This window comes from Pseudomonas sp. ICBG1301 (genome assembly GCF_016918385.1).
GTDB lineage: Bacteria > Pseudomonadota > Gammaproteobacteria > Pseudomonadales > Pseudomonadaceae > Aquipseudomonas > Aquipseudomonas palleroniana.
In genome coordinates, this window is the sequence record NZ_JAEKGB010000004.1 from 398,628 (window position 1) to 510,755 (window position 112,128).

A 112,128-nucleotide genomic window follows, 5' to 3' on the forward strand; every position below is an offset into this window, starting at 1 on the left:
AATAAATACAGTGACTGACACCCTGCTATCGGAAGCAAGCCCCTCCCACATTTGCCCGCATTTCAAGTTGATTAGCGGGTTTGGACGACCACTTTGCCCACTGCCTTGCGCTGCCCTAGATCATTGATCGCCTGAGCTGCCTGCTCAAGTGGGTACACCTGCGACACCAACGGCTTCAACTTGCCCTCGCCATACCAGGTGAACAATTGCTGGAAGTTCGCCGCATTGTCCTGTGGCTGGCGCTGGGCGAACGAGCCCCAGAACACCCCGACCACGGCCGCGCCCTTGAGCAGGGCCAGGTTCACCGGCAGTTCGGGAATGCGCCCACTGGCAAAACCCACCACCAGCAGGCGGCCGTTCCAGGCAATCGAGCGAATGGCCTGATCAAACAGATCGCCGCCCACCGGGTCGTAAATCACATCGACGCCGTTACCGTTGGTCAGGCGTTTGATTTCTTCCTTGAGGCTCGCCTCGCTGTAGTTGATCAGCTCATCGGCGCCGGCGGCCTTGGCCACGGCCAGTTTATCGGCGCTGCTGGCGGCGGCGATCACGCGGGCGCCCATGGCCTTGCCGATCTCCACGGCCGCCAGGCCCACGCCACCGGAGGCACCGAGCACCAGCAGGGTTTCACCGGGTTGCAGGTGGGCGCGTTGTTTCAGGGCGTGCATCGAGGTGCCGTAGGTCATACTGAATGCGGCGGCGGTGTTGAAATCCATACTCGGTGGAATCGGCAGCACGTTATAGCCCGGCACAGCGACCTGCTCGGCAAAGCTGCCCCAGCCCGTCAGCGCCATGACCCGGTCACCGACTTTCAAGTGGCTGACGTTTTCACCGACCGCACTGATGACGCCTGCCGCTTCGCCACCCGGCGAGAATGGGAAGGGCGGCTTGAACTGGTATTTGCCCTCGATGATCAAGGTGTCCGGAAAGTTCACCCCGGCAGCGTGCACGTCCAGCAGGACTTCGTTCTTCTTGAGCGCCGGGCTCTCGATCTCTTCCAGCACCAGGGTTTCGGCGGGGCCGAAGGCTTTGCACAGCACAGCTTTCATCGGACTATTCCTTTTGGCGTCGTGGCCGATAAGTGTAGGAGGGTACGCCGGTGGGTCAACGAGCATGCCCGGGCCTGATAAGCCGCCATAAGCTTGTGCTCAGCCTTGCTAGCGTTATGCTACCGGGCAACCGAATGTGAGGATTGAACTGTGAAAGCGTGGATTCTGTTGATGTTGGCCCTGACCTTGCCGATGGCGGCCCAGGCCGAAGAAGCCAAAGAAGGCGAGGCGCCGAAGGTCAGCTATATCAGCCTGACGCCGCCGTTCGTGGGCAACTACGGCCTGGACGGTACGGCGAAACTCAAGGTGTACAAGGCCGACATCGCGCTGCGTGTGACCGGGCCTGAAGCCGCTGCTGCGGTCAAAGCCAACGATGCATTGATTCGTAACCAATTGGTGGCGCTGTTCACCCAGCAGACCAACGAGGCCATGAGCACGGTCGAAGGCAAAGAGAAACTGCGCCAGGAAGCCTTGAAGCAGACCCAGCAAGTCATGAACGACGAAACCGGTAAGCCGATGGTGGAAGACCTGTTGTTCAACAACCTGATCATCCAGTAAGTCGCTGCGCGACTATCGGGAGCAAGCCCCCTCCCACATTTGATCGGGTGTGGGAGGGGGCTTGCCCCCGATGACGGCGGTACAGGTGCTTCAGGAAGCCAGGCTTTTACGAAACCTGGCCAACGCCACCGCAAAGAACACCAGCCCGATTCCCGCCAGCGCCAACAGGTCCGGCCACACCACGCTCACGCCGGCATCCCTGAACAGGATCGCTGCACTGAGGCTCACAAAGTGCGTCGACGGCGAGCCCTGCATCACCCACTGCAACCATTCGGGCATGCTGTCCAGCGGCGTGCTGCCACCGGAGAGCAGCAGCATCGGGATGATCACCGGGATCGCCAGCAAGCCGAACTGAGGCGTCGAGCGGGCGAGGGTGGCGAGGAAAATCCCCAGGGCGGTGCTGGCAAACAGATACAGCGCCGTGACCAGCAGGAACAGGCTCAGGGAACCGGCCAGCGGCACGCCGAGCAGGCCCTTGACCACCCATTCCACGGACAGCCAGGTACACAGCACCACCACCAGCATGTTGCTCCAGATTTTCGCCAGCATGATTTCCAGAGCGGTCAGTGGCAGCACCAGTAAATGGTCGAGGGTGCCGTGTTCGCGCTCACGTAGCAGCGCGGTGCCGGTCAATACGATGGCGAGGATGGTGATGTTGTTGACGATCTGGATCACCGCCAGGAACCAGCCACCTTCCAGGTTGGTGTTGAATAATGCGCGCGTGGTCAACTGCGCCGGTGCCTTGCTGGCGGCATTGGCCTGGTCGCTGTAGCGCTGCAATTCACGCTGGAAAATCCTGCCGATATAGCCTGCGCCCATGAATGCCTGGCTCATCGCCGTGGCGTCGACGTTCACTTGGATGTCCGGTTGGCGACCCGCCAACAGGTCCGACTGGAAGTTGGCCGGCACATTGATCACAAAGGTGTACGCGCCGCTATCCATGACCTTGTCCAACTGATCGTAGGCCAACGGCACAGGCGGCTGAAACTCGGGCGGCTGCAACGCTTCGGCCATCTGCCGCGAGAGCGCGCTGTGGTCCTCATCGACAATGGCCACGCTGGCGTTATGCACACCGATCACCGAACCGGCGGCGGGCATGTAGATGGCCACCGTGAAGGCGTAGAACAGAAACAACAGCAGCACGCTGTCGTGGCGCAGGCTGGTCAGTTCCTTGATCCCCAGGCGCAGGATATGCGCGAACCTGTGCATCAGGCCTCCTGCTTCTTGAGCATGATCAGGCTCAACCCGGTGAACCCGACGAAAAACCCGAACAGCGCCAGGCATTGCGGCCACAACTGGCGCAGGTCCAGGGCCTTGGTGAAGGTGCCTACGGCGATGTCCAGGAAGTGTCCCGCCGGGAACAGCGTGCCCATCAACGCGGCCGCGCCTTCCAGGGACGAACGCGGCACGATCAGCCCGGAAAACTGGATGGTCGGCAGGCTGGTGATAATCATGGTGCCGAGGATCGCCGCGATCTGGGTGCGGGTGAATGCAGAAATCAGTAGACCCATGCTGGTGGTGGCCAGCACATACAATAGACCGCCGAATGCCAGGGCCACACCGCTGCCCTTGAAGGGCACGCCGAACAACCAACGGTTCATCGCCACCAGCAGCGCCAGGTTGACCAGGCTGACGGCCAGGTACGGTGCCTGCTTGCCCAGCAGGAACTCCAGGCGCGTCAGGGGCGTGGCATAGAAGTTGGTGATCGAGCCCAATTCTTTTTCGCGCACAATGCCCAAGGCCGTGAGCATGGCCGGGATAAACGCCAGAATCAGTGCCATCACCCCTGGACCGATGGCATTGACGCTGACCACGTCCTGGTTGTAGCGAAAGCGCGTTTCCAGCTTGGCCGCGGCCTGGTTGCCACGGGGCAGGCTGCTCAGTTCGGCCAACTGTTGGAGATTGCCCAAGTGCACCGCCTCTACATAGTTGCGGCTGGTTTCCGCACGAAACGGCATGCCGCCGTCGAGCCAGGCGGCCACCGTGGGCTGGCGCCCGGCATAGAGGTCGCGGCCAAAACCGGGTGGGATCTCCAGGGCCAGTTTGATTTGCGAGCGTTGCAGGCGCTGGTGCAGTTCGTTGGCGTCGTGAATCGGCGCTTGTTCGGCGAAGTAGCGCGAGCTGCGAAAGGCTTCCAGGTAGGCGCGGCTTTGTGGGCTCTGATCCTGGTCATAGACGGCGAAGGCGAGGTTTTCCACGTCCAGGGAAATGCCGTAGCCGAAGATCACCATCATGAACATCGCCCCGAGCAGGGCGAAGGCCATGCGCACTTTGTCGCGCAGCAACTCCTTGCCTTCGCGGCTGGCCACGGCCAACAGCCGGGCCAGGCTGAAACCGCGCTTGCTGACGGGCGGCGCGCCGGCTTCGCTGACGGTGGCGCTGGGCGCGGTGGGTTCCGGCCCACCTTGGGCCTGCTCCAGGCAGGTGACGAAGGCCGCTTCGAGGGTGTCGCCGTGGAACTGCTGTTGCAGTGCCTGCGGTGTGTCACAGGCCAGCACTTTACCCGCGTGCATCAGGGAAATACGGTCGCAGCGCTGGGCTTCGTTCATGAAGTGGGTGGACAGGAAGATCGTCACGCCCTGCCCCCGGGACAGCTCGATCAGCAGCCGCCAGAAGTCATCCCGGGCGGCCGGGTCGACGCCCGAGGTCGGTTCATCGAGGATCAGCACTTCAGGGCGATGCAGCACCGCCACGGCCAGCGACAAACGCTGGCGCAGGCCGAGGGGTAATTCGCCGGAAGGTTGCTCGGCCACCTCCCCCAGGTCGAAGCGCTGGATCAGTTCATCAATGCGTGGGCCGCTGTCGGCCTTGGGCAAGTCGAACAATTGCGCATGAAGCACCAGGTTTTGCCGCACGCTGAGTTCGCCGTACAGCGAGAAGCTTTGCGACATGAACCCCACGCGCTTGCGGGTCGCCAGGTCCTTGGCGTTCACCGGGTTGCCCAGCAGCGTCGCGCTGCCTTCGGTGGCCGGCATCAGCCCGGTGAGCACTTTCATGGTGGTGGTCTTGCCGCAGCCGTTGGAGCCTAGGAAGCCGAAAATCTCGCCACGCCCGATGGCGAAACTGACTTTATCGACGGCAGTGAAGTCGCCGAAGCGCAGGGTCAGGTCGTGGGCTTCGATGGCGATGGCGGCGTTGTCGCCTGCACGCGATGGAATCACCAGGGGCTGGTTGTCGCCGGCGCTGTCACCCTGGAAGTGAGTGAACGCATCGTCCAGTTTGCCGCTGGGCGTGGCGGCGGCCAGCTCGCGGCTCAGGCCATCCGCAATCAGCTTGCCGCGATCAAGCATCAGGCAGTGTTCGAACTGCTCGGCTTCCTCCATGTAGGCCGTGGCCACCAGCAGTGTCAGCTGTGGGCGTTGGCTACGTACGGTTTCAACCAGTTCCCAGAAGCGCCGGCGTGACAGTGGGTCGACGCCCGTCGTGGGTTCGTCGAGGATCAACACGTCCGGGTCATGGATCAGCGCGCAACACAGGCCGAGCTTTTGCTTCATGCCGCCGGAGAGTTTACCGGCGGGGCGCTCGGCGAAGCGTGCGAGGTCGGTGGCCAGCAGCAGGTTGTGCATGCGCTGTTCGCAATCGGCTTGCGACAGGCCGAACAGCGTGGCGAAGAAGCGGATGTTTTCGTTGATGGACAGTTCTGGGTACAGGTTGCCGCCCAGGCCCTGGGGCATGAAGGCGATGCGCGGGTACAGGCTGTTACGGTGGCGTCGGTCTTCGATGGAGCCGCCGAGTACTTCCAGTTGGCCTTCCTGGAGCTTCTTGACTCCGGCGATCAACCCCAGCAGGCTCGACTTGCCGGCGCCGTCCGGGCCGATCAACCCGCAGCGGGTGCCGGCGGGCAGGCTGAAGGCGATATTGACCAGTGCCGGTTGCTTGCCGTAGCGGTGGTTGATCCCCGTGGCATGCAGCGCCAGGCCGGTCATTGCAGATTGGCCGGCCAGGCGATGTCAGCGGTGCGCACATAGCCGGCACCGGGCATGCCTGGTTTGGCTTGGGGCACGGCACTGGGTTGGGTCAGGCGCAATTTGACGCGAAACACCAGCTTCTGGCGTTCGTCACGGGTTTCCACCTCTTTGGGGGTGAACTGGGATTTGGCGGCAACAAAGCTGATGGTTGCCGGCAGCGGTTGCTGAGGAAGGGCGTCGAGCACGATGCGTGCGTCACTGCCGACGGTCAGGCGCCCGGTGACGGAGGCGGGCAGGTACAGGTTCATGTACTGATCATTCGGATCGATCAGCAACAACACGCGTCCACCTGCGCCAAGCACTTCGCCAGGTTCGGCCAGGCGGAGTTGAATAATCCCGTCGATGGGCGCGCGCAGGCTGCTGTCGTCAATCTCGCTGGTGAGCTGGGCGACTTGGGCCTCGGCGGCGCCGATGGCGGCCTTCACCGAGTTGACCTGGGCTTGTGCGGCAATCACGGCAGCATTGCCGGTGTTTTGGCGCGCCTGCTGCTGGTCGATCAACTGGCTGCTGGCGAAGCCCCGCTTGTACAGTTCCTGGGTACGCTTGAGTTCCTGGTTGGCCAGCAGTTGCTCGCTTTGGCGCAATTGCACGTTGGCCTCGGCGGCCGCGAAGTTTTCCTTGGCGCGCAGTACCTCGGCTTCGGCCTGGGTGCGTTGGGCTTCAAGGGTGCGGGTGTCCATGCGCGCAAGGAGTTGGCCTTTGAGCACTTTGTCGCCTTCATCCACCCGCACTTCGGCCAGGCGTCCGGGGATCTTCGCGGCGATCTGCACTTCGGTGGATTCCAGGCGACCGTTGCCCATGCTCAAGCCGGCGGGCAAGCGGTCCTGGGTGGAGCGCCAGTAACCGAAGCCACCGGCACCGATCAGCAGGGCTATCAGGGCAATGGCAAACAGGCGCGACAGAGTGTGGTTCGTAGACATGGCTGCATCCTGCGGCATTAACGTCCTAGTGTGACCGGTGTGCCCTGGCGAGGACTTGATGCCGGTCAGTTAAAGCAGATTGATCACGGCGGCCCATTGCTCAGGCGTGACGGCCATCACTGAAAGGCGGCTGCCTTTTTGCACCAATGGCAGTTCGGCAAGAGCCGCTTGCTGTTTCAGGTAGCCGAGGCTCAGTACTTTGGGAAAGGTTTTCACGTGAGCGACGTTGATGGCGCTCCACGGATTTTTTTCCGCGCTGGCCTTGGCGTCGAAATAGTGGCTTTCCGGTTCCAGTGCCGTCGGGTCCGGATACGCCGCTTCGATGATTTTGCCGATGCCGGCAATGCCCGGCTCGGGGCAGCTGGAGTGGTAGAAGAAAAACTCATCGCCCCCGGCCATGGCTCGTAGGAAGTTTCGCGCCTGATAGTTGCGCACCCCGTCCCAGCGGGCTTTGCCGAGCTTTTCCAGGCCGTTGATGGAGAGTTCATCGGGCTCGGATTTCATCAGCCAATAGGCCATTTTTAGGCTCCTGAAAAAGGCATTGGGCAAGTTGTCAGGCAATTCCATGACAAACCGACAGTCGGTTGGCGTCAAGGTTTGCGTGTTGGTTCACGTTACCGCAGAATGCCGCCTTTTAAAGCTTGACGCAGCTGCAACGGACTACTTTGGAACGTTGTTGTCATCGTGTACGAGGTGCTTGAAGGGGGGCAATCGATGCAACGTAAACCGGATTTACTATGGATTTTGGTTATTTTGTTTGGTCTGGGCGTCGTGACCACGGGATATGCCCAGAGCCTGTGGTCGAACAAGACCGATGCGCCGATTGAATTGGCTCAGCAGCAACCGTTCAAGCGTTAACCCTTCCTTAAGGCGTCGCTGTTTGCAGCGGCGCTTGCGCGACATACCACTGCCTATCGGTGACGGTGCCCGCCAGCGGCACATCCCAGCTTGCCTGCGCCAGGCGATCGACTTTCTGACATTCGTGGGCCAGCCCCAACAGCGTCGGCTTGCGCCAGCTCTGACGGCGCGACAGGTAAGCCAGGCTGCGATCATAAAACCCACCGCCCATGCCCAGGCGCCCGCCCACATCATCGAACCCCACCAGCGGTAACAGCACCAGATCCAGCGCCCAGACCTGGCGTTGGCGGTTGGCATTCACTTGCGGTTCAAGAATGCGAAAGCGATTGGGCGACAACTTATCCCCAGGCCGCACACGCTGGAACACCATTTTGGTCCGTGGCCAGGCGCTGAGTACCGGTAGATAGGTGGCCTTGCCCCGACGTTGAGCGGCGCGCAAGAGCAAGCGCGGATCGATTTCGCCGTCTGTCGGTAGATACAAGGAGATATGCCTGGCCCGGCGAAACAGCGGATGCTGTGCCAGTTGCCGATACAAGCCATGGGCTGCCTTGCGCTGCTCACTCGGCGATAGCTCGCGGCGGGCCTTGCGCAACATGCGTCGAAGTTGCGGACGGGAAAGCGGCGCAGGTTCGGTCATGGTTTTTCGGCTCATAAAACAATGCCAGTCCTGAGACTGGCATTGAGTTTGGGAATTCAGGCTCCCCGACAGAGCCGCTGTCGACTTAGCCCTTGAACCCGAAAGTTCAAGGTGGAAGAAGCAGTAGGCTTTAAGGCTTTCCGTCTAGCGGACATGCACACCAGCCCAACGTGCAACTTCCAGGGTAGTGCGAATCGGCTCAGGGACATCGCCGACTGGCAAACACGCCAGGGAGTGGGGCGAGTATACCTTAAACCGAGGCGTCAATCAGCCCTTGGGTGCGTCCGAATCGCTGGAAAGCACCAGATCAACGCGTTCCAGCAGGTCACGCACCTGCTCACGCGTCGACCCGCTGGCCTGTACGTCAGGCCGTTCCTGCTTATGCAGCAAGTCGTGGGTAATATTCAGCGCGGCCATCACCGCGATACGGTCGGCACCGATCACTTTGCCGCTGCTGCGGATCTCACGCATCTTGCCATCCAGGTAGCGGGCGGCGCTCACCAGGTTATTGCGCTCTTCCTGGGGGCAAATGATCGAATATTCTTTATCGAGGATCTGCACGGTTACGCTATTGCTTGAACTCATGAGTCTTGCTCCAGGGCCTTCAGGCGCGAAATCATCGATTCGACCTTACGCCGGGCGATTTCGTTTTTTTCAATGAGGTGAGCGCGTTCCTCGCGCCAGGTCTTTTCCTGAGCTAATAGGAGTCCGTTTTGACTCTTAAGTTGCTCGACCCGATCAATTAGCAGTTCGAGTCTGGCCATCAGCGCTTGCAGGTCGGTGTCTTCCATTGGGTTCCACTGGATTTGTCTGATGAATGGCAACTTCAGGATAAACGATCTGACGCCCTCGATAGTCTTGGTACGTCTGCCGGTGCTAGGATACAGCGCTTCATTCTAGACATTGCGCCGTCTGGCGCCTAGCTCACCATGCCTATTCAAAACTCCCCGTATGATGCTTTTTCCAAACTGCTGAGCACCAGCGGTCATCCTTGCTCGCCTGCCGAACTGCACGGTGTGCTGGTGGGCCGCAGCTGCACAGGTGTCGGCTTTGACGCGGACAATTGGCTGGCCGATGTGGCCGAGCTGCTGGAGAAAGAGCCAGAAGATAACGTGCGCAATGCGCTGATCGGCCTGCAGGAAATGGTCAAGGGCGAGCTGACGGGAGACGATGTCACCGTGGTGCTGCTGCTGCCGACCGACGACGCGCCACTCACCGAGCGCGCTGCGGCGCTGGGCCAATGGTGCCAGGGCTTCCTCCACGGTTTTGGCGTCAACGCCGCCGGCCTGGAGTTGAGCACCGACGCCAAGGAAGTGCTGCAGGACCTGGCAGCCATCTCCCAGGTGCAAGACGCCCTGGAAGAGTCCGAAGACGGTGAAAGCGACTATATGGAAGTGATGGAATACCTGCGCGTCGCTCCGCTGCTACTGTTCACCGAGACCCGCAAGTCCGCTGAGCCGGCTGCCCCCAAGCCTTCGCTGCATTAAGAAAGGACGCCCATCTGCCCATGATTCATATCCCCAGAGCGGAATACGCCCGGCGCCGCAAGGCGCTGATGGCGCAGATGGAACCCAACAGCATCGCGATCCTGCCGGCCGCCGCCGTGGCGATCCGCAACCGCGATGTCGAACACATATACCGCCAGGACAGCGACTTCCAGTACTTGAGCGGCTTCCCCGAGCCTGAAGCGGTGATCGTGCTGATGCCCGGTCGCTTGCACGGCGAGTACGTGCTGTTCTGTCGCGAGCGCAATGCCGAACGCGAATTGTGGGACGGCCTGCGCGCCGGCACCGAAGGCGCAGTGCGTGACTTTGGCGCCGACGACGCCTTTCCCATCACCGATATCGACGACATCCTGCCCGGCCTGATCGAAGGCCGCGACCGGGTGTATTCGGCCATGGGCAGCAACGCCGAGTTCGACCGGCACCTGATGGAGTGGATCAACGTGATCCGCTCCAAAGCGCACCTGGGCGCGCAGCCGCCGAACGAATTTGTTGCCCTGGATCATCTGCTGCACGACATGCGCCTGTATAAATCGGCGGCAGAAGTGAAGGTGATGCGTGAGGCTGCACGTATCTCCTGTGCGGCCCACGTGAAGGCGATGCAGGCCAGTCGCGCCGGCTTGTATGAGTTCAGCCTGGAAGCCGAGCTGGATTACGAGTTCCGCAAGGGCGGTGCCAAGATGCCGGCCTATGGCTCCATCGTCGCCGCCGGGCGCAACAGCTGCATCCTGCATTACCAGCGCAATGACGCACTGCTCAAGGACGGTGACCTGGTGCTGATCGACGCCGGTTGCGAAATCGACTGCTATGCCAGTGACATCACCCGTACCTGGCCGGTCAATGGCAAGTTTTCGCCCGAGCAAAAGGCGATCTACGAAATTGTGCTGGCCTCCCAGGAAGCCGCCTTTGCCGAGATCGCGCCGAACAAGCATTGGAACCAGGCCCATGAGGCGACGGTGCGCGTCATCACTACGGGGCTGGTGGACCTGGGGTTGTTACAGGGCGATGTCGATGAACTGATCGCCAGCGAGGCCTACCGCGCGTTCTACATGCATCGCGCCGGCCATTGGCTGGGCATGGATGTGCACGATGTGGGCGAATACAGGGTGGGCGGTGAATGGCGTGTGCTGGAAGTCGGCATGGCATTGACCGTGGAGCCGGGGATTTATATCGCGCCGGACAACCAGAACGTGGCAAAGAAGTGGCGTGGCATTGGCGTACGCATCGAGGACGACGTGGTAGTGACCAAGCAAGGCTGTGAAATCCTGACCGGCGGCGTGCCCAAGACCGTCGCTGACATCGAAGCGTTGATGGCGGCTGCCCGATGAGCCGCGTCAACCTGGCGATTATCGGTGGCGGCCTGGTAGGTGCCAGCTTGGCACTGGCCCTGCAGGCCGGGGCCAAGGCACGGGGCTGGAAGATCGTGCTGATCGAGCCGTTCGCCCCCGGTGACACTTACCAACCCAGCTATGACGCGCGTTCATCGGCGCTGTCGTTTGGTGCCCGGCAGATTTATCAGCGCCTGGGCCTGTGGCAGCAAATCTCCCGTCGCGCCGAGCCGATCAAGCAGATTCATGTGTCGGATCGTGGCCGTTTCTCCACCGCGCGGTTGTCCGCCTTGGAGGAGGGCGTGCCTGCCCTGGGTTACGTGGTGGAAAACGCCTGGCTCGGCCAATGCCTGTGGCAAGGTCTGGACAAAGACGTGATCAGCTGGCGCTGCCCGGCGGAAGTGACCCGCCTGGAGCCGCTGCCCGACGGCTATCGCCTGACGCTTAACGATGAGACCGTGCTGGAATGCGACCTGGCGGTGCTGGCCGACGGTGGTCGCTCCGGTTTGCGCGAGCAACTGGGCATCGGGGTCAAAACCCGCCCCTACAACCAGAGCGCCTTGATCGCCAATATCACGCCGAGCGAAGCTCACAACGGCGAGGCCTTCGAACGCTTCACCGATGAAGGCCCGATGGCCCTGCTGCCGTTGCCGGACAACCGTTGCGCACTGGTCTGGACGCGGCTTGGCATGGACGCCCAGCGCTTGGCCAACCTCGACGAGCGCAGTTTCCTGAGCGAGCTGCAGGGCGTGTTCGGCTATCGCCTGGGCACCCTCAAGCAAGTCGGTGCCCGTCACCTGTACCCGTTGACGTTGGTGGAGGCCGAAGAGCAGGTACGTTCGCACCTGGTCATCCTCGGTAATGCCGCCCACAGCCTGCACCCGATCGCCGGGCAAGGGTTCAACCTGTCCCTGCGCGATGCCAGTGCCCTGGCCGAGGCGTTGTTGGCCGGGCCGGCGATACCGGGTGACCTGGCGACCCTGCAGCGCTATCGCGAGCGCCAGCGCCTGGACCAGAACCTGACCGTGGGCTTCTCCGACCAGGTCACGCGTTTGTTTGGCAGCGCACAACCGGTAGTGGCCTTGGGCCGCAACCTCGGGCTGCTGGGGCTGGATCTACTGCCACCGGCCAAACGCTGGTTCGCCCGCCAGGCCATGGGGCTGGGCACGCGTCCCGATGTTTGAACCAGTCCACTCCTTTATTCGCGGCCTGTGCCGCACACGAGACAAGGCTTAAAGCATGGACATGCGCGCAGATGTGCTGATTGTCGGGGCCGGAATGGTCGGAAGCGCGCTCGCGCTGGCGTTGCAGGGTAGTGGCCTGCAGGTGCTGTTGCTCGACGGCAGCCCGCTGAGTGTCAAGCCGTTCGACCTTGAGGCGGCCTTCGAGCCTCGCGTGAGCGCCTTGTCGGCCGCCAGCCAGCGCATTCTCGAGCGACTTGGCGTGTGGGAAGGCATCGTCGAACGGCGTGCCAGCCCCTACGGCGAGATGCAGGTGTGGGATGGCAGCGGTACGGGGCAGATCCACTTTTCGGCGGCCAGCGTGCACGCTGACGTACTGGGGCATATCGTCGAGAACCGCGTGGTTCAGGATGCCTTGCTCGACCGGCTGCATGACTGCGACCTGGGCCTGTTGGCCAATGCGCGCCTGGAACAGATGCGCCGCTCCGGCGATGACTGGCTGCTGACCCTGGCCGACGGCCGCACGTTGCGTGCGCCGCTGGTGATCGCCGCCGATGGCGCCAACTCTGCCGTGCGCCGCCTGACCGGCACGCCGACCCGTGAATGGGATTACCTGCATAACGCCATCGTCACTAGCGTGCGCAGCAGCCAATCGCACCAACGCACGGCGTGGCAGCGATTTACCGATACCGGGCCGCTGGCATTCCTGCCCTTGGTGCGTGATGGGCAGGAGGATTGGTGTTCGATCGTCTGGTCGACTACTCCGGCTGAGTCTGAACGCCTGATGGCGCTGGATGATGAAGGCTTCTGCCGTGAGCTGGAGCGTGCCTTTGAAGGGCGTCTCGGCACGGTGGTCAGCGCCGACCCACGGGTCTGCGTGCCGTTGCGCCAGCGTCATGCCAAGCGCTACGTGGCCGAAGGCCTGGCATTGATCGGCGACGCGGCCCATGTGATCCACCCGCTGGCGGGGCAGGGCGTGAACCTGGGCTTTCTCGATGCAGCGGTGCTGGCCGAAGTCTTGCTGTCGGCCGCCGAGCGTGGTGAGCGTCTGGCGGACGTGAAGGTACTGAGTCGTTACGAGCGTCGGCGTATGCCGCATAACCTGGCGCTGATGGCGGCGATGGAAGGGTTTGAGCGGTTGTTCCAGGCCGACCAGCTGCCGTTGCGCTGGCTGCGTAATGCAGGCTTGAAAATGGTCGATCAGATGCCTGAGGCCAAGGCGGTGTTTGTGCGCCAGGCTTTGGGATTGAGCGGAGATCTGCCGGAGCTGGCCAGGCCCTGAGGCCGATGTGCAACATCTGGTAACGCCTCCGCTGAGCGCTACCAAATGTGAGTCCTTATCATTTGCCCTCTTTTTGCAAATGAGAGACCGCACCCATGTTGGCACCCAAGCGCCTCCTGACTGCCCTGGCACTCACCCTCATCGGCAGCACCACCGTGCAGGCCGCCGACGAAGTCGTGGTCTACTCCTCGCGCATCGACGAGCTGATCAAGCCGGTGTTCGATGCCTACACCCAGAAGACCGGTGTGCAGGTGAAGTTCATCACCGACAAGGAAGCTCCGTTGATGCAGCGCATCAAGGCCGAAGGTGAAAATGCCACCGCCGACCTGCTGCTCACCGTCGATGCCGGCAACCTCTGGCAGGCTGAGCAAATGGGCATCCTGCAACCGTTCACTTCCCCGGTGATCGATAAGAACATTCCCCTGCAATACCGCTCGTCCAAGCACACCTGGACCGGCTTGAGCCTGCGCGCGCGGACCATCGCCTATTCCACCGACCGGGTAAAACCGGGCGACCTCACCACCTACGAAGCCCTGGCCGACAAGCAGTGGGAAGGCCGCCTGTGCCTGCGCACGGCGAAGAAGGTCTACAACCAGTCGCTGACCGCCACGTTGATCGAAACCCATGGCGCGGCCAAGACCGAAGAAATCGTCAAGGGCTGGGTCAACAACCTGTCCACCGACGTGTTCTCCGATGACATTGCCGTGCTCGAAGCCATCAACGCCGGGCAATGCGACGTGGGTATCGTCAACACCTACTACTACGGCCGCCTGCATAAACAGAACCCGAACCTGGCGGTGAAACTGTTCTGGCCGAACCAGGGCGACCGTGGCGTGCATGTGAACTTGTCGGGCATCGGCCTGACCCAGCATGCTCCCCACCCGGAAGCGGCCAAGGCGCTGGTGGAATGGATGACCACGCCCGAGGCGCAGCAGATCTTTGCGGATGTGAACCAGGAATTCCCGGCCAACCCGGCGGTGCCACCTTCGGCCGAAGTGGCGACCTGGGGCAAATTCGTGGCGGACACCCTGCCGGTTGAAGTGGCGGGCAAGCGTCAGGCCGAGGCCATTCGGTTGATGGATCGCGCCGGCTGGAACTGAACGGCACCGCAGTTGCAAATGTGAGAGGGGGTGCCCCCTCCCACATCGGACTGCGGTGATGGCATGCAATTTATTGACTGAGCACTGATTTTGGCCCACCCCGCCCAACGCCGCTGGTACCTGCCGGTCTTCACCGTAGCGGCGCTGGTGCTGCTACCGCTGAGCGTGCTGCTGTTGTCCTGGCAAAGCATCGACCCGCAGATCTGGTCTCACCTCTGGGAAACCCAGATGCCACGCCTGCTGGGCAATACCTTGACCTTGGTGCTGGGCGTGGGTGTTGGCGTGACGCTGCTGGGTGTCAGCCTGGCGTGGTTGACCAGCCTGTGTGAATTCCCCGGACGCCGCTGGCTCGACTGGGCGCTGATGCTGCCCTTTGCGATTCCCGCCTACGTGCTGGCCTTTGTGTTTGTCGGCCTGCTGGACTTCGCAGGCCCGGTGCAAACGCTGTTGCGTGAGTGGTTCGGCGCGGGCTTGCGCCTACCACGGGTGCGTTCCACCAGTGGTGTGATTATCGTGCTGGTGCTGGTGTTTTACCCGTATGTCTACCTGCTGGCGCGCACCGCGTTTCTCGCCCAAGGCAAAGGCTTGATGGAGGCCGCGCGCGTGTTGGGGCAGTCGCCGTGGCAAGCGTTCTGGCGCGTGGCGTTGCCCATGGCCAGGCCGGCGATTGGCGCCGGCGTCGCCTTGGCCCTGATGGAGACCCTGGCGGATTTTGGCGCGGTATCGGTGTTCAATTTCGATACCTTCACCACCGCGATCTACAAAACCTGGTATGGATTTTTCAGCCTGTCCAGCGCGGCGCAGCTTGCCAGCTTGTTGTTGCTGGTCGTCATGTTGGTGCTCTACGGCGAACGGCGCGCCCGTGGCGCGAGTCGACCGAGCAACGAGCGGCCGCGGGGCAAGGCGCTGTATCAGCTGCACGGGTTCAAGGCTCTGGCGGCCAGCGGCTGGTGCATGCTGGTGTTCGCCTGCGCGTTTGTGATTCCGATGCTGCAACTGATTGCCTGGTTCTGGCAGCGAGGCCGGTTCGACCTGGATGAGCGCTACGCCGGGCTGATTGTTCACACGCTCTACCTGGGGGGCATTGCGGCGCTGATAACGGTCAGCGTGGCGTTGATCCTGGCCTTCGCCAACCGTCTGGCACCGACACGAACGATTCGCTCCGGCATCAGTCTGGCCAATGTCGGCTATGCCTTGCCGGGCTCGGTACTGGCGGTGTCGATCATGCTCGCGTTCAGTTATCTGGACCGCGAGCTGGTGGTGCCGCTGTCAGGCTGGTTGGGTGGCGCGGGCAAGCCGCTGTTGCTGGGTAGTTTGTCGGCGTTGGTGTTGGCGTATCTGGTGCGGTTCCTGGCGGTGGCCTACGGGCCGTTGGAAAGCAGCCTGGCGCGAATACGCCCATCGTTGCCGGAAGCGTCACGCAGTCTCGGCGTCGGTGGCCCGCGACTGTTTTTCAAAGTGTATCTGCCGTTATTGCTGCCCGGGGCGTTGAGCGCAGCACTGCTGGTGTTCGTGGATGTCCTCAAGGAAATGCCCGCTACCTTGCTGATGCGCCCGTTCGGCTGGGATACCTTGGCGGTGCGCATCTTTGAAATGACCAGCGAGGGCGAATGGGCACGGGCCTCCTTGCCGGCACTGACGCTGGTACTGGTTGGCCTTTTGCCGGTGATTGGGCTGATCCGCAGGTCTGCGAGGCAAATCGGTTAGGTGTCAGTACTCCGCCTTGCGGCTACAATGCGCGGCATTCGGTGCGCTTCGTCTTTCGGAGCGGGTCGCTGGACGTGGCTGCGGGCCTTGTAATTCAAGGCGTTCAGGCGCGAATAGCTGCTCCGCGCACCTTCGCCAAGCCCGGAAGGAGAAACCCATGGGACAGCGTACGCCTCTGTATGACCTGCATCTCGCCCTCGGCGCGAAAATGGTCGATTTTGGCGGTTGGGATATGCCTCTGCATTACGGTTCGCAAGTTGAAGAACACCACCAGGTGCGACGCGACTGCGGGGTGTTCGATGTATCCCATATGACCGTGATCGATGTCACAGGCCGTCAGGCCAAGGAATGGCTTCAGTATTTACTGGCCAATGATGTGGATCGTTTGCACGGCTGCGGCCGTGCGTTGTACAGCGCCATGCTCAACGAGCAGGGCGGGGTGGTCGACGACATGATCGTCTACCGCACCGAAACGGGTTACCGGCTGGTGGTCAATGCCGCCACCCGCGACCAGGACATGGCGTGGATGCAGGCGCAGTTGGGGCATTTTTCGGTGCAGCTGCAAGAGCGGTCCGAGTTGGCCATGCTGGCTATCCAAGGCCCGCATGCCCGGCAGAAAATCGCCGAACTGGTGACCCAGTCCCGCAGCAACCTGATCCACCAGCTCAAGCCCTTTGAGGGCCAGGCCGACGGCGACTGGTTTATTGCCCGCACGGGTTATACCGGCGAAGACGGCCTGGAGATTGTCCTGCCTGCCGATCAGGCTCCGGGCTTTTTCAACGACCTGGTCGGCGCCGGCATTTCACCGATCGGCCTTGGCGCCCGCGATACGTTGCGCCTGGAAGCCGGTATGAACCTGTATGGCCAGGATATTCACCAGGACGTTTCACCGCTCGCGGCCAATATGGCGTGGAGCATTGCCTGGGAGCCTGTCGAGCGCAATTTCATCGGCCGCGCGGCACTGGAGGCGGAAAAAGCCGCAGGTGTGCAGTTCAAATTGGTCGGGCTGGTGCTGGAGGAACGCGGGGTTTTGCGCGCTCATCAAGTGGTTCGTATCGCCAATGTTGGCGAAGGAGAGATCACCAGTGGTAGTTTCTCTCCTACGCTGAGTAAATCCATTGCCTTGGCGCGTGTACCGACGGCCACCGCCGATCGGGCCGAAGTGGAAATCCGCGGCAAGTGGTACCCGGTTCGAGTGGTCAAGCCGACCTTCGTGCGCCATGGCAAAACCTTGATCTAACCTATTTCCGGCAGGCCGAAGGCCGCTGACATTTCTTCTTGAGGACACAGACTATGAGCGATATCCCTGCCGAACTGCGTTTTGCCGAAAGCCACGAATGGGCCCGTCTGGAAGCTGACGGCACGGTGACCGTCGGGATCTCCGACCATGCTCAGGAAGCGCTGGGTGATGTGGTGTTCGTTGAGCTGACGGAAGTCGGCAACGTGTTTGCCGCAGAGGCCCAGGCGGGGGTGGTCGAGTCGGTGAAAGCGGCTTCGGATATCTACTCGCCGATTGCTGGCGAAGTGATTGCTGTCAACGAAGAGCTGAGTGCCAGCCCTGAATTGCTGAACTCAGATCCTTACGGCGCGTGGATCTTCAAGCTCAAGCCAAGCAACCCGGCTGACCTGGAAAAACTGCTGGATGCCGCCGGCTACAAGGCCGCCATCGGCGAGTGATGCTGCCGCTGGAGCCGGGCAACCCGGCTCCAGCGACGGTTTTCAGCGCTGCAATACCGCTTTTACAGCAGCTACAGACCGCTCGACATCCGCCTCTGTCATCGCCGTGAACATCGGCAACGACACGATCAAACGTCCAACACGCTCGGCTACCGGGAACATGCCTTCCTTGAACCCCTGTGCCCGATATAGGCTCAGCAGGTGGATCGGTGGATAGTGATAGCCAATGCCGACGCCGTGGGCCTGCATCTGCTCCATGAATGTCGCACGTGCCGGCAGGCCGTCCTGGCGCTCAGGCAGCACGAGTTGGAACAGATGCCAATTGCTGTTTTCGAAATCCGCAGGTGGCAACTGCGCGCCGTATTTCTCTTCAAAATCGCTGCCGAAGCATTTGAAGTAGTGTCGTGCCAGGTTCTGGCGATGGGCGGTGATCTTTTCGATATGAGCGAACTGCCCCAGGCCAATGGCGGCGGCGATGTCGGTCATGTTGAACTTGCCGCCCAGCACGTCGACGTCCAGGCCATCGAAACCTGTACGCGTCACGCCCTGCAGGCGATATTTTTCTGCCAGGCGCGCTTCCTCGGCGTTGTTCAACACCAGGCAACCGCCTTCAGAAGAGGTGATGTTTTTGTTGGCCTGGAAGCTGAACGACACGAAGTCACCGGTAGCGCCGATACGTTCGCCGTCCCAGCTGGAACCCAACGCCTGAGCGGCGTCTTCGATGATGCGCAGGTTGTACTTGTTGGCCAGCGCATAAAGCATTGGCATGTCCAGGGGCAGGCCCGCCAGGAACACCGGGATGATTGCCTTGGTGCGCGGGGTAATTGCAGCTTCTACCTGAGCCAGGTCGATATTGCGGGTGACCGGGTCGATATCGGCGAACACCGGCTTGGCGCCCACTTCCAGGATCACGTTGGCTGTAGCGACCCAGGAGATCGGAGTGGTGATGACTTCGTCCCCGGCACCGATACCGGCGATGCGCAAGGCGATCTCCATGGTGCAGGTGCCCGAGTTGAAAGTGCGCACCGGGCGGCCACCAAAGTACTCCGATAGCTGAGCCTCGAATGCCTGCACCTTCGGCCCGCTGGTGATCCAGCCGGAGCGCAGTACATCGCCGACTGCCGCGATGGTGGTTTCATCAATGGTAGGTTTGGAGAACGGCAGAAAAGGCTGTTGGCTCATGGCGAAGAAGGCATCCGTTTCAGGTAAACGATGAATAATAGACGTATCAATACCGCATGGTTGCACGGTTTGACTGAATATAGGCTGTCACACGTGAATGAATCGTCATGGTACGGGCAAAAAAATGCCGCTTCATAAAGCGGCATTTTTTCAGCGAGTGCTATTACTCGGTAACGGCGTTTTTCGCCAGGATGGCGTTAGCCAGTTCCATGTCGGTGGCCTTCAGGCCAGGGTTGTCGGCGCGGACTTTCTGCATGGCGGCTTCCAGGTACGGCCCGCGAATACCACCATCGCTGGCAACGAAGCTGCCGGCGTCGTCTTGCGCGGCAACGACCATCTTGTGGTCTTTGAAAGTCAGGTAGGTCGAGCCGGTGGTAGCACCCGATGAGATGACGTTACGCCAGAAGCTGTCGGCCATGGCTGAGCCGACAGGAAGAGAAAGCACGGCAAGGGTTGCGACAGCATATTTAAGACGCATGATGGGTGACTCCGGGTGGGTTATCTGAACGATTTGATTGTAGTTAACCCAACCGAGTTCCATCACTGACTAAACAGTTTCGACTTGCAAAACTGCCCCGTTCTGCGCGGTAACGCGTACTTGAGCGCCTACGGCGCTGTCCGGCCCGGTCACCATCCACACCCCATCGCCGACTTTTATCTTGCCCCGGCCATCGACGATGGCCTGGTGCACCACAAATGTGCGACCGATCAACTCCGAACCACGCATGTTCAGCCCCGGCTGATCGCTGACCTTGGCGCTGCTGCGCTGGCGTTTCCACCAGTACACCGCTGTCAGGATCGACAACACGGCGAACAGCAGCAGTTGCCATTCCAGCCCGAGCGGCGGGATCAGGAACGTGATCACGCCCACGGCCGCCGCCGCGATGCCCATCCACAGCAGGTAACCACCGGCGCCGAAGACCTCGAGGATCAACAACACCGTGCCCAGTGCCAGCCAATCCCAGAACGACAGATGCTACAGGAAATCCCACATGACGAGTGCCTCAGCCTTTCTTGTTGTCGAAGGTGGCCTTGACGATTTCGCCGATGCCACCGACGGCGCCGATCACTTGGCTGGCCTCCAGCGGCATCAGGATCACCTTGCTGTTGTTGGCCGAAGCCAGCTTGCCCAGCGCATCGATGTATTTTTGCGCGACGAAGTAGTTCACCGCCTGCACGTCGCCCGACGCGATAGCCTGCGAAACCACCTGGGTCGCACGGGCTTCCGCTTCGGCCTGACGCTCACGGGCTTCGGACTCCAGGAACGCCGCCTGACGGCTACCCTCGGCCTCAAGGATCTGCGCCTGCTTCTTGCCTTCGGCAGTCAGGATCGCCGATGCCCGCAGGCCCTCGGCCTCCAGGATTTGCGCACGCTTGATCCGCTCGGCCTTCATCTGGCCCGACATGGCGGCCATCAGGTCGGCAGGTGGGCTGATGTCCTTGATCTCGATGCGGGTGATCTTGATGCCCCAGGGTGCCGTCGCTTCATCGACGGTGCGCAGCAGTTTTTCGTTGATGCCGTCACGCTGGCTCAACATGGCATCCAGCTCCATGGAGCCGAGCACGGTACGAATATTGGTTTGCAGCAGGTTGCGGATGGCGTGTTCGAGGTTGTTGACCTCGTAGGCCGCCTGGGCGGTGTTGACCACCTGGAAGAAGCACACGGCGTCGATCTGCACGGTGGCGTTGTCGGCGGTGATCACTTCCTGAGGGGGAATATCCAGCACGCTTTCCATCACGTTGATCTTGCGACCGATGCGGTCCATGACCGGGATAATTATGTTGAGGCCGGGTTTGAGGGTGTTGGTGTAGCGGCCGAAACGCTCGACTGTCCACTGGTAGCCCTGGGGCACCACTTTAAAACCCATGAACAGGATGGCGACGGCCAACCCCACGAACAAAAGCAGTACGGTTCCGATCTGCATGGCGATTCCCTATCTGAAGGTGTCAGTAAAACGATGTTCGACCGATTGTAACGGTCTGGTCACGGATAAGGACGGTTTCACGGCTGCACAATCAAAGGATTTGTTTCTGAATCCCCAGGCGTGACCCGTAACACTTCCGCCAGTGTGGTCAGGCCGGCATTCACTTTCTCCAGGCCGGCCATGCGCAGGCTGCACATGCCTCGCTCGACAGCCGCCCGGCGCAACGCCTGCACGTCGGCACCGGGCGTGATCAATGCCTTGAGCGGTTCGTCCATCAGCATGATTTCGTAGAGCCCGGCTCGGCCTCGATATCCGCTGTCGCGACACTCCACGCATCCGACCGCCTCGTGGGCAGTTTCCGGTGCATTTACCCTTTGCTTGCAGTGAGGGCACAAGAGGCGCACCAAACGCTGCGCCATCACTCCTATCAGCGTAGCTTTGATCAAATAATGAGCAATTCCCAGTTCCTGCAGGCGGCTGATGGCGCTGGGGGCATCGTTGGTGTGCAGGGTCGACAGCACCAGGTGCCCGGTGAGCGCGGCCTGGATCGCCATTTCTGCGGTTTCCTGGTCGCGAATTTCGCCGATCATGATGATATCCGGGTCCTGACGCAGCAGTGCGCGTATGCCGCTGGCGAAGGTCAGGCCGATGTTGTGCTGTACCTGCATCTGGTTGAAGGCGGGTTCGACCATCTCGATCGGGTCCTCGACCGTGCACAGGTTGACCTCGCGGGTCGCCAGTTGCTTGAGCGTGGCGTAAAGCGTGCTGGTCTTGCCCGAGCCGGTAGGGCCGGTGACCAGAATGATGCCGTTGGCTTGGCCGGTCATCGCGTGCCAGCGCTGCTGATCTGCGGGCGACAAGCCCAATTGATCAAAATCCTTGAGCAATACCTGCGGGTCGAAAATCCGCATCACCAGCTTTTCGCCAAAGGCCGTCGGCAGGGTTGAAAGGCGCAGTTCCACTTCCACGCCCGTCGGGCTCTTGGTTTTGACCCGACCGTCCTGGGGTTTGCGTTTTTCTGCCACATTCATCCGGCCCAGGCTTTTCAAGCGGCTGACCACCGCCATGGTGACCTGCGGCGGGAACTGGTAGACGTCGTGCAATAACCCGTCGATGCGAAAACGCACGCGGCTCTGGTCGCGGCAGGGTTCGATATGGATATCGCTGGCCCGTTGGCCGAAGGCGTACTGCAGCAGCCAGTCGACGATGTTGACGATATGCGCATCGTTGGCATCCGGCTCCTCGTCGCCGCCACTCAGGTTGAGCAGCTCGAAGTTACCGGGCGCCGCCGCCTTCTGATCTGCGCCGCTGACCGACCTGGCCAGCCGGTAGAACTCGGCGATGCAGCGCTGAATATCCTGGGGGTTGGCGACTACGCGTTTGATCGAGCGCTTGAGTACTTGCGCCAACCCGGCCTCCCAACCGGTGACATAGGGCTGTGCGCTGGCGACGGTGACGGTCTGCGCGTCGACGGCCACCGCGAGTATGGTGTGGCGTAGTGCGAAGGCGTGGGACATCAATGGCACGACCGCCGCCACGTCGATCTTCAGCGGGTCGATACGCCAATAGGGCTGCCCGGCCTGGCGGGCCAGCCATTGGGTCAGGGTTTCCAGGCAGGGGCCCTGGGCGGCGATACATTCAAGTGGGTGCTGGGTGTTGTCGGCCGGTACCCTCGCCAAGCGCTGCGCAACGTCGGATGTGATCAGCCCGGCGTCGATCAACGCCGGCAGCATCGGGTGAAGTTCCAATCGTTGATCGACGGGCATGGTGGATTTTCCTGGGGGCAGTGGAGGTCAACCCCAGGCTAGCCAGCCCCTGAACATCCTTCTGCCCGCGTGTATTTCATGCCTTTACTGAGCGGCCGCCAGTCGCGCTGGAGGCTGCGCAGAATCAGCCGGCCATAGGTCCAGCGAGCACACGCTGATCAGGTTTCGAATCTTTTCGCCGATCACTTGGGCACGGTGCCAGCTCAAACCATCCATCACGATATCGAGGCTCAACAGGTCGTCCTCGCGGTCCAGGTGTACCTGCCGTGGCGTCAGGCATTGCAAAGCGAAATAGTTGAGCACACGGCACAACACATCGGGCTCAGCCTCGGCAATGATGCGGTAATGCGCCTGGCAATGGGCGCTGTTGACGGCCCAGGCATCGACGCGGGCGGCAGGTTGGGTGGCTTCGACGGCGTGCATGGGAAATCTCCAAATCAGGTTGGAGAAATTTTTACATTCGTCAGCGGAGATTTCTTATCTAAAATGAGCGCAAATAACGATTTATTGAATGGGTCAATTCAATCCATTCTCCAAAATGAGTATTTTTATGCACAGTGAATTGGACGCGTACGACCGCCGTATCCTGGCCTTGCTGCAAGAGGATGCTTCGTTGTCCAGTGCGCAGATCGCCGAACAGGTGGGCCTGTCCCAGTCACCTTGCTGGCGGCGCATTCAACGGCTCAAGGAGGAGGGGGTGATTCGTGGTCAGGTCACCTTGCTGGATCGCAAGAAGATCGGCCTCAACACGCAGATCTTTGCCGAGGTCAAACTCAACGCCCACGGTCGCTCCAACTTCACCGAGTTCACCGAGGCGATTCGCGGGTTTTCGGAAGTGTTGGAGTGTTATGTGCTGATGGGGGCGGTGGATTTCCTGCTGCGCATCGTGACGTCGGATATCGAGGCGTATGAGCGGTTTTTCTTCGAGAAACTCTCAATGGTGCCGGGTATTCAGGAGGTCAATTCGATTGTGGCGTTGTCGGAGATCAAATCCACCACCAGCCTGCCAGTGTTGCGCTGACAAGGCGCACCTCATCGGGAGCAAGCCCCTTTCCACATTTTGATGTGTGAATACATGCCAATGTGGAAGCGGGCTTGCTCGCGAAAGCGCCCTTACAGGCGCAGCAAGGTTTTCCAGGCGCGATTCTGATACACCGCAATCGCCTGATGCATACGCGCATCCAGGGATTCATCGGTGATCGGCTGGTTGGCCAGTTGCACCAACTTGTTCAGCTCGCCGTACAGGCGGTCCAGTTCCGGAATATCCACCACCTGACGCGCATGATGCAGCCAGGCCTGGATGCGTTCGAGGCGCGGCAGTTGCTCGGCCAGGTCTTCCGGTTGTTGCTGGTAGCGTGGCAGTTGCAGGGCGACAGCATCTTCGGCCAGCAGGCGTGGCAGCCAGTTGGTGATCTGCGCGGCGCCCTGGCGGTTGCCCCGCACATTGCGGTCGGTGGTCCAGGTGCGGGCCAGCAGCCAGCGGGAAGCGTTCAGCGAGAACAGGCCCCAGCGCACGTCTTCCAATTCTTCGATGAATTGTTCCGGCGCAGCTTTGCGGATGTCTTCATCATCGTCACCGGCCTGTACCAGCGGGCGCCAGTCTTCCAGCAATGCATCCAATGCGCTGCGCAGCTCGCTGGTGGATTGACGCGGTGCAGCCTGGCCGAGGCTGCCGACCAGGGCGCGCAATTCGCCGAGGTTGTCGACCCAGTCCTGCAACAGCCGCCAGTGGCCATTGAAGCGGTACTGCTCCGCCAGGCGCTGGCTGCTGCCCAGCAGATGCCACAGGATGGCGGCGAAGGCGTCGTCCAACGGCATTTCGGCGTGAATCTGCGGCGCCGGCAGGCTCAGCGAATAGCTGCCGGCGTCGTACAGGCGGTAGCCGCGCTCGGCCTTGCTGATATCGCAGGGCATCAGCGCCAGGGTTGCGGCCAGTTCGGCGGCCAGTTCCAGCAGGGCGGCCGGCTCGCCTTCGCGCAATTCCAGTTCCAGCTCGCAGATTTCTTCTTTCTGCTTGCCGACGACAACATGCCCCAGGTCCAGGGCGGCCTCGATGACCACCTTGGCTTTACCGCGGCCCCAGGCGATTTCAGCGCGTTCGCGGACAAAGTCGGTGGTGAAGATCGGCTTGAGGGTCTTTTTGTCCAACGCGGCCAGTTGCTCGGGCCAGCACTCGCCGTCGAGTTTCTTCACGTCGAGCTTGGCTTTGGGCAAGTCCCAGTTGTATTCGTTACGTTCCGACAAGCCGGCGACACTCTGGCCACGGGTCTTGAGGGTCTGGATGATATCGTCACCGTCCTTGCGCAGGCGCAGGGCGACTTTGGCCTGGGCCAGGTCACGCTCTGGGGTGTCGAAGTACTGATTCATCAACGCACGGCGTTCCCAGCCACTTTTGTTGCGTTTTTTCAGGAGCGGGTGCTCACGCAGCGCGGCGAGGGTCTCGCGGCTGACGCGGAGCTTGATTTCGGTTTCTTTTTGCATGGCCGGAACATCCAGGATCGGGAGCGCAGCCGGGGAAAAGAGTGGCTGCCAAGGTCGTGCAGTGTACAGGACTGAGCCCGGCAACGCGCCGCAACGGTTTATTGTGTTGTGCAGATGGCTCTATAGTGGGGCTCATCCGGGAAGTTGAGAGACCGCGTATGCCGTTACCTACCCTGAAAGAGCAATTCGCTGCGCTGATTGCCGCACCGTCGGTCAGTTGCACCCAAGCGTCTCTCGACCAGACCAACCGCCCGGTGATCGATTTGCTCGCCGGCTGGCTGGGCGACCTGGGTTTTGCCATCGACATCCAGCAAGTCAGCCCCGGTAAATTCAACCTGCTCGCCAGTTTCGGCAGCGGCCCGGGTGGCCTGGTGCTGGCGGGGCATAGCGACACTGTTCCTTATGACGCGGCCTTGTGGAAGACCGATCCGTTGAAGCTGACGGAAGTCGATGGCCGTTGGGTAGGACTGGGCAGCTGTGACATGAAAGGCTTTTTTGCGCTGGCAATCGAAGCCGTATTGCCGCTGCTGGATCAACCGTTCAAGCAACCGTTGCTCATCCTGGCGACCTGTGACGAAGAAAGCTCGATGTCCGGCGCCCGCGCGCTGGCCGAAGCGGGCCGCCCGTTGGGGCGTGCGGCGGTGATTGGTGAGCCCACCGGCCTCAAACCGATCCGCCTGCACAAAGGCGTAATGATGGAACGCATTGATATCCTTGGCCAAAGCGGCCACTCCTCGGACCCGAGCCTGGGCCATAGCGCCCTTGAAGCCATGCATGACGCCATTGGCGAACTGCGCGGCCTGCGCCTGGCCTGGCAGCGTGAGCACCGCAACCCGCAATTCAGCGTGCCCCAGCCGACCCTGAATTTCGGTTGTATCCATGGTGGCGACAACCCCAATCGCATCTGCGGCCAATGTTCCCTGGAGTTCGACCTGCGGCCGCTGCCGGGCATGGACCCCCAGGTGCTGCGCGATGCGATCCGGCAAAAGCTGCAACCCGTGGCCGAGCGCCATCAGGTCAAGATCGACTACGCGCCGTTGTTCCCCGAAGTCCCCCCGTTCGAGCAGCCGGAAGATGCCGAACTGGTCCGGGTCGCGCAGCGATTGACCGGCCATCGTGCCGAAGCAGTAGCGTTCGGCACCGAAGCGCCTTATCTTCAGCGCCTTGGTTGTGAAACCCTGGTGCTGGGCCCCGGCGACATCGCCTGCGCCCATCAACCGGGCGAGTACCTCGAAATGTCACGCTTGACGCCTACAGTGCGTCTATTGCGGGAGCTGATCGAGCATTACTGCCTGAAACCCGCATAATTTACCCCCTGCCCATTCGTACATAGAAGGAGAGCGAGCGTGTCGCCAAGCCTGTTCCGACGATAACCATCAGCCCGCTGTGCGCTTTCACGATTCATCCTTGTTTGGCTGCTACTTATTACAGGCCCAGGTTTTATGCCCGAATACGTCAATTGGCTTCGTCACGCTTCGCCCTACATCAACGCCCACCGCGACTGCACCTTTGTGGTCATGCTGCCTGGCGATGGTGTGGAACATCCGAACTTCGGCAATATCGTCCACGACCTGGTGCTGCTGCACAGCCTGGGTGTGCGGCTGGTGCTGGTACACGGCTCGCGCCCTCAGATCGAAACGCGCCTTGCGGCCCGCGGCCTGACCCCGGCCTACCATGAAGGCTTGCGCATCACTGATGCCGCGACGCTGGAATGTGTGATCGACGCCGTTGGCCACCTGCGTATCGCCATCGAGGCGCGCCTGTCCATGGACATGGCCTCTTCACCGATGCAGGGTTCGCGGCTGCGTGTCGCCAGTGGCAACCTGGTGACTGCCCGCCCTATCGGCGTGCTCGAAGGTGTGGATTACCACCACACCGGCGAAGTGCGCCGGGTCGACCGCAAGGGCATCAACCGTCTGTTGGACGAGCGCTCCATTGTGCTGTTGTCGCCCCTGGGCTACTCGCCCACCGGTGAGATTTTCAACCTGGCCTGCGAAGACGTCGCCACCCGCGCCGCCATCGACCTGGGTGCCGACAAGCTGTTGCTGTTCGGCGCCGACATGGGCCTGATCGATGAAAACGGCCGGCTGGTGCGCGAACTGCGCCCGCAGCAAGTACCGGCGCATTTGCAACGCCTGGGCGCGAACAACTATCAGGCCGAATTGCTCGATGCCGCTGCCGAGGCTTGCCGCGGTGGAGTAGGGCGCAGTCATATCGTCAGCTACGCCGAAGACGGCGCTCTGCTCACGGAGCTGTTCACCCGCGACGGCGGCGGTACGCTGGTGGCCCAGGAACAATTCGAACAGGTGCGCGAGGCGGCGATTGAAGACGTCGGCGGCTTGCTCGACCTGATCAGCCCGTTGGAAGAGCAGGGCATTCTGGTGCGCCGCTCGCGTGAAGTGCTGGAGCGTGAGATCGAACAGTTCAGCGTGGTCGAGCGTGAAGGCATGATCATCGCCTGCGCGGCGCTGTACCCGATCGCGGATTCGGATGCCGGTGAACTGGCGTGTCTGGCGGTGAACCCGGAGTACCGTCACGGTGCGCGGGGTGACGTGTTGCTCGAACGCATCCAAACCCGTGCCCGGGCGCAGGGGCTGAAGACGCTGTTTGTTCTCACCACCCGCACCGCTCACTGGTTCCGCGAGCGCGGCTTTGTGCCGAGCAGCGTGGATCGCCTGCCGTCGGCGCGGGCGTCGCTGTACAACTACCAGCGTAATTCGAAGATTTTCGAGAAAGCGCTCTAGGCCCTCAATTAAGGAGGGAGGGCACTGCCCCTAATGCCAGTCAGTTAAGGCTTAACGCGGTCATTGTGGGAGGGGGCTTGCTCCCGATGGACTGCGTAGCAGGCCCATTTTTGAGGCCGCTGCTCGGCCTATCGGGAGCAAGCCCCCTCCCACAGGTTATCCATCGTCTGCTCTATCGCTTAACTGACAGGCATTAGACCTGCCCCTCCCTTATGCCTTGCCACCCCAGCGGCTTTCGTCGTTGCGCATCACTAGCACTTCAGAAGCATTGATCTGCGCCGATACGATAAACATCACATTCGATAGATTGCGTGAAGCCGTGCCTCTGCGAGGGGCGGGCGCCATCGGCTGCTCATGGGACGGGGCGCTTTGACAGCAAAAGAAATTATTAGTGACACAAAAACTGTAACAAATTGACGGGAGGATGTGCCTTTGGCCATGATGGCGTCGCCTTTTTGATCGTGGGTGACGTATGCAAAGGTACGGCCACACTAATCGATCTAAAGAAAGGCTGGTAAAGACTTTTCAGGTATTAGCTTTTGGAGCGATTGGTCTACGCTGACCATCTCGCTCATCGGCCAGGCTTATTCCTGAATCGTATGAAAAAGAATGAAATAATTCTTTTTGGGTGTATGAAAAACTCATTACCCTGCAGGGACCAAATTAACTGCGATTAGACGAAGGTAGTAGACATATCAGGTTACGATTGACTTGGTAGTCACTATCTGGCGCTAATCGCGCATCTGTGGATCACGGGCGTCAGACCCGAGACCTTAGAAATACAAAAATTAGAAATGAGAGGAGCGGTACATGAAGAAGTCAACATTGGCGTTGGCCGTGGCTGTGGCTGCAATTGCACAACAGGCACACTCCGCCGGTTTCATCGAAGACAGCAAGGCCACTCTGGGTCTGCGTAACTTCTACATCAACACTGACAACCGCGATGGCGCTCCTACAGCGAGCAGCCGCAGCAAGAACGCTGAATGGGGCCAAGGCTTCGACCTGCGTTTCATCTCGGGTTACACCCAAGGTACCGTTCAGTTCGGTGTTGACGCCATTGGCCTGTACGGCGTGCGTCTGGATTCCAGCCGCGATAACCACGGCAACTACTCCGGCACTGCTTCCGGCGGCACCGTCTTCCCGAGCGACGGCAACAAGGCTGTCAACGATTACGCCAGCCTGGGCGTGACCGGCAAGGTGAAGGTCTCCCAAACCGAACTGAAACTCGGCACTCTGCAGCCTAAGCTGCCAGTTATCGTGACCAACGATGGCCGTCTGCTGCCGCAAACCTTCCAAGGTGGCCAGATCACTACCAACGACATCAAGGATCTGACCTTGGTTGCCGGTCAGGTAGAAAAAGCCAAGGGCCGTAACTCCAGCAACAACGAAAACCTGTCGATCGGCGGTGCCAACGCCAGCTCCAACTACAATGCCGGCAGATTCAGCAACAAGTTCTACTACGCCGGTGGCGACTACAAGCTGACCAAGGACCTGACTGCCCAGTACTACTACGGCAATCTGGAAGACTTCTACAAGCAGCACTTCCTGGGTCTGACCCACAACTGGGCAATCGGCCCGGGCGTCTTGAAGTCTGACCTGCGTTATTTCCACAGCACTGACGATGGTAAAAACGGTGATACCGCCGCTTACTATTCCAGCGGTAACTACCAAGGTTTTGCCTCGGGTAAAGGCAAGGTCGATAACAACCTGTACAGCGGCCTGTTTCTGTACACCGTTGCCGGTCACACCTTCGGTGGTGGTTACCAGGTCAGCAATGGCAGCAGCGACTTCCCTTGGTTGAACCAGGGCGACGGTTCGTCGGCCTACATCACCACTGACATGCAAATCCAGAAGTTCGCCCGTGCCGGCGAGCGTACCTGGCAAGCTCGCTACGCTTACGACTTCGCCAAGGTTGGCGTACCTGGCCTGACCGCCGGTGTTGTCTACCTCAAGGGTAGCAATATCGACACCGTTACTGCCTCGCGTGCCGAGCTGACCGGTCAATCCGAGTGGGAACGCGACATCACCGTTGCCTACGTAATCCCGGAAGGCCCGCTGAAAAACCTGGGCGTTGCCTGGAAAAACGCGATGTGGCGTACCGACCTGGCGAACACCCGTTCCCAGGACGAAAACCGTCTGATCGTCAGCTACTCGATTCCACTGTTGTAAGTGCTTAAAGCCTTGCCCGGCGCAATGCCGGGCAAGGTGTCTTGCTTTCAAGTCGGGCTCAACCCCCGCAAGCCCTTCCCGAAACCCCTCTTTGTACAGCGTCTCAAGGCCTTCTCGAACCTTGAAACCGATGTTGATCCTCGCCCGTCGCCAAGTCCAATGAACAGATTTTTAATATTCTTTTATCGTCTAGATAAATCGATATTTATTCTTTTTAAATAATCTCCAACCCATGCACAGTAGGCTCCATAAGCATTCACCAGGAGCCACACCATGAGCCTAAGACTGGGCGACATCGCCCCCGACTTCGAACAGGATTCCAGCGCCGGCAAGATTCGGTTCCATGAGTGGCTGGGCGATAGCTGGGGTGTGCTGTTTTCCCATCCGGCGGACTTCACGCCGGTGTGCACCACCGAGCTGGGTTTCACCGCCAAGCTCAAGGACGAATTTGCCCAGCGCGGCGTCAAGGCGATTGCCCTGTCGGTCGACCCGGTAGACTCGCACCACAAGTGGATCGAAGACATCAACGAAACCCAGAACACGGTCGTCAACTTCCCGATTCTGGCCGACGCCGATCGCAAGGTGTCGGACCTCTACGACCTGATCCATCCGAACGCCAGTGACACCCTCACCGTGCGTTCCCTGTTCGTCATCGACCCGAACAAGAAGATTCGCCTGACGATTACCTATCCGGCCAGCACCGGTCGCAACTTCCACGAAATCCTGCGGGTCATCGACTCGTTGCAGTTGACCGACAACCATAAGGTCGCCACTCCCGCCAACTGGCAGGACGGTGACGAAGTGGTGATCGTGCCGTCGCTCAAGGATGAAGAGGAAATCAAGAAGCGCTTTCCCAAAGGCTACCGGGCGGTGAAGCCATACCTGCGATTGACCCCGCAACCCAACCGTTAACACAGGACCTATGTGGGAGGGAGCCCCTCCCACAGTTGAATCGCATTTCAAGTCTCACATAGCAGGGGATTTCAGGCCGTTTCGACGGCCTTTTTTTTCGCCTCGAGAAATACGGACTGCATATATATTTATGGAATAAACAAATGAAAAAATAAGATTTATAGATATATAAATCAACTGATATGGTCTCTCCCATCTTGGCGCAATCGCCACCCAGCGAACCGCCGACACTTGCTCAAGGAATACCTGCATGCTGGTCGTAACACTTGGAGGCAGCCCCAGCCAGCGGTCCCGCTCTGGGGTCTTGCTGGAGAAAACCCGTCAGTGGCTACAGCAAAAAGGCGTGGAAGTGGTGAGTTATCAGGTACGGGACTTCCCGGCCGAAGACTTGCTGCACGCCCGCTTCGACAGCCCCAAAGTCATCGACCTGTTGCAGCAAGTGGCCAACGCCGACGGCCTGGTCATCGCCACGCCGGTGTACAAGGCTTCATTTTCCGGCGCGCTGAAAACCGTGCTCGATCTGCTGCCCGAGCGCGCCCTGGCGCACAAGATCGTGTTGCCCATGGCTACCGGTGGCAGCATCGCCCACATGCTGGCGGTGGATTACGCCTTGAAGCCCGTGCTCTCGGCCCTGAAAGCCCAGGAATTGCTGCACGGCATCTTTGCCGAAGACAGCCAGATCGCCTACGGCGAAGGCAGTGCCCAGGCGCAACTGGTGCCTGTGCTCGAACAGCGTTTGCATGAGGCCCTGGATACACTTTACGACGCCATGGCCCGTCGCCCGAAACCGCTGGACCCCCACGTGTTGAATGAACGTTTGTTGAGTGCTCGCTGGAGCATTTAAGCCGTACCGTTTTTTGTAGTACTCACCTTACTCAGCCGCCAACGGCCAAGCAGGTGCAGCCAACCCCCTCATCGCAAATTGGAGAGAGCGCCATGCGCACTGTCATCTTGCGTCGTGGTCTGGTCGCACTGTTTGCTGCGGCTGTGTCCTTCGGCGCCATTGTTCAAGCTCAAGCGGCCGAGACCTTGCGGATCGGTTATCAGAAGTACGGCACCTTGGTGTTGCTCAAGGCCAAGGGCACCCTCGAGAAGCGCCTGGCCGCCCAGGGCGTGCAAGTGCAATGGACTGAATTCCCCGGTGGCCCGCAATTGCTGGAAGGCTTGAACGTCGGCTCGATCGACTTCGGCGTCACCGGTGAAACCCCGCCGGTCTTCGCCCAGGCGGCCGGTGCCGATCTGCTCTACGTCGCTTACGAGCCACCGGCGCCCACCAGCGAAGCGATCCTGGTGCCGAAGGATTCGTCGATCCAATCGGTGGCCGAGCTCAAGGGCAAGAAAGTTGTGCTCAATAAAGGCTCCAACGTGCACTACCTGCTGGTGCGTGCACTGGAAGACGCCGGCCTCAAATACACCGACGTGCAAACCGTATTCCTGCCGCCCGCCGATGCCCGCGCTGCATTCGAGCGTGGCAGCGTGGATGCCTGGGTGATCTGGGACCCTTACCAGGCCGCCGCCGAGAAACAACTGCAGGCGCGCACCCTGCGTGACGGCACCGGCATTGCCGACAACCATCAGTTCTACCTCGCCACCAAGCCTTATGCCACACAGCACCCGGACGTCATCAAGGCGCTGGTGGAAGAAGTGCGTGCGGTGGGCGAGTGGTCCAAGGCCAACCCGCAGGAGGTCACCGAACAGGTCGCACCGCTGCTTGGCCTGCCGGCCGACATCACCCTGACTTCAGTCAAGCGCCAAGGCTACGGCGCACTGTTCCTGACGCCGGCGGTGGTCGCCGCTCAGCAGAAAATCGCCGACAGCTTCTACCAACTCAAATTGATCCCCAAACCCTTGAGCATCAAGGACGTGATCTGGACTCCACCCGCCGCCGTCGCCAAAGCGCCGTAATCCGACTTCTTCAGGAGACAACTCCATGAGCCTCAATATTTTCTGGTTTCTGCCTACCCATGGCGACGGCCATTACCTTGGCACCGCCGAAGGCGCTCGCGCCGTCGACCACGGTTACTTGCAGCAAGTGGCCCAGGCCGCCGACCGCCTGGGCTTCGGCGGCGTGCTGATTCCCACTGGTCGCTCCTGCGAAGATTCCTGGCTGGTAGCCGCTTCGCTGATCCCCGTGACCCAGCGTCTGAAATTCCTGGTCGCGCTACGCCCCGGGATCATTTCCCCGACGGTGGCCGCGCGTCAGGCGGCGACGCTGGATCGCCTGTCCGGTGGTCGTGCGCTGTTCAACCTGGTCACGGGTGGCGATCCGGAAGAATTGGCCGGTGACGGCTTGTTCCTCAGCCACGAAGAGCGCTATCAGGCCTCGGTGGAGTTCACTCGGATCTGGCGCCGCGTGCTGGAAGGCGAAACGGTGGATTACGACGGCGAGCACATCAGCGTCAAAGGCGCCAAGTTGCTCTACCCACCCATCCAGCAACCGCGCCCGCCGCTGTATTTTGGCGGCTCCTCCGAAGCGGCCCAGGACCTGGCTGCCGAACAGGTGGAAATGGTGCTCACCTGGGGCGAGCCACCTGCTGCCGTCGCCGAGAAAATCGAACAGGTACGCGCCAAGGCCGCCAAGCTTGGGCGCACCGTGCGCTTCGGTATCCGCCTGCATGTGATCGTGCGCGAAACCAATGAGGACGCCTGGAAAGCCGCCGACAAGCTGATCTCCCATCTGGACGACGACACCATTGCCCGTGCCCAGGCTTCCCTGGCGCGCTTTGATTCGGTTGGCCAACAGCGCATGGCCGCGCTGCACGGTGGTAGTCGCGACAACCTCGAAGTCAGCCCCAACCTGTGGGCCGGCGTCGGCCTGGTGCGCGGCGGTGCCGGTACGGCACTGGTGGGCGATGGCCCGACGGTAGCGGCGCGGGTCAAGGAATACGCAGACCTGGGTATCGATACGTTTATCTTCTCGGGTTATCCCCACCTGGAAGAGTCGTATCGGGTGGCCGAGCTGTTGTTCCCGCACCTGGATATCGAACGCCCCGAATTGCCGAAAAGCGCCGGTTACGTCAGCCCGTTCGGTGAGATGGTCGCCAACGACATCCTTCCCAAAGCTGCATCACAGAGCTGAGGCGGCGCCATGAATCTTGAAAAATTGAGCCAGCGCATCGCGCCGTGGCTGCTGCCGATCCTGTTGTTGGCGATCTGGCAGTTGTCGGTGTCGGCGGGCTGGTTGTCCACGCGTATTCTGCCGGCGCCGAGTGCGGTGATCGAAGCCGGGATCAACCTGGTGCGCAGCGGCGAAATCTGGACGCATTTGGCGATCAGCGGCTGGCGTGCGGGCCTTGGGTTCTTGATCGGTGGCAGCATCGGCCTGGCCCTGGGCTTTATCACCGGTTTGTCGAAATGGGGCGAGCGCCTGCTGGACAGTTCGGTACAGATGATCCGCAACGTGCCGCACCTGGCTCTGATTCCGTTGGTGATCTTGTGGTTCGGCATTGACGAGACGGCGAAGATTTTCCTGGTGGCGCTCGGCACGTTGTTCCCGATCTACCTGAACACTTACCACGGCATCCGCAACGTCGACCCGGCGCTGGTGGAAATGTCGCGCAGCTATGGCCTGTCCGGGTTCAGCCTGTTCCGTCAGGTGATTCTGCCGGGGGCGCTGCCGTCGATTCTGGTGGGGGTGCGCTTCGCCTTGGGCTTCATGTGGCTGACGCTGATCGTGGCGGAAACCATCTCGGCCAGCTCCGGCATCGGTTATCTGGCCATGAACGCCCGCGAATTCCTGCAAACCGACGTGGTGGTGCTGACCATCGTGCTTTACGCGGTCCTCGGCAAACTGGCCGACCTTGCCGCCCGTGGCCTGGAACGTGTGTGGCTGCGTTGGCACCCGGCTTACCAAGTCAATAAAGGAGGTGCGGCATGACGGCTCAACAACCTCCGCGCCTGCTTAAAGGCATCCCGCTGGCGGTACGCAAATTGCGCAAGGCCTTTGGTGCGCGGGAAGTGCTCAAAGAGATAGACCTGCATATCCCGGCCGGCCAGTTTGTGGCCGTGGTTGGCCGCAGCGGATGCGGTAAAAGCACCTTGCTGCGCCTGTTGGCGGGTCTGGACAAAGCCAGTGGCGGTGAGCTGCTGGCGGGTTCCGCGCCGCTTGATGAAGCGATTGAAGATACGCGGTTGATGTTCCAGGAAGCGCGCTTGCTGCCGTGGAAAAAGATCATCGACAACGTGGGCCTTGGCCTCAAGGGCAACTGGCGTCCCCAGGCCCTGGAGGCGTTGGACGCAGTGGGCCTGGCCGAACGTGCCAATGAGTGGCCGGCGGCCTTGTCCGGTGGCCAGAAGCAGCGCGTGGCCCTGGCTCGCGCATTGATTCACCAGCCGCGCCTGTTGCTGCTCGACGAGCCGCTGGGCGCGTTGGACGCGCTGACCCGCATCGAGATGCAGCAACTGATCGAAAACCTGTGGCGCAAGCACGGCTTTACCGTGTTGCTGGTGACCCACGATGTCAGCGAAGCCGTGGCCATTGCCGACCGGGTGATCCTGATCGAAGACGGTGAAATCGGCCTGGACCTCGTTGTCGACCTGCCACGCCCGCGAGCCCGAGGCTCGCACCGCCTGGCCGCACTCGAAGCCGAAGTGCTCAACCGTGTGCTGTCGCTGCCCGGCTCGCCGCCGGAACCGGAACCTGTTTCACCGCTGCCTACGCAACTGCGTTGGGCTCAATAACTCACTTGTCCCATGAAGGAAGAAGACCATGACTATTAAAGCTATCAACGTGCGTAACCAGTTCAAAGGCACCATCAAGGAAATCGTCGAAGGCGATGTGCTGTCGGAAATTGACGTACAGACCGCATCGGGCATCGTCACGTCCGTGATCACCACCCGTTCGGTCAAAGAGCTGGAGCTGGTGATTGGCAGTGAAGTGATTGCCTTTGTGAAATCCACCGAGGTGTCGATCGCCAAGTTGTGATCGTTCTTGAGGCCGCCATCGGGGCAGCCCCCTCGCACATTTGATCTGTGAATAGATTCAAAGTGTGGGAGGGGGCTTGCCCCCGATGAGGCCCTTTCAACCACCCCGGAACTCAACGCTTGGGCAGGTAAGCCGGCAGGTACAACCCCACATACGCGTCAAACACCCGCATTCCTTCTTCCGCCATGCGCGGCGTAATCAGCCCATGCTGATGCACCGAGCGCGCATAGACGCGGTCGCTCAGCTCCAGTGCCAGTGCAAACACATCCACATCGGCGGGTAAGGTCGGCACCTCGAAATGCCGATTGAACACGGTGAGCATCAAGTCGCCCAATTCCAGATCATGCTGGCGGTCGGCCTGGGTCACTTCGGTCAGCCCGTGCTGGGCCAGGATCAGCTGGCGAGCGGCGGCGTCCTGGTCGTAGATGGCGAGCATGCGCTGTTCGACGATGTAGGACAGGTCGCGCCAGTGCTTGAGAGACTCATGCTCGATGGGTGCCTGGATGGCGGCCCGGAAAGCGGCGTGCACATCGGCGGTCAGCGCTTCCAACAGCGCCGGCACACTGGCGAAGAAGTGATACACCGACGACGGCGGGATCTGTGCTCGCTCGGCCACGCTGTAGATCGACAGACTCGCCACGCCTTCGGCGGCCAGCAAGGTGCGGGCGGCGTCGAGGATCGCATCAATCCGGGCCTGGCTGCGGGCCCGGGGTTTGCGAGGGGCGGTGGGGCGGGTAGTCATGGACGTCTCCTACAAGGCAGCGGGCATTGTATGAGCAGGAATCTGTGTTGTCTTCCAGGCCGCCATCGGGAGCAAGCCCCCTCCCACAGTTTGATTTGTGAATACGTTCAAGTGTGGGAGGGGGCTTGCTCCCGATGAGGCCAACCCAGTGTCCTAGCAGAAACGCATAAAAAAACGCCGCCGACCAAAGTCGGCAGCGTTCGTTATCAGCGCAGCAACCGTTTATACGGTATGCAGGTACCAGTTGTACTCAAGGTCGGAGATGGAGTGTTCGAACTCTTCCAGCTCACTTTCCTTACAGGCGACGAAGATATCGATGTATTTAGGATCGATGTACTTGGCCATCACCTCGCTGTCATCCAACTCACGCAGGGCATCGCGCAGGTTGTTCGGCAGGCTCTGCTCGTTCTGCTCGTAGCTGTTGCCTTCCACCGGTGCGTTAGGCTCGATCTTGTTGGTCAGGCCGTGGTGCACGCCTGCCAGGACCGAAGCCATCAGCAGGTAGGGGTTGGCGTCGGCGCCGGCTACACGGTGTTCGATACGTACGGCGTCGGACGAGCCGGTCGGTACGCGAATCGCCACGGTGCGGTTGTCCAGGCCCCAGCACGGCGAGTTCGGCACGTAGAACTGCGCGCCGAAACGCCGGTAGGAGTTGACGTTGGGGCACAGGAACGCCATTTGGGCGGGTAGGGTCTCGAGCACACCGCCGATCGCGTGACGCAATGCGGCGTTCTGCTCGGGATCCTCGCTGGCAAAGATGTTCTTGCCGTCCTTGTCCAGGATCGAAATGTGTACGTGCAAACCGTTGCCTGCCTGGCCTGGGTAAGGCTTGGCCATGAAGGTGGTGTCCATCTCATGGTCGTAGGCGATGTTCTTGATCAGGCGCTTGAGCAGTACGGCGTAGTCGCAAGCCTTGATCGGGTCGGCCACGTGGTGCAGGTTCACTTCGAACTGCGCCGGGGCACTTTCCTTGACGATGGCGTCGGCCGGGATGCCTTGCTCTTTGGCACCTTCCAGAATGTCCTGGAGGCAGTCGACGTATTCGTCGAGGTCGTCGATCAGGTAGACCTGTGTCGAGTGCGGGCGTTTGCCGGAGATCGGCGAGCGGGGCGGTTGTGGGCGGCCATTCACGTTCTCCTGGTCGATCAGGTAGAACTCAAGTTCGAAGGCGGCGCAGATCGTCAGACCGAGGTCGTCGAATTTGCTGACAACCTGGCGAAGCACTTCGCGCGGATCGGCGAAGAAAGGTTCACCTTCAAGTTCGTGCATGGTCATCAGCAGCTGCGCGGTTGGGCGCTTTTGCCAAGGTTCATTGCACAGGGTATCGGGGATTGGATAACAGATTCGGTCAGCATCACCGATGTCCAGGCCCAGGCCGGTGCTTTCCACCGTCGAGCCGTTGATATCCAGGGCAAATAAAGAGGCAGGCAGGTTGATGCCCTTCTCGTAAACCTTGTGGAGGCTGGTGCGTTCGATGCGCTTGCCGCGCACCACACCATTCATATCCGCAATTAGAAGGTCTACGTACAGAACCTCAGGATGATCCTTAAGGAACGCGTTCGCTTCGTTAAGCTGAACGGCACGCGGGGGTACCGACATGATGCAACACCTTTGTTGTTAAAAATATCAATCATTGATCTTTTCTGGTTTCAGTCAACCCGAACGGCATGCCGAAGTCAAGCGAGGCATTTTTCGCCCTAAAAAAGCGCCGCGAGGGCATTTTTGGGGCTTTTTGGGGCGGTTTTTTGGGTTTGAAGGGCTTGGGACTCGCAGGCTTGAGCGGGCCGTGTTGTATTTTTTACGGGGGTGTTGTGTAAAAAAATGAACAAGGCTAAGCTCGATTCAAACCCATAACAGCAATAATACCGGGGTGTTTCATGTTTCACCTGCCGCCATTCGGCGTCTTTGCCTGCTTGCGCCAGGCGTTGTCCGCAGTCCGTTCACCCCGCGTGAATGCCCGCGTACCGGCCAATATTCTTGACGGCCTGTCCGACCTCCTTTTTGCCTTCTCAACTGTGACTGACCGGCTGCCTTCCACGCTGCCGATCATGATTCTGCACAACTTTGGCCTGAGGAATGCAACGCAGCAGCAAATGACGGGTAAGCTCCTACCCTGAACGAAAAAGCGACGCGGATGCTGCGTCAACCAACGCCTGACCTTTAATGGATGTCAGGAAACCCAGCCCAGAGGCATTTATGAGTAACAACCTCGACCAGCTCACCGATTGGTTGAAAGACCACAAGATCACAGAAGTCGAATGCATGATTGGCGACCTCACCGGCATCACCCGGGGCAAGATCTCGCCGACCAACAAGTTCATCGCCGAGAAAGGCATGCGTCTGCCCGAGAGCGTGCTGCTGCAGACCGTCACCGGCGACTACGTCGAAGACGACATCTATTACGAATTGCTCGACCCGGCCGACATCGACATGATCTGCCGCCCCGACCAGAACGCCGTATTCCTGGTGCCTTGGGCCATTGAGCCGACCGCCCAGGTGATCCACGACACCTACGACAAGCAAGGCAACCCGATCGAGCTGTCGCCGCGCAACGTACTCAAGAAAGTCCTCAAGCTCTATGCCGATAAAGGCTGGCAGCCCATTGTGGCGCCGGAGATGGAGTTCTACCTGACCAAGCGCTGCGAAGACCCGGACTTCCCGCTGCAACCGCCGATTGGCCGTTCCGGCCGCCCGGAAACCGGTCGCCAGTCCTTCTCTATAGAAGCGGCCAACGAATTCGACCCGCTGTTCGAAGATGTCTACGACTGGTGCGAACTGCAGGAACTGGACCTCGACACCCTGATCCATGAAGACGGCACCGCGCAGATGGAAATCAACTTCCGTCATGGCGATGCCCTGTCCCTGGCCGACCAGATCCTGGTGTTCAAGCGCACCATGCGCGAAGCCGCGCTCAAGCACGACGTGGCCGCCACCTTCATGGCCAAGCCGATGACCGGCGAGCCCGGCAGCGCGATGCACTTGCACCAGAGCATCATCGACATCGCCACCGGCAAGAACGTCTTCTCCAATGAAGACGGGACCATGAGCCAACTGTTCCTCAACCACATTGGCGGCCTGCAGAAATTCATCCCTGAATTGCTGCCGCTGTTTGCCCCCAACGTGAACTCGTTCCGCCGTTTCCTGCCCGACACCTCGGCGCCGGTCAACGTGGAATGGGGCGAAGAAAACCGCACCGTCGGTTTGCGTGTGCCGGATGCCGGCCCGCAGAACCGCCGCGTGGAAAACCGCCTGCCGGGTGCCGACGCCAACCCGTACCTGGCCATTGCCGCCAGTTTGCTGTGTGGCTTCATCGGCATGGTCGAAGGCCATAACCCAAGCGCGCCCGTGGTGGGCCGTGGTTACGAGCGACGCAACCTGCGCCTGCCGTTGACCATCGAAGATGCCTTGGAACGCATGGAAAACAGCAAGACCATCGAGAAATACCTGGGTCGCAAATTCATCACAGGCTACGTCGCGGTCAAGCGGGCCGAGCATGAAAACTTCAAGCGCGTGATCAGTTCATGGGAGCGGGAATTCCTGCTCTTCGCCGTCTGACGCGCCGGGCGCACTGTGGGAACAGCGCGCCCTTCACTGAAAAGTCTAGGAGATTGGTATGTCCAGCAACAACCCGCAAACCCGTGAATGGCAAGCCTTGAGCAGCGATCATCACTTGGCGCCGTTCAGCGATTTCAAGCAATTGAAAGAGAAGGGCCCACGGATCATCACCAAAGCCCACGGTGTTTACCTGTGGGACAGCGAAGGCAACAAGATCCTCGACGGCATGGCCGGCCTGTGGTGCGTGGCGGTCGGTTACGGTCGTGATGAGCTGGCCGACGCCGCCGCCAAGCAGATGAAAGAGCTGCCCTACTACAACCTGTTCTTCCAGACGGCTCACCCGCCGGTGCTGGAACTGGCCAAGGTGATTGCCGACATTGCACCGGCCGGCATGAACCATGTGTTCTTCACCGGTTCCGGCTCCGAAGGCAACGACACCATGTTGCGCATGGTCCGCCACTACTGGGCGATCAAGGGCCAGCCGAACAAAAAAGTCATCATCAGCCGCAAGAATGGCTACCACGGTTCCACCGTGGCCGGCGCGAGCCTGGGCGGCATGACGTATATGCATGAACAGGGCGACTTGCCGATCCCGGGCATCACCCACATCGCCCAGCCTTACTGGTTTGGCGAAGGCGGCGACATGAGTCCCGAGGAGTTCGGGGTCTGGGCCGCCAACCAGCTGGAAGAGAAGATTCTGGAGCTGGGCGTGGACAACGTCGGTGCCTTTATTGCCGAGCCGATCCAGGGCGCTGGTGGTGTGATCGTGCCGCCGGATACCTACTGGCCGCGCATCAAGGAAATCCTGGCCAAGTACGACATCCTGTTTGTCGCCGACGAAGTGATCTGCGGCTTCGGCCGTACCGGTGAGTGGTTCGGCAGCGACTTCTATGACCTCAAGCCGCACATGATGACCATCGCCAAGGGCCTGACCTCGGGCTACGTGCCCATGGGCGGCCTGATCGTGCACGACGATGTAGTTGCCGTGTTGAACGAAGGGGGTGATTTCAACCACGGTTTCACTTATTCCGGCCATCCGGTGGCAGCGGCGGTGGCCCTGGAAAACATCCGCATCCTGCGCGATGAAAAAATCGTAGAGCGTGTGCACGAAGAAACGGCACCGTATTTGCAGAAACGTCTGAGGGAACTGGCTGACCACCCGTTGGTGGGTGAAGTTCGCGGTGCAGGCATGCTGGGTGCGATCGAGCTGGTCCAGGACAAGGCCACCCGCAAGCGCTATGAAGGCAAAGGCGTGGGCATGATTTGCCGCAACTTCTGCTTCAACAACGGGCTGATCATGCGCGCCGTGGGTGACACCATGATCATTTCGCCGTCGCTGGTGATCAGCAAGGCCGAAATCGACGAACTGGTGACCAAGGCGCGGACGTGCCTGGACCTGACTTTGGCGGCATTGCAGGGCTAAGTGCTAGGCTCAGTACGCGGTTCACTGAGCAGTTATAAATGTAGGGGCCTTGGTTGAAAGCCGGCCCCTGAACTTGCCAGACTGTCCCCCTGTTTTGTTGCCCTCCGGAAGGGCCGCCGAACATAAAAGAACGTGGCCCAAAAAAGAAAAATTGGAGCATCACCATAATGAAGGCATTAGGTTTGAAGAACGCTGGCAAGACTCTCCTCGCCTTGTCCCTGATGGGCGCAATGGCGGGTGCGGCCCAGGCAGACGATAAAGTGCTGCACGTCTACAACTGGTCTGACTACATTGCACCGGACACCATCGCCAACTTTGAAAAAGAGTCGGGCATCAAAGTGGTGTACGACGTTTTCGACAGTAACGAAACCCTGGAAGCCAAGTTGCTGGCAGGCAAGTCCGGCTACGACATCGTCGTTCCGTCGAACAACTTCCTCGCCAAGCAGATCAAGGCCGGTGTCTACCAGGAGCTGGACAAGTCCAAGCTGTCCAACTACGGCAACCTGAACAAATCCCTGCTTAAAGCCGTGTCGGTCAGCGACCCGGACAACAAGCACGCCTTCCCTTACATGTGGGGCTCGATCGGCATCGGCTACAACCCGGAGAAGGTCAAGGCCGCGCTGGGCGTGGACAAGATCGATTCGTGGGACGTGCTGCTCAAGCCTGAAAACATTGCCAAGCTCAAGAGCTGCGGCGTGAGCTTCCTCGACTCGCCGACCGAAATGCTGCCGGTGGCTCTGCACTACCTGGGCCTGCCAACCGACACTCAGGATAAAAAACAGCTCAAGCAAGCCGAAGACCTGTTCCTGAAAATCCGTCCGTCGATCAGCTACTTCCACTCGTCCAAGTACATCTCGGACCTGGCCAACGGCAACATCTGCGTCGCCGTGGGTTACTCGGGTGATATCCAGCAGGCCAAGTCCCGTGCGGCCGAAGCCGGCGGCAAGGTCAAGGTGGCCTACGATATTCCGAAAGAAGGTGCAGGCAGCTTCTATGACATGGTCGCCATCCCTAAAGATGCCGAAAACGTCGACGCCGCCTACAAGTTCATGAACTACCTGCTCAAGCCGGAGGTCATGGCTGCGATCACCGACAGCGTGCGTTTCCCGAACGGTAACGAGAAGGCTACCGCACTGGTCGACAAGGAAATCACCAGCGACCCAGGCATCTATCCACCAGCCGATGTGCAGGCCAAGCTCTACGCCATTGCTGACTTGCCGGCTGCGACCCAGCGTGAAATGACACGCAGCTGGACCAAGATCAAATCCGGTAAATAAGCCTCAAGGCCGGAGGGGAGTGTGGGAGGGGGCTTGCTCCCTCCCACATAACCCGCTCCCACACATTTAAATGACAGAAAGTTTTGCCGGATCGGTTTATCGAGGGTAAGTTGCGCGCCGGTTTTGTTGCCGGGCAACAACTTTTGGGCCCAACTATTTAAGAGGACCTCCACTTGCCAATTTCTTTATTTCGCAAAGCCTTGCTGGTGGGTGCAGGTATCACGCTGGCTGTCAGCGTGCAGGCCGCCCCGACTGTGCATATTTATAATTGGTCGGACTACATCGGTACCGACACGCTGGCCAACTTCGAAAAGGCTACCGGCATCAAGCCCGTGTATGACGTGTTCGATTCCAACGAAACCCTGGAAGGCAAGTTGCTGGCCGGGCGCACCGGCTACGACGTGGTCGTGCCGTCCAACCACTTCCTCGGCAAGCAGATCAAGGCCGGGGCGTTCCAGAAGCTCGACAAGTCTTTACTGACGAACTATTCCAACCTTGACCCGGCGCTGCTCAAGCGTCTGGAAAAGAACGATCCGGGTAACCAGTACGCAGTGCCGTATCTGTGGGGCACCAATGGCATCGGTTACAACGTCGACAAGGTCAAGGAAGTGCTCGGCGTCGATCATATTGACTCCTGGGCCGTGCTGTTCGAACCGGAAAACATGAAGAAGCTGGCCACTTGCGGCGTATCGTTCATGGACTCGGCGGATGAAATGCTGCCGGCGGTGCTCAACTACATGGGCTTGAACCCTAACAGCACCAACCCCGAAGACTACAAGAAGGCCGAAGAAAAGCTGCTCAAAGTGCGGCCCTACGTGACCTATTTCCATTCTTCCAAATACATTTCCGACCTGGCCAACGGCAACATCTGCGTGGCGGCAGGCTTCTCCGGCGATGTGTTCCAGGCCAGGTCTCGCGCGGCTGAAGCGGACAAGGGCGTGAACATTGCCTACGTGATTCCGAAAGAAGGCGGCAACCTGTGGTTTGACGTGCTGGCGATCCCCAAGGACGCCACCAACGTCAAGGAGGCCCACGCCTTCATCAACTATTTACTGCAACCTGAGGTGATCGCCCAGGTCAGTGATGTCGTCGGTTATGCCAACCCTAACCCAGGGGCGGACAAGCTGATGAAGCAATCGATACGCACTGACGCAGCGGTTTACCCACCGCAGGCGGTTCTCGACCGGACATTCGTCAACTTCGAGTTACCCCCGAAAGTGCAGCGTTTGATGACCCGTAGCTGGACCAAGGTCAAGACGGGCAAGTAAGGCTCAAACTATCCAAGGTTTCGTCCGTATTGGTCGAACAGAAAACTTTGTTGGGAGTTTCGCAAATGGCAGTTGCCTCCGGCGCCTATAAGAAAGCCCTCGAGGGCGACCAGACACCGAAAAAGGTGTTGGTCAAAATCGACCGGGTCACGAAGAAGTTCGACGAGACGATTGCCGTGGACGATGTGTCCCTGGAAATCAAGAAAGGCGAGATCTTCGCCTTGCTCGGCGGTTCGGGCTCAGGCAAATCCACCTTGCTGCGCATGCTCGCAGGCTTCGAGCGCCCAACGGAAGGTCGCATCTACCTCGACGGTGTGGACATCACCGACATGCCGCCCTACGAGCGGCCGATCAACATGATGTTCCAGTCCTACGCCTTGTTCCCTCACATGACCGTGGCGCAGAACATCGCCTTCGGCCTGCAACAGGACAAGATCCCCAAGGCCGAAATCGACGCCCGGGTGGCCGAGATGCTCAAGCTGGTACAGATGAGCCAGTACGCCAAGCGCAAGCCGCACCAGTTGTCCGGTGGTCAGCGTCAGCGTGTGGCCCTGGCCCGTTCCCTGGCCAAGCGCCCGAAACTGCTGCTGCTCGATGAGCCGATGGGCGCGCTGGACAAGAAACTGCGTTCGCAGATGCAGCTTGAACTGGTTGAGATCATCGAGCGCGTGGGTGTGACCTGCGTCATGGTGACCCACGACCAGGAAGAGGCCATGACCATGGCTGAACGCATCGCGATCATGCATCTGGGCTGGATCGCCCAGATCGGCAGCCCGATCGATATCTACGAAACCCCGACCAGCCGCCTGGTGTGCGAGTTCATCGGCAACGTCAACATCTTCGACACCCAGGTGGTGGATGACGCCGAAGGCCACGCGGTGCTCAAGTGCCCGGACCTGGACCGCGACATCTACGTGGGCTACGGCATTGCCACCTCGGTGGAAGACAAATCCGTGACTTACGCCATTCGCCCGGAAAAACTGCTGGTCACCACCGAAATGCCGACCTGCGAGCACAACTGGTCCAGCGGCAAAGTGCACGACATTGCCTACCTGGGTGGCCATTCGGTGTTCTACGTGGAACTGCCGAGCGGCAAACTGGTGCAGTCCTTCGTGGCTAACGCCGAACGCCGTGGCCAGCGTCCGACCTGGGGCGACCAGGTCTACGTGTGGTGGGAAGACGACAGCGGCGTGGTACTTCGCTCATGAACATGAAGAAGCTCAAGCGCCAGTTGCAACGAATAACTCCCGATGGTCGACACGTGGTTATCGGGATTCCATTCCTTTGGTTGTTCCTGTTCTTCATGCTGCCGTTCTTCATCGTCTTGAAGATCAGCTTTGCCGAAGCCGACGTCGCGATCCCGCCTTACACCGAGATCTACACCTTCGTTGAGCAGAAACTGCAGGTGGTGCTCAACCTGGCCAACTACTCGATGCTGGGTGACGACGAGTTGTACATCGCCGCATACCTGGGCTCGTTGAAGATGGCGTTTTTCAGCACGCTCCTGTGTCTGTTGATCGGCTATCCGATGGCCTACGCCATCGCCAGCGCGCGCAAAGAGATGCAGACCGTGCTGGTGTTGCTGATCATGATGCCGACCTGGACCGCGATCCTGATCCGTGTGTATGCGTGGATGGGCATCCTCAGCAACAACGGTTTGCTCAATGGCTTCCTGATGTCCATCGGGTTGATCAACGAGCCCCTGCAGATCCTCAATACCAATATTGCGGTGTATATCGGCGTGGTCTATTCGTACCTGCCGTTCATGATCCTGCCGCTGTACGCCAACCTGGTCAAACACGACCAGAGCCTGCTGGAAGCCGCGTCCGACCTGGGTTCGAGCACCTTCAACAGTTTCTGGAAGATCACCGTGCCGCTGTCCAAGAACGGCATCATCGCCGGTTGCATGCTGGTGTTTATCCCGGTAGTGGGCGAGTTCGTGATCCCGGAACTGCTGGGCGGCCCGGAAACCCTGATGATCGGTAAAGTGTTGTGGCAAGAGTTCTTCAATAACCGTGACTGGCCGGTGGCCTCAGCCCTGGCGGTGGTGATGCTGGCGATCCTGATCGTGCCGATCATCCTGTTCAACCGCAGCCAAGCCAAAGAGATGGAGGGCAAGATATGAAGCGCGTCAGTTTCTCAAGCTTCATGCTGGTGGCGGGGTTGCTGTTCATCTACCTGCCGATGCTGATCCTGGTGATCTACTCGTTCAACGAATCCAAGCTGGTGACAGTCTGGGGCGGTTGGTCGATCAAGTGGTACGTGGGCCTGTTGGACAACACCCAGTTGATGGGCTCGGTGGCCCGCTCGCTGGAAATCGCCTGCTATACGGCGGTGGCTGCGGTGGCCCTGGGCACCTTGGCGGCCTTCGTGCTGACGCGCATCAGCCAGTTCAAGGGCCGCACGCTGTTCGGCGGCCTGGTGACCGCGCCGTTGGTGATGCCGGAAGTGATCACCGGTCTGTCGCTGTTGCTGCTGTTCGTGGCCATGGCGCAAATGATCGGCTGGCCCCAGGAGCGTGGCATCGTCACCATCTGGATCGCCCACACCACTTTCTGTGCGGCGTATGTGGCGGTGGTGGTGTCGGCACGCCTGCGTGAGCTGGACCTGTCGATTGAAGAAGCGGCGATGGACCTGGGGGCGCGACCGTGGAAGGTGTTCTTCCTGATAACGATCCCGATGATCGCGCCATCGCTGGCGGCGGGCGGCATGATGTCGTTCGCCTTGTCGCTGGATGACCTGGTACTGGCCAGCTTCGTATCGGGCCCGGGCTCGACGACCTTGCCGATGGAAGTGTTCTCGGCGGTGCGCCTTGGGGTCAAACCCGAGATCAATGCCGTGGCCAGCCTGATTCTGTTGGCGGTGTCGCTGGTGACCTTCCTGGTGTGGTTCTTCAGCCGTCGTGCCGAAGAGCACCGCAAGAAAGCCATCCAGCAAGCCATCGAAGAAGCGGCGGCGGATGGCTGGCAGCAGCCGGACAAGCGCCGCGCGACTGCACCGGTCTAATCAGGTCTACCTGAAGAAACTGGATCAAACTGTGGGAGCGGGCTTGCTCCCACAGTTGATTGCATTTCAAGCCCAGGGCGATTTGCGGATGACTTCAACAAAATTCATCGGCTTGAACCCTGGCTCCTGATCCACCAGTACATCCGTCTTCACGTTGCCGAACGTGGTCTGTGGGCGATGGCGCAAGCCGTCGGCAAAGGCGCAGATGATGCACTCCTTGAACCCTTCACCCCGTGGATGCGCATGCACCACCGCCTCGCGCTGCACGCTGGAAAACGCTGCATAATCCATACCCAGGACATCCATCTCGACGCCGGCCGTCACCAGCGCAACGGTTGGGCGTAGATGCTGCGGCACGCCCGGTGTGGTATGCAGGGCGATGGACAGCCATACCTGTTCGATGTCGTCGTCACTCAGCCCGTAAGGCTTGAGAAACGTGGCCGCCGCATTGGCGCCGTCCACTTCGAAACGTTCGTTGTCACTGCGATGGCCTTCGACCAGGCCCAGGTCATGGAACATCGCGCCGACGTAGAGCAACTCCGGGTTGTAAGCGAGTTGTTTGCGTTCACCGCTTAAGGCGCCGAACAGGAACACGCGGCTGGAGTGGTGATAAAGCAGGTCGGATTCGACGTCGCGAATGTATTCGGTGGTGGCCTTGGCCAGTGCGCTGTCGGGGATCTGGATACCGGCGATAGTGGTGCTCATGATGGCTCTCCTCTGGAAAGATTCCAGTCTGGTGGTGTGCCTGCAAAGGGGCCATCGCGGCGAGGGAGTGATCCCGGCCAACGTGGTTGCACATCGTGCCAAGGCTGTACGCGATCAAATGTGCGATAGCATCACTTGGGTATACCTGACAGACCGAGTCGCCTGCATCGCAGGCAAGCCCGGCTCCCACAGGGTTTCGCGCCAGTCCAGAGATAAGGTTTACTCATGCAAAAAACCGTTGCCATTCTGATCTTTCCCGGCGTCCAGTCGCTGGATGTGACGGGGCCGATGGATGTGTTTTGCGAGGCCAACCGCTTTTTGCCGCCGCAGGACCATTACCAGCTGGAAGTCATCGGCCTTGGCCATGGCTCGATGGCGGCCTCCAATGGCCTGCCACTACAGGCCCATCGGCATTACCGCGAAGCCCTTGAACCCTACGACTTGCTGCTGGTCGCTGGCGGCCCGCAACTACCCTTCGAGGATTTCGGTGCCCCCTTCGATGACTGGCTACGCGGTGCAACACAGAGAGCACAACGCTTCGGTTCGATCTGCAACGGCGCCTTCCTGCTGGCCCGCGCTGGCCTGCTGGATGGAAAAACCGTCACCACCCACTGGAACGACGCCGCAGATCTGGCGCGTCTGTGCCCTACAGCCCAGGTCGATGCCGATCGCCTCTACGCACAGGACGGCAACCTCTACACGTCGGCAGGTGTGACCGCAGGCATCGACTTGTCGCTGTACCTGTTGGCCCAGGACCATGGCCCGGAAGTCGCGCTGAGCGTGGCCAAGCGTCTGGTGGTGTTCACCCAGCGTTCCGGTGGGCAGTCGCAGTTCAGCCCGTTCCTCACGCCCCACGCCGAAAACACCTCGGCGGTGGCGCTGGTGCAGTTGTACGTGTTGGCGAACCTGACGGGGGATTTGACCATCGCCGATCTGGCCAAGGCGGCCAATATGAGTGCACGCAATTTCTCCCGGGTATTTGCCCGTGAAGCACGGATAACGCCGGCTGAGTTTGTCGAGCGAGCCCGGGTGGATGCGGCGCGGGTGATGCTCGAAAGCAGCTGCGCACCGCTCAAGACCGTGGCCTACCAGTGTGGCTTTCGCGATGCCCAGCACATGCGCAGTGTATTCAATCGCCGACTGGGCGTGACCCCGCAACAGTTCCGGCTTAACTTTGCGGCGCCGGTTTGAGCGTGTCGTAGGCTTCCAGGGCGCGCAGCGAGTAGATGTACGCGGCGCCGGCATTCAGCGAAATCGCGGTAGCCAGGGTGGCGGCGACTTCTTCGCGGGTGGCACCGGCTTTGATTGTCGCATCGGCATGTACGCCGATGCAGCCGTCGCAGCGGGTGGTGATAGCCACGGCGATGGAAATCAGCTCGCGGGTCTTGGCGTCGAGCACGTTGTTTTCCTCGGCAGCCTCGCCTAGCGCCATGTAGGCTTTGACCATCTTCGGGTTGCTCTTGCCCAGCGCGCCAAAGGCTTTCTTCACGGTAGGCAGCAAGTCGGACCAGTTATTGAACATTGCGGTAACTCCTGAACGGGTTGGGTGTGAAGCAAGTGTGTGCCGTTCAGTGTTGGCGTTATTGTCCAATCCGCTCATCTTTTTGACCGATGCTCGCAAATGAACTCAATCGACACGCTTATCGCACTGGCCAACCTGCGCGGCAGCCTGGACTTGCGATGCCAGTTCCAGGGCGACTGGGCCCTGGATCACGCCCCGGAAAGTCTTGGCATAGCGCCGTACCACATTGTGCTCAGTGGCACCTGCAATGCCGAGCTGTCAGGTGGGCAGCACGTGACGCTGGAAGAGGGCGATATCCTGCTGATGCCCGGCGGCGCCACTCATTTGCTGCGCAGCCAGGGGGCGCGCATCCGGCCGATGCAGCCCACGGTGATCGAAGGCGGTTTACTCCCAGTGCATCGCCTGGGGGGTGAGCGACCGGAGGTGGACATGCTCTGCGGCAGCTTTCACTACAACCGTCAGTCATTGTTATTTGGCGCGTTGCCCGCGTCCTTGGTGGTGTCCAGCCGGGAGTGGCAGGGTGACGGCCAACTGGCGGCGTTGATCGCTTTGCTGCGCAGCGAAGCGGACGGCCAGCAACTGGGGGCGCGTACGTTTATCGATGCACTGTCATCAGCGCTGTTCACCCTGATCTTGCGTACCTGGCTGGCGCACCAGGCGCCGGTGGCAGGCACTTTTGCGTTGCTTGCCGACAAACGCCTGAGCAAAGCCGGGCAGGCGATGCTGGCCGAGCCGGGCCATGAGTGGACCATCGACAGTCTGGCCGCTGCTGCGACCATGTCGCGGGCGACTTTTATGCGGGCGTTCGTGAAAGTGGCTGGCGTGTCGCCGTGGGTGCTGCTGACCCAGTTGCGTATGGAGCTGGCGTTCAACCTGCTGCGCCAGTCGCGCCTGAGCCTGATGGATATCGCCGCGCAAGTGGGCTACCAGTCCCAGGCGGCGTTCAGCAAGAAATTCAAGGAAACCTACGGCGAAGCGCCGGCCCGGGTGCGGGCACAGTAGTCGCTGATACAACGCAGATCCAAGTGTGGGAGGGGGCTTGCTCCCGATAGCCGTGTGTCAGTCAGCTCATCTGTAACTGAGACACCGCTATCGGGAGCAAGCCCCCTCCCATATTGATCGGGTTATCGGGCGGGCAATAGTTTCAGGGTGCCACGGGTATTGGCCGTAACTTCCTCATCACTGAAATGTGCCTGTTCATACCCACCTTCGATGTAGGTTTGCGCCTGATCACTATAGTGTCGATCAAACGGCACGCCGCTTTGCCCCACCGGGTTGATGGTCAGGGCGTGGGCCGGGTCGGCGAAGTCGATCAGGCGGCGGGTCGACGGGCCATAGGTCACCGGCCAGGGCGCGGGGCCGATCATCGCCGATTGGTTGTTGGGTACCTCGTGGGTGCCGGGGGCGGGGAACGGGCCGACGTTGAAGAGCTTGTCCAATGGCTTCTGCATGCCCAGCGGGTGCCCGTGGGTCAAGGTGTGCGCTTTGCCCCACTGCCACTGGCCGGGGTCATCGCCGAGCGTGGCCTTGAGGTGCGCCAGGCTATTGTCCCAGGCGAGCTTGACGGTGTCGGCACGCGTGCCGTTCCACCACGGCGAATCCGCTGAAGCGGCCAGGCGGGGCAATGCGGCGTCGATCATCCGGGTGGTGAGCAGGGTCTTGAACAGGGCGTCGCCCAGCTTCGGGTGGAAGGTGGCGTCGGTGAGGTTGAACAGGAACTGGTTGAACAGCGTGGCGCTGGTGGAGCCCAGCGGGTAGTCACCCTTCCAGTTTGCAAGCTGTTCCACCAGTTTCAACTGGGCCGGATCCTTGACGACGTCACGCAACACCGGCAGCAACGGTGCCAGCAACCGTGGGCCGTAGGCGGTGGTGGTGCCCAGCTGCAAGGCCTGGCTGTTGTTCACGTTCCACTTCACGCTGTTGTCGCTCAATTGTGTATTCAACTGCTGCCCACGGTCGGCCAGGTTGTAATAGCCGGGGATTTCCATGCCGGTGGGTGAGGCCGGCTGGGCGTTGGCCGACACCACATAACCACGCGCCGGATTCTCTTCCTGAGGGTTGGCGCTGAACGGGTAGAAACCCAGCTTGTCGGCCTGGGCGGTGCTACCGTCGAGGATGAATGCCGGGTTGACCCCAGCCGGGCGGATCGGCAATTGCGCTGCGGCCCACCAACCGATATCGCCCTTGGCATTTGCCCACACGATATTCAGCCCGGGGGCCGACACCTTGGCGGCTGCCGCACGGGCCTTGGCCAGGGTGTCGGCACGGTTGAGTTCGTAGAAGCCTTCGAGGATCGGGTTTTCGGTGTCGAGGAACGCCCACCACATGGCAATCGGCGTCTTGCCGGCATTTTCGCCGAGTACATCATTGATGATCGGACCGTGGGGCGAGCTGCGCAGCGTCAGGATGACCGGCTCCTGGCCTTTGACGGCAATCTGCTGTTCGCTGCTGGTCAGGTCGGTCCATTGGCCGTGGTACCAGACCTGGTTGGGGTTATCCGGGTTGACCTTTTCGGCGATCAGGTCGAGATCATCGTTCTGGAACATGGTCAGGCTCCAGCCGAAATCCAGGTTGTGCCCCAGGAACGCCACCGGCACCAGCGCGTTGTGGTAGCCGTACAGCTCAAAGCCCGGCGCCGACAGTTGCGCCTCGTACCACACCGACGGCACCGAGAAGCGGATATGCGGGTCACCTGCCAGCAACGGTTTGCCGCTTTGGGTGCGGCTGCCGCTGATGGCCCAGGCGTTGCTGCCCTCGAACTGCGGCAGGCCGTTATCGGCCAAGGCCCTGTCACTCAGAGCGGCGAGGGCGCCGAGGCTTTTCCAGTCGCCGGCGGCCAGGTTGAGCGCGCCCTTGGGTTGCCAGTCCAGGTCGAAGACTTTCAGGTAATCGCTACCCAGCTGGTCGCGTACATAAGTCAGCACAGGTTCGGTACGAAACGCGACGGCAAAACTGTAGGCCATGTACCCGGCGACGCTGATGGTGTCTTCGGGTGTAAAGGGCCGCTTGGTGATGCCCAGCACATCGAACTCCATGGGGCTGGCGTGGCTGTCCTGATATTGGTTGATCCCGTCCAGATAGGCTTGAAGGGCCTTCCAGGCGCTTGAGTCGTGGTCGATGTGTTCCACGTAGCTCAAGGCCCGTTCACGAATACGCAGGCTGCGGAACAGTTTGTCGGTTTCCAGCAGCTTGGGGCCCAGCACCTCGGCCAGCTCGCCACGGGCCAGGCGCCGCATGATCTCCATCTGGAACAGGCGGTCCTGGGCATGCACATAGCCCAGGGCGCGATACAGGTCGGCCTCATTCTCGGCGCGAATGTGCGGCACGCCACGGTCGTCGTAACGCACCGTGACAGAGCCTTGCAGATGGTTGAGCATGACCGTGCCCTGACGCGTGGGTTGCTTGCTGTAGACATACCAGCCGGCGCCGGCCAGGAGGGCGGCAATGAGTAGGGCGAGCACGGTCAGGCTGCGTTTCATGGACGGTCCTTGAGTCAGTCACCTGGGAGGTCAACGGAGTCTAATCGGTTTGGTGGCGACTGAGGGAAATGCTGATGCGCCGTTGTGACAGCCAAGGTTCAAGCGGCCAGCGCTGCCGATGAGCTACTATTGCGCCCGTCGTCCTTGAGCCTTTTTTCATGACCTGCGCCACGCAACCCAAGCCAGTTCCCAGCCATTCAGGCGTGACCTACGCCTGCAGCCTGGAAGCGCAATCGCTGATCAGCCGCTTTTTGCAGCATCCGCCGGCAGGCTTTGACGCCCGGCTGTCTGACCAGGGGGTGCCGTACTTCTTCACGCCATTCGACCTGTTGACCACTGCCGACGAGGACTTCGTGAAGCGTGTGCGCGGCTGGCCAGGCTATGCCTTGTGGCATTCATGGTTGCGTATCGACAGCTGCTTTGTGGGCACCACGGTCAGTGAATATGCGCCGTTCCCCCAGGGCGTATCGCCCCAGGAGCTTGCGCAGTGGCTGCAAGAGGAATGCGTCCCGCAGCGCAAACTCACCATCGTCAAAGACGTGCCCCACGACTCCCCGCTACTCAGCGAGGCCGACAACCGCTACGCGCAAGCCTTGATCGATGAGTGCACGCGGCGTGGTTTCATCAGCCTCGAGGGCCAGGCACTGGCTTATGTGCCGATCAACTTCACCACCATCGACGAATACCTTGGGCGCTTGTCCCACAGCCGTCGGCGCAATATCCGACGCAAACTGCGCAGCCGCGAAGCGTTGCGCGTGGAAATCCTCGACACCGGCGATGAGCGCTTCAACGATGATGCCTGGCTGACGCAGTTGTACGGTTTGTACAAGGCGGTGTACGACCAGAGCGAGATCCATTTTGACCTGCTCACGCCGGAGTTTTTCACCGGCTTGCTCAGGGACGCCGGTACTGACGGGCGCGTGTTCTGCTACTGGCACTGCGACGAACTGATCGGCTACAACCTGTGCTACGTGGAGGGCGACAAGCTGCTCGACAAGTACATCGGGCTCAATTACCCACAGGCGCTGGAGTTCAACCTGTACTTCGTCAGCTGGTTCGTGAACCTGGAGTACGCGGTGGCGAACGGGCTGAAGTTTTATGTGGCGGGCTGGACCGACCCGCAGGTCAAGGCCAACCTCGGTGCCGACTTCACCTTCACGCGCCACTTGGTATGGGTGCGCAACCCGTTGTTGCGCAAGCTGGGCAACCGTTTGCGTCATCATTTTGAAAGCGACAACCAATGGCACCAGGAGCACACCGCATGAGCCTGGACCGAGCCCCGCTGATTCTCGATTTCGATGGTGCCGTCAGCGACATTGCTGGCGCGATCACCTTACCGCTGCAGGCCTGGCAGGAGAAAATCCGCTTCGGCTGCCGTTGGGCCCAGTTCAAGGAACTGGAAACCGCCCTGCACGCGCAGATGCCCAGCGATTACGGTTGCGTGTTTACCGGCAGCGGCGACTATCACCATCTCAGCCAGCTCCTGTTGAACCGCCTGCCCGCGCAGCAGAAGTACCAACTGATCATCTGCGACAACCACCCCGACAACATGCGCTACCCGTTCGGCATCCACTGCGGTTCGTGGGTGTATTGGGCCAGCCGTCTGCCTCAGGTCGAGCATGTGCATGTGCTGGGTATCGGTTCGCAGGACATTGCCTTGGGCCACGCCTGGGAAAATCACTGGTCGCCGCTGCTCAAGCGCAAGCTGACCTACTGGAACGTCAACGTCGATACGCGCTGGATGAACTGGATCGGCGCCGGACCGAGCAATCGTGCGTTCGGCCATCCGGATGAGTTGATGCGTACGTTCCTGGCGCAGCTTGATCGTTCGCTGCCGGTTTATCTGTCCATCGACAAAGATGTGCTGAGCCCCCAGGTGGTGAACACCAACTGGGACCAGGGTGAGTTCCTGGAGCAGCATTTGAATGACCTGATCGACGCCTGCCAAGGCCAGATCATTGGCGCGGACGTCACGGGTGACGTATCGGCCTACCACTATGAAAGCAAGTTCAAGCGCTGGTTGAGTGCGTCCGATGGCCAGGAAGAACTGCCTGAGGCGCAGGTGCAGATCTGGCAGCAACAGCAGAACGCGTTGAATGGTCGCTTGGTCGCACGCATCAATCAGGGTTGGAAACGATAACCTTCAGCTGGGCGAGGACCTGTTCGAAGTGTTCGTCGGTCAGCCAATGGCTGTTGCTGATCGACAGGGTGCGGCGGGCGAAAGCCTGGGCTTGGGGGAGCGGGCTGCCAGGCACCAGCAAGGGGGCCACGTCGGGGTAATCCGGCAAGGTGTGAATGAACAGGCGCGTCACGCCCAGCCCCGCGGTCCAGAGCTGCGCCATCGCCGTATCCCGGGCCTGTGCCGAGGGCATCACCACCATCAGAAAAGGCCAGGTGCCTTGCTGCCCGGGCCGGTCCAGGATGACCGAGACACCGGGCAAGGCATTCAAGCGTGCCGCACGGCGCAACGCGCGGGTGCGGCCTTGTTGCAGGTGATCGGGCAAGCGAGCCAGCGCCGCCGCGCCGACCCTGCGGCGATAGCCACCCAGGGCATGCAGCGGAATGTCGTTGACCGAAAAATCATCACCCACGGCGGCGACTTCATTGCCTTGCGCCAGCGCCGTGCGCAAGGCCTTGCCATACACGTAATACAAGCCGTACGGCCGATAAAGCAGGGCGTATCCCCACAGCTCGGCGCTGCGCTGCAACTCCCAGCGCAGGCTGAACGGCAGGTCCTGGCGAGATTGGCGATGCAGCGCTTGATGCAACACCGGGTCGCGGCTGAACAATACTCCGCCTTCTGCCGTCGTCAGGCCTTTACCCAACGCCATGCTGAAAAAGCCCACGTCGCCTTTGAGCCCGACGCTCTGCCCATCGTCCAGCGCGCCCATGGCTTGCGCGGCATCTTCGATGACCGCTGCGCCGATGGCGCCGGCAATGCGCTTGGCGGTGTCGACATCAGCCACGCGTCCGGCCAGATGGGTGACCACCACCGCCAGGGTAGTTTCGTCGCACAACTGCGCCAGGTGCTGTTCGTCCAGGTCGATGCTGTCGGGCTGCAAATCACAGGGCACCACCTGCAAGGGTGGGCAGTAATGGGCGGCCAAGGCGACCAGCGGGCAGGTATAGGCCGGCACGATGAGCCGGGTACGGCCCGGCATGCGCTGTTGCAAAACCCTTAGGGCGATCACCAGTGCAGCGGTCCCGGAGCACGTCAGCGCCGGCAGCGGAATCGACAGTTGACGGGCCAGGGCAGGGGCCAGGTCGCCCGAGAGGCCGAGCAGGTCCCGCCAGCGCAGGGGCAGCCCTGCGGTGGGCGGAATCTCGCGAGGCATCATCAGGCAAGCGTCTCGGAGCGACCGGCACCGATGACTTTTCCGGCTTCGTCTTCGCTGCGTGCCAGGCACAGAATGCCGGCAATGATCAACGCGCCGCCGACGATTTTCGGCAGGGTCAGGCTGTCATCGAACAGCCACACGGAAATCAGCGTGACGCTGATCAGTTCCAGGTGAGAGGCCGCAAAAGCCGGGCCCACCGGGGCGTATTTGAGCAAGGTCATCCAGGTGAAGAACGCGCCGATATAACCCACGAAGGCGCCATAGATCCATGGGGCGCCAAATACGCGTATCAGCCAGGCGGTGTCCATCGTCAGGGGTTCTGCATGCACCGAGGCGAACTTGAAGCTGACCTGCGCCAAGGTGTCGAAAATGATCAGCGCGAGAAAACCCAGGATATAAAAGCGTTTCATTATTCAAACCCCACGACGGTCACGCCACAGGCGATCAGCATGATGCCGATCAACCGCCATTTGCTAAGGCTTTCCTTGAACAGGAAGCGACCGGCAATCATGATCACCACAATGTTGATGGAGCCCAGCATCACGCCGACCGACAACGGCACCAATGTCAGGAACGCCAGCCACAACACGAATTCGAAGACATAGCAGAGAACGCCAATCCAGATCCACGGCCGCTTGAGCATGTGTTTCCAGTGGGCCAGGCCGTCATGCTCGGCGCTGGCTGAAGCCGCTGCCTTGAACGCCAACTGGCCGGATGTATCGACGATGACGTTGAGTATCCAGAGGATAATGGTTAATTGGCTCATGTGTTCCTATGCTTACAATCCTGCCGAAAACGTACGATACAGTAGCCTGTCGCCGGGGTGACTGGAGTTTGCCGGTCGAACAGCCTGTGTTCAGTTTGATGTCTTGCTCCACTGGCAATAGCAGCCCACCGCCAGGGTGTGGGTGGCGTCAACTTCGCGCCCGGCCTCGAGGGCTTTCAAGATCGGTTCGATAAAGCTGTTACTGGAATTACAGGTCAGCCCTTCACTGTAGGGGCCGAAATACGCGAGCTTGCCCGTGCGGTCCCAGATACCCACGGCAGGTGTCGCCGGCACCTGATCGGCGCCGGGCAGGGCGGCAAGCGTTTTCATCCTGTTCAGGTTGTCGGGCAGTTGACCGTGGCTGCCGGCCTTTTGCAGGGCATAAAACTCCACGCCCTGAGGCGCGTACTGCTCGATCAGCTCGCCCAGATGCTGCTGGTTACCCACGTTGCACGGGCACGCCGGGTCCCAGAAGTGCACCAGGCGGATCGGCCCCGGGCCCGCGAGTTCGGCGGGCAGGCGCAGAGTGTCGCCGGAGAACACCGCCGTGTGTTCGCTGAAGGCGCGCAGGTAGCGGCCCTGGAACCAGTCATAGGCCGTCCACAGCACACCGGTGCAAATGGCCAGAATCAGGCTGGCGAACAGGGCAGTGCGCAGGTGCTGTCGCATCGGATCTATCCTCGGAGGTCGCGTAGCTTGCCATGCTTGCTCTGACAGATGAATATCGCAGGTCGATATTCATCTTCACCCTCAGTCTGGAAGCCTTTATGCCCGTCACTTTTGACCCCGATCATCTACGCGAAAGCTTGCGGCCCCTGGTGGATGCGCAGCCGCTTTCTGTGGAGGCCCGGGTCTACCAGCGTTTCTACGGGCTCGACCTGCCTGCGCGCAAAGTGCCGGCGGTGAGTCGCCTGGGGCGCTTCGAGGTGCAAGGCTTCCAAGTGGTGGCGCAGGTGTGGTGGCCGGCACAACCGGTGGCGACGATGTTCATGTTCCATGGCTTCTACGACCATATGGGACTGTACCGCCACGTCGTCGATTGGGCGCTGGACCAGGGGTTTGTGGTGATCGCCTGCGATTTGCCGGGCCATGGCTTGTCCAGTGGCGCCCGTGCCAGCATCGATGATTTTGCGGTGTACCAGGCGGTGGTGCAGGCGCTGTTCGCCCAGGCTCAAACCCTGCAACTGCCGCAACCCTGGCACCTGTTCGGGCAAAGCACCGGCGGTGCAGTGGTGGTCGACCACTTGCTCAACCATGGCGTCGACAGCCCGGCCCAAGGCAAGACCTTCCTGCTGTCGCCCTTGGTGCGGCCGCGCGCCTGGGGCTGGTCGCAGGTCAGCTATTACCTGCTGCGCCCGTTTGTAAAAGGCATCGCCCGCCGGTTCAGCGAGAACACCCACGACCCGGATTTCAAACCGTTCCTGGAAGCCGACCCGTTGCAACCCCGCCAACTGCCCACGGCGTGGGTCGGCGCGTTGGCGAGCTGGATCAAGCGCATCGAAGCCGCGCCGCGCAGCCCACGGCGGCCAGTGATCGTGCAAGGCGAGGAGGATATGACGGTGGACTGGCAGCACAACTTGCAGGTGCTGCGGGGCAAGTTCGATCAGCCTGAGGTGTTGATGCTGCCGCGTGGCCGGCATCATCTGGCCAATGAAATTCCAGAGATTCGCCGGCAATACTTCAGTTTCCTCACGGAGCATCTGAAGTAGCACAATCCAACTGTGGGAGGGGGCTTGCTCCCTCCCACATAGGTTATTGCGACAGGCTGGAAGTGCTTTGCCCGACTGCAAGCCCTGCGCGAATGGCGGCAAGAGCAGCCTGGTAATACGCCTTACCCTCCGGCGACTCGGCAAACGTCGCGAACTCTTCCAGCTCCGGGTCGGACAGGTTCCGATAGACGTACAACAGCGTGTTGTTCAGGTCATTGCCAATCTGCCGCATCAGGCGCTCGCGCTGCCCATTCAACATGCCCTGGGCCTGGCCGCCGCCCAGCAGGCCGGGGATCATCTGGCTCAAGCTGTCAGCCGCGACACCGGCAATCGCCAGGCTGACTTCTGCACCGGCTTCGCGCGCGGGCAGGGCCTGGGCCAGGTGGCCGATGATCAGGCTGCGGGTTGCATCGGCTTCCATGTGCGGCAAACCCTGGGCGTTTTTCGCCAGCTGGTCGCGGCGGGTGGCGAGCAATTCGGCGTCGACAATCTTGCGGCCCAGGGGCGACTGAAAAAACGCCAGAGCGGGCTTCGGGTCGGCCAGGTGCTGGCGCAATTGCGCTTCGGCGCGCTGGTCCATGGCCTGGGCGGCAAAGCGTTTGTTGCTGTTGTCCACCAGCGCCTGGTACACCGCCGGCGGCAGGCTATTGCGGTAGCGTTGTTGGGCGGCACTGAGGGCGTCATTGAAATGCGCACGTTGTTCGGCCCAGCCGGCGACCTTGTACAACTGGTCATGGCTGTCTGCCCAGGCGGGCAAAACGCAGAACATCAGCACGGAAAAAAACAAACGACGCATAGGGACTCCTGTCAGTCGGCCACTATTGTCCGTGTCAGGCGTAGGATTTGTCGAGAAGTCCTATCAGTCACCTGACTAAAGTGTATTCAGACGCTCGGCGGCTCTGTCGAATTCACAGGCGTATGGATACTATGCGCGCCATGCAAATATCCCTCGATCACCCGCTGCTGCAACGTATCGTCGACGACCTGGCCGAAAAAGGCTGGTCGCAGCAAAATGGCTTCCTGCCCCAGGCTCTGACCCTGGAGCTGGCGGCCGAGTGCCGTAAACGTGCGGCCGAAGGTGAGCTGGCGCCTGCCGCTGTCGGGCGCGGGCCGGCCCAGGAAATCCGCGAGGGGATTCGCGGTGACCATATCCAGTGGCTGGAAGAGGGCGACGCGCCGGTATGCGAGACCTACATGGAGTTGATGGACAGCCTGCGGCTGGCCATGAACCGCCATCTGTTCCTGGGCCTTGAAGACTTCGAAAGCCACTTCGCGATGTACCCGCCGGGTGCGTTTTATCTCAAGCATCTGGACCGTTTTCGCGATGATGACCGGCGCACGGTGTCGGCAGTGGTCTATTTGAACGACGCCTGGTTGCCTGAGCATGGCGGCCAGTTGCGCATGTACCTCAAGGATGGCGTGGAATACGATGTGCAGCCCACCGGCGGTTGCCTGGTGGTGTTCCTCTCGGGTGAAGTCCCTCACGAAGTGCTGCCCGCCACGCGTGAGCGCTTGTCCTTGACCGGCTGGTTTCGTCGACGGGGCAACGAGCCGTTTTAAACATGGAAAAGATTCTGGTCAGCCGTTGCCTGCTTGGGCACAAGGTGCGCTACGACGGTGGCGCCAGTGGCCCGTTCGACCTATTGACGCAGTGGCAGGCCGAGGGGCGTGTGGTCGCGATCTGCCCGGAGGTGGCGGGTGGCTTGCCGACGCCACGGCCGCCCGCCGAGATTGCGGGTGGGCAGGGCGTCGATGTATGGGATGGGCGTGCCCGAGTGCTGACCGCCGAGGGCGAAGACTTCAGCGGCGCCTTCGTCGAGGGCGCCCGCCAGGCGTTGGCATTGGCGCAGCGCCACGGTATCCGCATCGCCATCCTCAAGGCCAACAGCCCATCCTGTGGCAACCGGCTGATCTATGACGGCACCTTCAGCGCCGTCAAGGTGAGCGGCGAGGGCGTGACGGCGGCGCTGCTCAAGCGCCATGGGGTGTTGGTGTTCAGTGAGCAGGAGTTGCCTGAAGCGGCTCAGGCATTGGCGCAATTGCAGGCGGTTGGTCCTTGAACCATTTGTGCGAGAGCGCTTTCAAGCGGCCATCGGCCTTGATCTGCTGCAGCGCCCTGTCCAGGCTGGTCTTGAACGCCGGGTTGCCCTTCTGAAACGGAATCGCCAGCTCCGGCTTTTCCAGGTAAGCCTCGCTGAAATCGAACCGATCCTGCAACTGCGCAGTCATAGCGATATGGTTGATGGCCACGTCATATTTGCCGGTTTCAACGCCCGGTAGCAGGTCGCTGTCATCGGTGGTGATAAAGGAGGGGCGCACGTCCAGTTCCTTGGCCAATTCTTCACCCAACTCCACTTCAAAGCCGGTTAGCTTATTGTCGTCCTTGAAGTTGAATGGCGGGGTGTTGGCTTGCACTGCGATGCGCAGTTCGCCGCGATCAAACACATCGTCGATCAGTTCGGCATGAGCCAAGGGGCTCAAAAGAGGCAGTAAAAGTACAAGGCCAGGCGAAAAGCGCATGGTCGCTCCTAAGGAATTGAGCTGTACGAGGCACCGTCCAGCATCGCTTTGCTATTGTGTTGAGTGCCTTGGACAGCAATTTGTCGCGAAGTTGTCATAACCCAACAGATTTCCTGCAGAAACTGGAGAAGCGAATGAAAGCCCTATCAGTCCGAGCAACATCCGCCCGTGCAACGATTGCCAGCCTGTTGCTGGGTGCCTCGATGTTGGCCACCGCCGCCGATGGCATCCCGCGTAGCGCGCCACCTGAAGGTGCCAAAGTGTTTATCGTGTCGCCCAAAGATGGCGCCACTGTGGATAAAACCTTTACCGTCAAATTCGGCATGGAAGGCTTGAAGCTCGCGCCGGCCACTGACCAGACCCCGGGCACCGGCCACCACCATCTGCTGGTTGACCAGAAAGAGCTGCCTGACGCCAGCGTACCGATCCCGGCCACCGACACCGTGATCCACTACGGCAAGGCCCAGACCGAGACCGAATTGACCCTCACCCCAGGCAAGCACACCTTGCAACTGGTGGCCGGCGACAAACTGCATATGCAGTTCAACCCGACTGTAGCCTCGAAAGTGATCACGGTTAACGTCAAGTAAGATTTGTTCAGACAAAAAAATGGGAGACCCCTGCGGGTCTCCCATTTTTATGGGTAGGCGCGGGTTCTTAGAACAGAACGCGGCTACGAATCGTGCCCTTGATGTGCTGCAACTTCTCTTGCGCCAGGTCCGAGTACTCGGCGTCGACGTCGATCACCACGTAACCGACCTTCTCGTTGGTCTGCAGGAACTGACCGGAGATGTTGATGCCGTTCTCTGCGAAGACCTTGTTGATCTCCATCAGCACGCCAGGGATGTTCTGGTGGATGTGCAGCAGACGGTGCTTGCCAGGGTGAGCCGGCAGGGCCACTTCCGGGAAGTTCACCGACGATACGGATGTACCGTTGTCGCTGTACTTGACCAGCTTCTCCGACACTTCCAGGCCGATGTTGGCTTGGGCTTCAGCGGTGGAACCACCGATGTGCGGGGTCAGGATCACGTTGTCCAGGCCGCGCAGCGGGCTTTCGAAGATGTCATCGTTGGAGCGAGGCTCTACCGGGAACACATCGATGGCGGCGCCGATCAGGTGCTTGTCCTTGATCGCGGCAGCCAGGGCATCCAGTTCGACCACGGTGCCGCGTGCGGCGTTGATCAGGATGCCGCCTTTCTTGATGGCACGGATTTCCTTCTCGCCGATCATCCACTGGGTCTCGGCGGTTTCCGGAACGTGCAGGGTCACGATGTCGGACATGCCCAGCAACTCGGTCAGGCTGCCCACTTGGGTGGCATTGCCCAACGGCAGTTTGGTCAGGGTGTCGTAGAAGAACACCTGCATCCCCAAGCCTTCAGCCAGGACCGACAGCTGAGTGCCGATCGAGCCGTAACCGACGATACCCAGCTTCTTGCCGCGGATTTCGAAGGAGTTGGCCGCGCTCTTGATCCAGCCGCCACGGTGGCAGGATGCGTTCTTCTCAGGAATACCGCGCAACAGCAGGATGGCCTCGGCCAGCACCAGTTCCGCCACGGAACGGGTATTGGAGTACGGTGCGTTGAACACCGCGATGCCGCGCTCGCGCGCTGCGTTGAGGTCGACCTGGTTGGTGCCGATGCAGAAACAGCCGACCGCCACGAGTTTCTTGGCGTGATCGAAGATCTCTTCGGTCAGCTGAGTGCGGGAGCGAATGCCGATAAAGTGCGCGTCGGCGATCTTTTCCTTGAGCTGGGCTTCCGGCAGAGAACTGGTGATGTACTCAATGCTGGTGTACCCGGCGGCTTTCAGAACGTCGACAGCCGATGGGTGGACGCCTTCCAGAAGAAGGAACTTGATCTTGCTCTTATCGAGAGAAGTCTTGCTCATCTGCGTAAACCTGTATCCCGGAGAAAAATGGCAGGGAGTCGAGCAGCGCAAGCTGACCCGGACGGCAGGAAAGCCGTCACCGCAGAAACGCCCTTGGGCTCTGTCCTGCGGGGGCGGTATGCTAGCATACGCGCCCCGCTAACACTCATTCCTGCGACGTGAAGCGTTCTCAGGATGACCATGAATTGTTCGAGAGTTCTGTCGATGACCCATCCTGCCCTGATTGATGAGCTGAAGACCCTGGTTGAGCCCGGCAAAGTGCTGACCGATGCAGACTCCCTGGAGGCTTACGGCAAGGATTGGACCAAGCACTTCGCCCCTGCGCCTACCGCCATCGTCTTCCCCAAGACCATCGAGCAGGTGCAAGCCATCGTCCGCTGGGCCAACACGCACAAGGTGGCGCTGGTGCCGTCCGGCGGTCGTACCGGCCTGTCGGCGGCAGCGGTAGCGGCAAATGGCGAAGTGGTGGTGTCGTTCGACTATATGAACCAGATCCTCGACGTGAACCTCACCGACCGTACCGCCGTGTGCCAGCCGGGCGTGGTCACCAAGCAGTTGCAGAACGCTGCCGAAGAACAGGGCCTGTACTATCCGGTGGACTTCGCTTCGTCCGGTTCCAGCCAGATTGGCGGCAATATCGGCACCAATGCCGGCGGGATCAAGGTAATTCGCTACGGCATGACCCGCAACTGGGTTGCCGGCATGAAAGTGGTCACCGGCAAGGGTGATGTGCTGGAACTGAACCGCGACCTGATCAAGAACGCCACCGGCTACGACATGCGTCAGCTGTTCATCGGCGCTGAAGGCACCCTGGGCTTCGTGGTCGAAGCCACCATGCGCCTGGACCGTGCGCCGAAGAACCTCACCGCGATGGTGCTGGGTACCACCGATTTCGACTCGATCATGCCGGTATTGCATGCGTTCCAGAGCAAGCTGGACCTGACCGCGTTCGAGTTCTTCTCCGACAAGGCCCTGGCCAAAGTCCTGGGGCGCGGCGACGTGCCGGCGCCGTTCGAAACCGAGTGCCCGTTCTACGCGCTGCTGGAATTCGAAGCGACGACCGAAGAAGTCGCCAACCACGCCCTGGAAACCTTCGAGCACTGCGTCGAGCAGGGCTGGGTGCTGGACGGCGTGATGAGCCAGAGCGAAACCCAGCTGCACAACCTGTGGAAACTGCGCGAGTACATCTCCGAAACCATTTCCCACTGGACGCCGTACAAGAACGATATTTCGGTCACCGTCTCCAAAGTACCGGCGTTCCTGCAGGAAATTGACGCAATCGTCGGCGAACATTATCCGGACTTCGAGATTGTCTGGTTTGGTCACATCGGCGACGGCAACCTGCACCTGAATATCCTCAAGCCGGAAAACCTGAGCAAGGATGAGTTCTTTGCCAAGTGCGCTACCGTGAACAAGTGGGTGTTCGAAACCGTGCAGAAGTACAACGGCTCGATCTCCGCCGAGCACGGCGTGGGCATGACCAAGCGCGATTACCTGACTTACAGCCGCTCGCCGGTTGAGATCGAATACATGAAAGCAGTGAAGGCGGTGTTCGACCCGAACGGGATCATGAACCCTGGCAAGATCTTCGCTGTTTAACCGCCCCGAAGGAGTCGTTTCATGAGCTATCAGCACAAGTATGTCGATGGCACCAACATCCACTTTCCGCTGGGTAAAGTGGTGTGTATTGGGCGCAACTACGCTGAACATGCCAAGGAGCTGGATAACCCGGTGCCGACCGAGCCGCTGCTGTTCATCAAGCCGGGCAGCTGCGTGGTGCCGCTGGAAGGCGGTTTCAGCATTCCGACCGAACGCGGTTCGGTGCATTACGAAGCGGAGATCGCGGTGCTGATCGGCAAACCGCTGTCGAACAAGCCCAGCCGCGAAGAAGTGCTCGACGCGATCTCCGGCTTCGCCCCGGCCCTGGACCTGACCCTGCGCGACAAGCAAGCCGAGCTGAAAGCCAAGGGCCTGCCGTGGGAAATCGCCAAGTCCTTTGACGGCGCGGCGGTGATTGCACCATTCGTGGTCGGCAGCACCTTCCCGGACGTGACCGATATCGGTATTCGCCTGACCATCAACGGTGAAGTGCGCCAGGACGGCAACAGTTCGCAGATGCTCAACCCGATCATTCCGATGATCCAGCACATGGCCGGCTGTTTCTCGCTGCAGGCCGGCGACGTGATTCTCACCGGCACCCCGGCCGGCGTGGGGCCGCTGAACGTGGGTGATGAGTTGGTGCTGGAGTTGCCGGGCGTGAGCCAGTTCGAAAGCAGCGTTCGCTGATTGCCTGCGTTAGTGTCGCCAAGGAGCGAGCAAGCTCGCTCCTTGGCGACACCATCCGGCCTCTGGCTCGCCGCTGCAGTGAAGGTTTTGCATTTTTTTCACACGCCATCCGGATAATCCGTAGCTTCCTGCGCGCGGGTTTTCTGATCCTGTGCTATCCCCTATAGCTGTCTTTCTGGAAAGCGCTCAATGGCCGTGTCTCTCCCCTCGTCGAAACCCAAGCTTCGCTCACGCTTTGCCCTGCGCTGGTATTCCTGGCTGTTTTTGGCTGGCACGATCACCTATGGCGTCGCCTGGGCGATGCATTGGGATGATCGGGGCGTGTTGTGGGTTGCCGAACGCTTCCAGACGCCGTTCGAGCGTCAGGCCAGCGTATGGCTGCCTGACTACCGTGCGGTGATTGACGCCAAGTTGCTGCCCGGCATGGAAAAGGATGAGGCTTCGGATGTCTCCTACAATCCGCAGACCAAAACCCTGTTCTCGGTCATGGGCAAGAACGCCTTCCTCGTCGAGTTAAGCCTGCAGGGCGATGTGCTGCGCAAGATGCCGCTCAATGGCTGGAGCAACCCGGAAGGCGTGACGGTGATGGAAAATGGCCTGATGGCGGTGGTTGACGAACGCGACCACAGCCTCACCGTCGTCAAGGTGGATGCCGCCACCACCCAGCTGAACAAAGCAGATTTCACCAGCTATGACCTGGGGCCGTCCAAGGATCAGAACAAAGCCTTTGAGGGTGTAACTTGGGACAAGCGTAACCAACAGATCGTACTCGGCGAAGAGCGCCCACCGGCGCTGTTTACCTGGAAATCCGATGGCAACACCTTGACGGGCGACAAGCAAAAGCTTGCCAGCACCGAGTTGGACATGCGCAACCTGTCCGCCCTGGCGATTGACCCGCGTACCGGCCACATGCTGGTGCTGTCGGCGGACTCCCACCTGCTCCTGGAGTTGGATGAAAAGGGCAAGCAAGTCAGCTTCATGACCCTGCTCGGTGGCTTCAACGGCCTCAAGCACACCATCCCGCGTGCGGAAGGTGTCACGATGGATGAGGACGGTACGGTGTATATCGTCAGTGAGCCGAACCTGTTCTATCGCTTCGAAAAGCAGAAATAGACTCCCTGATGCGTCGAATTGCCCGTCCCAGACCCGCGTTGTTCTTGCTCTTGCTGGCCGGCCTGGTTTGTACCGGGCTGGTCGCGCAGCACTTTCGCTTGTTCGAGCGGGCCTGGTTCAACCTCCAGACGTGGCGTCATCCGGCTGACGAGCGCTCCATTGGCCTGGCCGATTACCGCGTCACCCTCGAGGCCAAGGTCATCGAAGGGCTCGATGATGATGTCTCGGCGCTCACCTATGATCCGGTGCGTAAAAGCCTGTTCACGGTGACCAATAAAAACCCCGAGTTGATCGAACTGTCCCTGGACGGCGTGATTGTGCGGCGTATCCCGCTGATCGGATTTGGCGATGCCGAGGCGGTGGAGTTCATCAGCGACAACATCTACGTGATCAGCGATGAGCGCCAACAGCGGCTGATCAAAGTACATGTGAACGACGACACCCAGTTTCTCGACGCCGCCGATGCGGAGCAGATGACGTTGGGCGTGCACAGCGGCAGTAACAAAGGGTTTGAAGGGCTGGCCTACGATTCGGTGGGCAAGCGCCTGTTCGTGGCCAAAGAGCGCGACCCGATGCTGATCTACGAGGTGCGCGGTTTTCCCCATTTTCAACCGGAAAAAACCTACTCGGTACACGTGATCAACAACCCCAAGCGCGATGCGGGAATGTTTGTGCGCGACCTGTCGAGCCTGCAATACGACGAGCGCAGCGGCCATCTGCTGGCGCTGTCGGATGAGTCGTTCCTGGTGTTGGAGCTGGATATCGACGGTCGCCCGCTGAGCAGTCTGTCATTGCTCAGCGGGCGCCATGGCCTGACAAAGCGGGTACCGCAGGCCGAAGGGATCGCCATGGATGACACGGGTACGTTGTACCTGGTCAGCGAGCCGAACCTGTTCTACGTGTTCAAAAAAACCTAACTTCTGACACTCCATGTGGGAGGGGGGCAAGCCCTAATGCCAGTCAGTTAAGCGATAGAACGGACGATGAATAACTTGTGGGAGGGGGCTTGCTCCCGATGAGGGTGTGCCAGTCAGCAGTTTATCGACTGACCCACCGCTATCGGGAGCAAGCCCCCTCCCACAGTGACAGCGTTAAGCCTTAACTGACTGGCATTAGGGCTTGCCCCCTCCCACATTGGAGTTGCGGTGTTGTCAGGCCTTGAGGGTCTGGACGCCTTCGGCAGTGCCCAGCAGCAGCACGTCCGCCGGGCGCGCAGCGAACAGGCCGTTGGTGACTACGCCGACGATGGCGTTGATCTGAGTCTCAAGCTCCACCGGGTTGGTGATCTGCAGGTTGAACACGTCGAGGATGATATTGCCGTTGTCGGTCAACACACCTTCACGGTACACCGGGTCGCCGCCCAGCTTCACCAGTTCGCGAGCCACGTGGCTGCGCGCCATCGGAATCACTTCAACCGGCAGCGGGAACGCGCCGAGTACCGGCACCAGCTTGCTGGCGTCGGCGATGCAGATAAAGGTCTTGGCCACGGCCGCTACGATCTTCTCGCGGGTCAGGGCTGCGCCGCCGCCCTTGATCAGGTTCAGGTGTGCGTCGCTTTCATCGGCGCCGTCGACATAAAACTCCAGGTCGCTCACGGTGTTGAGCTCGTATACCGGAATGCCATGGCCCTTGAGGCGTGCGGCGGTGGCTTCGGAGCTGGCGACGGCGCCGTCGAACGCGCCCTTGTGCAGGGCCAGCGCGTCGATGAAGCAGTTGGCAGTGGAGCCGGTGCCGACACCGACGATGCTTTTATCGTCGAGTTTAGGAAGGATTAAATCGACGGCGGCCTGGGCCACTGCCTGTTTGAGTTGATCCTGGGTCATGCGGGCTCCGGAACGGGCGGGGAGTTATCGAGGGGCGCGAGTATAACCCAACAAAACCTCGGTATTCGTGTGGTCGCCCGGCCAAACGCTGGGTTAGACTCCTTGACCCTGCCCAATTCGCGAAGTAGATACCCGCCGATGCTTGAACACTACGTCAAAAAAATTCTCACCTCGCGCGTTTACGACGTTGCCGTAGAAACCCCCTTGCAGACCGCCCGCCAGCTCTCCGAGCGGTTGGGCAACAAGGTCTGGCTCAAGCGTGAAGACTTGCAGCCGGTGTTCTCGTTCAAGATTCGCGGCGCCTACAACAAGCTGACCCAGCTATCGGCCGAGGAACGTGCGCGTGGCGTAGTCACCGCGTCTGCCGGCAACCACGCCCAGGGCCTGGCGCTGGCGGCCAAGGTATTGGGGGTCAAGGCCACCATCGTGATGCCCAAGACCACCCCGGAGATCAAGGTCGAAGGCGTGCGCTCCCGTGGCGGCAAGGTGGTGCTGCATGGTGACTCCTTCCCGGAAGCCCTGGCTTATTCGCTCAAGCTGGTCGACGAAAAAGGCTACGTCTACATTCACCCCTATGATGATCCCCACACCATTGCCGGGCAGGGCACTGTGGCGATGGAGATCCTGCGCCAGCACCCGGGGCCGTTGGATGCGATTTTCGTCCCGGTGGGCGGCGGCGGGTTGATCGCGGGTATCGCGGCGTACGTGAAATACCTGCGCCCCGAAATCAAGATCATCGGCGTCGAGCCGGACGACTCCAACTGCCTGCAGGCGGCCATGGCCGCAGGGGAGCGCGTGGTGCTGCCAACCGTCGGCATCTTTGCCGATGGCGTGGCGGTGGCGCAGATTGGCCAGCACACCTTCGATATCTGCAAAGACTATGTGGATGAAGTGATCACCGTCAGCACCGATGAAATCTGCGCGGCGATCAAGGATATCTACGACGACACCCGCTCCATTACCGAGCCGGCGGGTGCCTTGGGTGTGGCGGGTATCAAGAAATATGTGGAAACCCGAGGTGTCAGCGGGCAGACCCTGGTGGCCATCGACTCCGGCGCCAACGTCAACTTCGACCGCCTGCGCCATGTGGCCGAGCGCGCCGAACTGGGTGAAGGCCGCGAAGCCATCATCGCCGTGACCATTCCCGAGCAACCGGGCAGCTTCAAGGCGTTCTGCGAAGCCGTGGGCAAGCGCCAGATCACCGAATTCAACTACCGCTACCATTCCGGCAGCGAGGCGCACATCTTCGTCGGTGTGCAGACCCACCCGGACAACGACCCGCGCAGCGCGTTGATCGCCAGCCTCACCGAGCAGGGTTTCCCGGTGCTGGACCTGACTGAAAACGAACTCGCCAAGTTGCACATACGCCACATGGTCGGCGGGCACGCCGCCAAAGTCAGCGATGAGCTGGTGTTTCGCTTCGAGTTCCCGGAGCGTCCGGGAGCGTTGTTCAACTTTCTCAACAAGCTGGGCGGGCGCTGGAATATCTCGATGTTCCACTACCGCAACCACGGCGCGGCCGACGGCCGCGTGGTCGCCGGCCTGCAAGTGCCGGCGGATGAGCGCCACCTGGTGCCTGCGGCGTTGGCTGAGATCGGTTATCCGTACTGGGATGAAAGCGAAAACCCGGCCTACCAACTGTTCCTCGGTTGAGCGACTACGCTGACAGAGCGGCCTTTAAGGAATCGAGACCATGGAAACGCTGACCACCCTCAAGGTTATCCACATCACCGCTACCGTGTTGCTGCTGCTCAGCGGCCTCGGGTTGGCGGTATTGGCCTGGCGCAAGCGCAGCGCCGGCCCGGCGGTGACCGTGCAACGCCCGTGGGCGTTTGTCTGGCTGTTGATGGGGATTTGCCTGGTGAGCATGCCGTTCAGCGGCTGGTGGCTGGTGCACCTGATCGGCTGGCCGTTGGGGCAGACCTGGATTCTGGGCTCCAGCATCCTCTATACCGTGGCGGCGCTGGCCTGGTTCTGGCTGGTTGCACGGCTTAATCGTTTGCGCAAAGGCGAGGGCGGCAGCCTGAATTTCACCCTGGTGCTGGCGGTGATCAGCCTGGTGGGGTTTGTGGCGATTGCCGGGCTGATGGGCGCCAAACCCATTTAGGGCTTTTAGACCGAGCTGCCTGCATCGGGAGCAAGCCCCCTCCCACCCTTGATTTGTGAACACGGTCCAAATGTGGGAGGGGGCTTGCCCCCGATAGCATTCTCAGCTGCGGAGTGTGATTACTGGCCAGCCGCGCTTCTCGGCCTCGGCACGAAGATTCGGGTCCGGGTCCACCGCCACCGGATGGGTTACTTGCTCCAGCAGCGGCAAATCATTCATCGAGTCGCTGTAGAAGTAGCTGTCTTGCAGGCTATATCCGGTTTCTTCCAGCCAACGGTTCAAGCGCGTCACCTTGCCTTCACGAAAGCACGGCACGTCGGTGCTGCGCCCGGTGTAGCGGCCATTGTCCATCTCGCACTCGGTGGCGATCAGGGTTTCAACGCCCAGGCGTGCGGCAATCGGCGCGGTGACGAAACGGTTGGTGGCGGTGATGATCACCAGCTTGTCGCCGGCGGCGCGGTGTTTGGCCAGCAGTTCCTCGGCCAGCGGCAGCATCAGCGGGTCGATGCAGTCGCGCATAAAATCTTGGTGCCACTGCTCCAACTGGGCCATTTCGGTACGGCCGAGGATTTCCAGGCTGAAGTTCAGGTAGGCGGCATTGTCCAGCTTGCCGGCCAGGTAGTCCTGGTAGAACGCGTCGTTGCGGGCCTTGTAGGCCACCGGGTCGAGAATCCCACGGGCGCACAGGTAATCGCCCCACGCGTGATCGCTGTCACCGCCGAGAAGGGTGTTGTCCAAGTCGAATAAAGCCAGGCGCATTGCAGTTACTCGCTGAAAAGTCTGTAAAAAGGCGTCCAGAATACGGTCTTTTCACAAGAGTGCACATAAGGTAAGAAGCCTCGTTGCCGCTTCATCAACCTTTGTGGAACAATGCGGCGACATGCGTTTGCGAGGTTGTTGCCGTGATCGACCCCGATGGTTTCCGTCCTAATGTCGGGATTATTCTTACGAATGATGCCGGACAGGTGCTATGGGCTCGCCGAATCAACCAAGATGCCTGGCAGTTTCCTCAAGGTGGGATCAACCCCGACGAAACCCCTGAAGACGCCTTGTACCGTGAGTTGAATGAAGAAGTCGGCCTTGAGCGCGAAGATGTGCAAATTCTGGCCTGCACCCGTGGCTGGTTGCGCTATCGTTTGCCGCAACGCCTGGTGCGTACTCACAGCCAACCGCTGTGCATCGGCCAGAAACAGAAATGGTTTCTTTTGCGCCTGATCTCCAATGAGCAGCGGGTGCGGATGGATTTGACCGGTAAACCGGAGTTCGATGGCTGGCGTTGGGTCAGCTATTGGTACCCGTTGGGCCAGGTGGTGACATTCAAGCGCGAGGTTTATCGTCGCGCTCTTAAAGAGCTTGCCCCGCGCCTTTTAGCGCGCGACTGACGACGGAGTTCGACCCCGAGCCATGCTCAATACGCTGCGCAAGATCGTCCAGGAAGTTAACTCCGCCAAGGATCTCAAGGCGGCGTTGGGGATTATTGTGTTGCGCGTCAAGGAAGCCATGGGCAGCCAGGTCTGCTCGGTTTACCTGCTGGACCCAGAGACCAACCGTTTTGTGCTGATGGCCACCGAGGGCTTGAACAAGCGCTCCATTGGCAAGGTCAGCATGGCGCCCAATGAAGGTCTGGTTGGCCTGGTGGGGACGCGTGAAGAACCCCTGAACCTTGAAAACGCGGCCGATCACCCGCGTTATCGCTACTTTGCCGAAACCGGCGAAGAGCGCTACGCCTCGTTCCTCGGCGCCCCGATCATTCACCACCGCCGCGTCGTCGGCGTGTTGGTCATCCAGCAGAAAGAGCGCCGCCAGTTCGACGAGGGTGAAGAAGCCTTCCTCGTGACCATGAGCGCACAGCTTGCCGGGGTTATTGCTCACGCCGAGGCGACGGGTTCGATTCGCGGCCTGGGCCGCCAGGGCAAGGGCATCCAGGAAGCCAAGTTCGTCGGTGTTCCGGGCTCGCCGGGGGCGGCGGTGGGGACGGCGGTGGTCATGCTGCCGCCGGCCGACCTCGACGTGGTGCCGGACAAGATCGTCGATGACATCGACGCAGAAATCAAACTGTTCAAGACCGCACTGGAAGGCGTGCGCGCCGACATGCGCAACCTGTCGACCAAGCTGGCCACCCAGCTACGCCCCGAAGAACGGGCGTTGTTCGATGTGTACCAGATGATGCTTGACGACGCGTCCCTGGGCAGCGAAGTCAAGAACGTGATCAAGACCGGCCAGTGGGCCCAGGGCGCGTTGCGCCAGGTGGTCACTGATCACGTCAACCGTTTTGAACTGATGGACGACGCCTATCTGCGCGAGCGCGCCTCGGATGTGCGCGACCTGGGTCGTCGCCTGCTGGCTTACCTGCAGGAAGATCGCACTAATAACCTGGTTTATCCCGACAACACCATCCTCATCAGTGAAGAACTGACCGCCACCATGCTAGGCGAAGTGCCTGAGGGCAAACTGGTGGGCCTGGTCTCGGTACTCGGCTCGGGCAACTCCCACGTCGCAATCCTGGCCCGGGCCATGGGCATCCCGACGGTGATGGGCCTGGTGGACCTGCCGTATTCCAAGGTCGATGGCATCGACATGATCGTCGATGGTCATCGCGGCGAGGTCTACACCAACCCCAGCGAAGTGCTGCGCAAGCAGTACACCGAAGTGGTGCAGGAAGAGAAACAACTGGCGCTGGGCCTGGACTCATTGCGCGAACTGCCGTGTGTCACCCTGGATGGGCGCCGTATGCCGTTGCTGGTCAACACCGGCCTGCTGGCTGATGTAGCTCGCGCGCAACAGCGTGGCGCCGAAGGGGTCGGCCTGTACCGCACCGAAGTGCCGTTCATGATCAACCAGCGGTTCCCGAGCGAGAAGGAGCAACTGGCGATCTACCGCGAGCAACTGCAAGCCTTCCATCCGCTGCCGGTGACCATGCGCAGCCTGGATATCGGCGGCGACAAGTCACTGTCGTATTTCCCGATCAAGGAAGACAACCCATTCCTCGGCTGGCGCGGCATTCGCGTGACGCTCGACCACCCTGAGATTTTCCTCGTGCAGACCCGCGCCATGCTCAAGGCCAGCGAGGGCTTGAACAACCTGCGCATCCTGCTGCCGATGATTTCCGGCACCCATGAGCTGGAAGAGGCGCTGCACCTGATCCATCGCGCCTGGGGCGAAGTCCGCGACGAAGGTGCCGACGTGCCGATGCCGCCGATTGGCGTGATGATCGAAATTCCGGCTGCGGTGTACCAGGCCAAGGAGTTGGCGCGGCAGGTGGACTTCCTGTCGGTGGGTTCCAACGACCTCACCCAATACCTGCTGGCCGTCGACCGCAACAACCCACGGGTGGCCGATCTTTACGACTACCTGCACCCGGCCGTGCTGCAAGCCCTGCAACATGTGGTGCGTGAAGCCCATGCCGAAGGCAAGCCGGTGAGCATCTGTGGTGAAATGGCCGGCGACCCGGCGGCGGCGGTGCTGTTGATGGCGATGGGCTTTGACAGCTTGTCGATGAACGCCACCAACTTGCCGAAGGTGAAGTGGATGCTGCGCCAGGTCGAACTGAGCATGGCCAAGGACCTGCTGGCCGAGTTGATGACCATCGACAACCCGCAAGTTATCCACAGCTCGCTGCAGCTGGCGCTGAAGAACCTGGGGCTGACGCGGATGATCAACCCGGCCTCCGCCAAAACTCTCTAAAGCTTGGTACACATCAAAAATGTGGGAGGGGGCTTGCTCCCGATAGCGGAGGGTCAGTCAAGTAGATGTCGACTGACCCCCCCCGCTATCGGGAGCAAGTCGAATCGTCGCATCGCCCCTCCCACAGTAGTTTTGTGGTGTTGCTCAGAGGCTGATTTCTACTTCCCCCAACCTGCCTCCCAGGGGGCCGAAACTGCGTTCCACCATCCGCCGCGTCCCGTCGGCATTCACGATCAGCGCCGTACTCGCCCGCGTCCCATAGCTGGGGCTGGCAATGAACACGCTCGACAATAAACTCTCTGTGGCCAATCCCACGCCGGTATCCGGCAAGTCGGCAAACGGTGCGGTTTGTGGGTCACTCAATATGTCCAGCAAGGCTTGCGGCTGCGGATCTTCCAGTACTTTGCGCAACGCCGCCTTGGCCTTGAGCAATTTGGGCCATGGCGTATCAAGCCCGGCATTGGAGAGCCCATAAACCCCAGGCTCCAGCCGTGTAGGCGCGGTGTGATTGGCGTTGTAGTGCCACAGCTCATCGGGCGTGCCCACCAGCAGGTTAAAGCCGGCATATTCAATCGATCGTCCGTTAACGTCGGCCAAATAGTCGTCAATCGCTAATGTTCCGCTGAGAAAGCGCGCCACCAGCTCTCCCCGGGACTTGCGTGCCGGCGGCTGGTGCGGGTCACGGATGTTGGTCAGGGCGGCAAAACGCCCGTCGGCGCTCACGCCCAACCAGGTGCCGCCCGCTTCTTGATCGCGACCGGCATACACCTGGGGCGCATCCGGCCACTGGGCCAGCGGCAGGCTGGGGCGGGCGTAGAACTCATCACGGTTGGCCGCGACGATCAGCGGTTGGGCGTGGCCCGGCCGCCAGGCGAAAACTATCAGGCACATCAGGCAAATCCCTTTTGTGTTTTTTGCCACTCTACTCACACCGCGGCGGGTGTTCCATCGCATCGAAGTTGGGTCGCACGCCTTCCATCCGTTAACATGCCTGGCGGTTCGGTACGTGTGAACTTCTTAATTTGAAATAGCGGCTGTAACGCAGGCTTAATCGCACACCGGCATGGTCCGGTGCGCCATGACTAATGATTTAACGAGGAGTCGCAATGCTGCCTTACCCGCAGATCAACCCGGTGGCCGTGGCCATCGGTCCGCTGCAAATCCACTGGTACGGGTTGATGTACCTGATCGGCATCGGCGGTGCCTGGCTGCTGGCTTCCCGGCGCCTGAACCGTTTCGACCCGACCTGGACCAAGGAGAAACTCTCCGACATGGTGTTCTGGATGTCGATGGGGGTGATCGTCGGCGGGCGCCTGGGGTATGTGTTGTTCTACGATCTGCCAGCCTATATCGCCCATCCGACGCTGATCTTCGAAGTGTGGAAGGGCGGCATGGCGTTCCACGGCGGGTTTGTCGGCGTGATGATCGCCGCGTGGTGGTTCGGCCGGCGCAATGGCAAGTCGTTCTTCCAGCTGATGGACTTCGTCGCACCGTTCGTGCCGATTGGCCTCGGCGCCGGGCGCATCGGTAACTTCATCAACGCCGAATTGTGGGGCAAGCCGACTGACGTGCCGTGGGCCATGGTGTTCCCGCCGTTCAGCGACCCGGCGCAATTGCCGCGCCACCCGTCGCAGCTCTACCAATTCGCCCTGGAAGGTGTGGCACTGTTCCTGATTCTGTACATCTTCTCGCGCAAGCCGCGTCCGACCATGGCGGTTTCCGGCATGTTCGCGCTGTTCTACGGGATCTTCCGTTTCATCGTCGAGTTCGTGCGGGTGCCGGATGCACAGCTGGGCTACCTGGCGTGGGGCTGGTTGACCATGGGGCAGATTCTCAGCATGCCGATGATCATCGCGGGTCTGGGCCTGTTGTGGTGGGCTTACAATCGCCCGCAAGGCATCAAGAACACAGCGCTTTAAATTCGACGCCGAGGCTTTTGCCGGCCTCGGCTTCAACGATACGGGTACTCACATGAAGCAATATCTCGAACTACTGAACGACGTCGTGACCAATGGATTGACCAAGGGCGATCGCACCGGCACCGGCACCAAGGCCGTGTTTGCCCGTCAGTATCGGCATAACTTGGCCGACGGCTTCCCGCTGCTGACCACCAAGAAGCTTCATTTCAAAAGCATCGCCAACGAATTGATCTGGATGTTGAGCGGCAACACCAACATCAAGTGGCTGAACGAAAACGGCGTACGCATCTGGGATGAATGGGCCACTGAAGACGGCGACCTGGGCCCGGTATACGGCGAGCAGTGGACCGCCTGGCCGACCAAGGATGGCGGCACGATCAACCAGATCGACTACATGGTCCACACGCTCAAGACCAACCCGAACAGCCGCCGCATCCTGTTCCACGGCTGGAACGTCGAGTACCTGCCGGACGAAACCAAGAGCCCCCAGGAAAACGCGCGCAACGGCAAGCAGGCTTTGCCGCCGTGCCACCTGCTGTACCAGGCGTTCGTGCATGACGGTCATCTGTCGATGCAGTTGTATATCCGCAGCTCCGATGTATTCCTGGGCCTGCCGTACAACACCGCCGCGCTGGCGTTGCTCACCCATATGCTGGCCCAGCAGTGCGACCTGATCCCCCACGAGATCATCGTCACCACCGGCGATACCCATGCCTACAGCAACCACATGGAACAGATCCGCACCCAGCTGGCGCGTACGCCGAAAAAGCTGCCGGAGCTGGTGATCAAGCGCAAACCTGCGTCGATCTATGACTACAAGTTCGAAGATTTCGAAATTGTCGGCTACGACGCCGATCCAAGCATCAAGGCCGACGTGGCCATCTGAGGCCTGCACCGGTCATTGTGGGAGGGGCTGTGGTCACTAGAATCAGTGCCCATGGCTTCTGCCCACATGCGAAGGCTCAGCCTCGCTGGCCGCCACACTGCCGCTGACTTCCAGCCGCTGCAAAATCCCGCACTGATCCAGGCCCGCTCCACCGCCGCAGCGTTGGCGCAGGTCCAGCAGCTGTTCCTGTAGCACCAACAGCCCATCGATCCGCGCTTTCACGTGTTGGATATGCTCGTCGATCAAGGCATTCACGCTTTCGCATTGGTCCTGAGGGCTGTCGCGTAGCCCGAGCAGGCTGCGGATTTCTTCCAGAGTCATGTCCAGGCTGCGGCAATTGCGGATGAAGATCAGCCGTTCGGTATGGGCCTGGGTGTATACGCGGTAGTTGGCGTCGGTGCGCGCCGGGGGCGGCAGCAGGCCTTCTTTCTCGTAGTAACGGATAGTTTCCACCTGGCAGTCAGTCAGTTTGGCCAGTTCGCCGATCTTCATTGCTGCAATCTCCAAATGGGTGCTTGACCCTATAGTGGCTACAGGGTCTTTACTTGGCAACAGGCACCTTTACGGACGCGACAGAATGAGCGATTCCATCCACACCCCGAATAAGCATGATCACAAACATGATCATGGCCACGATCATGCACATAGCCACGACCACGGCGCCAAACTGACGCCGGTCAAGCCGCATGATCATGCCAGCCATGCGGGCTCTTGCTGTTCGAGCAAGGCTACGCCTGCCGTGGTGACGCTCAGCCAAGCGCCGACGGCGGGCTCGCGCTTGAGCACTTTTCGCATCGAAGCCATGGACTGCCCAACCGAGCAGACGCTGATCCAGAACAAACTGGGCAAGCTCGCCGGCGTGCAGCAGCTGGAATTCAACCTGATCAACCGCATCCTCGGCGTGACCCATGACCTGCCGAGCACCGCGCCGATCATCGATGCCATCAAATCCTTGGGCATGCAGGCCGACCCGATTGAAGAGGGTGCCCCCGCCGCCCAGCCTCCCGCCAAGAAACACTGGTGGCCTTTGGCTGTGTCTGGCGTAGGAGCGTTGGGCGCCGAAGTGCTGCACTTCACTGGCGTCGCGCCGACCTGGGTGATCGCCTTGGTGGCGTTGGTGTCGATCCTCAGCGGCGGGCTTACCACCTATAAGAAGGGCTGGATCGCGCTCAAGAACCTGAACCTGAACATCAATGCGCTGATGAGCATCGCTGTTACCGGTGCCGTGCTGATTGGCCAGTGGCCTGAAGCGGCGATGGTGATGTTCCTGTTCACCGTGGCCGAGTTGATCGAAGCCAAATCCCTGGATCGTGCTCGTAACGCCATCAGCGGCTTGATGCAAATGACGCCGGAACAGGCCACGGTGCGGCAGGCCGACGGTTCATGGGCGGAACAGGAGGTCAAAAGCATTGAACTGGGCGCGATCGTTCGGGTAAAACCCGGCGAGCGCATCGGCCTGGACGGTGAAGTCACTGCGGGCCAGTCCACTATCGACCAGGCGCCGATCACCGGTGAAAGCCTGCCGATTGAAAAGACCGTGGGCGATAAAGTCTTCGCCGGCACCATCAACCAGGCCGGCTCCCTGGAGTACAAGGTCACCGCCGCGGCGAACAACTCTACGCTGGCGCGCATCATTCATGCGGTGGAACAAGCCCAAGGCGCGCGGGCACCGACCCAGCGTTTTGTGGACAGCTTCTCGAAGGTCTATACCCCGGCGGTGTTCTTGTTCGCGCTGGGTGTGGCGATCATCCCGCCGTTGTTCATGGCTGGCGCCTGGTTCGACTGGATCTACCGTGCCCTGGTGTTGCTGGTGGTGGCTTGCCCTTGCGCCTTGGTGATCTCGACGCCCGTGACCATCGTCAGCGGCCTGGCGGCGGCGGCGCGCAAAGGCATCCTGATCAAGGGCGGCGTGTACCTGGAGGGTGGCTACAAACTCGATTACCTGGCGCTCGACAAGACCGGCACCATTACCCACGGCAAGCCGGTGCAAACCGACTACCTGGCGTTGTTCCCCAACGTCGCGGACACCTCGCCCGCCCTGGCTGCCAGTCTGGCCGGGCGCTCCGACCACCCGGTGTCGCTGGCGATTGCCAATGCTGCTGTGGATAAAAAGCTGCCCCTACACGCTGTGGATAACTTCGCGGCCCTGGCCGGTCGTGGCGTGCGCGGTGATATCAACGGCGAAACCTATCACTTGGGCAACCACCGGCTGGTGGAAGACCTGGGCCTGTGCTCGCCGGCACTGGAAGAAAAGCTGTTCGCCTTGGAGAAACAAGGCAAGTCCGTGGTGTTGTTGCTCGACAAGTCCGGCCCCCTGGCGTTGTTCGCCGTCGCTGACACTGTCAAAGACAGCAGCCGTGAAGCCATCCAGCAACTGCACGACCTGGGCATCAAGACGCTGATGCTCACCGGCGACAATACTCACACCGCCCAAGCCATTGGCGCCCAGGTCGGTATCGATCAAGCCCAAGGCGACCTGCTGCCCACCGACAAGCTGCAAGCCATCGAAACCCTCTATGGCCAAGGCCACCGTGTCGGCATGGTCGGCGACGGCATCAACGACGCGCCGGCCCTGGCCCGCGCCGAGATCGGGTTTGCCATGGCCGCCGCCGGCACCGACACGGCGATCGAGACCGCCGACGTGGCCTTGATGGACGATGATTTGCGCAAGATCCCGGCATTCATTCGTTTGTCGCGGCAAACGTCGAGTATCCTCAAGCAGAACATCGTCCTGGCGCTGGTGATCAAGGCGATCTTTCTTGCCGTGACTTTCCTGGGCATGGCCACCATGTGGATGGCGGTGTTCGCCGATATGGGCGTAAGCCTGCTGGTAGTGTTCAATGGCCTGCGCCTGTTGCGCAAATAGAGGATGAGAGGGTGGTGTGCTGAGTGCCGAGTTGAAGGCGTTTTTCATGGTCGCCCGCCTGGGCAGCATTACGCAGGCGGCGAAGAAGCTCGGCCTGAGCCAGCCCACCGTCACCACCCAGATCCGCAACCTGGAAAGCCAGTACGGGGTCGAGCTGTTTTACCGTGGCGGGCGCCGCCTCACCGTCAGTGACGAAGGCGCGCGCCTGCTGCCGATGGTCAAGGCGCTGTTGCAGCAGGAAGCGGACATCGAGTTCTTCCTGCGCAACAACGGTCAGGTCCAGGGCGCTCTGCGCATCGCCGCGACGGCGCCGTATTACATCCTCGACCTGGTCAAAGCCTTTCGTGAGCGCCTGCCCCAGGTGGAGGTGTCGGTAGAAATCGGCAACTCCCAACAGGTGCTTGAAGCGCTGGATGATTACCGCGTTGACGTCGCAGCATCCTCGCAATTGCTCGAAGACCCGCGGCTGATCCGCCGTGTTCTCGGCACCGACCCGTTGGTGTTGGCGGTCCATCGCAATCACCCGCTGGCAGCGCTGGAGCATGTGCCGCTGACGGCGCTGGCCGGGCATACGTTGTTGATGCGCGAAGCGGGCTCGACCACACGGCGCCTGACGGAAGACCTGTTGCAAGGCGCGGGCGTGAGCCATGGCCCGTTGCTGGAAATCGGCAGCCGCGAATCGATCCGCGAGGCGGTGCTGCGCAACATCGGCATCAGCATCATTGCCCGCCAGGAAGTACCCCACGACCCGCAATTACGCGTGTTGACCATCGAAAATGCGCCGCAGATTGCCGAATATCTGTACTGCCTCAAGGAGCGCAAGGGCGCACGGTTGCCGGCGGCGTTTCTGGGGTTGGCGCAGGAAATGTCGCCCCTCTGAGTAGGTAGGCGGCTTTGAGGGCCTCATCGGGAGCAAGCCCCCTGCCACATTCTGAATGTATTCACAGATCAAACTGTGGGAGGGGGCTTGCTCCCGATAGCGGCAGTCCAGCCACCGCACCTCCATGAGCCACACCCAAATCCACCAATACCACTATCACCGCGTTTTGCCTTCCTGCCACATGAGCGACGCATTGCCCACCTAGCATGGCCTTCATCCGTTCGATGAGGTGCCTTGCATGAACACAGCCCTGACCCACCCCGGTGCGCCCATGACGGTGCGGGGCATCCAGAAACGCTTTGGTGCGTTTACCGCGCTAGATAATGTGTCCCTGGACGTCGCCGCCGGCGAGCTGGTGTGCCTGCTGGGCCCGTCCGGTTGCGGCAAGACTACCTTGTTGCGCTGCATCGCCGGCCTGGAACGCCAGGACAGCGGTGAACTGCGCCTGGGCCATCGCGACGTTTGCCTGCTCCCGCCTCAGGCGCGGGACTACGGGATTTTGTTCCAGTCCTACGCGCTGTTTCCCAACCTGACCGTCGAAGCCAATATCGGCTACGGTCTCACCGGCAGCGGCCGCGATGAGGTGCGCAAGCGCGTCGGCCAGATGCTGGAACTGGTGGGCCTGGTGGGCAGCGAAAAAAAGTACCCCGGCCAGTTGTCCGGCGGCCAGCAGCAACGTGTCGCCCTGGCGCGAGCGCTGGCACCGGCCCCTTCGCTGCTGTTGCTGGATGAACCGATGTCGGCCCTCGACGCCCGTGTCCGCGAGCACCTGTGCACCGAGTTGCGCCAGCTGCAACGACGCCTGGGCATCACCACCTTGATGGTCACCCACAATCAGGACGAGGCCATGTTGATGGCCGACCGCATTGCCGTGATGAACAACGGCAAGGTCGAGCAATACGCGACGCCCCAGGCGATCTACGACCGTCCGGCCACGCCGTTTGTGGCGGAGTTTGTCGGCCAGGGCAATTGGTTGCCGTTCAGCCGCAACAGTGTCAGCCACGCTCAGGTTGGCGGTATGAACCTGCGCTTGGCCGATGATGCCGGCGTGGCCCAGTCCGGGCGTTTGTTCTGCCGCCCGGAAGCCATCAGCGTCAACCCGCCGGTGCATGAAGAAAACCTGTTCCCGGCCAAGGTCCGCGAGATCACCTTTCTCGGCAACCGCTGCCGCATGAGCTTTGAGCTGGCGCAATTGCCCGGTCATCCGCTGCTCGCCGAGCTGGCGCCGGAAGCCATGCCGCGCCTGGGTGCCCAGGATATCTGGGTGGCGCTGCCGCCGCGCAGCCTGCAGGTGTTTGCCTGAGATGGCTGCGGTGATGGCGCTGCCGATAGCCCGCCAGGTGTCCCGTGCCCAAATGGGCGATCGTATTTTTGTGCTCGGCGGCAAACTGCTGTGGCTGTTTTTGCTGCTTATCGCGGTGCTGCTGCCACTGCTGGCGATCTTCTGGCGAGGTTTCAGTAGCGAAGCCGGGCAGGGCGGCGGGTGGATCGCGGCGCGAGAGCTGGTGACCAGCGACAATTTTCACTGGCTGCTGGGCAATAGCTTGAAAGTGTCCGTCAGTGTGGCTGCCATTGTCGTACCGCTGGCTTACCTGTTTGCCTACGCCCTGCAACGCACATTGATTCCCGGCAAGGCCGTTTGGCGCGGCCTGTCATTGCTGCCATTAATGGCACCGTCGATGTTGCCGGGGATTGCGCTGGTGTACCTGTTCGGTAACCAGGGCCTGTTGCGCGGTTTGCTCTCTGAGAACATTTACGGCTTCTGGGGCATCGTGTTGGGTGAGGTGATCTACACCTTCCCACACGCCTTGATGATTCTGCTGTCAGCGCTGTCCCTGGCGGATGCGCGCTTGTTCGATGCCGCTTCCAGCATGGGCGCCAGCCCGGCCCGGGCGTTTCGCAGCATCACCTGGCCGGCCACGCGCCAGGCCGTATTTGCTGCGTCCTGCCTGGTGTTTACCCTGACCATCACCGACTTCGGGGTGCCCGTGGTGGTGGGAGGGGATTATCAGGTGCTGGCGCTGGAAGCCTACAAGGCGGTGGTCGGCCAGCAACAGTTTGGTCGTGGCGCATTGATCGGGATGGTGTTGCTGCTTCCGGCGCTGTTCAGTTTTGGCGTGGATACCTGGTTGCGCCGCCGGCATGGCGACGCCATGAGCGGTCGCGCGCAAGTGTTTCGACCCGCGCCATCGCGCGCAAGAGACGGCTGTTACCTGGCCATCGTGATGCTGATCTGCACGGCATTGCTGCTGGTGTTCGGCATGGCGGTGTATTCCTCGCTGGTGAAGTTCTGGCCCTACAACCTGTCGTTGTCGCTTAACCACTACCAGTTCGAAGACACGGCGGGCGGTGGCTGGCTGGCCTATCGCAACAGCTTGACCATGGCCCTGTGCACGGCGTTGCTCGGCAGCGTGCTGATCTTCACCGGTGCCTACCTGATGGAAAAAACCCAAAGCCAGAAAGGCCTGAACCTGGCCCTGCGCATGCTCAGCTTCGTACCGATGGCGGTGCCGGGCCTGGTGCTGGGCCTGGGCTACGTGTTCTTTTTCAACCTCAACGGCAACCCGCTGCATGTGTTCTACGGGAGCATGACGTTGTTGGTGGTGTGCACCATTGCCCACTATCTGACCACCGCACAAATGACCGCGACCACCGCCCTGCGCCAGTTGGATGCCGAGTTCGAAGCCGCCGCGCTGTCGCTCAAGGCGCCGCTGTACCGCCACTACCTGCGCGTCACGGTGCCGATCTGCCTGCCGGCGCTGCTGGACATCGTGCGCTACCTGTTTGTATCGGCGATGACCACCGTGTCCGCCGCGATTTTTCTCTACAGCCCCGACACTATCCTCGCCGCCGTCGCCGTGTTGAACATGGACGACGCCGGCAACGTGGGCGGTGCGGCGGCCATGTCGAGCCTGATCCTGTTCACTTCGGCCGGCGTTTCGCTGCTGCTGGCGTGGGCTTCACGTGGCGCGCTGCGTCGCTCTCAAGCCTGGCGCCAGTCCGCTCCCGGCCAATGATAACCCTGAAGGAGGTGCTCCATGTTCAAGCCCCTGGCGCTGGTCGCTGCGGTACTCACGGCATTCAGCCTGAATGCCTTCGCCAAGACCGAACTGACGGTGTACACGGCGCTCGAAGCCGAGCAGTTGAAGACCTACAAGCAGGCTTTCGAAAAGGCCAACCCTGACGTCGAGATCAAGTGGGTGCGTGACTCCACCGGCATCATCACGGCCAAGCTGCTGGCCGAGAAAGATCGCCCGCAAGCCGATGCAGTGTGGGGTCTGGCAGCTTCGAGCCTGGCGATCCTCGACCAGCAGGGCATGCTGGAGAACTACGCGCCCAAGGACCTGGGCAAGATCGGCAAAAATTACCGCGACCCCGCCAACCCACCGGCCTGGGTCGGCATGGACGTATGGGCGGCGACCCTCTGCTTCAACACCGTCGAGGCCGAGAAACAGGGCCTGACCAAGCCGGTGAGCTGGCAGGACCTGACCAAGTCTGAGTACAAGGGCAAGATCGTGATGCCCAACCCGGCGTCGTCCGGCACTGGCTTCCTCGATGTGAGCGCCTGGTTGCAGACCTTCGGTGAAAAGCAGGGTTGGCAGTACATGGACGAGCTGCATCAGAACATCGGCCAGTACGTTCACTCCGGTTCCAAGCCGTGCAAGCTGGCCGCCTCGGGGGAGTTCCCGATTGGTATTTCGTTCGAGTACCCAGCGGTGCAGCTCAAGCGCCAGGGGGCGCCATTGGACATCATCCTGCCGAAAGAGGGTCTGGGTTGGGACATTGAAGCAACGGCCGTGATGAAGGGTACTGCTCACGCCGATGCGGCGAAAAAACTTGCCGACTTCTCCGCCAGCCCTGCCGCGATGGAGCTTTACAAGGACAACTTCGCTGTCCTGGCCCAGCCGGGCATCGCCAAGCCGCAGACCGAGCTGCCGGCCGACTACGAGCAGCGCCTGATCAAGAACGACTTTGCCTGGGCCTCGAAGAACCGCGACAGCATCCTCACCGAATGGCGCAAGCGCTATGACGGCAAGTCCGAAAAACAATAACCGATGCATTCCCACGCGGAGCGTGGGAACGAGAGGAATGCATGAGTAGTGATCTGTTGATTGTTGGCGCCGGCATCCTCGGCCTGTCCCACGCCTACGCGGCTGCCAGGCGCGGGCTCAAGGTCACGGTCTTCGAGCGTAGCGCCACACCGCTCGGCGCCTCGGTGCGCAACTTCGGCCAGGCGCTGGTCACCGGCCAGCCGCCGGGGCCGATGTTTGACCTGGCGCGGCAAAGCCGTGACATCTGGGGCCATTGGGCCCAAGTGGCGGGCCTGCAACTCAAGCGCAACGGCTCATACTTGTTCGCTCGCACCGAAGCCGAAGAACATCTGCTCGAAGCCTTCTGTGCCGGCCGCGCGCGGGAACACGGCTACAACGTCGAGCTGCTGCAAGGCGCGGCGATGAAGGATCTGTACGGCGGCCAGTTCCGCCATCATCGCGCCGCGCTGCACGGCAAGGACGATCAGCAGTTATATTCCCGCGAAGCGATTCCGGCACTGATCGCCTATCTGGCCCAAACGCTCAAGGTCGAGTTTCACTTTTCCACCTTGGTACGCGACGTCGAACCGGGCCATGTGCACACCACGGCAGGCAGCTTTCGTGGCGAGCAGGTCATCGTGTGCTCCGGCCACGACTACCAGACGCTGCTGGCCGAGGCGATGGCCGAACTCAACCCGCAGATCTGCCGCTTGCAAATGCTGCGGGCGCGCCCGGCGGTCAATCTGAACCTGCAACATGCCTTGCTCACCGGCCTTAGCTGTGTGCACTACGGCGCCTTCGCCGACTTGCCGCAAGCTGCATCGGTGCGGGCGCAGATCCTGCGTGAAGCGCCTCACCTGGCGGCACAGGGTATTCACTTGCTGATCAGCCCGACCCCTCATGGCGAACTGATCATCGGCGATTCCCACGACTACGGCAGCGATGCATCGCCGTTCAACGCCGAACAGGTCGATGACTGGATGATCGAACTGGCTGAGCAGACCTTGGGGTGCAAGATCCAGGTGGTGGAGCGCTGGCAAGGTGTCTACGGCTCACGCGGTCCCGGGCCGTTCTCATTCCTGCGCGTGGCGCCGGGAGTGAGCGCAGCGCTGATGCATACCGGCGTGGGCATGAGCGTGGGGCCGGCACTGGCCGAACGCAATATCAGTGCGTTGTGGGGCGCGGCGTCATGACCGCGGAGCAGGTGATTGCAGACGTCTTCGGTTTATACGAAAGGCATGGCGCGGCGGATTACATCGGCGAGCCGGTGTCGCAGATCGAGCACATGTCCCAGGCCGCGCAGTGGGCAATGGCTGAGGGTTTTGACGATGAAGTGGTGCTGGCGGCGTTTTTTCACGATATCGGGCATCTTTGCGGCCAGGGCGGCGAAAATATGGGCGGTTATGGTGTGGTCAGCCATGAGCGGCTGGGCGCGGATTATTTGCGCCGGGCCGGGTTCAGCGAACGCATGGCCAGGCTGGTGGAATATCACGTGCAAGCCAAGCGCTACCTGACCTTCAGCCAGCCCGACTATTACACCCGCCTCAGCGAAGCCAGCCGCCGTACCTTGGAGTACCAAGGGGGTGTGATGACGGCAGAAGAAGCGCGGGCTTTCGAGCAAGACCCGCTCTGCCAGGTCAGCCTGCGCCTGCGTTATTGGGATGAGCAGGCCAAGCGGATGCACGTGCCGGTGCTCGACCTCGAGGTGCTCAAGGGCAAGGCCCGGCAGGTATTGGCGACTTAGGTTTCGTCGAGGCGCAGGGCCAGCGCTTCAACTTGCTCCTGGCGCTCAGCCTGGCTGAGCTTGGCGTGGGGGTTGAGGGACGACCATTGCGGATGGGCGCGGGCTTTATGCAGTGCGTCCGGCAACTTGCCTTCGCGCCAGGTTTTGTCCTGGGGCGTATCGACCTTGATGCTGTGCATGGCCGCATGACCGCGCAGGTTGAGGGCTTTGAGCAACTGGCGCTGGCGCAGGGCGAGCAGGCGCAACACGCTGTCGTCCACAGTCAGTTCGCGCTGGCCTTTGATCTTGCCCAGCAGGCGGCTGCCATAACTGCGCGCGGTTTGCAGTGCGCCACCGGCAATCGCACCGGCCAGGGCGGCGGCGCCCAGGGTCAGGCCGCCGACCAGCAGGTCGACACCGGCACCGGCCGCCGCCCCCGCGGCGATCCCGCCACCGACGCGCACGCCCAGTTGCTTGAGCGTCTCCGGGTTGAACAGGTCGTCGCCCCAGCGGCCGTCGAGCAGTGGCAGGTCACTGGCGGCGGCATCCTGCGCGCGGAAGCCGAACTGCTTGAGCAGGGCTTCCACACATTTCTGTTCGCGCTGGCGCACGGCCTTGCGCAAATCGCTGATGGCTTGCTGCTCATCTTCGGTAACCACGCTGCGACGGCAAGCGGCGCAGTCGATCAACAGCTCGGCGATCAAGCGTGCGGCACTTTGCTGGCGGGCCTGGCGTTGGGCTTGCTGGTCGAGGATCAACCGTTCCAGTTGCGGCCGGGCGTTTTCCAGCAGCAGTGCCAGGCTTTCATACAAGCGCCGCTCGCCGTCTTCCGGTGGCGCTACGCTGTCGAAGCGCACCAGTGCATGCAGGCCCAGGCGGGCCAGGGCTTCGCGCCAGTCCGGCTCGCGGTGGTCGCTGCTGCTGACGAAGTTGAGTACCGGCAGCAACGGCTTGCCGCAACTGGCCAGTACTTGCAGCTCATCGCGGTACTTGGCCAGCACCGGCTCGCGGGCGTCGATCACATACAGGCCGGCGTCCGAGGCCAACAATTGGCGCAGCACCTTGGCTTCCTGTTCGAAACGTTGGCGCGCTTCGCTGCCGTCCAGGAAGCGCGCCAGGCGCGCCGGGCCATCGAGGCGTTCGCCGGGGCGATCCAGGCGCTCCAGGTAGTCGAGCAGGGCGATGGCATCTTCCAGGCCGGGTGTGTCGTACAGCTCCAGCAAGGCTTCGCCGTCCACCGACAACCGCGCACCTTCGACATGCCGTGTGGTGCTGGGGCGATGAGAGACTTCACCGAAGCCGACGTCCCGGGTCAGCGTGCGCAGCAGCGAGGTCTTGCCGACATTGGTGTGGCCGACCACAGCGAGTTTCAGCGGTTTAGTCATGACCGGTCTCCAGCCAGTTCAGCGGTGCGCAGTCGGCGAAAGGCAGCTCCAGTTGTTGCAGTGCGGCGTGCCAGTCACCCAGGCGTTCGGCATCCAAGGCTTGACCGGGAGGCGCTTGCAGCAGCCAGACGCGGGTGGCGGTGGCGCTGCGCGCAAGTTCTGCGATCAATGCCAGGCTGCCACGGTCGGGTGAGCGGCGTGGGTCGCAGGCGATGGCCAGGCGTGCCGGCGGGAAGCGGCTGAGTTGTTCCAGGAGCTTGTTGCGCGACTCGCGGCTGTCGAGGATCCCGGCGTTTTTGACGCCGGCCGGCAATTTGGGGGGCCAGGGATGCTGATCGTCCAGCTCGATGGCTACCAGCAAGGCGCCGTCGCTTTCCAGTTCGCTGACGCCGCCGGTGACGGCGTGCAATTGCTCCGGTGCGGCATCGTTGACGCCGAGGCGTTCGCTGCTCGGCATCAGGCGTTCGCGCAATTGGCTGTAGCCGGGCAGGTTGAGGTCCAGGCGCAGGGCGGCGCGCCCGCGTTTCCAGCGCCACAGGCACAGCAGGGCAAGGATCAGCCTGGGCAGTATGCCGTACACCAGCAACACCCCGACCAGCCACGCGGCCCAGGCCTGGCGGGCGCTTTCGATATTCAATGCGGAGTCCCCGCTGGCACGGATCATCTCGACCGTCGGCACATTGAAGCCCAGCCACCCGGGCAGGGCGCCCAGGGCCTGGGTCACGGCGACGAAGGTGTCGGCGCCGAGGATGGTGGTTTCCCACACGAACCCATAGCGTCGGGTAGCGAGCAGCGTCAGCAAAATCACCATGGCACTGAGCAGCGCCAACAGCCAAAGGCTGTTGACCAGCACGCCCACAGCCCAGCGATTGAGTTTCTGCCGTTGCAGCAAGAGCAACAGCGCAGGCGCCAACTGTGCGGCCTTGGCGTCGCGGGCGAGCTTTTCGCTCAGCCACAGCCATAGGCGTCCCAGGCTGGCGCCGTGCTCACCGGCAAACAGCAGGCCCAAGGCCCAGCTGACCAGCAGGATCAGGTTCAAGCCAAGCAGGCTGCCCAAGGCCCAGAACACGTTGACCGGGGCCAGCCCGTTGCCCAGCGCGGCAAAGGCCAGGCCGGCACCGCTGACGATCGCGACGATCGCCAGCAACACCAGGGCCAGGCGTGCGCCTTGCAGCCAGCGGGTGAGGGCGGCGCTCAGGCCATCGCGTTCGGCCAGGTGCAGGGCGCGCTGTTGAATACGCGTCGGCAGGTCGCCACCGGCCGTGCGGGCCAGGCGGTTGGCTTCCAGGTCTTCCAGGGGGCCGGCGTGTTCTTCACGCAGGCGCACGGTTTCCGTCAACCAGAGTGTGTGCAGTGGGTTCAGTGCTGTCACGCGCCATCCTGTTGTGTCAGTGAGCCTGGAGCATAACCCCTGGCTCGTGGCTCTGGTATTCTCGTCGCCATGAAAAAAACTCTCCCTTTAAGCCTGATCGCAGCCCTCGGTGAAAACCGTGTGATCGGCGTCGACAACAGCATGCCCTGGCATTTGCCGGGGGATTTCAAATATTTCAAGGCCACCACGCTTGGCAAGCCGATCATCATGGGGCGCAAGACCTGGGGCTCCCTGGGCCGACCGTTGCCGGGGCGATTGAACATCGTGGTCAGCCGTCAGACCGATCTTGAGCTTGAAGGTGCGCAAGTTTTTCCATCACTGGACGCGGCGGTCGAGTGCGCCGAGGCGTGGGCGCTGGAGCAAGGCGCGGATGAGCTGATGCTGATCGGCGGCGCGCAGCTGTATGCGCAGGGGCTGGAACAGGCGGACCGCTTGTACCTGACGCGCGTGGCGCTGAGCCCGGAAGGGGATGCGTGGTTTCCGGAGTTTGATTTGAACCAGTGGAAGCTGGTTTCGAATGTCGAGAACCCGGCCGACGGTGATAAGCCGGCGTACACCTTCGAAGTCTGGGAAAAAGCTTAAAGCACCGGGAGCAAGCCCCCTCCCACATTTGAACGCGTTGCAACATGAGAATGCGCTCAAGTGTGGGAGGGGGCTTGCTCCCGATAGCGGTCTATCAGGCCTGCGCTAACTCGGCGTGCTCATCGGCATTCAGCAGCGCTTTATCCGTCTGCCCCATGATCTGGCTGGTAATCGCACCCGCCGTCATCGACCCGTTTACGTTCAACGCCGTGCGGCCCATGTCGATCAGCGGTTCCACGGAAATCAGCAGCGCCACCAGTGACACCGGCAAGCCCATGGCCGGCAGCACGATCAGCGCGGCAAAGGTTGCACCGCCGCCTACACCGGCAACGCCAGCCGAACTCAAGGTCACAATCGCCACCAGGGTTGCGATCCATAGCGGGTCCAGCGGGTTGATGCCCACGGTCGGGGCAACCATCACCGCCAGCATGGCGGGATAAAGCCCTGCGCAACCGTTCTGGCCGATGGTCGCGCCGAACGACGCCGCAAACCCGGCGATGGATTGCGGGATGCCCAACCGGCGGGTTTGCGCCTCAATGCTCAGTGGAATCGCCGCCGCGCTGGAGCGGCTGGTAAAGGCAAACGTCAGCACCGGCCACACCTTGCGGAAAAAGCGCAACGGGTTGATCCCGGCCAGCGACAGCAGCAGGCCATGCACCACGAACATCAGGCCCAGGGCCAGGTACGAGACCACCACGAAACTGCCGAGCTTGATGATGTCTTGCAGGTTGGAGCCGGCGACCACTTTGGTCATCAGCGCCAATACACCGTAAGGCGTCAGTTTCATCACCAGGCGCACCAGGCGCATCACCCAGGCTTGCAGGGTGTCGATGGCGTTGAGTACTTTCTGGCCTTTTTCCACGTCGTCCTTGAGCAGCTGCAGCGCGGCAACCCCGAGGAAGGCGGCGAAAATCACCACGCTGATGATCGACGTCGGCTTGGCTCGGGCCAGGTCGGCAAACGGGTTGGCCGGCACGAACGACAGCAGCAACTGCGGGATATTCAGGTCAGCGACCTTGCCGGCGTAATCGCTCTGGATCACTTGCAGGCGGGCCATTTCCTGGGTGCCGGCTACCAGGCCTTCGGCGGTGAGGCCGAACAGATTGGTCAGGCCGATGCCGATCAGCGCCGCAATGGCGGTGGTGAACAGCAGCGTGCCGATGGTCAGGAAACTGATCTTGCCCAGGGAAGAGGCGTTATGCAGGCGCGCCACGGCACTCAGGATCGAAGCGAATACCAGCGGGATCACGATCATTTGCAGCAGTTGCACGTAACCGTTGCCGACCAGGTCGAACCAGCCGATGGACGCCTTGAGGACTGGATTGCCGTCACCGTAGATCGTGTGCAGAACCGTACCGAACACCACGCCCAGGGCGAGGGCGAACAGGACCTTTTTGGCGAGGCTCCATTGGGTCCGACGGGTTTGTGCCAGGCCCAGCAACAGGGCCACGAACACCAGTAAGTTGAGAATCAGGGGCAGATTCATTAAAGCTCCGTTGAGAAGGCAGCCAATCGCACGAGCCTGCGATTGCGAACCGGGAAGCCTAACAGCTTGAAATATATTGATTTAATACCGATATGGAATGGTATCTGTCGTTTTTGGAATAAGCGTCTGACGCTCAGGCACATGCCTTTGGCGTGATCACGATGTAAGCGGTCGTGCTCGGGCGATAACTGTCATACAGATTTGTTAGCGTCGATGTCTTTGACCTAGGGAGAAAACGCTTATGAAGCTCGCGCCTACATTACTTGCCGCCGCCTTCTGCCTTGGCCTCGCCAGCCAGGCATCTGCCGCCACCGAGTTGAAGCATTGGCCGGCGCCTGCCGCCGAGCAACTGGACAAGATGATCGCTGCGAACGCCAACAAAGGTAATTTCGCGGTATTCGACATGGATAACACCAGCTACCGCTACGACCTCGAAGAGTCCCTGTTGCCCTATCTTGAAAACAAGGGCCTGATCACCCGCGACACCATGGATCCTTCCCTCAAGCTGATCCCGTTCAAAGATACCGCCGACCACAAGGAAAGCCTGTTCAGCTACTACTATCGCCTCTGCGAAGTCGACGACATGGTTTGCTACCCCTGGGTTGCGCAGATCTTTGCCGGCTTCACCCTCAAAGAACTCAAGGGCTACGTGGATGAGCTGATGGCCTCCGGCAAGCCCGTGCCGGTCACCTATTACGAAGGTGATGTGGTGAAGACCTCCGAGGTCCAGCCGCCGAAGGTGTTCACCGGCCAGGCCGAGCTGTACAACAAACTGATGGAGAACGGCATCGAGGTGTACGTGATGACGGCGGCCTCGGAGGAACTGGTACGCATGGTCGCTGCCGATCCGAAGTACGGCTACAACGTCAAGCCTGAGAATGTCATCGGCGTGAGCACCCTGCTCAAGGATCGCAAGACCGGCGAGCTGACCACCGCACGCAAGCAGATCACGGCCGGCAAATATGATGAGAAGGCCAACCTCGGCCTGGAACTCACCCCCTACCTGTGGACCCCGGCGACCTGGATGGCCGGCAAGCACGCCGCGATCCTCACCTATATCGACGAATGGAAAAAACCGGTGATCGTCGGGGGGGATACCCCAACCAGCGATGGCTACATGCTGTTTCACGATGTGGACGTGGCCAAGGGCGGCATCCACTTATGGGTCAACCGTAAGGACAAGTACATGACCCAGCTCAACGGCATGATGGCCAAGCACGCGGCGGCGCAGGCCAAGGAAGGGTTGCCGGTGACGGCGGACAAGAACTGGGTGATCGTCAAGCCGGACGAGATTCAGTAACCAGGAGTGATATGGGAGGGGGCTTGCTCCTGATAGCAGAGTGTCAGTCGATACATGGGTTGGCTGGACTACCGCTATCGGGAGCAAGCCCCCTCCCACAATTGACCTCCAGTGTTTTGGAGAATACTCCCGGCAAAAAAATGCCCCGCACTTGGCGGGGCATTTTTATGGGGGAGGCTTACAGGCCGTCGAGCATCGCCTTGTTACGCACCGCACCTTTGTCGGCACTGGTGGCCAACAGGGCGTATGCCTTCAGCGCGGTGGTGACTTTGCGCGGACGCTTTTCCACCGGCTTCCAGCCTTTCTTGTCCTGCTCGACCCGGCGCGCAGCCAGTTCTTCATCGCTGATCAACAGGTTGATCGAGCGGTTCGGAATGTCGATCAGGACTTTGTCGCCGTCCTGCACCAGGCCAATCGCGCCGCCTGCAGCGGCTTCCGGGGAGGCGTGGCCGATGGACAGGCCCGAGGTGCCGCCGGAGAAGCGGCCGTCGGTCAGCAGGGCACAGGCTTTGCCCAGGCCTTTGGATTTCAGGTAGGACGTCGGGTAGAGCATCTCCTGCATACCCGGGCCGCCTTTCGGGCCTTCGTAGCGGATGATCACGATATCGCCTGCTTTTACTTCGTCGGCGAGGATGCCGCGTACGGCGCTGTCCTGGCTTTCGAAGATCTTGGCGTTGCCTTCGAACACGTGGATGGACTCATCCACACCGGCAGTTTTCACCACGCAGCCGTCCAGGGCGATGTTGCCGTACAGCACGGCCAGGCCACCTTCCTTGGAGTAGGCGTGCTCGACGCTGCGGATGCAGCCGTTTTCGCGGTCGTCGTCCAGCGTTTCCCAGCGGGTCGACTGGCTGAATGCGGTCTGGGTCGGAATGCCCGCAGGGCCGGCCTTGAAGAAGTGATGCACCGCTTCGTCACGGGTCTGGGTGATATCCCACTTGGCGATCGCTTCTTCCATGCTACGGCTGTGTACGGTCGGCAGGTCGGTATGCAGCAGGCCACCACGGGCCAGCGAGCCGAGAATCGAGAAGATCCCGCCGGCACGGTGCACATCTTCCATGTGGTACTTCTGAATGTTCGGCGCGACCTTGCACAGTTGCGGCACGTTGCGGGACAACCGGTCGATGTCGCGCAGGTCGAAATCGATCTCGGCTTCCTGGGCGGCAGCCAGCAAGTGCAGGATGGTATTGGTGGACCCGCCCATGGCGATGTCCAGGGTCATGGCGTTTTCGAACGCCTTGAAGTTGGCGATATTGCGCGGCAGCACCGACTCATCGTTCTCGGCGTAGTAGCGCTTGCACAGCTCGACGATGGTGCGGCCGGCCTGCAGGAACAGTTGCTCGCGGTCGCTGTGGGTGGCCAGCGTGGAACCGTTGCCCGGCAAGGCCAGGCCCAGGGCTTCCACCAGGCAGTTCATCGAGTTGGCGGTAAACATGCCGGAGCACGAACCGCAGGTCGGGCAAGCACTGCGCTCGTATTCCGCGACCTTCTCGTCAGAAGCGCTGGAATCGGCGGCGATGACCATGGCGTCGACCAGGTCGAGGCCGTGGGAGGCGAGCTTGGTCTTGCCGGCTTCCATCGGGCCACCGGACACGAAGATCACCGGGATGTTCAGGCGCAGGGACGCCATCAGCATGCCGGGGGTGATCTTGTCGCAGTTGGAGATGCACACAATGGCGTCGGCGCAATGGGCGTTGACCATGTACTCCACGGAGTCGGCAATGATCTCGCGGCTCGGCAGGGAATACAGCATGCCGTCATGGCCCATGGCGATGCCGTCATCCACGGCGATGGTGTTGAACTCTTTGGCTACACCGCCGGCGCGTTCGATCTCGCGGGCGACCAACTGGCCCAGGTCCTTGAGATGGACGTGGCCCGGTACGAACTGGGTGAACGAGTTGGCAATCGCGATGATCGGCTTCTTGAAGTCGTCATCCTTCATCCCCGTGGCACGCCACAGTGCGCGTGCACCGGCCATGTTGCGGCCGTGGGTGGATGTTTTCGAGCGGTAATCTGGCATGGAGCACTCCGGGCGGCTAATCAGGTACTAAAGGGAAGTGAGCCTCTATTGACGTCAGGAACACCCGAAAAATGGCCGTGGTGTCCGGACGTTGCCTCAAACGCTACGGGATCGCCGCGCGCAGTGGCCTTGAGCTCATAAACCCGCCGGGGGATGACTGGCGATGAATAGGGCCGATTCTACACCGCTGGCGGCTGGAGGGAATGGCCGTCTATGGCGAGGCAGCTTGCTCCCGCTCAGTGGCGAAGCAGGCGCCGGCCCTTTTGGGAGCGCTTCGCACCTCAACGCAAGCAAGCTTGCTCGCCACAATATGGGTTTTACTTTCCCACCCTGGCGTTCGTCAGCCAACCCCAGAGGCTGAAAACCATGAAGCTCACGCCGATGGTCATCAATAAATGTATCCCGGTTTGCGCAAGCACGGCGCTGCTGACGGCTGCCGTCAGGAACATGATGCTGTTGCCTGCTGATGCTGCCGTACCGGCGCTGCTTGAAAACAGCAGCATGGCCGCCGAGATCGCGGCGGGGCGCACCAGTGTGACGGCCAGGGCACTGATCAGCATCGGGATCAGCAAGGTCACGGGGGTGATGGCTTGAAGGCTGATGATCAATGTCAGCAGCACGCCAGCGACGAGTAGCAGGCCGAGGCCGATGTTGATCTGCCGGGACAGCGAGATGCGTTTTTGCAGGTGCGAGGCCGCAACGCCGCCGAGAAGATAGGCTATGCCGTACACCATCAGCACCAGCGCGTATTGGTATTCGGAGAGTTTCAGCGCATCCATGAAAATCAGCGGCGTCACACTGATCAGCGCGAAGTAGCAGGCGAACACCAGCGCGGCGATCCACCAGTAACGCAGGAAGTCGCGATTGCGAGCGACGGCTTTGAGTGTACCGAGGACAGACACTGGGTCGCGGTGCTGCCTGGCGGACTTGGAGGGCAGGATGCAGAACGCATGGATCAACATCCCCAAAGCCATCAACGCAAAGCCGTAGAAGCTGCCTTGCCAATTGAAGTTGGTTTGCAGCCAGGAACCGATCAGCGGTGACAGAGCGACAAAAGAACCGCTCAGGGTCATGTAGTAGAGGCGTATGCGGGCGCGATCCTGCTCCTCGAACAGGTCTTCCACCAGTGCATGGCCCAGTACAAAGAAACCGCAACCCACTGCCTGGACACTTCGAAACAGCAGAAAAGCCAGATAGTCCGGTGCCAGTGCGCAACCTATCGCACCCAGGATCGACAGCGTAATGCAGCCGAGCAGGACTTCCTTGCGTCCCCATTTGTCCGAAAGCGGGCCAGCGACCAGTTGGGAGATGGAAAAGACCAGGGTGAACAGGCTGATGGACAGTGCGATATCTGCGCTGGGCGTATCGAACCGGGCAGACAGGGCGGGAAATGAGGGCAGCAGTATATTGATGGGAAAGAAGCTGATCAGTGAAATGCAGGTGATGAGGATAAAGCGGGAGAGGGCAGGTCCAGACATTGTTTTTGTTTTCCGGAGTGAAACCAGAAACCGATACTAGTCTGGGAAAAGTGGAACTCAATCAAAATCAGATCAGACAATTCCTTTAAGAACGTAGCCTATTCCTGTAGGAGCAAGCTCGCTCCTACAGGGGGCCTGGTGTTACTTAGCTATTCGGCAACAACCGGCAAGTAATGCTCTTGATATACCGCGTCTCGGCAATCGCCGGGTGCACCGGGTGGTCCGGGCCCTGGCCGCCGCGTTCGAGCATCTGGATATTGCGGTCCAGATGGCGGGCGCTGGTCAGCAGGATGTTTTGCAGGTCGTCTTCCGGCAGGTGCATGGAGCACGAGGCGCTGACCAGGATGCCGTCCTTGCTGAGCAGGCGCATGGCTTGCTCGTTGAGGCGACGGTAGGCGCCTTCGCCGTTTTTCATGTCTTTTTTGCGCTTGATGAAGGCCGGTGGGTCGGCGACGATCACGTCGAAGCGTTCTTCGCTGGCTTTCAGTTCTTTCAGGGCTTCAAAGACGTCGCCTTCGATGCAGGTCATTTTCTCGGCGAAGCCGTTCAGCGCGGCGTTGCGCTCTACGCCATCAAGGGCGAAGGCGGAGGCGTCGACGCAGAATACTTCACTGGCGCCGAAGGCGGCAGCTTGCACGCCCCAGCCGCCGATGTAGCTGTACAGGTCGAGTACGCGCTTGCCTTTGGCATACGGGGCCAGGCGCGCGCGGTTCATGCGGTGGTCGTAGAACCAGCCGGTCTTCTGGCCCTGGATCACCGGGGCTTCGAATTTCACACCGTTTTCTTCCAGCGCCACCCATTCCGGCACCAGGCCGAACACGGTTTCGACGTAGCGGTTGAGGCCCTCGGCGTCACGTGCGGCGGAGTCGTTCTTGAACAGGATGCCGCTTGGCTTGAGCACTTGGGTCAGCGCAGCGATCACGTCGTCTTTGTGGGCTTCCATGGTCGCCGAAGCGATCTGCACCACCAGGATGTCGCCGAAACGATCGACCACCAGGCCCGGCAGCAGGTCGGAGTCACCGTAGACCAGGCGGTAGAACGGCTTGTCGAACAGGCGCTCACGCAGGGACAGGGCGACGTTCAGGCGGTGTACCAGCAGCGACTTGTCCAGCGGCAACTTGATGTCGCGCGACAGCAGGCGGGCGCAGATCAGGTTGTTCGGGCTCATGGCCACGATGCCGAGGGTCTTGCCGCCGGCCGCTTCCAGGATGGCCTGGTCGCCTGCCTGGAAGCCGTGAAGTGGGGTGGCGGCCACGTCGATTTCGTTGCTGTAGACCCACAGGTGGCCGTTGCGCAAACGACGATCGGCGTTGGCTTTGAGACGCAGGCTTGGCAGGGACATGACGTCGCTCCGGAAAAAAGAGCGGGAGTATACCTGTTGCGGCGCGGTTGATGTGGGAGTGGGCTTGCCCGCGATGCAGGCGGCGCGGTGTATCTGACGTACGGCGCTGATGCAATCGGCAACCAGCCCTCTCGCGCGTTTGACCGGGTTTTTGTTCAGGTTTTTGAGGTGTCAGTCAGGTTCCTATAGAGGTTAGAATCCCCGTCTAGCCCAGAGTGTGTACTTATGTCCCAAGAGCTTTCCGCCGAACAGATCCAACAGGCCCTGCAAGGCATCAGTGTGCCGCCTCAACCGCAAATCATGGTGGATTTGCAGATGGAGCAGTACATGCCCGACCCAGACCTGGAGGTGATTGCACGGCTGATCTCCCAGGACCCGGGCCTGTCCGGCGCGTTGTTGAAAATCGTCAACTCGCCGTATTACGGCCTGAGCAACAAGATCGCCTCGATCCAGCGCGCCGTGAACCTGCTGGGCAGCCGCTCGATCATCAACCTGATCAACGCGCAGTCGATCAGGGGCGAGATGAGCGACGACACCATCGTCACCCTCAACCGCTTCTGGGACACTGCCCAGGATGTGGCCATGACCTGCCTGACCCTGGCCAAGCGCACCGGCTCGCAAGCGGTCGACGAGGCTTATGCCCTGGGCCTGTTCCACGATTGTGGCGTGCCGTTGATGCTCAAGCGTTTTCCCAACTACATGACGGTGCTCGAGGAAGCCTACGCCAACGCCAACCCCGACTGTCGTGTGGTCGACACCGAAAACAACGCGTTCAACACCAACCATGCCGTGGTCGGCTATTACACCGCCAAATCCTGGCGCCTGCCGGAACACGTGACCGACGCGATTGCCAACCATCACAACGCCCTGGCGATTTTCAGCGATGAGTCGTCGCGCAATTCGCAGCTGAAAAACCTGCTGGCAATCCTGAAAATGGCCGAGCACATTTGTTCGTCGCACCGCGTGCTGGGCAACCAGGCGGTGGACCACGAGTGGGAAGCCATCGGCCATCTGGTGCTGGACTACGTGGGCCTGTCGGACTACGACTTCGAAAGCATGAAATTGTCGATCCGCGAACTGGGCGCCCACTAAACCTGTCTTCAAGAGGTACACATGCCCGAGTTACCAGAGGTCGAAACCACGAGACGCGGAATTGCCCCACACCTGGAAGGCCAGCGCGTCAGCCGTGTGGTGGTACGTGAGCGACGCCTGCGCTGGCCGATCCCGGAGGACTTGGACGTGCGCCTGTCCGGGCAACGCATCGTGCTGGTGGAGCGGCGGGCCAAATACCTGCTGATCAACGCTGAAGTGGGCACCCTGATCAGCCACCTGGGCATGTCGGGTAATTTGCGCCTGGTGGAAGCCGGCCTGCCGGCGGCCAAGCATGAGCATGTGGACATTGAACTCGAATCCGGCCTGGCGCTGCGCTACACCGACCCTCGGCGCTTCGGCGCCATGCTGTGGAGCCAGGACCCACACAATCACGAACTGCTGATCCGCCTCGGCCCGGAGCCTTTGACCGAGCTGTTCGATGGCGAGCGCCTGTTCCAACTGTCCCGTGGCCGTTCGATGGCGGTGAAGCCATTCATCATGGACAACGCGGTGGTGGTGGGCGTGGGCAACATCTACGCGACGGAAGCGCTGTTTGCGGCGGGCATCGACCCGCGTCGAGAGGCCGGCGGCATTTCACGAGCGCGGTACTTGAAGCTGGCGATCGAGATCAAGCGCGTGCTGGCGGCCGCCATCGAGCGGGGCGGTACCACGCTGCGGGACTTTATCGGTGGTGACGGACAGCCGGGGTATTTCCAGCAGGAACTGTTCGTCTACGGCCGGGGAGGCGAGGCGTGCAAGCTCTGCGGGAGCGAGTTGCGCAATGTGGTGCTGGGGCAGCGGGCGAGTGTGTTTTGCCCCAAGTGCCAGCGCTGATTGCGGTGTGATGGCGGATATCGCCATCGGGAGCAAGCCCCCTCCCACAGTTGACCAGGTTCCACCATGAGAATGCGGTCGAGTGTGGGAGGGGGCTTGCTCCCGATGAGGCCCGAATGGACGCCGATAAGCTTCAGGCCTTACCGGTAATCTTCCGGTACTTCTCCATCAACTGCTCTTCGGTCTCGGGATGCGCTTCGTCGAGTGGAATGCAGTCTACCGGGCACACTTGCTGGCATTGAGGCTCGTCATAGTGGCCGACGCATTGGGTGCACAGGTTCGGGTCGATCACGTAGATCTCTTCGCCCTGGGAAATGGCAGCGTTCGGGCACTCAGGTTCGCAGACGTCGCAATTGATGCAATCGTCGGTGATGATCAGGGACATGGAAACTCCTGCCAGGGCGGTCAGCCAAGGCATCTGAAAACTAATGCGCGCAATTGTGCCGCATTGGCGCCCGCAGTGCGAGCCTGTGGCGAGGGAGCTTGCTCCCGTTGGGGCGCAAAGCGGCCCCGGGTCTTTGCTTGACGAGGCTGGGACTGCTGCGCAGTCCAGCGGGAGCAAGCTCCCTCGCCACAGTCATTTTTACTTCTTGAAGCGTAACGTCAGCGCATCGGCGACGGCCGGGTGCACGAACTTGGTGATATCGCCGCCCAACGCCGCGATCTCACGGACCAGCGTCGAGGAAATGAACGAATAGCGTTCCGACGGCGTGAGGAACAGGCTTTCCACGTCCGGCGCCAATTGGCGGTTCATGTTGGCCAGCTGGAATTCATATTCGAAGTCCGACACCGCACGCAGCCCACGCAGGAATACATTGGCGTTCTGCTCTTTGGCGAAATGGGCCAGCAGTGTGGAGAAACCCACTACTTCCACGTTGGGCAGGTGCTTGGTGACCTCACGTGCCAGCTCCACGCGCTGTTCCAGGGGAAACAGCGGGTTTTTCTTGGGGCTGGCCGCGACTGCGATGATCACATGGTCGAACAGGCGAGAGGCGCGTTCGACCAGATCGCCATGGCCTTTGGTAATCGGGTCGAAGGTACCTGGGTACAACACTCGGTTCATCGCGTCGTCCTGGCGGAGTCCGTTGGGGAACCGGATGGTATCGCAGCCATCCCGGTCGGCCAAGTCGACTTATGTAGATAGATACCGTGAATACCTGGTTTTTTCATGCTGTTTTCAGACGTTCGGCCAATGCCGTCGCCAGTTGCGCCGTCAAGCCATACACCGACAATTGCGGGTTGGCACCAATGCTGGTGGGAAATAGCGAGCCGTCGTGGATCGACAGGTTACGCAGTTGGTGATGGCGACCGAGGCTATCGGCCACTGCGATTTTCGGATCTTCACCCATGGCGCAACCGCCCATCACATGGGCGCTGCCCAGCGTGGTTCGATGCAATTCCAGGTTCAGGCCGTCAATCAGTTCGCGTGCTTGGGCCAGGGTGTTCACATGACGTGCATCGTGATGCAGTGGTTTGACCGACTTTGCGCCGGCGGCGAACTGGATCTCGGCCATGCTGTGAAAGGCCCGGCGCAGGCCGTCCCAGGCATAAGGTGAAACTTGATAGTCGAGCACGGGCGTACCGTCCCCGCGCAAGTCCACGGTGCCGCCTTGGCTGTCGGGGTGAAAACCGTCGCGCATCAACGCCAGCATGGCGTGGGTGTGGGGCAACTGTCCCATCTCCAGCGCGTTTTGCGTGCCGTAGCCACCGAACAAGGTACTGGCCAGGCCCGGGTGCAAGGGCGGCGCCTCGAGCTTGTAGGACATTTTGCCGGTGGTGCCGTCCTGCCATTGGAAGTGGTCGGAATAGATCGACTGTGGCGCACCGTAGAATGGGTTGATCACCTCGTCGAACAGCCCGGCGGAGAAATTCACCAGATGCAGGAACGTGCGCTTGCCCAGGCGCGAGTGCGGATCCGGCGCGTCCGAGCGCATCAGCAGTGCCGGGCTGTTGATGCCGCCGCCGGACAGCACGTAATGCTTGGCCCTGACCGTGATCTTGCGGCCGGTGGGCGCCACGCAGCGCTCGTCCATGGCCACGCACTCCAGGCTGCTGATGGTGTCGCCGCTGTATTTGAGGCGTTCGGCACGGGCCAGGTAGAGCAGCTCACCGCCTTTTTCCAGAGTGGCCGGAATGGTGGTCACCAGCATTGACTGCTTGGCGTTGACCGGGCAACCCATGCCGCAATAACCCAGGTTGAAGCAGCCGCGCACGTTGCGTGGGATCACGTGCCAGCTGTAGCCGAGCTGTTCGCAGCCCTTGCGGATCACATCGTTGTTGGCGTTGGGTGGAATGGCCCAGGGTGCGATGCCCAGGCGTTGTTCCATTTTCTCGAACCACGGCGCCATCTCGGCGCTGCTGTGGCCTTTGACCGCGTATTCACTGGCCCAGTGGGTCAGCGTGGGGTCGGGTGTGCGGAAGCTGGAGGTCCAGTTGATCAGCGTGGTACCGCCCACGGCCCGCCCCTGCAGGATCGTGATCGCGCCGTCCTTGCTCATGCGGCCGATACCTTCCTGGTACAGGCTGGCGTAAGCCTCGTCCTCCAACAGCTTGAAGTCGCTGCTGGTCTTGAGCGGGCCTTCTTCGATCAGCAGCACCTTGTAGCCCGCCGCGCTGAGGATTTCAGCCGTGGTGCCGCCGCCGGCACCGCTGCCGATGATCGCCACGTCGGCTTCCAGGGTCAGGTCGTTGTCGAGGGCGGCGCCATTGTGGGTTTTCCAGCCGCGGGCCAGGCCGTCGCGGAACAGATCGGGTACGGGCATCAGGGTCGTCTCTTGTTTTTATGAGGGAAGATACGCATCAGATCTTCGGCGGGCCGGGGTAGCCGCAGTGGGCCCAGGACTCTGGCCGAAAGTACCAGGCCATGATCACCAGCTTGAGCAACGAGCCCTGGCCCATGCGCAGCAGGTTCAGGTAGCTGTTTTCCCAGCGGTGCAGGAAATTGCGGATTTGCTCCGCGCTGGCGTTTTCCCAACTGCCCCAGATCCCGGTCAGCGGGCCACGGGTGATGCCCATGGCCAATACATCGAACAGTTGCTGGGTGAGCTTGAACATTTCCGGCGACAGGTGTTGCAGGCTGTAGTCGAGTTTTTTCAGGGTGTCTTCAACCCCGTCGACCACCGCCTGGGCGCTGGCGGCGCCTTCGAGCAGCACCGGGATCACCGCACGCAAGAAGGGCAGGTCGCTGCTGCGTAGCATGGCAAAGCCGCTGGCCGGGGTGCTGCTGGAGCAGCCACTGAGGCTGGCGCCCAACCCGGCGGTGGCCAGGAAGGCGCTGGCGCACAGGCCGATTTTCAAGACGCCGCGCCGTGACAGCGCGGGTGATTCAGTCAGGCTGGGGTTCATTGTTTTTATAGTCCCGAAGGTGGAGAGTCCCGAAGGTTGAGAGTGCCGAAGGTAGAGATATCAGCGGATAAACAGCTTCTGGATTAACTTCTGGATCGATTTTCCGTAAGGCGGGTAGATCAACTTTGCGGCGTTCAGGCGCTGCTTCACCAATACGCCTTTGGCCTTGCTGAACGTCAGGAAGCCTTCATGCCCATGGTAGTGCCCCATGCCTGAGGGGCCGATGCCACCAAACGGCATGTCGTCCTGAGCCACATGCAGCAGAGTGTCGTTCAGGCATACGCCACCGGAATGGGTTTCGTGAAGCACACGGTTCTGTTCGCCCTTGTTGTAGCCAAAGTAGTAAAGGGCCAGTGGGCGAGGGCGTTGGTTGATGTAGGCAAAGGCTTGGTCGAGGCCGCGATAAGGCACGATAGGCAGCAAAGGCCCGAAGATTTCATCCTGCATCACGATCATGTCATCACTGACGTCAAGCAGCAGGCTGTGGGCCATGCGTCGTGCCTGGCCCTGGTCATACAGCGCAATCAGGGTGGCGCCTTTGTCGGTCGCGTCCTTGACGTAGCTATTGAGCCGGGCCAATTGCCGTTCGTTGATGACGGCGGTGTAGTCGGGGTTGTCGGCCAGGGTCGGATAAAACCCGCGAACGGCCTGGGTGTAGGCCTCGACGAAACCCTCGATGCGATCTTCCGGCACCAACACGTAGTCCGGTGCCACGCAGGTCTGCCCGGCGTTCAAGGCTTTACCGAAGGCGATACGTTCGGCGGCATCCTTGAGCGGCACATCGGCGGAAACGATGGCAGGGGATTTGCCGCCCAGTTCCAGGGTGACCGGCGTGAGGTGTTCGGCGGCAGCACGCATTACATGCTTGCCGATGCTGGTGGCGCCGGTAAACAGCAGGTGATCGAAGGGCAGCCTGGAAAACGCCATGCCCACTTCGGCCTCGCCCAACACCACGCACACCAGGTCCTCGGGGAAGATTTTCGCCAAGAGGGTTTTGAGCAGCTCGCCAGTGGCAGGGGTGGACTCGCTGAGCTTGAGCATCACCCGGTTACCCGCCGCCAAAGCCCCGACCAGCGGGCCTATAGCCAGATACAGCGGGTAATTCCAGGGCACGATCACCCCGACCACGCCCAGCGGTTGGTAGATGACTTTGGCTGAAGCCGGTTGGAAGGCGACGCCTACGGCGCGGCGGGAGGGTTTCATCCAGCCCTTGAGGTGTTTGCTGGCATAGTGAATGCCATGCAGGCTGGGCATCAATTCGGCGAAGAGGGTTTCGTCGGCGCTGCGGTTGCTGAAGTCTTGGCTGATCGCGTTGATCAACGCCTGGCGTTCGTCACTGAGCAGGTCGCGCAATGCCTTGAGCCATTGCTGGCGCTGCTCGGCCGGCGGCATCGGGTTGGCCGCGTAGGCACGCCGTTGTGCGTCGAACAGGGGCTGGAGTTGATCCGGCCCTTGGGAATCTTGCAGATAGGCAACGTTGGCAGACATGGCGCAGTTCCCGACTATTATTGGAATGCATCATTTATTAGAGTCATTACTCTAAATTGTCAAATAACATTGCAGCAACATGCGGATTTATCCTGGCAAGGATAGGCCGTAAGATGCCTCATCACGTGTACAGAAGCTGATCCCCTATGGCACCACGAGTAAAGACCAGCGAGCGCATTGTGCAAACCAGCCTGGAGCTTTTTAACCAGCAGGGCGAGCGTAGCGTCAGCACCAACCACATTGCCGCCCATATGGAAATTTCCCCGGGCAACCTGTACTACCACTTCCCCAACAAGCAGGCGATCATCGCCGTACTGTTTCGTGAATATGAAGCCCTGGTGGACAGTTTCCTGCGGCCGCCCCAAGGCCGCGCCGTCACCGTCGAAGACAAACGCTTCTATCTGCAGGCCGTGCTGGCCGGCATGTGGCGCTATCGTTTCCTGCACCGTGATCTTGAACATTTGCTGGAAAGCGATCCGGAACTGGCCACCGGCTACCGGCGTTTCTCCCAACGTTGCCTGACCCAGGGCGGTGCCATCTACCAAGGGTTTGTCGATGCCGGCATCCTCAATATGGATAAGGTGCAAACCGAAGCCCTGACCCTCAATGCCTGGATCATTCTCACCTCCTGGGTACGTTTCCTGTGCACCACCAATGAAAACTCCGCGCACTTGAGCGCTGAAGCGATCAAACGCGGGGTGTATCAGGTGCTGGTGCTGGAGGCGGGGTTTGTCACACCCCAGGCGAAGGAAGCAGTAGATGCGCTGTTCAAAGAGTTTTACGTGCCGTTGAATCAGGCACTGGAAGAAGTGAAGTAGGACCTTTCCCTAATCTGTTCACAGGAGTCCGTCATGCCGCTTGCGCAACTGATCAGCCCCCAGCAACTGGCCGAGCGCCAACAGCGTGGAGGGCTGGTGATCCTTGATTGCCGTTTTGCCTTGGAAGACCCTGACTATGGGCTTTGCAGCTATGCCGAAGGGCATATCGAAGGCGCGCAATACGCCGACCTGGAGCGTCACCTCAGCGGCCCGGTGACGAAGGGTGTGACCGGTCGTCACCCGCTGCCGGCGGCGGACACTCTGGTACAGCAACTGCGGGCGTGGGGCATCAACGCCGACACCGACATTGTGCTGTATGACGACGGGCCTGGCGCCTATGCCGCCCGCGCCTGGTGGCTGCTGGCCTGGCTGGGCAAGCGCGATGGCGTGTTTATCCTGGACGGCGGCCTCAAGGCTTGGCACGCGGCCGGTTTCCCGTTGAGCCTGGATGCACCGGTGATCGAGCCGGGAGCCTTTACCGGCACGCCGGACAATCATCTGCTGGTAGATGCCGAACAGCTGCAAAAACGTCTGGGCGAACCCGGTATGACGTTGATCGATGCCCGCGCTCAACCGCGTTTTCGCGGCGAAGTGGAGCCTATCGACCCGGTCGCCGGGCATATTCCTGGCGCGCAATGTGCGGCATTCAGTGAAAACCTGGGCAGTGACGGCCGCTTCCTGCCGGCCGAACAGCTCAAGCAGCGGTTTGCCGCGCAGTTGCAGGGCCGCTCGCCGGACAAGCTGGTTGCCTACTGCGGCTCAGGCGTGACGGCGTGCCACAACCTGTTCGCCCTGAGCCTGGCGGGTTACCCCTTGGGCACCTTGTATGCGGGGTCGTGGAGCGAGTGGATTACCGATCCTGCGCGGAAGGTCGCTACTGGCGATTGACGTAATGCCGGTGTGAATCCAATCAAGATGTGGGGGCTTGCTCCCGATAGCAGTAGGTCGGTCAGGACATCTGATACTGATACACCGCCATCGGGAGCAAGCCCCCTCCCACATGTTTAACTGCGTTTTGTCTGTAGCCATTGTGGGATTCGTCGTTCGAGGTAGTAGCCGGGGCGCTTCAGCGAACCGTCCACAAACCCCACGTGCCCACCCTTGGCCAGCAGTTCGAACTCGGTGCAATCTGACAGTTCGCTGGCTTCGGGCAGGCTGTGGCTGAACACGAAGGGGTCGTCCGCGGCCTGGATGATCAGGGTGGGGGTGCGGATCCCACCCAGGTAGTAACGGCTCGATGCGCGACGGTAATAGTCTTCGGCACTCAGAAAACCGTGCAGCGGTGCGGTCACTCGCCCGTCGAAATCCCAAAACGTGCGCATTTTTTCCAACGAACCGAGTGCTTCCAGGGTTTTCAGCCCTTCAGCACGACCGTCCTGCAGAAAACGGCTCTGTTTGACGCGGATGTACGTCAGCATTTCGCGCATGAAATGCTTTTGGTAAACCCGGGAGAACCCCAGCCCGATACGATCCGCGCACTGATCCAGACGAAACGGCACCGATACCGCCGCCGCGCCTTGCAAGCCCGACCTTTCACCGGTTTCACCCAGATGCTTGAGCAGCACGTTGCCGCCCAGCGAATAACCCACTGCATACAGCGGTGCCAACGGCCGTTTGGCTCGCAGGTGTGCAATCGCCGCCGCCAGGTCTTCACTGGCGCCCGAGTGATAGCTGCGCGCCAACAGGTTTGGCTCACCCGAACAGCCCCGCCAGTTCAGCGCCGCACTGGCCCAGCCCTGCTCGGCGAGGGCTTTTTGCAGGCCGGCCACGTAGGGTGAGTTGGATGAGCCGGTCAGCCCATGCAGCACCAGCACCAACGGTGCTTGCACGTCGTGGGGACCATGCCAGTCGAGGTCAAGGAAGTCGCCGTCGTCCAGCCATAAGCGTTCGCGCTGGCGCTCGAGGTGGGTGGTCGGGCGCCACAACGGCCCCCACAGCGTTTGCAGATGTGGGTTGCCGAGGCCGAAGGCGGGCGTAAAATTTCCAGACGACGTCTTCATGAAGGTCTCTGTAGTGAGCGGGCTTGCCCCGCGCTGGGCGGCGCAGCCGTCCCAATCCGTCTAACGCATGCGTCCGGGTAGAGCTCAGGCGTCTGGTTTTAAGGTACGTATCCAGGCAGAAATTAGGCGCCTGGTTTAGGGCGGCTGCGCCACCCAGCGCGGGACAAGCCCGCTCACTACATGGTGTTGCGGTGCCACAGGGCGTAATACACGCGGCCGGACTTCTGTTCCCGGTGCAGGCGCCAGCTGCCCGGCAGGCCAAGCGTGGATGGCGCAGTCTCGCTTTCAGTGTAGATCCAGGCATCGGGCGCCAGCCATTGGCGTTCTTCGAGCAACGCACACACGGTCGGCAACAGGTTCTGGTTGAACGGTGGGTCGAGGAACACGACGTCGTATTCGCTGGCCGGCTGGGTGTCCAGGTAGCGCAAGGCGTCGGCGGTCTGGACCTGGCCGGTGGTGCAGCGCAAGGTGCCCAGGTGTTCCTTGAGGCTGGAAACCGCCACATTGCTGGCATCCAGCGCCTGGCCTTGGGCCGCCCCCCGGGACAGCGCCTCCAGGAACAGCGCGCCGCTGCCGGCAAACGGGTCCAGTACCTTGGCCCCGCCGATGTGCGGCGCGAGCCAGTTGAACAGGGTTTCACGCACGCGATCCGGCGTCGGGCGCAGGCCCACGACATCGGGGAAGCTCAGCTTGCGGCTGCCCCATTCACCACCAATGATGCGCAGTTGGCCCACACCGTTATGGACGTTGTGGACAGGTTTTTTCGGGCGAGATGAACTGGCCATTAATGCTCCGGAACCCCGAGCGGTTGCTCGGCGGGTTTGTCAGTGGGGGGCGGTAGTGGCTTTTGCGCAATCGTCGGGCCGGCGGTCACGATGACCATCTTGTCGGCGCTCAAGTGTTTGTTCAAGGCAGCCTTGACCTGCTCTGTGGTCAGGGCCTGGGATTGTTTCATGAAATCTTCCAGATAGCTCAGCGGCAGGTTGTAGAAACCCATCGCGCCCAGTTGCCCGACGATATCGGCGTTGCTTGCCGTCGACAGTGGGAAGCTGCCGGCCAACTCGCGCTTGGCGTCATCCAGTTCCTTTTGCGTCGGGCCGGTCTTGAGGTAGTCGGCCAGCACGTCCTCGACCAGGCGCAGGGTGCCGCCGCTCATTTCGGCGCGAGTCTGCAGGTTGATCATGAACGGGCCGCGTACCTGCATCGGCGAAAAGCCGGAGTACACGCCGTAGGTCAGGCCGCGTTTTTCGCGCACTTCACTCATCAAGCGAGTGCCGAAGCCGCCGCCACCGAGGATCTGGTTGCCCAGGGAGAGGGCTGCGTAGTCCGGATCGGCGCGGTCGATACCCAGTTGGGCGAACAGCAGGTGAGTCTGCTTGGACGGAAACTCGATGTGGCTCAGGCCGGCCTTGGGTTCGGTTGGCTGAGCGATCTTGGCCAGCGCCGGACCTTTGGGCAGCGATGCGGAAACCTTGGCGGTCATCGCTTCGGCTTCGGCGCGGGTCAGGTCGCCGACCACTGCAATGACTGCATTACCCGCGGCGTAAGCTTTGGCGTGAAACGCCTGCAGCTGGGCGAGGGTGATTTTTGGAACGCTTTCGGCGGTGCCTTCGCTCGGGTGCGCGTACGGGTGGTCACCGTAGAGACGTTTGAACAGCTCCAGGCTCGCCAGTTTGCCGGGGTTCTGCTTCTGGTATTCGAAACCGGCAAGGATCTGGTTCTTGATGCGCGCCAGTGAGTCGGCCGGGAAAGTCGGCTTGCCGATCACCTCATCAAACAGGTTCAACGCGGCATCGCGTTTGTCGCTGTCGCTCAGGCTGCGCAAGGACACCAGCGCCATGTCGCGGTAAGCGCCATTGCCGAAATCGGCGCCCAGGCTTTCAAAACCGCTGGCGATCTGGCTCACATCCTTGCCCGGCACACCCTCGTTGAGCATGGCGTTGGTCATCAGGGCCAGGCCCGGGACGTCACCGTCCTGGCTGCTGCCGGCGGCGAACAGGATACGCATGTCGAACATCGGCAGTTCATGGGCTTCGACGAACAGTACCTTGGCGCCTTCAGCGGTGTTCCAGGTTTGCACGTCGAGTTTGCGGTTGGTCGGCGCCTTGCCGTCCAACTCCGCGAGCGATTGCAGGGTGTTGCTCGATTGCGCCTTGTCCAGCGCCTGGCTGGCGACGGATTCGCTTGGGCGCAGGAAGTACACGGCGCTTGCGGCGACCAGGGTGACGACGACCAGGCCGGGAAAGATCAGGCGGCTGCTTCGATTACTCATGAGCGGTCTCCTCAGGCAGAACATGGGCGACGCTCAGACGATCGCGGGTGAAATAGGTGCGCGCGGCTTTCTGGATATCTTGCGGGGTCACGCTTTGCAGCTCGGCCAGTTCAGTGTCCATCAGCTTCCAGGACAGGCCGACGGTTTCCAGCGAACCGATGGCCGTGGCCTGGCTGGTGATGGAGTCGCGCTGGTAGACCACGCCGGCAATGACCTGGGCGCGGATGCGCTCCAGTTCCTCGGCGGTCGGCGGTTTGGCTTTCAGCTCTTCCAGCAGGCGCCACAGGCCGGCTTCGGCTTGGGCAATGGTCTTTTTCTTCTGTTGGTTCGGCGTGGCCGTCAGGGTGAACAGGCTGTCGCCACGGGTGTAGGCGTCGTAGCTGGTGGAGGCGGCGGAAACCAGTTCTTCACCACGTTCCAGTTGCTCGGAAATACGTGCGCTGTAGCCGCCATCCAGCAAGGCGGAGATCAGGCGCAGGGCTTGTACCGAGCGCTTGTCTTCGGCCGTTGCCAGGCTTGGGACGTTGAAGCCGAGGATCACGCTCGGCAGTTGGGTTTGCACACGCATGGTCAGCAGGCGTTCGCCGGGCGCGGCCAGCTCCAGTGGGATCTTGGCCGGTGGCACGTCGCGCTTGGGAATCGGGCCGAAATACCGTTGGGCCAGGTTTTTCACCTCGTCCGGCGTGACGTCGCCGACGACCACCAGGGTGGCATTGTTCGGCACGTACCAGGACTGGTACCAGTGACGCAGCTCCTCGACCTTCATGCGCTCAAGGTCGGCCATCCAGCCGATAGTCGGCGTGTGGTAGCCGCTGGCCGGGTAGGCCATGGCCTTGAAGCGCTCGTAGGCCTTGGACATTGGGTTGTCGTCGGTGCGCAGGCGGCGTTCTTCCTTGATCACTTCGATTTCGCGGCTGAACTCATCGGCCGGCAGGCGCAGGCTTGCCATGCGGTCGGCTTCCAGTTCGAAGGCCACGCCCAGGCGATCACGGGCCAGCACCTGGTAGTAGGCGGTGTAGTCGTCACTGGTGAAGGCGTTTTCCTCGGCGCCCAGGTCGCGCAGGATCAGCGAGGCTTCGCCGGGGCCGACCTTGGCGCTGCCTTTGAACATCATGTGTTCCAGGGCGTGGGACAAACCGGTCTGGCCCGGGGTCTCGTAGCTTGAACCCACCTTGTACCAAACCTGGGAAACTACAACGGGTGCACGATGATCTTCGCGCACGACCACTTTGAGGCCGTTATCCAGGGTGAATTCATGGGTGGGTTGTGGGTCGGCTGCGAAAGCGCAAAGGGGCAGACAAACTGTGCTGAGCAGCAGGCCTGCGGCGCGGCGGGCTAGAGCATTCATTCGTTTTTAAACCTGTTGGGCTGCCCGCTTGGTCTTAGCGTCGGCGGGCGAGGAGGTGCTAGGATACTGATCCGATTTGGACACGGCCACTGCGGCGGTCATCCTGTCCCGGGTTCAGTCGTCGGAATCTTGGAATAGAGCGTGGGTTTCCCCGACGATCTTCCACTTTTCGCCGATGTTATCGCTTCAGTCCTATATTGAATCGATTTGTCAGGGTCTTTATTTATGCCCTGAAAATGTTGCGCATGAACAAGCGAGCTTTAAAGCAGTCTGTTCTGCATTGAATTTATTTACCGAAGCGCCCTGGCGCATCGCTACTTTGAGATAGCCGTCCTCCATGTTTGGTTCCAACGACGACAAGAAGAGCCCAGCTGCGGCTGGCGAGAAAAAAGGCCTGTTCGGATGGCTGCGCAAAAAGCCGCAGGAACCCGTCGTCGAACAGCCGCAGGTTCAACCTGAGCCGATTCCAGAGCCCCCAGTAGTTGCGGCCGAACCGGTTGCCGAAACTCCGGCGCCGGTGGTGTTGCCGATGGCTGAACCGGTGTTGCAGCCGGTGGTCGAGGCCGCGCCTGAGCCGGAGCCCGAGTCCAGCCCGATACATACGCCGTGGCCACAGTTGCCGGTGGCCGAAGAGCCCGTGGCACTGGTTGAGGATGTGCAGGCCGAACATGTCACGCCGCCCATTCCTGCCGTCATTGAGCCCGTAACGGTAGTGGTCGAAGCGCCGCCGGCATTGGAGCCGGTTGCTACGGTCGTGATCGAGCCGGAGCCAGAGCCAGAGCCGGTTGTCGCCGCCGTCACCGAAGCCAGCAAAACCGGCTTCTTCGCTCGCCTCAAGCAGGGCCTGAGCAAGACCAGCGCAAGCATCGGCGAAGGTATGGCCAGCCTGTTCCTGGGCAAGAAGGTCATCGATGACGAACTGCTGGAAGACATCGAAACCCGTTTGCTGACCGCCGACGTGGGCGTCGAAGCCACTGCGGTGATCATCCAGAGCCTGACCCAGAAGGTGGCGCGCAAGCAGTTGACCGACGCCGACGCCCTCTACAAATCCCTGCAGGCCGAACTGGCCGCGATGCTCAAGCCCGTGGAAGCGCCGCTGGTGATCACGCCGAACAAACCATTCGTGATCCTGGTTGTGGGTGTCAACGGTGCGGGCAAGACCACCACCATCGGCAAACTGGCGAAAAAACTCCAGTCGGAAGGCAAGAAAGTCATGCTGGCGGCCGGTGACACCTTCCGCGCCGCTGCTGTTGAACAGCTGCAGGTGTGGGGTGAGCGCAACAGGATCCCGGTGATCGCCCAGCATACCGGTGCCGACTCTGCTTCGGTGATCTTCGACGCCGTGCAGGCCGCCAAGGCGCGCAACATCGATGTGTTGATCGCCGATACCGCCGGTCGCCTGCACACCAAAGACAATCTGATGGAAGAGTTGAAGAAAGTGCGCCGCGTGATCGGCAAGCTCGACGCCGATGCGCCACACGAAGTATTGCTGGTGCTCGACGCGGGTACTGGCCAGAACGCCATCAGCCAGGCCAAGCAATTCAACCAGACGGTGCAACTGACCGGCCTGGCATTGACTAA

107 protein-coding genes and 1 other RNA gene (1 of these 108 cut by a window edge) are annotated in these 112,128 nt (G+C 61.0%); 61 read left to right on the top strand and 47 right to left on the bottom strand.

Features of this window, described 5'->3' with window-relative positions; all coding sequences use genetic code 11:
• Nucleotides 1-71: 71 nt before the first annotated feature.
• On the bottom strand, nt 72-1,049 hold the full coding sequence (locus JBE38_RS11885) for an NADPH:quinone oxidoreductase family protein (protein ID WP_090368058.1): 978 nt from the start codon (nt 1,047-1,049) through the stop codon (nt 72-74).
• Nucleotides 1,050-1,199: 150 nt separating this feature from the next.
• On the opposite strand from JBE38_RS11885, the gene JBE38_RS11890 reads away from it, so the two are divergent.
• Nucleotides 1,200-1,607, top strand: a complete 408-nt coding sequence (locus JBE38_RS11890) for a flagellar basal body-associated protein FliL (protein ID WP_060753572.1) — start codon at nt 1,200-1,202, stop codon at nt 1,605-1,607.
• Between the two features lie 90 nt (nt 1,608-1,697).
• On the opposite strand, the gene JBE38_RS11895 is transcribed toward JBE38_RS11890, so the two are convergent.
• The 4 genes from JBE38_RS11895 to JBE38_RS11910 form a co-directional block, all read right to left on the bottom strand.
• Nucleotides 1,698-2,816, bottom strand: coding sequence for an ABC transporter permease (locus tag JBE38_RS11895; RefSeq protein ID WP_205344355.1), 1,119 nt, complete (start codon nt 2,814-2,816; stop codon nt 1,698-1,700).
• On the bottom strand, nt 2,816-5,533 hold the full coding sequence (rbbA, locus tag JBE38_RS11900) for a ribosome-associated ATPase/putative transporter RbbA (protein WP_205344356.1): 2,718 nt from the start codon (nt 5,531-5,533) through the stop codon (nt 2,816-2,818). The genes JBE38_RS11895 and rbbA overlap by 1 nt, the downstream gene beginning before the upstream one ends.
• Entirely contained in the window at nt 5,530-6,495 is a 966-nt protein-coding gene (locus tag JBE38_RS11905; protein ID WP_205344357.1) for an HlyD family secretion protein, read from the bottom strand. The genes rbbA and JBE38_RS11905 overlap by 4 nt, the downstream gene beginning before the upstream one ends.
• A gap of 69 nt (nt 6,496-6,564) precedes the next feature.
• Nucleotides 6,565-7,014: an EVE domain-containing protein gene (locus JBE38_RS11910; RefSeq protein WP_205344358.1), complete on the bottom strand. Its 450-nt coding sequence runs from the start codon at nt 7,012-7,014 to the stop codon at nt 6,565-6,567.
• 195 nt (nt 7,015-7,209) lie between these two features.
• Between JBE38_RS11910 and JBE38_RS11915 the strand changes: the two genes are divergently transcribed.
• Nucleotides 7,210-7,353 carry a hypothetical protein gene (locus JBE38_RS11915; RefSeq protein ID WP_090368070.1) on the top strand — a complete coding sequence of 48 codons (144 nt, stop codon included), beginning with the start codon at nt 7,210-7,212 and terminating at the stop codon, nt 7,351-7,353.
• A 7-nt stretch (nt 7,354-7,360) separates the two neighbouring features.
• Here JBE38_RS11915 and JBE38_RS11920 read toward each other — a convergent pair whose 3' ends face one another.
• The 4 genes from JBE38_RS11920 to JBE38_RS11935 all read right to left on the bottom strand — a co-directional run bounded on the left by JBE38_RS11920 (nt 7,361) and on the right by JBE38_RS11935 (nt 8,781).
• Nucleotides 7,361-7,990 (bottom strand): 5-formyltetrahydrofolate cyclo-ligase, encoded by a 630-nt coding sequence (locus JBE38_RS11920; RefSeq protein WP_060753567.1) that lies wholly within the window; start codon nt 7,988-7,990, stop codon nt 7,361-7,363.
• 58 nt (nt 7,991-8,048) lie between these two features.
• A non-coding RNA gene (ssrS, locus tag JBE38_RS11925) (6S RNA) lies at nt 8,049-8,227 on the bottom strand.
• Between the two features lie 30 nt (nt 8,228-8,257).
• Entirely contained in the window at nt 8,258-8,575 is a 318-nt protein-coding gene (locus JBE38_RS11930; RefSeq protein WP_003176812.1) for a cell division protein ZapA, read from the bottom strand.
• Nucleotides 8,572-8,781 (bottom strand): TIGR02449 family protein, encoded by a 210-nt coding sequence (locus JBE38_RS11935; protein WP_003177365.1) that lies wholly within the window; start codon nt 8,779-8,781, stop codon nt 8,572-8,574. The genes JBE38_RS11930 and JBE38_RS11935 overlap by 4 nt, the downstream gene beginning before the upstream one ends.
• A gap of 138 nt (nt 8,782-8,919) precedes the next feature.
• Here JBE38_RS11935 and JBE38_RS11940 point away from each other — a divergent pair, with 138 nt between their 5' ends.
• The 8 genes from JBE38_RS11940 (at nt 8,920) to gcvH (ending at nt 17,767) form a co-directional block, all read left to right on the top strand.
• Nucleotides 8,920-9,477 (top strand): YecA/YgfB family protein, encoded by a 558-nt coding sequence (locus JBE38_RS11940; protein WP_060753566.1) that lies wholly within the window; start codon nt 8,920-8,922, stop codon nt 9,475-9,477.
• A gap of 20 nt (nt 9,478-9,497) precedes the next feature.
• A complete protein-coding gene (pepP, locus tag JBE38_RS11945) occupies nt 9,498-10,820 on the top strand; it encodes a Xaa-Pro aminopeptidase (protein ID WP_060753565.1) in 1,323 nt (440 codons plus the stop codon).
• Complete coding sequence (ubiH, locus tag JBE38_RS11950) at nt 10,817-12,004, top strand: 2-octaprenyl-6-methoxyphenyl hydroxylase (RefSeq protein ID WP_060753564.1); 1,188 nt, start codon at nt 10,817-10,819, stop codon at nt 12,002-12,004. Before pepP ends, ubiH begins: the two co-directional genes overlap by 4 nt.
• Before the next feature lie 61 nt (nt 12,005-12,065).
• On the top strand, nt 12,066-13,283 hold the full coding sequence (locus JBE38_RS11955; protein WP_162843548.1) for a 2-octaprenyl-3-methyl-6-methoxy-1,4-benzoquinol hydroxylase: 1,218 nt from the start codon (nt 12,066-12,068) through the stop codon (nt 13,281-13,283).
• Between the two features lie 95 nt (nt 13,284-13,378).
• On the top strand, nt 13,379-14,383 hold the full coding sequence (locus tag JBE38_RS11960; protein ID WP_104994974.1) for an extracellular solute-binding protein: 1,005 nt from the start codon (nt 13,379-13,381) through the stop codon (nt 14,381-14,383).
• 90 nt (nt 14,384-14,473) lie between these two features.
• On the top strand, nt 14,474-16,090 hold the full coding sequence (locus JBE38_RS11965; protein WP_090368077.1) for an ABC transporter permease: 1,617 nt from the start codon (nt 14,474-14,476) through the stop codon (nt 16,088-16,090).
• A 157-nt stretch (nt 16,091-16,247) separates the two neighbouring features.
• Nucleotides 16,248-17,330: a glycine cleavage system aminomethyltransferase GcvT gene (gene gcvT / locus JBE38_RS11970; protein WP_060753560.1), complete on the top strand. Its 1,083-nt coding sequence runs from the start codon at nt 16,248-16,250 to the stop codon at nt 17,328-17,330.
• A 53-nt stretch (nt 17,331-17,383) separates the two neighbouring features.
• Nucleotides 17,384-17,767 carry a glycine cleavage system protein GcvH gene (gene gcvH / locus JBE38_RS11975; protein WP_060753559.1) on the top strand — a complete coding sequence of 128 codons (384 nt, stop codon included), beginning with the start codon at nt 17,384-17,386 and terminating at the stop codon, nt 17,765-17,767.
• A 42-nt stretch (nt 17,768-17,809) separates the two neighbouring features.
• Here the strand turns inward: gcvH and JBE38_RS11980 are convergent, their stop codons facing one another.
• The 6 genes from JBE38_RS11980 to JBE38_RS12005 form a co-directional block, all read right to left on the bottom strand.
• Nucleotides 17,810-18,949 (bottom strand): DegT/DnrJ/EryC1/StrS family aminotransferase, encoded by a 1,140-nt coding sequence (locus tag JBE38_RS11980; RefSeq protein WP_090368081.1) that lies wholly within the window; start codon nt 18,947-18,949, stop codon nt 17,810-17,812.
• Between the two features lie 163 nt (nt 18,950-19,112).
• On the bottom strand, nt 19,113-19,427 hold the full coding sequence (locus JBE38_RS11985) for a DUF2388 domain-containing protein (RefSeq protein WP_060753557.1): 315 nt from the start codon (nt 19,425-19,427) through the stop codon (nt 19,113-19,115).
• 69 nt (nt 19,428-19,496) lie between these two features.
• On the bottom strand, nt 19,497-19,922 hold the full coding sequence (locus tag JBE38_RS11990) for an NfeD family protein (RefSeq protein WP_240202500.1): 426 nt from the start codon (nt 19,920-19,922) through the stop codon (nt 19,497-19,499).
• A 31-nt stretch (nt 19,923-19,953) separates the two neighbouring features.
• On the bottom strand, nt 19,954-20,874 hold the full coding sequence (locus JBE38_RS11995) for an SPFH domain-containing protein (protein ID WP_090368085.1): 921 nt from the start codon (nt 20,872-20,874) through the stop codon (nt 19,954-19,956).
• A 77-nt stretch (nt 20,875-20,951) separates the two neighbouring features.
• The gene (locus JBE38_RS12000) at nt 20,952-22,640 is read right to left on the bottom strand and encodes a GspE/PulE family protein (RefSeq protein WP_205344359.1); all 1,689 of its coding nucleotides are present in this window, start codon (nt 22,638-22,640) and stop codon (nt 20,952-20,954) included.
• An 84-nt stretch (nt 22,641-22,724) separates the two neighbouring features.
• Nucleotides 22,725-23,063 (bottom strand): hypothetical protein, encoded by a 339-nt coding sequence (locus JBE38_RS12005; RefSeq protein ID WP_090368089.1) that lies wholly within the window; start codon nt 23,061-23,063, stop codon nt 22,725-22,727.
• A gap of 127 nt (nt 23,064-23,190) precedes the next feature.
• Here JBE38_RS12005 and JBE38_RS12010 point away from each other — a divergent pair, with 127 nt between their 5' ends.
• Nucleotides 23,191-23,661, top strand: coding sequence for an Lrp/AsnC family transcriptional regulator (locus tag JBE38_RS12010; RefSeq protein ID WP_060753552.1), 471 nt, complete (start codon nt 23,191-23,193; stop codon nt 23,659-23,661).
• Between the two features lie 92 nt (nt 23,662-23,753).
• Here the strand turns inward: JBE38_RS12010 and JBE38_RS12015 are convergent, their stop codons facing one another.
• Nucleotides 23,754-25,121 (bottom strand): CYTH domain-containing protein, encoded by a 1,368-nt coding sequence (locus JBE38_RS12015; protein WP_205344360.1) that lies wholly within the window; start codon nt 25,119-25,121, stop codon nt 23,754-23,756.
• A 158-nt stretch (nt 25,122-25,279) separates the two neighbouring features.
• Here JBE38_RS12015 and argE point away from each other — a divergent pair, with 158 nt between their 5' ends.
• The 10 genes from argE to JBE38_RS12065 all read left to right on the top strand — a co-directional run bounded on the left by argE (nt 25,280) and on the right by JBE38_RS12065 (nt 35,870).
• Entirely contained in the window at nt 25,280-26,428 is a 1,149-nt protein-coding gene (gene argE, locus JBE38_RS12020; RefSeq protein ID WP_060753550.1) for an acetylornithine deacetylase, read from the top strand.
• Between the two features lie 135 nt (nt 26,429-26,563).
• Nucleotides 26,564-27,865, top strand: a complete 1,302-nt coding sequence (gene argA / locus JBE38_RS12025; RefSeq protein WP_060753549.1) for an amino-acid N-acetyltransferase — start codon at nt 26,564-26,566, stop codon at nt 27,863-27,865.
• A gap of 810 nt (nt 27,866-28,675) precedes the next feature.
• Nucleotides 28,676-30,034, top strand: coding sequence for an OprD family porin (locus JBE38_RS12030; RefSeq protein ID WP_060753548.1), 1,359 nt, complete (start codon nt 28,676-28,678; stop codon nt 30,032-30,034).
• Between the two features lie 273 nt (nt 30,035-30,307).
• A complete protein-coding gene (locus tag JBE38_RS12035; protein ID WP_015886425.1) occupies nt 30,308-30,946 on the top strand; it encodes a peroxiredoxin in 639 nt (212 codons plus the stop codon).
• Between the two features lie 250 nt (nt 30,947-31,196).
• A complete protein-coding gene (gene ssuE, locus JBE38_RS12040; protein ID WP_205344361.1) occupies nt 31,197-31,790 on the top strand; it encodes an NADPH-dependent FMN reductase in 594 nt (197 codons plus the stop codon).
• A 92-nt stretch (nt 31,791-31,882) separates the two neighbouring features.
• A complete protein-coding gene (locus tag JBE38_RS12045) occupies nt 31,883-32,851 on the top strand; it encodes a sulfonate ABC transporter substrate-binding protein (protein WP_161548621.1) in 969 nt (322 codons plus the stop codon).
• Nucleotides 32,852-32,876: 25 nt separating this feature from the next.
• Entirely contained in the window at nt 32,877-34,025 is a 1,149-nt protein-coding gene (gene ssuD / locus JBE38_RS12050; protein WP_090368098.1) for an FMNH2-dependent alkanesulfonate monooxygenase, read from the top strand.
• 9 nt (nt 34,026-34,034) lie between these two features.
• Nucleotides 34,035-34,823 (top strand): aliphatic sulfonate ABC transporter permease SsuC, encoded by a 789-nt coding sequence (ssuC, locus tag JBE38_RS12055; protein WP_205344362.1) that lies wholly within the window; start codon nt 34,035-34,037, stop codon nt 34,821-34,823.
• A complete protein-coding gene (gene ssuB, locus JBE38_RS12060; RefSeq protein WP_060753543.1) occupies nt 34,820-35,626 on the top strand; it encodes an aliphatic sulfonates ABC transporter ATP-binding protein in 807 nt (268 codons plus the stop codon). Before ssuC ends, ssuB begins: the two co-directional genes overlap by 4 nt.
• 28 nt (nt 35,627-35,654) lie before the next feature.
• The gene (locus JBE38_RS12065) at nt 35,655-35,870 is read left to right on the top strand and encodes a TOBE domain-containing protein (RefSeq protein WP_003213899.1); all 216 of its coding nucleotides are present in this window, start codon (nt 35,655-35,657) and stop codon (nt 35,868-35,870) included.
• Nucleotides 35,871-35,982: 112 nt separating this feature from the next.
• Here JBE38_RS12065 and JBE38_RS12070 read toward each other — a convergent pair whose 3' ends face one another.
• Both JBE38_RS12070 and JBE38_RS12075 read right to left on the bottom strand, forming a co-directional pair.
• The gene (locus tag JBE38_RS12070; protein ID WP_060753542.1) at nt 35,983-36,612 is read right to left on the bottom strand and encodes a TetR/AcrR family transcriptional regulator; all 630 of its coding nucleotides are present in this window, start codon (nt 36,610-36,612) and stop codon (nt 35,983-35,985) included.
• Nucleotides 36,613-36,834: 222 nt separating this feature from the next.
• The gene (locus tag JBE38_RS12075) at nt 36,835-38,211 is read right to left on the bottom strand and encodes a glutamine synthetase family protein (RefSeq protein ID WP_010207341.1); all 1,377 of its coding nucleotides are present in this window, start codon (nt 38,209-38,211) and stop codon (nt 36,835-36,837) included.
• Nucleotides 38,212-38,489: 278 nt separating this feature from the next.
• On the opposite strand from JBE38_RS12075, the gene JBE38_RS12080 reads away from it, so the two are divergent.
• The 8 genes from JBE38_RS12080 to JBE38_RS12115 all read left to right on the top strand — a co-directional run bounded on the left by JBE38_RS12080 (nt 38,490) and on the right by JBE38_RS12115 (nt 47,141).
• The gene (locus JBE38_RS12080) at nt 38,490-38,729 is read left to right on the top strand and encodes a hypothetical protein (RefSeq protein ID WP_090368103.1); all 240 of its coding nucleotides are present in this window, start codon (nt 38,490-38,492) and stop codon (nt 38,727-38,729) included.
• Nucleotides 38,730-38,808: 79 nt separating this feature from the next.
• A complete protein-coding gene (locus tag JBE38_RS12085) occupies nt 38,809-40,167 on the top strand; it encodes a glutamine synthetase family protein (RefSeq protein ID WP_060753539.1) in 1,359 nt (452 codons plus the stop codon).
• A gap of 58 nt (nt 40,168-40,225) precedes the next feature.
• Complete coding sequence (locus tag JBE38_RS12090; protein ID WP_060753538.1) at nt 40,226-41,590, top strand: aspartate aminotransferase family protein; 1,365 nt, start codon at nt 40,226-40,228, stop codon at nt 41,588-41,590.
• A gap of 182 nt (nt 41,591-41,772) precedes the next feature.
• The gene (locus JBE38_RS12095) at nt 41,773-42,867 is read left to right on the top strand and encodes a polyamine ABC transporter substrate-binding protein (RefSeq protein ID WP_161548734.1); all 1,095 of its coding nucleotides are present in this window, start codon (nt 41,773-41,775) and stop codon (nt 42,865-42,867) included.
• A 173-nt stretch (nt 42,868-43,040) separates the two neighbouring features.
• On the top strand, nt 43,041-44,135 hold the full coding sequence (locus tag JBE38_RS12100; protein ID WP_090368107.1) for a polyamine ABC transporter substrate-binding protein: 1,095 nt from the start codon (nt 43,041-43,043) through the stop codon (nt 44,133-44,135).
• A gap of 65 nt (nt 44,136-44,200) precedes the next feature.
• The gene (locus JBE38_RS12105) at nt 44,201-45,343 is read left to right on the top strand and encodes an ABC transporter ATP-binding protein (RefSeq protein WP_028618367.1); all 1,143 of its coding nucleotides are present in this window, start codon (nt 44,201-44,203) and stop codon (nt 45,341-45,343) included.
• Nucleotides 45,340-46,260, top strand: a complete 921-nt coding sequence (locus JBE38_RS12110; protein ID WP_060753535.1) for an ABC transporter permease subunit — start codon at nt 45,340-45,342, stop codon at nt 46,258-46,260. The genes JBE38_RS12105 and JBE38_RS12110 overlap by 4 nt, the downstream gene beginning before the upstream one ends.
• Nucleotides 46,257-47,141, top strand: a complete 885-nt coding sequence (locus tag JBE38_RS12115) for an ABC transporter permease subunit (protein ID WP_090368110.1) — start codon at nt 46,257-46,259, stop codon at nt 47,139-47,141. The genes JBE38_RS12110 and JBE38_RS12115 overlap by 4 nt, the downstream gene beginning before the upstream one ends.
• 66 nt (nt 47,142-47,207) lie before the next feature.
• Here JBE38_RS12115 and JBE38_RS12120 read toward each other — a convergent pair whose 3' ends face one another.
• A complete protein-coding gene (locus tag JBE38_RS12120) occupies nt 47,208-47,846 on the bottom strand; it encodes an HD domain-containing protein (protein WP_090368112.1) in 639 nt (212 codons plus the stop codon).
• Between the two features lie 225 nt (nt 47,847-48,071).
• Between JBE38_RS12120 and JBE38_RS12125 the strand changes: the two genes are divergently transcribed.
• Nucleotides 48,072-49,037 carry a GlxA family transcriptional regulator gene (locus JBE38_RS12125; protein WP_090368114.1) on the top strand — a complete coding sequence of 322 codons (966 nt, stop codon included), beginning with the start codon at nt 48,072-48,074 and terminating at the stop codon, nt 49,035-49,037.
• Here the strand turns inward: JBE38_RS12125 and JBE38_RS12130 are convergent.
• The gene (locus JBE38_RS12130; protein ID WP_205344363.1) at nt 49,015-49,368 is read right to left on the bottom strand and encodes a carboxymuconolactone decarboxylase family protein; all 354 of its coding nucleotides are present in this window, start codon (nt 49,366-49,368) and stop codon (nt 49,015-49,017) included. The two genes, JBE38_RS12125 and JBE38_RS12130, sit on opposite strands and share 23 nt — an antisense overlap.
• 99 nt (nt 49,369-49,467) lie before the next feature.
• Between JBE38_RS12130 and JBE38_RS12135 the strand changes: the two genes are divergently transcribed.
• A complete protein-coding gene (locus JBE38_RS12135) occupies nt 49,468-50,370 on the top strand; it encodes an AraC family transcriptional regulator (protein WP_205344364.1) in 903 nt (300 codons plus the stop codon).
• A 122-nt stretch (nt 50,371-50,492) separates the two neighbouring features.
• Here JBE38_RS12135 and JBE38_RS12140 read toward each other — a convergent pair whose 3' ends face one another.
• Nucleotides 50,493-52,847 (bottom strand): penicillin acylase family protein, encoded by a 2,355-nt coding sequence (locus JBE38_RS12140; protein ID WP_205344365.1) that lies wholly within the window; start codon nt 52,845-52,847, stop codon nt 50,493-50,495.
• 158 nt (nt 52,848-53,005) lie between these two features.
• Between JBE38_RS12140 and JBE38_RS12145 the strand changes: the two genes are divergently transcribed.
• Together JBE38_RS12145 and JBE38_RS12150 are read left to right on the top strand one after the other, a co-directional pair.
• Nucleotides 53,006-54,112, top strand: coding sequence for a GNAT family N-acetyltransferase (locus JBE38_RS12145; protein WP_205344366.1), 1,107 nt, complete (start codon nt 53,006-53,008; stop codon nt 54,110-54,112).
• Complete coding sequence (locus tag JBE38_RS12150; protein ID WP_161548627.1) at nt 54,109-54,987, top strand: hypothetical protein; 879 nt, start codon at nt 54,109-54,111, stop codon at nt 54,985-54,987. Before JBE38_RS12145 ends, JBE38_RS12150 begins: the two co-directional genes overlap by 4 nt.
• Here the strand turns inward: JBE38_RS12150 and JBE38_RS12155 are convergent.
• The 4 genes from JBE38_RS12155 to JBE38_RS12170 all read right to left on the bottom strand — a co-directional run bounded on the left by JBE38_RS12155 (nt 54,965) and on the right by JBE38_RS12170 (nt 57,620).
• Nucleotides 54,965-56,185: a DegT/DnrJ/EryC1/StrS family aminotransferase gene (locus JBE38_RS12155; protein ID WP_205344367.1), complete on the bottom strand. Its 1,221-nt coding sequence runs from the start codon at nt 56,183-56,185 to the stop codon at nt 54,965-54,967. The two genes, JBE38_RS12150 and JBE38_RS12155, sit on opposite strands and share 23 nt — an antisense overlap.
• Nucleotides 56,185-56,595, bottom strand: a complete 411-nt coding sequence (locus JBE38_RS12160; RefSeq protein WP_090368126.1) for a DMT family transporter — start codon at nt 56,593-56,595, stop codon at nt 56,185-56,187. Before JBE38_RS12160 ends, JBE38_RS12155 begins: the two co-directional genes overlap by 1 nt.
• The gene (locus JBE38_RS12165; RefSeq protein WP_060753527.1) at nt 56,595-56,951 is read right to left on the bottom strand and encodes an EamA family transporter; all 357 of its coding nucleotides are present in this window, start codon (nt 56,949-56,951) and stop codon (nt 56,595-56,597) included. The genes JBE38_RS12160 and JBE38_RS12165 overlap by 1 nt, the downstream gene beginning before the upstream one ends.
• Before the next feature lie 90 nt (nt 56,952-57,041).
• A complete protein-coding gene (locus JBE38_RS12170) occupies nt 57,042-57,620 on the bottom strand; it encodes a DUF6436 domain-containing protein (protein ID WP_104994962.1) in 579 nt (192 codons plus the stop codon).
• Between the two features lie 98 nt (nt 57,621-57,718).
• Here JBE38_RS12170 and JBE38_RS12175 point away from each other — a divergent pair, with 98 nt between their 5' ends.
• Nucleotides 57,719-58,660: an alpha/beta hydrolase gene (locus JBE38_RS12175; RefSeq protein ID WP_205344368.1), complete on the top strand. Its 942-nt coding sequence runs from the start codon at nt 57,719-57,721 to the stop codon at nt 58,658-58,660.
• Nucleotides 58,661-58,703: 43 nt separating this feature from the next.
• Here JBE38_RS12175 and JBE38_RS12180 read toward each other — a convergent pair whose 3' ends face one another.
• Entirely contained in the window at nt 58,704-59,456 is a 753-nt protein-coding gene (locus tag JBE38_RS12180; protein ID WP_090368135.1) for a DUF2059 domain-containing protein, read from the bottom strand.
• Nucleotides 59,457-59,587: 131 nt separating this feature from the next.
• Here JBE38_RS12180 and JBE38_RS12185 point away from each other — a divergent pair, with 131 nt between their 5' ends.
• Together JBE38_RS12185 and JBE38_RS12190 are read left to right on the top strand one after the other, a co-directional pair.
• Nucleotides 59,588-60,220 carry a 2OG-Fe(II) oxygenase gene (locus tag JBE38_RS12185; protein ID WP_205344369.1) on the top strand — a complete coding sequence of 211 codons (633 nt, stop codon included), beginning with the start codon at nt 59,588-59,590 and terminating at the stop codon, nt 60,218-60,220.
• A gap of 2 nt (nt 60,221-60,222) precedes the next feature.
• The gene (locus JBE38_RS12190; protein ID WP_090368137.1) at nt 60,223-60,720 is read left to right on the top strand and encodes a DUF523 domain-containing protein; all 498 of its coding nucleotides are present in this window, start codon (nt 60,223-60,225) and stop codon (nt 60,718-60,720) included.
• Here the strand turns inward: JBE38_RS12190 and JBE38_RS12195 are convergent.
• Nucleotides 60,656-61,180, bottom strand: a complete 525-nt coding sequence (locus JBE38_RS12195) for a transporter substrate-binding domain-containing protein (protein WP_060753521.1) — start codon at nt 61,178-61,180, stop codon at nt 60,656-60,658. The two genes, JBE38_RS12190 and JBE38_RS12195, sit on opposite strands and share 65 nt — an antisense overlap.
• A 134-nt stretch (nt 61,181-61,314) precedes the next feature.
• Between JBE38_RS12195 and JBE38_RS12200 the strand changes: the two genes are divergently transcribed.
• Entirely contained in the window at nt 61,315-61,770 is a 456-nt protein-coding gene (locus tag JBE38_RS12200; protein ID WP_060753520.1) for a DUF4399 domain-containing protein, read from the top strand.
• A gap of 67 nt (nt 61,771-61,837) precedes the next feature.
• Here JBE38_RS12200 and serA read toward each other — a convergent pair whose 3' ends face one another.
• A complete protein-coding gene (serA, locus tag JBE38_RS12205; RefSeq protein ID WP_060753519.1) occupies nt 61,838-63,067 on the bottom strand; it encodes a phosphoglycerate dehydrogenase in 1,230 nt (409 codons plus the stop codon).
• A 204-nt stretch (nt 63,068-63,271) separates the two neighbouring features.
• Between serA and JBE38_RS12210 the strand changes: the two genes are divergently transcribed.
• The 4 genes from JBE38_RS12210 to JBE38_RS12225 all read left to right on the top strand — a co-directional run bounded on the left by JBE38_RS12210 (nt 63,272) and on the right by JBE38_RS12225 (nt 67,383).
• The gene (locus JBE38_RS12210) at nt 63,272-64,666 is read left to right on the top strand and encodes an FAD-binding oxidoreductase (protein ID WP_090368139.1); all 1,395 of its coding nucleotides are present in this window, start codon (nt 63,272-63,274) and stop codon (nt 64,664-64,666) included.
• A gap of 21 nt (nt 64,667-64,687) precedes the next feature.
• Complete coding sequence (locus JBE38_RS12215) at nt 64,688-65,353, top strand: fumarylacetoacetate hydrolase family protein (RefSeq protein WP_090368141.1); 666 nt, start codon at nt 64,688-64,690, stop codon at nt 65,351-65,353.
• Nucleotides 65,354-65,542: 189 nt separating this feature from the next.
• Nucleotides 65,543-66,466, top strand: a complete 924-nt coding sequence (locus JBE38_RS12220) for an SdiA-regulated domain-containing protein (protein WP_090368143.1) — start codon at nt 65,543-65,545, stop codon at nt 66,464-66,466.
• A gap of 8 nt (nt 66,467-66,474) precedes the next feature.
• A complete protein-coding gene (locus JBE38_RS12225) occupies nt 66,475-67,383 on the top strand; it encodes an SdiA-regulated domain-containing protein (protein ID WP_090368145.1) in 909 nt (302 codons plus the stop codon).
• 234 nt (nt 67,384-67,617) lie between these two features.
• Here JBE38_RS12225 and rpiA read toward each other — a convergent pair whose 3' ends face one another.
• Complete coding sequence (rpiA, locus tag JBE38_RS12230) at nt 67,618-68,289, bottom strand: ribose-5-phosphate isomerase RpiA (RefSeq protein WP_060753514.1); 672 nt, start codon at nt 68,287-68,289, stop codon at nt 67,618-67,620.
• A gap of 138 nt (nt 68,290-68,427) precedes the next feature.
• Between rpiA and ilvA the strand changes: the two genes are divergently transcribed.
• Complete coding sequence (ilvA, locus tag JBE38_RS12235) at nt 68,428-69,942, top strand: threonine ammonia-lyase, biosynthetic (RefSeq protein ID WP_090368147.1); 1,515 nt, start codon at nt 68,428-68,430, stop codon at nt 69,940-69,942.
• Between the two features lie 40 nt (nt 69,943-69,982).
• Nucleotides 69,983-70,396 (top strand): DUF2269 family protein, encoded by a 414-nt coding sequence (locus JBE38_RS12240; protein WP_090368149.1) that lies wholly within the window; start codon nt 69,983-69,985, stop codon nt 70,394-70,396.
• 102 nt (nt 70,397-70,498) lie between these two features.
• Here the strand turns inward: JBE38_RS12240 and JBE38_RS12245 are convergent, their stop codons facing one another.
• Nucleotides 70,499-71,155 carry a histidinol-phosphatase gene (locus tag JBE38_RS12245; protein ID WP_090368152.1) on the bottom strand — a complete coding sequence of 219 codons (657 nt, stop codon included), beginning with the start codon at nt 71,153-71,155 and terminating at the stop codon, nt 70,499-70,501.
• Nucleotides 71,156-71,298: 143 nt separating this feature from the next.
• On the opposite strand from JBE38_RS12245, the gene JBE38_RS12250 reads away from it, so the two are divergent.
• Nucleotides 71,299-71,778 (top strand): RNA pyrophosphohydrolase, encoded by a 480-nt coding sequence (locus JBE38_RS12250; protein WP_003176750.1) that lies wholly within the window; start codon nt 71,299-71,301, stop codon nt 71,776-71,778.
• A gap of 22 nt (nt 71,779-71,800) precedes the next feature.
• Nucleotides 71,801-74,080: a phosphoenolpyruvate--protein phosphotransferase gene (gene ptsP, locus JBE38_RS12255; protein ID WP_090368154.1), complete on the top strand. Its 2,280-nt coding sequence runs from the start codon at nt 71,801-71,803 to the stop codon at nt 74,078-74,080.
• Between the two features lie 144 nt (nt 74,081-74,224).
• Here the strand turns inward: ptsP and JBE38_RS12260 are convergent, their stop codons facing one another.
• The gene (locus tag JBE38_RS12260) at nt 74,225-74,971 is read right to left on the bottom strand and encodes an NRDE family protein (RefSeq protein WP_090368156.1); all 747 of its coding nucleotides are present in this window, start codon (nt 74,969-74,971) and stop codon (nt 74,225-74,227) included.
• Between the two features lie 215 nt (nt 74,972-75,186).
• Here JBE38_RS12260 and lgt point away from each other — a divergent pair, with 215 nt between their 5' ends.
• Together lgt and JBE38_RS12270 are read left to right on the top strand one after the other, a co-directional pair.
• Nucleotides 75,187-75,999 carry a prolipoprotein diacylglyceryl transferase gene (gene lgt, locus JBE38_RS12265; RefSeq protein ID WP_090368158.1) on the top strand — a complete coding sequence of 271 codons (813 nt, stop codon included), beginning with the start codon at nt 75,187-75,189 and terminating at the stop codon, nt 75,997-75,999.
• A gap of 52 nt (nt 76,000-76,051) precedes the next feature.
• Nucleotides 76,052-76,885, top strand: a complete 834-nt coding sequence (locus JBE38_RS12270) for a thymidylate synthase (RefSeq protein WP_010207295.1) — start codon at nt 76,052-76,054, stop codon at nt 76,883-76,885.
• Nucleotides 76,886-76,927: 42 nt separating this feature from the next.
• Here JBE38_RS12270 and cadR read toward each other — a convergent pair whose 3' ends face one another.
• Nucleotides 76,928-77,377 carry a Cd(II)/Pb(II)-responsive transcriptional regulator gene (gene cadR, locus JBE38_RS12275; protein ID WP_060753506.1) on the bottom strand — a complete coding sequence of 150 codons (450 nt, stop codon included), beginning with the start codon at nt 77,375-77,377 and terminating at the stop codon, nt 76,928-76,930.
• An 85-nt stretch (nt 77,378-77,462) separates the two neighbouring features.
• On the opposite strand from cadR, the gene JBE38_RS12280 reads away from it, so the two are divergent.
• The 7 genes from JBE38_RS12280 (at nt 77,463) to JBE38_RS12310 (ending at nt 86,406) form a co-directional block, all read left to right on the top strand.
• Complete coding sequence (locus JBE38_RS12280; protein WP_205344370.1) at nt 77,463-79,751, top strand: heavy metal translocating P-type ATPase; 2,289 nt, start codon at nt 77,463-77,465, stop codon at nt 79,749-79,751.
• A 16-nt stretch (nt 79,752-79,767) separates the two neighbouring features.
• Nucleotides 79,768-80,631: a LysR family transcriptional regulator gene (locus JBE38_RS12285; protein WP_090368163.1), complete on the top strand. Its 864-nt coding sequence runs from the start codon at nt 79,768-79,770 to the stop codon at nt 80,629-80,631.
• A gap of 238 nt (nt 80,632-80,869) precedes the next feature.
• Entirely contained in the window at nt 80,870-81,934 is a 1,065-nt protein-coding gene (locus JBE38_RS12290; protein ID WP_205344371.1) for a putative 2-aminoethylphosphonate ABC transporter ATP-binding protein, read from the top strand.
• Between the two features lies 1 nt (nt 81,935).
• Nucleotides 81,936-83,648 (top strand): putative 2-aminoethylphosphonate ABC transporter permease subunit, encoded by a 1,713-nt coding sequence (locus JBE38_RS12295; protein WP_205344372.1) that lies wholly within the window; start codon nt 81,936-81,938, stop codon nt 83,646-83,648.
• A gap of 21 nt (nt 83,649-83,669) precedes the next feature.
• On the top strand, nt 83,670-84,683 hold the full coding sequence (locus JBE38_RS12300; protein ID WP_090368169.1) for a putative 2-aminoethylphosphonate ABC transporter substrate-binding protein: 1,014 nt from the start codon (nt 83,670-83,672) through the stop codon (nt 84,681-84,683).
• Nucleotides 84,684-84,724: 41 nt separating this feature from the next.
• Nucleotides 84,725-85,855, top strand: a complete 1,131-nt coding sequence (locus JBE38_RS12305) for a TIGR03364 family FAD-dependent oxidoreductase (RefSeq protein ID WP_205344373.1) — start codon at nt 84,725-84,727, stop codon at nt 85,853-85,855.
• Nucleotides 85,852-86,406 carry a phosphonate degradation HD-domain oxygenase gene (locus tag JBE38_RS12310; protein ID WP_205344374.1) on the top strand — a complete coding sequence of 185 codons (555 nt, stop codon included), beginning with the start codon at nt 85,852-85,854 and terminating at the stop codon, nt 86,404-86,406. Before JBE38_RS12305 ends, JBE38_RS12310 begins: the two co-directional genes overlap by 4 nt.
• Here JBE38_RS12310 and JBE38_RS12315 read toward each other — a convergent pair.
• Together JBE38_RS12315 and JBE38_RS12320 are read right to left on the bottom strand one after the other, a co-directional pair.
• A complete protein-coding gene (locus JBE38_RS12315) occupies nt 86,403-87,770 on the bottom strand; it encodes a DUF3482 domain-containing protein (RefSeq protein WP_090368175.1) in 1,368 nt (455 codons plus the stop codon). The genes JBE38_RS12310 and JBE38_RS12315 overlap by 4 nt on opposite strands.
• Nucleotides 87,763-89,142: a DUF2868 domain-containing protein gene (locus JBE38_RS12320; protein WP_205344375.1), complete on the bottom strand. Its 1,380-nt coding sequence runs from the start codon at nt 89,140-89,142 to the stop codon at nt 87,763-87,765. Before JBE38_RS12320 ends, JBE38_RS12315 begins: the two co-directional genes overlap by 8 nt.
• A 69-nt stretch (nt 89,143-89,211) precedes the next feature.
• Here JBE38_RS12320 and JBE38_RS12325 point away from each other — a divergent pair, with 69 nt between their 5' ends.
• A complete protein-coding gene (locus JBE38_RS12325; protein WP_205344376.1) occupies nt 89,212-89,724 on the top strand; it encodes a dihydrofolate reductase in 513 nt (170 codons plus the stop codon).
• Nucleotides 89,725-89,818: 94 nt separating this feature from the next.
• Here the strand turns inward: JBE38_RS12325 and JBE38_RS12330 are convergent, their stop codons facing one another.
• Nucleotides 89,819-91,210 carry an L-cystine transporter gene (locus tag JBE38_RS12330; RefSeq protein WP_060753495.1) on the bottom strand — a complete coding sequence of 464 codons (1,392 nt, stop codon included), beginning with the start codon at nt 91,208-91,210 and terminating at the stop codon, nt 89,819-89,821.
• 241 nt (nt 91,211-91,451) lie between these two features.
• On the opposite strand from JBE38_RS12330, the gene JBE38_RS12335 reads away from it, so the two are divergent.
• Nucleotides 91,452-92,510, top strand: a complete 1,059-nt coding sequence (locus tag JBE38_RS12335; RefSeq protein WP_205344377.1) for a haloacid dehalogenase-like hydrolase — start codon at nt 91,452-91,454, stop codon at nt 92,508-92,510.
• Nucleotides 92,511-92,688: 178 nt separating this feature from the next.
• On the opposite strand, the gene ilvD is transcribed toward JBE38_RS12335, so the two are convergent.
• From ilvD to JBE38_RS12350, 3 genes are all read right to left on the bottom strand, one after another.
• Nucleotides 92,689-94,530, bottom strand: a complete 1,842-nt coding sequence (ilvD, locus tag JBE38_RS12340) for a dihydroxy-acid dehydratase (RefSeq protein WP_104994945.1) — start codon at nt 94,528-94,530, stop codon at nt 92,689-92,691.
• Between the two features lie 317 nt (nt 94,531-94,847).
• The gene (locus JBE38_RS12345) at nt 94,848-96,008 is read right to left on the bottom strand and encodes an MFS transporter (RefSeq protein ID WP_205344378.1); all 1,161 of its coding nucleotides are present in this window, start codon (nt 96,006-96,008) and stop codon (nt 94,848-94,850) included.
• A 145-nt stretch (nt 96,009-96,153) separates the two neighbouring features.
• Nucleotides 96,154-97,350: a class I SAM-dependent rRNA methyltransferase gene (locus tag JBE38_RS12350; RefSeq protein WP_060753490.1), complete on the bottom strand. Its 1,197-nt coding sequence runs from the start codon at nt 97,348-97,350 to the stop codon at nt 96,154-96,156.
• A gap of 279 nt (nt 97,351-97,629) precedes the next feature.
• Here JBE38_RS12350 and JBE38_RS12355 point away from each other — a divergent pair, with 279 nt between their 5' ends.
• Together JBE38_RS12355 and mutM are read left to right on the top strand one after the other, a co-directional pair.
• The gene (locus tag JBE38_RS12355) at nt 97,630-98,442 is read left to right on the top strand and encodes an HDOD domain-containing protein (protein ID WP_174554053.1); all 813 of its coding nucleotides are present in this window, start codon (nt 97,630-97,632) and stop codon (nt 98,440-98,442) included.
• 21 nt (nt 98,443-98,463) lie between these two features.
• Entirely contained in the window at nt 98,464-99,276 is an 813-nt protein-coding gene (mutM, locus tag JBE38_RS12360; RefSeq protein ID WP_090368188.1) for a bifunctional DNA-formamidopyrimidine glycosylase/DNA-(apurinic or apyrimidinic site) lyase, read from the top strand.
• Nucleotides 99,277-99,409: 133 nt separating this feature from the next.
• On the opposite strand, the gene JBE38_RS12365 is transcribed toward mutM, so the two are convergent.
• The 5 genes from JBE38_RS12365 to JBE38_RS12385 form a co-directional block, all read right to left on the bottom strand.
• Nucleotides 99,410-99,661, bottom strand: coding sequence for a YfhL family 4Fe-4S dicluster ferredoxin (locus JBE38_RS12365; protein ID WP_003195146.1), 252 nt, complete (start codon nt 99,659-99,661; stop codon nt 99,410-99,412).
• Nucleotides 99,662-99,859: 198 nt separating this feature from the next.
• On the bottom strand, nt 99,860-100,339 hold the full coding sequence (gene coaD, locus JBE38_RS12370) for a pantetheine-phosphate adenylyltransferase (RefSeq protein ID WP_003176711.1): 480 nt from the start codon (nt 100,337-100,339) through the stop codon (nt 99,860-99,862).
• A gap of 103 nt (nt 100,340-100,442) precedes the next feature.
• On the bottom strand, nt 100,443-102,038 hold the full coding sequence (locus JBE38_RS12375; RefSeq protein WP_090368191.1) for a GMC family oxidoreductase: 1,596 nt from the start codon (nt 102,036-102,038) through the stop codon (nt 100,443-100,445).
• A gap of 37 nt (nt 102,039-102,075) precedes the next feature.
• A complete protein-coding gene (locus JBE38_RS12380) occupies nt 102,076-102,621 on the bottom strand; it encodes a twin-arginine translocation pathway signal protein (protein WP_104994941.1) in 546 nt (181 codons plus the stop codon).
• A gap of 60 nt (nt 102,622-102,681) precedes the next feature.
• A complete protein-coding gene (locus JBE38_RS12385) occupies nt 102,682-104,109 on the bottom strand; it encodes a coniferyl aldehyde dehydrogenase (RefSeq protein WP_205344379.1) in 1,428 nt (475 codons plus the stop codon).
• A gap of 146 nt (nt 104,110-104,255) precedes the next feature.
• Between JBE38_RS12385 and JBE38_RS12390 the strand changes: the two genes are divergently transcribed.
• Nucleotides 104,256-104,927, top strand: coding sequence for a TetR/AcrR family transcriptional regulator (locus JBE38_RS12390; protein WP_060753484.1), 672 nt, complete (start codon nt 104,256-104,258; stop codon nt 104,925-104,927).
• A 33-nt stretch (nt 104,928-104,960) separates the two neighbouring features.
• A complete protein-coding gene (locus JBE38_RS12395) occupies nt 104,961-105,815 on the top strand; it encodes a sulfurtransferase (protein ID WP_205344380.1) in 855 nt (284 codons plus the stop codon).
• 116 nt (nt 105,816-105,931) lie between these two features.
• Here the strand turns inward: JBE38_RS12395 and JBE38_RS12400 are convergent, their stop codons facing one another.
• The 4 genes from JBE38_RS12400 to JBE38_RS12415 form a co-directional block, all read right to left on the bottom strand.
• Entirely contained in the window at nt 105,932-106,927 is a 996-nt protein-coding gene (locus JBE38_RS12400; RefSeq protein WP_060753482.1) for a hydrolase, read from the bottom strand.
• A gap of 176 nt (nt 106,928-107,103) precedes the next feature.
• Nucleotides 107,104-107,712 carry a 16S rRNA (guanine(966)-N(2))-methyltransferase RsmD gene (gene rsmD, locus JBE38_RS12405; protein ID WP_104994937.1) on the bottom strand — a complete coding sequence of 203 codons (609 nt, stop codon included), beginning with the start codon at nt 107,710-107,712 and terminating at the stop codon, nt 107,104-107,106.
• Complete coding sequence (locus JBE38_RS12410; protein WP_090368202.1) at nt 107,712-109,199, bottom strand: M16 family metallopeptidase; 1,488 nt, start codon at nt 109,197-109,199, stop codon at nt 107,712-107,714. The genes rsmD and JBE38_RS12410 overlap by 1 nt, the downstream gene beginning before the upstream one ends.
• Nucleotides 109,192-110,547 carry a M16 family metallopeptidase gene (locus JBE38_RS12415; RefSeq protein ID WP_205344381.1) on the bottom strand — a complete coding sequence of 452 codons (1,356 nt, stop codon included), beginning with the start codon at nt 110,545-110,547 and terminating at the stop codon, nt 109,192-109,194. The genes JBE38_RS12410 and JBE38_RS12415 overlap by 8 nt, the downstream gene beginning before the upstream one ends.
• A 337-nt stretch (nt 110,548-110,884) precedes the next feature.
• Between JBE38_RS12415 and ftsY the strand changes: the two genes are divergently transcribed.
• A protein-coding gene (gene ftsY, locus JBE38_RS12420) for a signal recognition particle-docking protein FtsY (RefSeq protein WP_090368206.1) crosses the window boundary here: on the top strand, nt 110,885-112,128 show its 5' portion. Its footprint extends 160 nt past the window's final position; the window shows 1,244 of its 1,404 coding nt (coding positions 1-1,244); the start codon lies at nt 110,885-110,887; its stop codon lies beyond the right edge, outside the window.

Bases quoted from the DNA above. Each gene is read 5' to 3' on its own strand.
- JBE38_RS12180 (WP_090368135.1), bottom strand. From the start codon at position 59,456: ATGCGTCGTTTGTTTTTTTCCGTGCTGATGTTCTGCGTTTTGCCCGCC.
- JBE38_RS12130 (WP_205344363.1), bottom strand. From the start codon at position 49,368: ATGTTCAATAACTGGTCCGACTTGCTGCCTACCGTGAAGAAAGCCTTT.
- JBE38_RS11995 (WP_090368085.1), bottom strand. From the start codon at position 20,874: ATGCAGATCGGAACCGTACTGCTTTTGTTCGTGGGGTTGGCCGTCGCC.
- JBE38_RS12280 (WP_205344370.1), top strand. From the start codon at position 77,463: ATGAGCGATTCCATCCACACCCCGAATAAGCATGATCACAAACATGAT.
- argA (WP_060753549.1), top strand. From the start codon at position 26,564: ATGCCCGAATACGTCAATTGGCTTCGTCACGCTTCGCCCTACATCAAC.
- JBE38_RS12385 (WP_205344379.1), bottom strand. From the start codon at position 104,109: ATGTCTGCCAACGTTGCCTATCTGCAAGATTCCCAAGGGCCGGATCAA.
- JBE38_RS12240 (WP_090368149.1), top strand. From the start codon at position 69,983: ATGGAAACGCTGACCACCCTCAAGGTTATCCACATCACCGCTACCGTG.
- JBE38_RS12035 (WP_015886425.1), top strand. From the start codon at position 30,308: ATGAGCCTAAGACTGGGCGACATCGCCCCCGACTTCGAACAGGATTCC.
- lgt (WP_090368158.1), top strand. From the start codon at position 75,187: ATGCTGCCTTACCCGCAGATCAACCCGGTGGCCGTGGCCATCGGTCCG.
- JBE38_RS12395 (WP_205344380.1), top strand. From the start codon at position 104,961: ATGCCGCTTGCGCAACTGATCAGCCCCCAGCAACTGGCCGAGCGCCAA.
- JBE38_RS12160 (WP_090368126.1), bottom strand. From the start codon at position 56,595: ATGAAACGCTTTTATATCCTGGGTTTTCTCGCGCTGATCATTTTCGAC.
- JBE38_RS12185 (WP_205344369.1), top strand. From the start codon at position 59,588: ATGCGCGCCATGCAAATATCCCTCGATCACCCGCTGCTGCAACGTATC.
- JBE38_RS11940 (WP_060753566.1), top strand. From the start codon at position 8,920: ATGCCTATTCAAAACTCCCCGTATGATGCTTTTTCCAAACTGCTGAGC.
- JBE38_RS12150 (WP_161548627.1), top strand. From the start codon at position 54,109: ATGAGCCTGGACCGAGCCCCGCTGATTCTCGATTTCGATGGTGCCGTC.
- gcvH (WP_060753559.1), top strand. From the start codon at position 17,384: ATGAGCGATATCCCTGCCGAACTGCGTTTTGCCGAAAGCCACGAATGG.
- JBE38_RS12410 (WP_090368202.1), bottom strand. From the start codon at position 109,199: ATGAGTAATCGAAGCAGCCGCCTGATCTTTCCCGGCCTGGTCGTCGTC.
- JBE38_RS12090 (WP_060753538.1), top strand. From the start codon at position 40,226: ATGTCCAGCAACAACCCGCAAACCCGTGAATGGCAAGCCTTGAGCAGC.
- JBE38_RS12120 (WP_090368112.1), bottom strand. From the start codon at position 47,846: ATGAGCACCACTATCGCCGGTATCCAGATCCCCGACAGCGCACTGGCC.
- JBE38_RS11955 (WP_162843548.1), top strand. From the start codon at position 12,066: ATGCGCGCAGATGTGCTGATTGTCGGGGCCGGAATGGTCGGAAGCGCG.
- ssuD (WP_090368098.1), top strand. From the start codon at position 32,877: ATGAGCCTCAATATTTTCTGGTTTCTGCCTACCCATGGCGACGGCCAT.
- JBE38_RS11905 (WP_205344357.1), bottom strand. From the start codon at position 6,495: ATGTCTACGAACCACACTCTGTCGCGCCTGTTTGCCATTGCCCTGATA.
- pepP (WP_060753565.1), top strand. From the start codon at position 9,498: ATGATTCATATCCCCAGAGCGGAATACGCCCGGCGCCGCAAGGCGCTG.
- coaD (WP_003176711.1), bottom strand. From the start codon at position 100,339: ATGAACCGAGTGTTGTACCCAGGTACCTTCGACCCGATTACCAAAGGC.
- rsmD (WP_104994937.1), bottom strand. From the start codon at position 107,712: ATGGCCAGTTCATCTCGCCCGAAAAAACCTGTCCACAACGTCCATAAC.
- JBE38_RS11920 (WP_060753567.1), bottom strand. From the start codon at position 7,990: ATGACCGAACCTGCGCCGCTTTCCCGTCCGCAACTTCGACGCATGTTG.
- JBE38_RS12085 (WP_060753539.1), top strand. From the start codon at position 38,809: ATGAGTAACAACCTCGACCAGCTCACCGATTGGTTGAAAGACCACAAG.
- rbbA (WP_205344356.1), bottom strand. From the start codon at position 5,533: ATGACCGGCCTGGCGCTGCATGCCACGGGGATCAACCACCGCTACGGC.
- JBE38_RS12190 (WP_090368137.1), top strand. From the start codon at position 60,223: ATGGAAAAGATTCTGGTCAGCCGTTGCCTGCTTGGGCACAAGGTGCGC.
- ilvA (WP_090368147.1), top strand. From the start codon at position 68,428: ATGCTTGAACACTACGTCAAAAAAATTCTCACCTCGCGCGTTTACGAC.
- ptsP (WP_090368154.1), top strand. From the start codon at position 71,801: ATGCTCAATACGCTGCGCAAGATCGTCCAGGAAGTTAACTCCGCCAAG.
- JBE38_RS12330 (WP_060753495.1), bottom strand. From the start codon at position 91,210: ATGAATCTGCCCCTGATTCTCAACTTACTGGTGTTCGTGGCCCTGTTG.
- JBE38_RS12010 (WP_060753552.1), top strand. From the start codon at position 23,191: ATGCACAGTGAATTGGACGCGTACGACCGCCGTATCCTGGCCTTGCTG.
- JBE38_RS12045 (WP_161548621.1), top strand. From the start codon at position 31,883: ATGCGCACTGTCATCTTGCGTCGTGGTCTGGTCGCACTGTTTGCTGCG.
- JBE38_RS12365 (WP_003195146.1), bottom strand. From the start codon at position 99,661: ATGTCCCTGATCATCACCGACGATTGCATCAATTGCGACGTCTGCGAA.
- JBE38_RS11930 (WP_003176812.1), bottom strand. From the start codon at position 8,575: ATGAGTTCAAGCAATAGCGTAACCGTGCAGATCCTCGATAAAGAATAT.
- JBE38_RS12005 (WP_090368089.1), bottom strand. From the start codon at position 23,063: ATGCACGCCGTCGAAGCCACCCAACCTGCCGCCCGCGTCGATGCCTGG.
- mutM (WP_090368188.1), top strand. From the start codon at position 98,464: ATGCCCGAGTTACCAGAGGTCGAAACCACGAGACGCGGAATTGCCCCA.
- JBE38_RS12015 (WP_205344360.1), bottom strand. From the start codon at position 25,121: ATGCAAAAAGAAACCGAAATCAAGCTCCGCGTCAGCCGCGAGACCCTC.
- ssuE (WP_205344361.1), top strand. From the start codon at position 31,197: ATGCTGGTCGTAACACTTGGAGGCAGCCCCAGCCAGCGGTCCCGCTCT.
- JBE38_RS12175 (WP_205344368.1), top strand. From the start codon at position 57,719: ATGCCCGTCACTTTTGACCCCGATCATCTACGCGAAAGCTTGCGGCCC.
- JBE38_RS12065 (WP_003213899.1), top strand. From the start codon at position 35,655: ATGACTATTAAAGCTATCAACGTGCGTAACCAGTTCAAAGGCACCATC.
- JBE38_RS12105 (WP_028618367.1), top strand. From the start codon at position 44,201: ATGGCAGTTGCCTCCGGCGCCTATAAGAAAGCCCTCGAGGGCGACCAG.
- JBE38_RS11895 (WP_205344355.1), bottom strand. From the start codon at position 2,816: ATGCACAGGTTCGCGCATATCCTGCGCCTGGGGATCAAGGAACTGACC.
- ssuC (WP_205344362.1), top strand. From the start codon at position 34,035: ATGAATCTTGAAAAATTGAGCCAGCGCATCGCGCCGTGGCTGCTGCCG.
- gcvT (WP_060753560.1), top strand. From the start codon at position 16,248: ATGGGACAGCGTACGCCTCTGTATGACCTGCATCTCGCCCTCGGCGCG.
- JBE38_RS12225 (WP_090368145.1), top strand. From the start codon at position 66,475: ATGCGTCGAATTGCCCGTCCCAGACCCGCGTTGTTCTTGCTCTTGCTG.
- JBE38_RS12245 (WP_090368152.1), bottom strand. From the start codon at position 71,155: ATGCGCCTGGCTTTATTCGACTTGGACAACACCCTTCTCGGCGGTGAC.
- JBE38_RS12215 (WP_090368141.1), top strand. From the start codon at position 64,688: ATGAGCTATCAGCACAAGTATGTCGATGGCACCAACATCCACTTTCCG.
- JBE38_RS12295 (WP_205344372.1), top strand. From the start codon at position 81,936: ATGGCTGCGGTGATGGCGCTGCCGATAGCCCGCCAGGTGTCCCGTGCC.
- JBE38_RS12305 (WP_205344373.1), top strand. From the start codon at position 84,725: ATGAGTAGTGATCTGTTGATTGTTGGCGCCGGCATCCTCGGCCTGTCC.
- argE (WP_060753550.1), top strand. From the start codon at position 25,280: ATGCCGTTACCTACCCTGAAAGAGCAATTCGCTGCGCTGATTGCCGCA.
- JBE38_RS11915 (WP_090368070.1), top strand. From the start codon at position 7,210: ATGCAACGTAAACCGGATTTACTATGGATTTTGGTTATTTTGTTTGGT.
- JBE38_RS12310 (WP_205344374.1), top strand. From the start codon at position 85,852: ATGACCGCGGAGCAGGTGATTGCAGACGTCTTCGGTTTATACGAAAGG.
- JBE38_RS11885 (WP_090368058.1), bottom strand. From the start codon at position 1,049: ATGAAAGCTGTGCTGTGCAAAGCCTTCGGCCCCGCCGAAACCCTGGTG.
- serA (WP_060753519.1), bottom strand. From the start codon at position 63,067: ATGAGCAAGACTTCTCTCGATAAGAGCAAGATCAAGTTCCTTCTTCTG.
- JBE38_RS12400 (WP_060753482.1), bottom strand. From the start codon at position 106,927: ATGAAGACGTCGTCTGGAAATTTTACGCCCGCCTTCGGCCTCGGCAAC.
- JBE38_RS12110 (WP_060753535.1), top strand. From the start codon at position 45,340: ATGAACATGAAGAAGCTCAAGCGCCAGTTGCAACGAATAACTCCCGAT.
- JBE38_RS12335 (WP_205344377.1), top strand. From the start codon at position 91,452: ATGAAGCTCGCGCCTACATTACTTGCCGCCGCCTTCTGCCTTGGCCTC.
- JBE38_RS12170 (WP_104994962.1), bottom strand. From the start codon at position 57,620: ATGCGACAGCACCTGCGCACTGCCCTGTTCGCCAGCCTGATTCTGGCC.
- JBE38_RS12315 (WP_090368175.1), bottom strand. From the start codon at position 87,770: ATGACTAAACCGCTGAAACTCGCTGTGGTCGGCCACACCAATGTCGGC.
- JBE38_RS12210 (WP_090368139.1), top strand. From the start codon at position 63,272: ATGACCCATCCTGCCCTGATTGATGAGCTGAAGACCCTGGTTGAGCCC.
- JBE38_RS12000 (WP_205344359.1), bottom strand. From the start codon at position 22,640: ATGCCCGTCGATCAACGATTGGAACTTCACCCGATGCTGCCGGCGTTG.
- JBE38_RS11910 (WP_205344358.1), bottom strand. From the start codon at position 7,014: ATGGCCTATTGGCTGATGAAATCCGAGCCCGATGAACTCTCCATCAAC.
- JBE38_RS12415 (WP_205344381.1), bottom strand. From the start codon at position 110,547: ATGAATGCTCTAGCCCGCCGCGCCGCAGGCCTGCTGCTCAGCACAGTT.
- JBE38_RS12325 (WP_205344376.1), top strand. From the start codon at position 89,212: ATGAAAAAAACTCTCCCTTTAAGCCTGATCGCAGCCCTCGGTGAAAAC.
- ubiH (WP_060753564.1), top strand. From the start codon at position 10,817: ATGAGCCGCGTCAACCTGGCGATTATCGGTGGCGGCCTGGTAGGTGCC.
- rpiA (WP_060753514.1), bottom strand. From the start codon at position 68,289: ATGACCCAGGATCAACTCAAACAGGCAGTGGCCCAGGCCGCCGTCGAT.
- JBE38_RS12030 (WP_060753548.1), top strand. From the start codon at position 28,676: ATGAAGAAGTCAACATTGGCGTTGGCCGTGGCTGTGGCTGCAATTGCA.
- cadR (WP_060753506.1), bottom strand. From the start codon at position 77,377: ATGAAGATCGGCGAACTGGCCAAACTGACTGACTGCCAGGTGGAAACT.
- JBE38_RS12140 (WP_205344365.1), bottom strand. From the start codon at position 52,847: ATGAAACGCAGCCTGACCGTGCTCGCCCTACTCATTGCCGCCCTCCTG.
- JBE38_RS12145 (WP_205344366.1), top strand. From the start codon at position 53,006: ATGACCTGCGCCACGCAACCCAAGCCAGTTCCCAGCCATTCAGGCGTG.
- ssuB (WP_060753543.1), top strand. From the start codon at position 34,820: ATGACGGCTCAACAACCTCCGCGCCTGCTTAAAGGCATCCCGCTGGCG.
- JBE38_RS12155 (WP_205344367.1), bottom strand. From the start codon at position 56,185: ATGATGCCTCGCGAGATTCCGCCCACCGCAGGGCTGCCCCTGCGCTGG.
- JBE38_RS12195 (WP_060753521.1), bottom strand. From the start codon at position 61,180: ATGCGCTTTTCGCCTGGCCTTGTACTTTTACTGCCTCTTTTGAGCCCC.
- JBE38_RS11960 (WP_104994974.1), top strand. From the start codon at position 13,379: ATGTTGGCACCCAAGCGCCTCCTGACTGCCCTGGCACTCACCCTCATC.
- JBE38_RS12390 (WP_060753484.1), top strand. From the start codon at position 104,256: ATGGCACCACGAGTAAAGACCAGCGAGCGCATTGTGCAAACCAGCCTG.
- JBE38_RS12260 (WP_090368156.1), bottom strand. From the start codon at position 74,971: ATGTGCCTGATAGTTTTCGCCTGGCGGCCGGGCCACGCCCAACCGCTG.
- JBE38_RS12350 (WP_060753490.1), bottom strand. From the start codon at position 97,350: ATGTCCCTGCCAAGCCTGCGTCTCAAAGCCAACGCCGATCGTCGTTTG.
- JBE38_RS12220 (WP_090368143.1), top strand. From the start codon at position 65,543: ATGGCCGTGTCTCTCCCCTCGTCGAAACCCAAGCTTCGCTCACGCTTT.
- JBE38_RS12345 (WP_205344378.1), bottom strand. From the start codon at position 96,008: ATGTCTGGACCTGCCCTCTCCCGCTTTATCCTCATCACCTGCATTTCA.
- JBE38_RS12200 (WP_060753520.1), top strand. From the start codon at position 61,315: ATGAAAGCCCTATCAGTCCGAGCAACATCCGCCCGTGCAACGATTGCC.
- JBE38_RS12135 (WP_205344364.1), top strand. From the start codon at position 49,468: ATGAACTCAATCGACACGCTTATCGCACTGGCCAACCTGCGCGGCAGC.
- JBE38_RS12125 (WP_090368114.1), top strand. From the start codon at position 48,072: ATGCAAAAAACCGTTGCCATTCTGATCTTTCCCGGCGTCCAGTCGCTG.
- JBE38_RS11985 (WP_060753557.1), bottom strand. From the start codon at position 19,427: ATGCGTCTTAAATATGCTGTCGCAACCCTTGCCGTGCTTTCTCTTCCT.
- JBE38_RS12075 (WP_010207341.1), bottom strand. From the start codon at position 38,211: ATGTCGGTACCCCCGCGTGCCGTTCAGCTTAACGAAGCGAACGCGTTC.
- JBE38_RS12375 (WP_090368191.1), bottom strand. From the start codon at position 102,038: ATGCCCGTACCCGATCTGTTCCGCGACGGCCTGGCCCGCGGCTGGAAA.
- JBE38_RS12115 (WP_090368110.1), top strand. From the start codon at position 46,257: ATGAAGCGCGTCAGTTTCTCAAGCTTCATGCTGGTGGCGGGGTTGCTG.
- JBE38_RS11980 (WP_090368081.1), bottom strand. From the start codon at position 18,949: ATGAGCCAACAGCCTTTTCTGCCGTTCTCCAAACCTACCATTGATGAA.
- JBE38_RS12290 (WP_205344371.1), top strand. From the start codon at position 80,870: ATGAACACAGCCCTGACCCACCCCGGTGCGCCCATGACGGTGCGGGGC.
- JBE38_RS12380 (WP_104994941.1), bottom strand. From the start codon at position 102,621: ATGAACCCCAGCCTGACTGAATCACCCGCGCTGTCACGGCGCGGCGTC.
- JBE38_RS12300 (WP_090368169.1), top strand. From the start codon at position 83,670: ATGTTCAAGCCCCTGGCGCTGGTCGCTGCGGTACTCACGGCATTCAGC.
- JBE38_RS11935 (WP_003177365.1), bottom strand. From the start codon at position 8,781: ATGGAAGACACCGACCTGCAAGCGCTGATGGCCAGACTCGAACTGCTA.
- JBE38_RS12080 (WP_090368103.1), top strand. From the start codon at position 38,490: ATGTTTCACCTGCCGCCATTCGGCGTCTTTGCCTGCTTGCGCCAGGCG.
- JBE38_RS12070 (WP_060753542.1), bottom strand. From the start codon at position 36,612: ATGACTACCCGCCCCACCGCCCCTCGCAAACCCCGGGCCCGCAGCCAG.
- JBE38_RS12270 (WP_010207295.1), top strand. From the start codon at position 76,052: ATGAAGCAATATCTCGAACTACTGAACGACGTCGTGACCAATGGATTG.
- ilvD (WP_104994945.1), bottom strand. From the start codon at position 94,530: ATGCCAGATTACCGCTCGAAAACATCCACCCACGGCCGCAACATGGCC.
- JBE38_RS12165 (WP_060753527.1), bottom strand. From the start codon at position 56,951: ATGAGCCAATTAACCATTATCCTCTGGATACTCAACGTCATCGTCGAT.